The following is a 115,343-nucleotide window of genomic DNA, read 5'->3' as shown; positions in this document are numbered from 1 at the left end:
TGCGGAAAGGGCATTGCTGCTCTCCTTCAGCTCCTTGAAGAACGCGCTCGCGCGGCTCTTCTCGGCGACCTCGATCACGTCGCCCTCGCGGACGAGTGCGGAGGGGATGTCAACGCGCTTGCCGTTCACGGTGAAATGACCGTGACGGACGAGCTGACGTGCCTGACGGCGCGTGTTGGCAAGCCCGAGGCGGAAGACGACGTTGTCGAGACGGCGCTCGAGGAGGCTCAGCAGGTTCTCACCTGTGACGCCTGCCATCTTCTTCGCCTTGTCATAGTAGCCGCGGAACTGACGCTCAAGGACACCGTAGATGAACTTTGCCTTCTGCTTTTCCTTGAGCTGGAGTCCGTACTCCGAGACCTTGCGGTTCGTGCGGCGCAGCTGACGCGTCGACTGACGCGAGCGGCCGAGGGTCGCAGGCTCGAGTCCGAGTGCGCGGCAGCGCTTGAGGACTGGTACTCTATCGATTGCCATGTTGTTTCATGCACCTCCTGTTAGACGCGGCGACGCTTCGGCGGACGGCATCCGTTGTGCGGGATGGGAGTCACGTCTTTGATCATATTGACTTCGAGACCCGTAGCCTGCAGCGAGCGGATTGCTGCCTCACGGCCTGCACCAGGACCCTTGACATAGACTTCGACGGACTTCAGGCCGTGCTCCATCGCAGCCTTTGCAGCCGTCTCTGCAGCCATCTGTGCTGCAAACGGCGTGCTCTTGCGCGAGCCACGGAAGCCGAGACCGCCGGCGCTCGCCCACGAGAGGGCATTGCCGCTCTTATCGGTGAGCGTGACGATCGTGTTGTTGAATGTCGAGCTGATGTGTGCAACGCCCGACTCTATGTTCTTGCGAACTTTTTTCTTGGAACGTGTTGTTTTCTTAACAGCCACCTCTACGAGCCTCCTTTACTTTTTCTTGCCTGCAACGGCCTTCTTCGGGCCCTTGCGCGTGCGCGCATTGTTCTTCGTGTTCTGTCCGCGGACAGGCAGGCCGAGACGGTGGCGGCGGCCACGGTAGCAGCCGATATCAACGAGACGCTTGATGTTCATCTGAATTTCGCGGCGAAGGTCGCCCTCCACCACGGCGTTCTTGTCGATGGCATCACGAAGTCTGACGACTTCATCCTCCGTGAGGTCGCGCGTACGGGTATCGGGATTGACGTTTGCGATCGCGAGCAGCTTCTTCGCGGTCGTCAGGCCAATGCCGTAGATGTACGTCAGGGAAATCTCAATTCTCTTGTCACGGGGCAAATCTACACCGGCAATACGTGCCATAAGTGCACCTCCTTTTATCCTTGTCTTTGTTTATGCTTGGGGTTCTCGCAAATGACCATGACACGGCCCTTGCGCTTGATGATCTTGCATTTCTCGCAGATTTTCTTGACAGACGGTCTTACCTTCACTGCGCTTGCCTCCTTCCGTCTCCTTACATTCAAGGTTCAAGTCGATCTTTTCTATTCTAGCACAGATCATTCTGTCTGGCTAGGTTTTTTCAGGACTATTTGAAGCGATACGTAATACGTCCACGAGTCAGATCGTACGGGGTGAGTTCGATGGTTACCTTGTCGCCCGGCAAAATACGGATGAAGTTCATGCGTATCTTTCCGGAAACATGAGCCAGGACAACGTGTCCGTTCTCAAGTTCGACCTGGAACATCGCATTGGGAAGTTTCTCAACGACTCTTCCCTCTACCTCGATGACATCCTGTTTTGACATACTTCCCTTTCGCTCCTTTTACGCCTCAAGGACGGCGGCGAGATCCGCCTCGACCTTCGCGATGTCCTGTCTGCCGTCGATCTCCTTGTAGACGCCCGCCTTCGTGTAGTAGTCGATGAGGGGGCGCGTGGAGGATTCATAGACGGAAAGACGGCTCTTCATGGTCTCCTCGCTGTCGTCGGCACGCTGATAGGTCGTACCGCCGCAGTCGTCGCAGACACCCTCAACCTTGGTCGGGTTGAACTTCACGTGGAAGGAATGTCCGCAGCTCTTGCAGATGCGGCGTCCGACGGCACGCTCGATGAGATCGGCGGCGGGGACGTTGATGTTGAGGACGCCCGTGAGCGTCAGCCCGTTGTCTGCAAGGATTTCATTGAGTGCATCCGCCTGCTCGACCGTGCGCGGGAATCCATCGAGGATGAATCCCTTCTTGCAGTCGTCCTTACTGAGGCGCTCGCGCACAATGCCGATCGTCACCTCATCGGGGACGAGCTTGCCCGCGTCCATGTAAGACTTCGCCTCTTTGCCGAGCGGTGTGCCCTCTTTCACGGCTTCACGAAACATGTCGCCCGTGGAGATGTGCAGAATACCGTATCGTTTTACGAGGTTTGCCGCCTGGGTGCCCTTGCCGGCACCCGGAGGCCCCATCAAAATGATGTGCATAGTGATCTCCTTACGTCATTATTTCATAAAGCCTTCGTAGTGGCGCATGACGACCATCGACTCAATCTGCTTCATGGTCTGCAGTGCAACACCGACGACGATCAGCAGCGCTGTGCCGCCGAAGTACACGCCCTGAATGTTCGTCGCGCCCGCCACCATGTTCGGCAGCACCGCGATGAATGCGAGGAAGAATGCCCCCGCAAGCGTGATGCGCGTCAGCACGTAGTCAAGATAATCCGCCGTCGCTTGCCCCGGGCGCAGCCCTGGGACGAAGCCGCCGTATTTCTTGAGGTTGTCTGCCATATCGGGGATCTTCACTGTCACCGAAGTGTAGAAGTAGGTGAAGAAGATGATCATGAGGACGTAGAGCGTGGTCTGGAGCGGTTTGCCCCACTCGAGATACGCCGCCGCCGTCTTGACCCACGGCACGTCGATGAACTGCGCGACCGTGATCGGGAACATGAGCACCGACGAGGCGAAGATGATCGGGATAACACCCGCCTGGTTCACCTTGAACGGGATGTGACTCGAGTGCCCACTGCCCACGCGCCCGCCAACGAGGCGCTTCGCATACGTGATTGGGACGCGGCGGAAGCCCGTCTCGATGTGAATGACGAAGACAATCATCGCGAGTGCGATGACGGCAAACGCGAATACACTGAAGTAGCTGATCGTGCCCGCCTTGACGTAGGCGTAGATCGTGCCAATGTTCTTCGGCAGCGCCGCGACAATACCGGCAAAGATGATCAGTGAGATGCCGTTGCCGACACCGTTCGCCGTAATCTGTTCGCCCAGCCACATCAGGAATACCGTACCTGCAGTGAGCGTAATCGCGATGATGAGGATGTTCACGGGGTTCGGGTTGAGGATTGCGCTCTTGAGACCGATCGACATGCCGATCGCCTGGAAGAACGCAAGTGCAACCGTGAGGTACCGCGTGACCTTCGTCGTCTTCTTATGCCCCTCCGCGCCTTCCTTCGACCACTGCTCGAGTGTCGGTACAACGACGTTGAGCAGCTGGATGATGATGGCTGCATTGATGTAGGGCGTGATGCTCATTGCAAAGACGGAGAACTTGCTGAACGCTCCGCCCGAGAAGAGATCGAGCAGCCCGAACAGGGTTCCCTGTGCGAAGAGCTGCTCGATCGCCGTCGGGTCGACGCCGGGCACGGGGATGTGTGTCCCCATGCGGAACACGGCGAACATGATGAGCGTGAATACGATCTTTTGTCTAAGTTCGGGAATCTGGAAGATGTTTCCAAGGGCTTGGAGCACCTTAGATCACCTCGACTTTGCCGCCTGCCGCTGCAATTTTGTCCGCCGCGCCCTGCGTAAAGCCCTGTGCGCGCACGGTGAGGTTCTTCGCCGTGAGCTCGCCGTCGCCAAGGATGCGGATGCCGTCACGGACATTCTTGAGGATGCCTGCCTCAATGAGTGCAACGGGATCAACCGTTGCGCCGTCCTCGAAGCAGTTCAGGCTGCCGACGTTCACCTCGGCAAAGGTCTTTGCCCAGATGTTCTTGAAGCCACGCTTCGGGAGACGACGGTAGAGAGGCATCTGACCGCCCTCAAAGCCGCTGCGGACGCCACCGCCGGAACGGGACTTCTGCCCCTTCATACCGCGCCCCGAGGTCTTGCCAAGGCCGGAGCCGATGCCGCGGCCGACGCGCTTCGTCGTCTTGCGCGCCCCCTCAGCCGGCTGTAATTCATGCAGTTTCATAGATGTTTGCCTCCCCTCTTCAGTCTGCAATCTCTTCCACCGTGATGAGGTGGGAGACCTTGTGAAGCTGCCCACGCACGGCGGGCGTGTCGGGAAGCTCGGTAACGGAGTTGCGCTTGCGCAGTCCGAGCGATTTCACAGTCTTGCGCTGCGTCTCAGGACGACCGATCAAGCTGCGCGTCAGGGTAACTCTGACTTTTGCCATGTTCGTTCCTCCTTATCAGCCAAAAATCTCGCGTACGGTCTTGCCGCGGAGAGCTGCAACATCGGCGGGGTTCTTGAGGCCGATGAGTCCCTCCATCGTGGCACGCACCATGTTGTTCGGGTTGGACGAGCCGAGCGACTTCGTGAGGATGTCACGCACGCCTGCGAGCTCGAGTACCGCACGTGCAGGGCCGCCGGCGATGACGCCGGTACCTTTGGCAGCGGGCTTCAGCAGCACGCGGCCGGCACCGAAGATGCCCGTGATCTCATGCGGAATCGTGCGCTCCTCGCGCAGCGGAACCTCGATCAGGCTCTTCTTTGCGTCCTCGACGCCCTTGCGGATCGCCTCGGGTACCTCAGCGGCCTTGCCCATGCCAAAGCCTACCTTGCCCTTCTTGTTGCCGACGACAACGAGCGCACTGAAGGAGGAGCGTCGGCCGCCCTTGACAACCTTCGATACGCGGTTGATGAATACGACACGCTCCTCAAACTCCGGCGTCTCGTTTTCGTTATGTCTAGCCATGCTTTCCCTCCTTTAGAATTTCAGTCCGGCCTCGCGGGCTGCCTCAGCGAGAGCAGCGACGCGGCCATGGTAGATGTAGCCGCCGCGGTCAAAGACGACCTCGGTGATACCCTTCTCAAGAGCCTTCTTCGCAACAGCGGTGCCGATGGCCTTTGCCGCTTCGACGTTGCCGCCGTACTGGGAGAAGTCCTTATCCTTGGAGCTCGCGGAGACGAGCGTCACGCCCTTTTCATCATCGATGATCTGTGCGTAGATGTTCTTGAGGCTGCGGAATACATTGAGGCGCGGACGTGCCGCAGTGCCTGCAATGTGATTGCGCACGCGCAGATGGCGCTTCTGGCGCGCCTTATTCTTATCCTGCTTGATAAGCACAGTGTGTCACTCCTCTCCTTCTTATTTCTTGCCCTTCGCGCCGGCTTTGCCTTCCTTGCGGCGGATATGCTCTCCGGCGTACTTGATGCCCTTGCCCTTATACGGCTCCGGCTCACGATGTGCGCGGATCTCAGCTGCAGTCTGACCAACGACTTCCTTGTTGATGCCGGAGATCGTGATGACCGTTGCAGAGGGGCACTCGAACGTAATGCCCTCGGGCGGCTCAACGACAACGGGATGCGAGAAGCCGAGCGAAAGGTTAAGGTTCTTGCCCTGCTTTGCCGCACGATAGCCGACGCCGCTGATCTCAAGGGTCTTCGTAAAGCCTTCCGACACGCCGACCACCATGTTGTTGATGAGTGTGCGGGAAAGGCCGTGGAGCGACCTGTGCATTTTATCGTCCGAAGGACGGATGACGGTGACGACACCGTCCTCGACGGTTATTTTCATATCCGGATGGATCTCGCGCGAAAGCTCGCCCTTCGGGCCCTTCACTTTCACGAGATTATCCGCACCGACCGTGACGGTAACGCCAGACGGAATGTGAATCGGTGCTCTTCCAATTCTTGACATTGTTACACCTCCTGCCTGTGCATTACCATACGAATGCGAGCACTTCGCCGCCGAGACCAGCCTTGCGGGCATCCTTGTCGCTCATGATCCCCTTCGATGTGGAGATCACAGAGATCCCAAGGCCGCCGTAGACGCGCGGGAGCGCATCATGCTTTGCATACTGACGAAGTCCGGGCTTGGAAACGCGCTTCAGGCCGGAGATAACGTGCTCACGCTTAGCTCCATACTTCAGCGTGACGGTGAGGACGCCCTGCTTGCCGTCCTCCTGGAAGGAGTAGTCCTTGATGAAGCCTTCCTTTTTCAAGACCTCGGCGATTGCCGTCTTGACCTTTGACCCAGGGATCGCGACGCTCTCGTGGTAGACCGAGTTTGCGTTGCGGATGCGGGTCAGCATATCTGCAATAGGATCAGTCATTGCCATGAATCGATATCCTCCTTTGTTTTGATAATTACCAGCTTGCCTTCGTTACACCAGGGATGGCGCCCTTGTAACTCTGCTCACGGAAGCAGATACGGCACATATCGAATTTGCGGATGTAGCCGTGCGGACGTCCGCAGATCTTGCAGCGGTTATACTTGCGTGTCGAGAACTTGGGCTCTTTGCTCCACTTCTCAATCATTGCCTTCTTTGCCACAGTTGTTCCTCCTAGCCCGTTACGCGCGGAACGGCATACCCATGAGACGGAGGAGCTCTTTTGCCTCTTCGTCCGTATGCGCGCTCGTAACGATGACGATGTTCATGCCGCGAATCTTGTCGATCTTGTCGTAGTCAATCTCGGGGAAGATGAGCTGCTCACGCAGACCAACGGCATAGTTGCCGCGGCCGTCGAAAGCCTTCTCGCTGACCCCGCGGAAATCGCGGACGCGCGGAAGTGCGACATTCATGAACTTGTCGAGGAACTGGTACATACGCGTGCCGCGCAGCGTGACCTTGCAGCCGATCGGCATGCCCTCGCGGAGCTTCCACGCAGCGAGCGACTTCTTCGCACGCGTGAGCTGGGGCTTCTGACCTGCGATGGCGGTGAGATCCGTCACAGCGGCATCGAGTGCCTTCGGGTTGCCGACAGCCTCGCCGACGCCCATGTTGATGATGACCTTCTCCACCTTCGGGAGCTGCATGACGTTCTTATAGCCGAACTTCTCCGTCAGAGCCGGTGCAACTTCCTTCTGATACTTTTCCTTGAGTCTTTCCACTTTGCGTATTCCTCCTTTCCGCTAAAGATTACTGCTCGATGGGCTCGCCGCACTTCTTGCAGGCGCGCACCTTGCGCTCACCGATGATGCGGTGCGCAACGCGCGTTGCCTTGCCGCACGCGGGGCAGACAAGCTGCACCTTCGATGCGAACAGCGGTGCCTCCTTCGTGATGATACCGCCCTGCGGTGCGCTCTGGCTCGGCTTCGTGTGACGCTTCACCTTGTTCACGCCCTCAACGATAACCTTGCCCTTCTTCGGCTGAGCCTCGATGACCTTGCCCTGCTTACCCTTATCCTTACCGGAAAGAACGACGACCGTATCGCCCTTCTTGACGTTCAGTTTTGCCAGCGACAAAATAACACCTCCTCCTTAAAGAACTTCGGGCGCGAGCGAGACGATCTTCATGAAGTCCTTCTCGCGCAGCTCGCGTGCGACAGGTCCGAAAATACGCGTTCCGCGCGGCGTGTGGTCGTCCTTGATGATGACGGCCGCATTCTCGTCGAAGCGGATGTAGGAACCGTCCGGACGACGCAGTCCCTTGACGCTGCGGACGACAACCGCCTTGACGACGTCGCCCTTCTTCACCGTGCCGCCCGGCGCTGCCGCCTTGACGGAGGCGACGATGATGTCGCCGATATTGGCATACTTGCGGTACGAGCCGCCCAGTACGCGAATGCAGAGGATTTCCTTCGCTCCTGTGTTATCGCCGACATTCAGGATTGTTTCCTGCTGTATCATTGATTCTGTTCCTCCTTACTTCGCGCGCTCGACGACTTCGACCACGCGCCAGCGCTTCGTCTTGGAGAGCGGACGCGTCTCCATGATGGAGACACGGTCGCCGACGTGCGCGTCGTTCTTCTCGTCATGCGCGTGGAACTTCACCGTCTTCTTAACCGGCTTCTTATACATCTTGTGCTGCTCGAGCTCCTCGACAGCAACGACAACGGTCTTGTCCATCTTGTCGGACACGACCTTGCCGATTCTCACTTTGCGTACGTTTCTATCGCTCATCTATGTGAGCCTCCTTCCTTCTGCGTATCTGTACGAATGTCCGTAACTTGTCTTAGGCGTTTGCCTGCTCGCGCTGAATCGTCTTGATGCGGGCAATCGTCTTCTTTACGTCCTTGATACGCATCGGGTTATCGAGCTGTCCGGTGGCGTGCTGAAAACGGAGGCCAAAGAGCTCCTCTTTGAGCGACGCAAGTTTCTCCTTGAGCTCATCGGCGCTCAGGCCGCGGATCTCATCAACCTTCATTCACTTCACCGCCCTCTACTTCTTCGCGTACGACGAACTTCGTCTTGATCGGGAGCTTGTGTCCCGCGAGACGCATCGCCTCTGCCGCAACGTCACGTGCCACGCCGTCCATCTCGAAGAGGACGCGACCCGGCTTTACGACGGCTACCCAGTACTCGGGCGAGCCCTTGCCGGAACCCATGCGGGTCTCTGCCGGCTTCGCCGTGACCGGCTTGTCCGGGAAAATCTTGATCCAGACCTTACCGCCGCGCTTGATGTAACGCGTCATCGCGATACGCGCAGCCTCGATCTGGCGGTTCGTGATCCATGCCGGCTCCAGAGCGACGAGACCGTACTGGCCATGGCTGACCGTGTTGCCGCGCTGTGCCTTACCCTTCATGCGTCCGCGGAACTGCTTGCGGTACTTTACACGCTTTGGGAGTAACATTACGCCTCGCTCCTTTCCTTACCGTTCTTCGGCGCCTGCTTCTTGTCGGGGAGAACCTCGCCCTTGAAGATCCAGACCTTGATGCCGATGCGGCCGTACGTCGTATGCGCCTCGGCCGTGCCGTAGTCAATGTCTGCACGCAGCGTGTGCAGGGGAATGCTGCCCTCGCGATAGGACTCACGGCGTGCGATTTCCGCACCGCCGAGACGGCCGCTGACTGCGATCTTGATGCCCTTCGCGCCGAGACGCATCGTGCGCCCGACAGCCTGCTTCATCGCACGGCGGAAGGCAATGCGGCGCTCAAGCTGTGCCGCAATGTTCTCGGCGACGAGCGTCGCGTCGAGATCCGGCTGCTTGATCTCTGCAATATTGATGTCAACGCGCTTATCCGTCAGACCCTTGAGGCCTTCCTTGATCTGCTCGATCCCGGAGCCGCCGCGTCCGATAACCATGCCCGGCTTTGCCGTATGGATCGTGAGCTTCAGGCGGTTCTTGCTGCGCTCCGTCTCCACGCGGGGAACACCTGCGGTCTGGAGGCTCTTCTTGAGGTAATCGCGAATCTTGATGTCCTCATGCAGATTCTGCGCGAAATCCTTGTCTGCATACCAGCGGGCATCCCAATCCTTGACGATGCCAAGGCGAATGCCATGGGGATTTACTTTCTGACCCAAACTGTTTCCCTCCCTATTACTTTTCGTTTACGGCAACCGTGATGTGGGACGTGTGCTTCAAAATCTTGAACGCCTGTCCACGCGAACGCGGATGAATGCGCTTCAAGGTCGGCCCCTGGTCAACGAAAGCTGAGGAAATGAACAGACGGTCTGCATCCATGTCGAAGTTGTTCTCCGCGTTTGCAATGGCAGAGCGGAGCACCTTCTCCACGGCGTCCGCGCCGACCTTCGGCGTGAACTTCAGGATTGCGAGAGCGTCAGCAACGCTCTTGCCGCGCACGAGGTTCATCACAATGCGAACCTTGCGCGGTGCGATACGGATGTATTTGGCAGTAGCCTTTACTTCCTGTGCCACGAATCGTCCTCCTCTCTATCAGCGCAGCGAGGTCTTGCGCTCTTCGCCCGCGTGACCCTTGAATGTACGTGTCGGCGCAAATTCGCCGAGCTTATGTCCGACCATATCCTCCGTGACGTATACGGGGACATGCTTGCGTCCGTCATGGACAGCGATCGTGTGGCCGACGAAATCCGGGAAGATCGTCGAGCTGCGCGACCATGTGCGCACAACCTTCTTCTCGTTCTTTTCGTTGAGCGCATCGATCTTCTTCATCAGGCTCTCTGCGACGAAAGGCCCTTTCTTAATCGATCTTGACAAAGTTTTTCCTCCTTTCGCCGGACTGTAATCAATCCGACGAGGTTCTATCTGCAAGTTACGACTGAATCAACTATAATTAGGAGGACGCCCAGATTGGAGCAGATTTTTCGTTCTGTCAAGGGAGCAAACCGGACGCATAGATAATCCTATGTGGAGGATTTGCTCTTCGCAGACAGGGCGGAAAAGATGCCCAAGACGGGTGTCCACCAAGCCGATTACTTACGGCGGTGAACAATCAGACGGTTCGACGCCTTCTTCTTGCGGCGCGTCTTCTTGCCCATCGCAATCTTGCCCCACTTCGTCATCGGGCTCTTGCGTCCGACCGGCGAACGACCCTCGCCGCCGCCATGCGGATGGTCATTCGGGTTCATCGCAATACCGCGCGTCTCCGGACGGCGTCCGAGCCAACGGCTGCGGCCTGCCTTGCCGATGGTGATGTTCTCATGCTCGAGGTTGCCGACCTGACCGATCGTCGCACGGCAGTTGATGTGCACGCGGCGGATCTCGCCGGACGGCATGCGCAGGAGTGCGTAGTCGCCTTCCTTTGCCATCAGCTGTGCGGACGTACCTGCGCTGCGGACGAGCTGTGCACCCTTTCCGATCTTGAGCTCGACGGCATGGATGACCGTACCGAGCGGGATATTCTTCAGCGGAAGCGTGTTGCCCGGCTTGATGTCAGCCTCGGCACCCGACTCCACAACATCGCCGACCTTCAGGCCGTTCGGTGCGAGGATGTAGCGCTTCTCGCCATCTGCGTAGTTCAGGAGCGCAATGCGTGCGCTGCGGTTCGGATCGTATTCGATCGTCGCGACGCGGGCGGGGATGCCGTCCTTCGTGCGCTTGAAATCAATGATGCGATAGAGTCGCTTGTGACCGCCGCCGCGATGACGCACGGTCAGCTTGCCCTGCTGGTTGCGTCCACCCGTCTTCGTCAGGCGAACGGTGAGGGACTTCTCCGGCTTGTCCGTTGTGATCTCATCGAAGGAAGAGACCGTCATGAAACGTCTGCCGGCAGAATACGGCTTAAAACTCTTTACTGCCACGTTCGTACCTCCCTTTCGTCTCAGCCTTCAAAGAACTCGATGGTCTCGCCCGGAGCGAGTTTCACGATGGCCTTCTTGTAGTCCGGGCGCTTGCCCTGTGTGCGACCCATGCGCTTTTTCTTGCCGAGGACGTTGACCGTGTTGACCTTTGCGACCTTCACCTTGAAGATCTCCGAGACTGCCTTTGCAATCTCGATTTTGTTCGCAGCCTTCGCGACGACGAAGACGTATTTGCCCTCAGCCATGAGCTGCGTCGTCCGCTCCGTGATGAGCGGGCGTACGAGAATATCACGTGCTTCCATTATGCGAATACCTCCTCGATACGGGTGATGGCATCCTTCGTAATGAAGAGCTTGTCGTGATGGAGAATGTCATAGACATTGATTCCACGTGCCGAGATGGCTTTTACACCCGGAATATTGCTAGTGGAGCGCTCTACATTGACAGCTTCGTCCGCCGTGATGAAGAGGCTCTTTGCATTCACACCGAAATCGCTCAGGAGCTTCACGGCTGCCTTCGTCTTCGGTGCCTCGAAATCGAGCTGGTCAAGGACGATGAAGTCGCCCGTACGCACCTTGTCCGAGAGCGCACACTTGAGGGCGAGACGGCGCTGCTTGCGCGGCATCGTAAAGCCGTACTTGCGCGGATGCGGTCCAAAGACCGTGCCGCCGCCAACCCACAGCGGGCTGCGCGTCGAACCTGCGCGGGCACGACCCGTGCCCTTCTGGCGCCAAGGCTTGCGTCCGCCGCCGCGCACAAGACCGCGCGTCTTCGTCGCGTGTGTGCCGAGACGCTGCGACGCGAGCTGGAGGACAACCGCCTGATGAAGGAGGCCGGCATTCATTTCGACATTGAAGAACTCATCGTTCAGGCTGATCTCGCCAACCTGATTGTGCGACATATCGTATACTGCTACATTCGCCATGCTGCTTTTCCCCCTTCCTTATTCTTTCGTCGCCTTTGCAGGCTTTACGGTATCTTTAATCACGACAAATCCCTTCTTCGGGCCCGGAATTGCGCCCTTGATGAGGATGAGGTTTCGGTCACTGTCCACGCGGACAACCGTCAGGCGCTGCACCGTGACGCGCTCGCCGCCCATACGGCCGGGGAGCTTCTTGCCCTTGAGGACGCGTCCGCCGGGACCCGAGATCATCGCACCCGTCGAGCCCGGCTCACGGTGCGACTTCGAGCCGTGACCCATAGGGCCGCGTGCAAAGTTGTGGCGCTTGATGCCGCCCGCAAAGCCCTTGCCCTTGGACGTACCGACCACATCGACGAGATCGCCCGCAGCGAAGATATCGACGCCGATCGTGTCACCAACATTGTATTCGGAAGGAGCAGCGAGACGCATCTCACGAATGAAACGCACCGCCTTCACGCCCGCCTTCTCAAACTGACCCTTGAGCGGCTTCGTGACGTTCTTCTCCTTGATATCGCCAAACCCGAGCTGCACAGCGTTATAGCCGTCCGTCTCGTTGGTCTTGTTCCGGAGCACGAAGTTGTTGCCGGACTCAACGACCGTCACAGGAACGACGCGGCCTTCCTCTGTGAAGATCTGGGTCATGCCCAGTTTTCTTCCTAAAATAGCCTTAGCCAAGGCTTCCACCTCCTATTAGAGCTTAATCTCGATATCAACGCCGGCAGGCAGATCGAGACGCATGAGCGAATCGACCGTCTTGTTCGTCGGCTGCAGGATGTCGATGAGGCGCTTGTGCGTGCGCATCTCGAACTGCTCGCGCGAGTCCTTGTTGACGTGCGGAGAACGGAGAATCGTATAGACATTCTTCTCCGTCGGAAGTGGAATGGGACCTGAGACCATCGCGCCCGTCTTTTTTGCCGTGTCGACGATCTTCGCCGCACTCTGATCGAGAGCCTTGTGGTCGTAGGCCTTCAAACGAATTCTGATTTTCTGCTGTTTCGCCAAAGTAGTTTTCCTCCTTCGTCCGGGGTCTCGCCCCAAACATTTCTCCACGGCAGTTCCCTCTGCCCCGCCGGGGCATAGCCATCTGCCATGTCATCGCATGGAGTACGTCGTCTGTCGTATGATTCCAAAAGATGAAAAGAAGTTTTATCATACTCCCTCGAAAAGGAGCGACGCGAGCGCGCCGCTCCTCCTCCTAGGGAATATCAAGAGACTAAGAATTAGCCTTCAATCGCCGTAACACGACCCGCACCGACCGTGTGGCCGCCCTCGCGGATAGCGAAGCGGAGACCCTGCTCGATCGCGATCGGGGTGATGAGCTCGACTTCCATCTCGACGTTGTCGCCAGGCATGACCATCTCAGTGCCCTCGGGGAGACGGACAACGCCCGTCACGTCCGTGGTACGGAAGTAGAACTGGGGACGATAGTTCGTGAAGAACGGCGTATGACGGCCGCCCTCTTCCTTCGTCAGGACGTAGACCTGCGCCTTGAACTTCGTGTGCGGGTTGATGGAACCCGGCTTCGCAAGAACCTGACCGCGCTCGATGTCCTTACGGTCAACGCCACGGAGCAGTGCGCCGATGTTGTCGCCCGCAACAGCGCTGTCGAGCAGCTTGCGGAACATCTCGATGCCCGTAACAACCGTACTGCGCGCCTCTTCCTGAAGGCCGACGATCTCAACCGTATCGTTCAGCTTCAGCTCGCCGCGCTCCACACGACCCGTGGCAACCGTGCCGCGCCCCGTGATCGTGAAGACGTCCTCAACCGGCATGAGGAAGGGCTTGTCCGTGTCACGCGTCGGCGTCGGGATATACTTATCAACCTCATCCATGAGCTCGAGGATCTTCGCCTTCATCGCCTCGTCGCCCTCGAGCGCCTTCAGCGCAGAGCCTGCAACAACGGGGATGTCGTCGCCGGGGAACTCGTACTGCGAGAGCAGCTCACGAACTTCCATCTCGACGAGCTCGAGGAGCTCGGGATCGTCAACCTGGTCAACCTTGTTGAGGAAGACAACGAGAGCCGGAACGCCGACCTGACGTGCGAGCAGGATGTGCTCACGCGTCTGGGGCATCGGGCCGTCAGCAGCGGAGACAACGAGGATCGCGCCGTCCATCTGTGCAGCACCCGTGATCATGTTCTTGACATAGTCCGCGTGGCCCGGGCAGTCAACGTGCGCATAGTGACGATTGTCCGTCTCATACTCAACGTGCGCCGTGTTGATCGTAATGCCGCGCTCGCGCTCCTCCGGAGCCTTGTCGATGTCCGCATAGTCCTCGAACTTCGCATAGCCCTTCTCGGAGAGAACCTTCGTGATTGCAGCCGTCAGCGTCGTCTTGCCGTGGTCAACGTGGCCGATCGTGCCGATGTTGACATGGGGCTTGCTGCGGTTAAACTTTTCCTTTGCCATTCTAAAATTGCCTCCTTATTCGCCTTTGTTCTTGGCGACTACAGCGTCAGCTATATTCTTAGGAACTTCGTCATAGAAGGAAACTTCCATGGAGTAGTTCCCGCGGCCCTGGGTTTTGGAACGGAGATCCGTCGAGTAACCGAACATCTCCGAGAGCGGAACGAACGCGTTGATGACCTGCACGCCGTTGCGCGGCTCCATGCCGTCGATGCGTCCACGGCGCGAGTTCAGATCGCCGATAACGTCGCCCATGTACTCCTCGGGCACCGTGACCTCGACCTTGACATACGGCTCGAGGAGCACGGGGCTTGCCTTCTCGGCACCAGCCTTGAACGCCATCGAACCAGCCACCTTGAACGCAGCCTCGGACGAGTCGACCTCGTGGAACGATCCGTCGTAGACGATGACCTTGATGTCGACCATCGGATAGCCGGCGACAACGCCGCCCTCCATCGCCTGGCGAACACCGGCCTCGATCGGGTTGATGAATTCCTTCGGAATCACGCCGCCGACGACCTTGTTCTCGAAACTGAAGCCCTCGCCTGCATCCTGCGGGATGAGCTCGAGCCAACAGTGACCGTACTGACCATGACCACCGGACTGACGGACGAACTTGCCCTCCGCCTTGACCGACTTGCGAATCGTCTCGCGGTATGCCACCTGCGGCTCGCCGACCTTGCAGTCGACCTTGAACTCGCGGAGCATACGGTCGACGATGATCTGCAGATGCAGCTCGCCCATGCCCGAGATGATGACCTGTCCCGTCTCTGCATCCGTGTGCACGCGGAACGTCGGATCCTCCTCAGCGAGCTTCTGGAGCGCAATGCCCATCTTCTCCTGATCGTTCTTCGTTGCAGGCTCAACCGCAACGGAGATAACGGGATCGGGGAACTCCATCGACTCGAGGATGATCGGCTTGTTCTCATCGCAGAGCGTATCGCCCGTCGTCGTATTCTTGAGACCGACCGCCGCCGCAATGTCGCCGCTGTAGACCACCTCGATCTCCTTGCGGTTGTTTGCGTGCATCTGCAGGATGCGGCCGATGCGCTCCTTGTTGTCCTTCGTCGCATTGAAGACGTAGGAGCCGGAGTTCAGCGTACCGGAGTAGACGCGGAAGAACGCGAGCTTTCCAACAAACGGATCCGTCATGATCTTGAACGCGAGTGCCGAGAACGGCGCACTATCCGATGCCGGGCGGCTGTCCGCCTCACCTGTGTCGGGGTTCACACCTGCAATCGGCGGGATATCCGTCGGTGCCGGCATGTAGTCGACGATCGCATCGAGGAGCGGCTGCACGCCCTTGTTGCGGTACGACGTACCGCAGGTGACAGGCGTCATCTGGCAGGCGATCGTCGCCTTGCGGATTGCACGGCGGATCTCCGCCTCCGTAACATCCTCACCGCCGAGATACTTCTCCATGAGCTCATCGTCCGCCTCAGCGCACGCCTCGACCAGCTTCTCATGGTATTCCTCAGCCTGTGCCTTGTACTCCTCGGGAATCTCAACCTCATCGGTCACCTTGCCGAGATCGTCCTCGTACACGATGGCGTCCATCTTCACGAGGTCGATGATGCCTTTGAACTCATCCTCTGCACCGATCGGCAGCTGAATCGCCACCGGGTTCGCGTTGAGACGCTCGCGCATCATGTTCATAACATTGAAGAAATCGGCACCCGTGATGTCCATCTTGTTGACATACGCCATGCGCGGAACATTGTAACGTTCCGCCTGACGCCAGACCGTCTCCGTCTGCGGCTCAACACCGCCGCGCGCGGTCAGAACAGCCACCGTGCCGTCCAGCACGCGCAGCGAGCGCTCTACCTCGACCGTAAAGTCAACGTGACCAGGCGTATCAATGATATTGATGCGATGGTTCTTCCAGTGGCAGGTCGTCGCCGCCGACGTAATCGTAATGCCGCGTTCCTGTTCCTGAACCATCCAGTCCATGGTGGCAGCGCCCTCATGAACCTCGCCGATCTTGTGCGTTACGCCCGTGTAGAAGAGAATGCGCTCGGTGGTCGTCGTCTTGCCGGCATCGATGTGTGCCATGATGCCGATATTCCGCGTTTTTTCAAGGGAATATTCTCTTGCCACTGTTTCCTATCGCTCCTTACACTGCTGGATGTTACGGAATCTCCGTTTAGAAGTTCCTACCAGCGATAATGTGCGAATGCCTTGTTGGCCTCCGCCATCTTGTGCGTATCTTCCTTCTTCTTAATCGCTGCGCCCGTATTGTTCGCAGCATCCATCAGCTCTGCCGAGAGGCGTGCATCCATCGTCTTCTCGCCGCGCAGACGCGCATAGCCGACAAGCCAGCGGATACCGAGCGTCATGCGGCGATCCGCACGAACCTCGACCGGAACCTGATAGTTGGCACCGCCGACACGGCGTGCCTTGACCTCGAGCACAGGCATGACATTGCGCAGAGCCGTCTCGAACACCTCGAGCGGATCCTGCCCTGTCTTCTCGCGAATCGTGTCAAACGCATCGTACACAACGCGCTGTGCAACACTCTTCTTGCCCGAGAGCATAACCTTGTTGATAAACTTCGTCACCGTCTTGGAATGATATACCGGATCCGGCAGAACATCCCGCTTCGGCACGGGGCCCTTACGTGGCATAGCCCAACCTCCTAACGATATACTTCCTTACTTCTTCTTTGCACGCTTCGCGCCGTACTTCGAACGTCCCTGTGCGCGATCCTGCACACCGGCCGTATCGAGCGAGCCGCGAATGATGTGGTAACGAACACCCGGCAGATCCTTCACGCGACCGCCGCGAATGAGGACGACGCTGTGCTCCTGCAGATTGTGCCCGATTCCGGGGATGTATGCGGTCACCTCGATGCTGTTCGTCAGGCGAACACGAGCAACCTTTCTAAGAGCAGAGTTTGGCTTCTTCGGCGTGGACGTATAGACACGCGTGCAGACACCGCGCTTCTGCGGGCTGTTCTTCAGTGCTGGTGCTTTCGATTTCTCCTCAAGGCTCTTCCGGCTCTTGCGAATGAGCTGATTGATCGTTGGCATACTGCACCTCCTTCCTTTGTCGTCATTTCAATTCTTTTGTATGAAAACGCAGAGGCTGCGTTTTTACCGTAGTGTAGCGACCGCCGTAGCACCCACATCGAGGCGTACGTACTCTCCGAGCGCGGCCTTCGTCGCCGTGCGGTCAGGTATGATTCCCGCGTCCCCGCAAGCCGCAAGCAGTGCGCCAAGCACACGCTCATCGACATCCGAGGCGATGAACACCATCTCTGCCGCGCCGCTCTCCACCGCGCGGCAAACCTGATGAATGCCGGCGACCGTGCGCGCTGTGTGTAATTTCTCCAGAGACATAGCTCACCTCCAAAAAGGGGACTGTCACATAATATCATCCGTCAAAACGCTTGTCAATCCATATTTGACAAAGTTTTCTATTTACACTTCGCCTAGCGTATCTTTCTTGTGCCTTTCGGTAAAAAATCAGAAAAAAGAGGTTGTTGCACGAAGTTGCTTTGACTTGTGCAACAGCTCTTTGTGCGTGTTGTTCAAAGGCTCAAGGCGCCCCATTCACCAATTCTTACCCACAAGCAGCTCCGGATGTCGCACATAGTACGCCGTCAGCTCACAGTACGCATAGCGCTCCTCCGTGAAGCGCTCCGTATCGACGCGCCACGGCAGTGCCCCCGCCGTCACCTTCAGTTCCTGCGCCTTGCAATCTCGGTAGCGTCCGACCTCCTCATGCGTAAGCCATGCATAGGGTGTCACAACCCGCTCGATCCGCTCCGTCAGCGGCTTCTCAACGGCATAGTAGGAGAAGCCCTTTGGCGCGATCAGCTCGATGAGCGTCGGGAGGATATTCATATGTCCGCCGATCTCGTTGTGGGCCAGATGTTCCGCTGTGAGCTGTGGATGATGCATCGAGAACGATGTGAGAATCTGCTCGCGCAGAAGGAGCTCCTGCCGCTCCGTCACCCCTTCAATGAGCGGCACCTCCCCGCCCATGTGATCGCCCGTAACGATGAATAGACTGTCGGGAAATGCCGCGCGCATCTCTTCAATAAATTTGCAGAGCGCCTGATCAGCGTACCATGCGCAGCCCAAACCACGGTATTTTTTCATGGAGTTCTTCAGAGCTTTCGCCATCTCGGGGTTGAGGCGCGCCGCATCAAAGCCATACTCCTCAAAGGGAATGCGGAAGGGGCCGTGATTCGAAGTCGTATAGAGGAAGTGGAAGGACGGTACCGCATCCCCCTCGTCACGAATCCGCCGTGCAGCCTCGTTTAAAAAGATATGATCGTAAACGCCAAGCCATGTGCGCGGCGCATCGGAAGCGCAGATCTCCACGCCGCCATATGCCTCATCGAATCCAAGTGCGGGGAGAAAATGAGACAAACTCCCCCAGTTCAGTCCCCCGCCATACCAAAAATCGGTATGATAACCGAGTTTTTTAAGCTGCAACGGCAGCGAAGTGGGCAGTGTATGATTCCAAAACAGCACATTTTCATTCAGCTCCATGTCCGCATCATAGACACCGAGGAGCAGACTGACAAGGGACGGCTGCGAGATCATCCCGCTTGAGAGGAAGTTGTTGATGCAGACCGTATGCGGCTCTGCACGAAAGCGTGCACCCGCCTCCATCAGATTCAGCCCGACATAGGGCGCATCGAAGTGCACCTGCCCATAGCTCTCCGCCAGAAGGAAGAAAATATGCTGCGGCGGATCGATGCGCGGCCCGCCCGCTGTCCGTCGGAATACCTCCAGAGGTGTTTCCACAGGCGAATCGGGCGGAATCATGCATTTCAAAATCGCGTACGACTCCTCATCCGAATGATTCAAAACATCCTGCACGGGACGCTTCCATACCATCTTGAGCGCAATGAGATCGTCGATCGTCGCCTTGCCCAGAACAAGATCTTCCTTAACGAAGGCGGGCACCTCGTCCCACTCGGGCTTCAGCCGATGCCGCAGCGTCCCACCATAGCGCAGCCAGTAAAAGAGTACAATAGAGGCGATGAAGACGAGCGTATTCACCGCATACTGCACCGCGCCGTCCGTCAGCACGGGATAGGCGAGAGACGGCAGGGCGAGAACGGCATGCGCCGCAAATGCACAAAGTACAAGATAGGGCAGATAGCCGAGGAGCAGCCACGCGCCGTGATTTTGATGGAAGAAAATATCGGCAAAATTTTTCTTATCCGCATGTTTTCCAAGCCAGATCGTCTGATTGAACGTGTCGTGAAAATGCGCGTAGAAAATCATCTTGCCGATGAACGCCGTATAGAGTGCTGCCGCGTAGACAAGGAAGAGACCGATGCGCACCGCATCCCCCACGGCAAAGTACGCAGGAAGGAACGCCCCCGGCACGGAGACGAGGACGAGCGGAATCAGGAAGGCATAGGCGTTGAAATCCATCCCCCACCAAAATCCGTAACAGAAGCAGGTAATCCACTTCCGCCACTCCCCGACGGGCGACTTCTTCGGCCGGTAGACCAGAATAAAAATCAGGCGAAAGACGGCGCAGATGACGGGCGGCAAAAGAAAGATCTTCAGATCCTGCTGCATCCCCAAAAAGAAATCACTGAACATCCAATAACCTCACTAAAATGGGGCTGACGCCGAGAATGGCGTAGCGCCTCCCATCATCGGACTGCGTGCATCTTGCTCCGCCGCTCCTCCGCCGTCTCCGGCTTTTTCTTCGCGGGCGGCGCATCCTGACTGCGATCGGCAATACCAAGCAGCATCCCCATACCCGCCATTGTCACGATCAGCGACGAACCTCCGTAGCTGATGAACGGCAGCGGCACCCCCACGACGGGCAACAGCCCCGCAACCATTGCGAGATTGGCGAGTGCCTGTCCGAGCACGAGAAAGATAATACCGAGCGCGAGTACCTGCCCAAACGTATCCTTTGCACGCGCCGCAACACGCATGCAGGTGATGAGCAGCACGGCGAATAGGAAGAAGATCAGCAGAACGCCAAAGAACCCGTGCTCCTGACTGAAGATCGCAAAGGCAAAGTCCGTATGTGCCTCAGGCAAATACTCGTACTTGCTCACACCATCGCCGAACCCCATACCAAAGATCCCGCCCGAGCCGATCGTCGAGAGTGACTGCACCATCTGATAGCCCGCAGCACGCGCATCCGACCACGGGTCGAACCAGACATCAATACGCTTCATGCGGTACGGCTGCAGCGTCCCGATCGCAAATGCCAAGCCAAAGGTGACCGGCACAATCCAGAGCCAGAGCAGCGGGCGGACGAGCAGGACAAGTGCCATCAGGAGCGGCACGCCGAACACAATGCACGCCGTACCAAAGTCCGGCTCGCGATAGACAAGGAATGCCATCACGAGAATTGCCCCGAACGGGATCGCAACTTGGCTTCCATCCCGCTCCATGCGAAAATGCTCCTTGCTGAGCACCGCCGAGATCGAGAACGCCCCCATGAGCACCGCCATCAGCTTTGCAAACTCCGCGGGTTGAAAGCTCAGCGGGCCGAACGCGAGCCATCGCTGCGCCCCATTTATCGTCGTTCCAACAAAGAGCACCGCAACCAAAAAAAACACTGTGATGCCCATGCCGACGAACATCAGCCCACGCATCCGCTGATAGTTCATGCGGCGGCAGAACCAGCACGCCACGATCCCGATCACGAGCCACTGCAGATGGCGCTGCAGGAAGTAATATGGATTCTCAAAATCCATCGCCGCAAGCACATAGCTCGAGCTGAAGACATTGATCGTCCCCGTCACGAGCAGGATCGCCATAATGATGACGATCGGCTCCGTGTCGCTCTTAAAGAGTGTATAGCGTGTACGCATCAGACCGGCTCCACGGACGGACGCGCAACGAGGCGTCCGATCTTCGCCCCGCGCGCGCTGAACTTACGCTCGTACTCTGTCATGATATTATCGGCTTCTGCAAGCGCGTGCAGATCATGCGTTACATTGGAAAGCTGCCATGCTTCCGCTGCCATCGTCTCGATCGAGTAGTCGAACAGCCCCATATTGTCCGTCTTAAAGCACAGCTCCCCATCCGCCTTCAAGACAGTGCGATAGCGCGCGAGAAAAAGCGGACTTGTCAGACGTCGTTTCGCATGGCGCGCCTTCGGCCACGGATCAGAGAAGTTCAGATAGATGCGATCCACCTCACAGGGCGCAAAGAGCTCCGTCAGACGTGCCGCATCGAAGACCACGAGACGGAGATTTTCCAGCCCGCGCTCCGCCGCCTTGCGCGCGGCAAAGTAGAGCACCCCCTGCTGCATCTCCAGCCCGACATAGTTCACATCGGGGTGCCGCGCAGCAAGCTCCGTCAGAAAATCGCCCTTGCCCACACCAATCTCCACATGAAGCGGTGCCTCACGACCAAACGCCTCCGCCCAGTGCCCCGTAAGTGCAGCCCAATCCCCGCCAAGCGGCGTGACGAAATCCGCATAGTCCAAAATCGCCGTATCAATCCACGGCTTTCGCCTCAGTCTCATAGACTATCCTCTCTCCCCCGTTCTTCCCCTGTCCACATGAACGCGCTGCGCCCCCGTTCACATCGAGAGCGCAGCGAAAGGAATCGATGCGTTATTACCAGATTTTCCCTGCCATGAACCAGACACGGTTCCGCGCATTGTTCTTCGCCGATACGGATTCATCCAACCCAATCCGCCGCGCATAGTCCACGCGTGCGAACCAATCTCCCGGATTGTTATATGCCGCCGCGAGCCCCCAGCCACGCAGCGTGATGGCGTTATCCTCAGAGAGCGGCGCCCTGCTCTTTCGCACCGAGCCCACATCATAGAAGGTGCTGAACGTCAGACCGCGCACAGGCGTATGATAGCGCAGCTCCGCCGTCGCAAGGATGCCCTCATCTCCTGCACCCTCACCCTGCGCATAAGCCCGCACGCCATTCGGGCCGCCGAGGTAGAACTCCTCCGAGCTGTCGAGATTGCGACTCGCCTTCTGTCCCGAAACCTTCACGAGGAAGTCCGTCATATTCCCGAGGCGCTGCACCGCAGTCGCATCCGCCTCCAGCTTCGCATACATCCCCTCATCCGTCTGATTCAGACGCCCGAGGATCTCGCTATAAGGCGAGTCATACCCGAGCCAGCCCATCGTCAGATTGGCATTGTAACTCAGCGTCGTCCCGCCTGTAAAGCGCTGTGTGCCGACCAGACCCGCATAGATACTATGCGAATGTTTCTTGCCTTCGAGGTCAAACGCCGTGATGTCATCGTTCAGATCGCGGTAGTTATAGCCATAGCGTACAAGCAAGCTGCGATCCGTCAGATGATAGAGCGGCGTCTGTCCGAAGACCGTGAACGTCAGCGACTGTCCCTCCGCACCGATTGCAGAGAGCGTTCCGCCGACCTTGTAGTTCATCCGCGAGATACCAAGGCCAAGCGTCGTGCCACCATGTCCGACCACAGTCTCATAGTTCGCATAGAAATTGCGTAGACTCCCATTCGAGATCAGCGTCCCAAGACTCACCTTATTGCCCGTTCCCGACGGGTTGTAGAGCGTCTCCTGCAAACCGTAGCGATAGCGTCCCGTCGACGGGCTGCCGTAGTTCTCCACATAGAAGACCGTATTCGACGCCTTCGAGTCTTCAATTCGCACTGTCAGCTTGCTTGTGCCAAACGCCTCGCCCGGACTCAGCACACCGACCGCGCGTGCGCCCGTCGCATCCGACACTGAGTAGAGCGCCGTCTCCAGCTTCGACGTTGTGATGATGTCATCCGCCTTCAACCCTGCAATAATGCTCTGCGCAACGGGCGTCTTGAGACGGCTGTTATTCTCGATTACAATCTCATCGTAGCGCCCTGGCAGCACACGCAGAACGACAACCCCATCGGGGCTGTCCTGCGGCGGCAGATACACCGCCGCGGCAGGGTAGCCATGTGTACGGCAGTAAGAGGTCAGCGTATCTACCGTACGACGCAGCTGTGCCATCGTCCGATTCTCGCCCATCCCCTCCTCGAGAATGCGCGTCAGCTCCGCTTTATCGAGGAAGAGATCAGGCGCCTCCATAATGAAATTTTCAATCGTGAACTGCGCATCGTCACCATCCTGCCGATAGCGCGGCGTCACATCCTCAATCCCGATCTCAGAGCGCGGCTGCTCACTCGCAATATCTGCCCCTGGACGCGCGAGCGACGGTGCAGCAAAGCTTGTCCCCGACGCACACGCAAGCCCCGCACAAACGCACACGGCAACTCCCGCACGCAACATCATACCCTTTTCCATACGGCTCATCCCATCTTGCATGATCGCATTTCACCCTCTATAAACACACAATCGTTCAGTGTTATTCTAGCATTTTCAGGGGGAAAACACAAGGGAAGAGGAACGCGCCGCAGTTGCAAACTGACGGGCTTCATTCTATCAGCATCCTCTCAAAACTGGAGATTATGCGATAAAACCACTAAAAAAACTTGGGGATTATGCAAAAACATGATAATATAAATAACGGGATTGTGCATAGCCTGTGTTTTGAAAAGAGGCATCTCATGTTCAAAAGAAAGATTTTAGCCGAAATGATCTCATGGAAAAGGCGTTCTCGCGGACGTTCCGCGCTTTTGATTCAAGGAGCACGGCGCATAGGAAAATCAACCACAGCAGAAGAATTTGCCCGTAGAGAATACAAAAGCTACATTTTGATTGATTTTTCCAAAGCTCGACAGGAAGTAGTTCGCCTCTTTCGAGACATCAGCGACTTGGATTTTTTCTTTTTACAGCTGCAGCTATTCTACAACGTACGTCTTTACGAACGAGAATCGTTGATTATCTTCGACGAAGTACAGCTACAGCCTTTGGCAAGACAAGCCATCAAACACCTCGTTGCCGATCATCGTTATGATTATCTCGAAACAGGTTCACTCATCACCCTACGGAAAAACATTCGTGACATCCTAATTCCAAGCGAAGAAGAATGTCTGTCCATGTACCCGATGGACTATGAAGAATTCTTATGGGCAAAGGGGGATGAGACAACAATCCCCCTTCTGCACGAATGCTTTTCGCGAGGACGCGGTCTAGGAGACGTTGTTCACCGAAAACAGATGCAGGGTTTCCGTCTCTATATGCTGATCGGAGGCATGCCTCAGTCCGTTGAAAGCTATCTCTCAACGAACAATTTCAATCAAATCGACCAGGTAAAGCGCAACATCCTGACACTCTACGAGAACGATTTTCGCAAAATAGATCATTCCGGGCGGGCGACACAGATCTTTGATGCAATCCCAGCCGAACTCAGTAAAAACACATTCCGCTACCAGGTATCAAAGATCATTGAGAAACAGCGCGCGAGCAACGTCCGGGAGATCATTGCCGACCTCCAGGACTCCATGACAGTCCTGCCCGCATTCCGCATCAACGATCCGGGCGTCGGTATGTCGCACTATAAGGATATCGATCATTTCAAGCTCTACCTTTGTGATACCGGGCTATTTGTGACATTGGCCTTCAAGGATAGGAGCTTCACCGAAAACATCATTTATGAAAAGCTCCTTCACGGAAAGCTCCCTGCAAATCTTGGCTATCTATACGAAAATATCGTTGCTCAGACATTCCGTGCCGGCGGCAATGAACTTTTTTACTTTACATTCCCATCTGATACATCCAACCGCACCTATGAGATTGACTTCCTTCTACCAAGAAAACACAAAATATGCCCGATTGAAGTGAAGTCCTCAGGCTATAAGAAGCACGCCTCACTGGATCGCTTTCGCACGAAATACCGTGAGCGTATCCAAGAAAGCTATGTTCTATACACAAAGGACTACGCCCCCTCCGATATGCTGAAATACGTGCCGGTCTATATGGCGCAGTTTCTCTAAGGAATCGCTGATAAAATGAAGTCCATCAGATTGGTGTAGATTTTTTGTCCTATCAAGGAGACAAACCGGACGCATAGCAAGGCCTATGTGGAGGATTTGTTGACACAGAGAGGGCGAAAAAGATGTGCCAAGATGATTGGGCTGAATTTATCAGTGCTTCCCTAAACCAAACCAAAAAGGAGCCTATGTTATGAAGCACATCCTATTCGTCTGCCACGGCAACATCTGCCGCTCCCCGATGGCAGAATTCGTCATGAAACAGCTCGTGCGCGAGGCGGGGCTGTCCGATGAGATCAGCGTAGCATCCAAAGCCCTCCACCGTGACGAACTCGGCAGCGACACACATCGCGGTACACGCGAAGTCCTCCGTGCGCACGGCATCACGTTCACGAAGCGGAGCGCAACACTGATGACTGCCATCGACTACAGCGCCTATGACTGCATCATCGGCATGGACACAGAGAACATGCGCGACCTTGACCGTCTCACAGGCGGCGATCCGCAGCACAAAGTCCACCGTCTCCTCTCCTATATCGGCGAGGAGCGCGACGTCGCCGACCCGTGGTACACCGGCAACTTCGAAGTCACCTACCGCGATGTCGACGCGGGCTGCCGCGCACTGCTGCGGACGCTGACAGAAAACAAATGACACCTGCACAGGAGACGAACAAATATGAACTACGAAGAAGCTGCCGCATTCTGGACAGAGAAAGACAGGAACGCTGTCAAAATGCCCAAAGATGACCTTCATGCGGCAATCGAAACATTCATCAAAGAACGCAGCACCTGCGCCCTCGCCACAGCGGATGGGGACTTCGTCCGCTGCACCCCGCTCACCTACAAATACCGTGCGGGCAAATTTATCATCTTCTCCGAGGGCGGACTAAAATTCCGTGCGCTCAAGGAAAACAAACACGCAGCGCTTGCCATCTACGATGAGTACAAAGGGCCGGGCAGTGCAAAGAGCCTACAGGTTGCCGGAATCGCCACCGTCATTGGCGCTGACGATCCGGACTATACCGAGCGGCTCGAGAGTCTCGGCATCAACGCCGCACACATGGCAAAACTCCGCCTCACCCTCATCCTCATTACACCAACAACACTTGAATACCTCGACTCCACACTCAAGGAGCAGGGATATCACCCGCGTCAACAACTCACAATATCATAACGTACAAAACAGCGCCCCATCGACCATTGATATCGTCGATGGGGCGCTCTTTTATACATCGTTTTCATTCCGACCATAGTTCACGTATCTCTTTTGGAAGTACTTCTTTGTTTGCTTCGTGCGCAATCTTCTGATCAATATACACGCACTCCCATAAATTCTCTCTGCTCACAGACCTAGAATACACGGCATAAACCACTCTTATTTTATCAACATTATGCCGCACAGATTGATTCTTTAACGACACGGGAACATCTTTCCTGTTCGCATGGCGGATTCCCAAACTCAAGTGATTTTTTGTATCTCCAACAAAATAATCCGCATTGATGTATATGTCGTTATTGATTGATGTGCCAATCCAAAATCTGTTATACATAACATCTGCTAGGTAAGGAAGAACCGCCAGTTTCAAATGAGTTACACCATCTTTGCTAAACCGTAATTTTGAGGGAGACAGTCTATTATTGCAGCACATTTGAAAAAACACCTTTGCATCTGCTTTATCTGTATATCGAACGCCTGTAAGATGTTGAAAGTTGCTCGTCGAAAATACAATGCGTTTGTATGCTGTACCACCTTCTACAGATTCATCTCTGTAGACAACAATAAAAACACGCCCCGCAAGTTTTTCCCGATAAGCAATCGCAGATCTATGCAAGATTTGTATTGCTTCATCACAGCTGTATTTCTTCATTTACAAAACCACCATATACACATAAAGATTGGGGTCATCTCCAAGGATGACCCCAATCACACCGATTTTACCGCCGCTCCCCGGCTTCCTAGCCCTTATGTCTAGGTTTTATGTAGAGTTTTACCGTCGCTCTCCGACTTCTCAGCCCTTACGTCCGAGTGTTACTGTGGAGTTTTTAGGTGTCGGCTCACCTTTTGTATTTATATTATATAACACATTTTATAATTTTACAAGAACATTTGTGCAACAGCGCCCCATCGACACTCTCTCGAGGCGTCGATGGGGCGCTGTCATTCTTATATACTCAGTTTTTCATCACGCACCGAACACCTCGTTCACGAGGCGGAATACCGTCTCATCCGTGATCTCTATGCCGTTCTTGCTGATGTCGACACCATCCTTGACCATGTTGAGGGAGGGCGGTTCATAGGAAATCTCCGCCTCGGGATCGCGGCCGAAGTGGCTGCGACGATCAAGTGAGGCATTCTCATAGGCGTACTCATCGGGGAGCATCTTGCTCGTCTGCGTGAGTGCCTGATAGTAGTCGGTATCGGGGACATACGGTCCGATATGGAGCGCGGTCGCGTTCGCAGGGTCTTGAACGAAACGATAGTTCCGCGCGACGCTGTCCCCGTCGTACGTGCCGTCTGCGAGCTGATAACGCGTGCCGTCGGGACGCTGATACTGCGCCTTGTCCGACGGACGATAGTAGCCGTTGATTGCGTAGTCGCCCCAGCGCAGGCGGCCATCCGGCGAGTTGTAGTAGATCTCGCCGGGGAGTGCTTCGCCATTGACGCCCGTCGCATAGTCCTTCCCTGTCGGCGTGCCCGTATAGCTGTCGGGCAGCCCCTCGTTGATCCAGCGCGTCTGCGGATCGGCTTTCAGATGAATCTCCTTCGGCGTGATTCTGCCCGTCTTACGGGTAGTTGACGCAATCTCATTGCCCTTCTCATCGACGATCTTGTAGTTCGCGGCATCCGTGCCGGAAAGTCGCAGATCATAGTCGACATCCTTGTCCGCTACTGTACCGTCGCCGTTCTTCCACGCATTGTCCTGCCACGCAACATTCGCGTCACCGTACGTTGCTGTGGAGCTGTTCCGAACCTTATCCCCGTTGATGAATGCGTTCGCTCCCGATTTGTGGCGGAACGTCACGAGGCTGTCACCGACACTTGCGATATTCTTCGTGCCGTCGTAGACCTTCGTCTGCTTCGGCAGATAATCTGCGGTGAGTTCGCGCGGGGTAATGTCGCCCGTTCCCTCTTTCTGAATCACCCCATCCCAACCGACAAAATTAAAGTTCCGATTGCTGAGTTTCAGCGTGTAGTCAACAATCTTGTTTGTACCGACATCCTTCCCTCTCTTTGACGAAGTTCCTCTGTATGATCCTGTAAGAGACTCGATATTGGACTGATCCAGCTTATGAGCGTTCCAGAAACTACGCGCCTCGTCATACCGCTCGTCAAGGTTCTGCACGTCGGACGTGCCATCATACTCCTTGTGTGCATGCGTAAAGTTGGGATCAAATTCGTTCCTAGAGACATCCGCCTGTCTGATTGCTCCGTCGCTGTATGCGTTGTCCGGAATCGGCTCGTAGTTATCGGCATAGCCGCCAAGGAGGTTGCGGAGTGCATTGCCGACGCCGCGGTACTGCACATCCTTGTGCTTATCTGCATTCGCATCTGCACGGAAGGTCGCATCGGTACTGCCGTAGCCATAGTCGCTCTGGATATTCCCGTTGTTGAGCTGGGCGAGGCGGTCGCCAAAGACGCCCATGCCGTCACGCTGGAGCACCGTGCGCGTATGTCCATTCGGATCGTCCGTAATGCGTGCCGTTATCTGGTCATTCTTCGTATCCGTATCGTATGCTTTTTTGACATACGGAAGCCCGTCAAAGACGATGTTCAGCTTGCGCTTCGCGATGGTGTTATTGTTGGTTTCCAACGGTTTGGTGATCTTCCCGCCGAACACATCGACAAAGCGATAGTTCGCAGCATCCGTGCCGCTGAAAGAAGTGTGATATTTCACCTTCTTCCCCGTCCCTGCATTCTCATCCGTGAACTCTGCCCACGAATCATTCTGAACGACATCGCCGCTGATGATTCCATTCGGCTCAAGCTCCAGAACGCTATCCCCTGTGGTGACACGCTTCCCCTGTTTGCCACCGCGCCGCGTGAAAATGCTGTCGTCACCTTCGACATAGACATCACGCTCGGAGTCATAGGTCTTCCAAAGCTGATCGACCGGCAGAACTTTGACATCCTTCCGCTTGATCTCTCCCTTGACATCACTCTCCCTCGTAAAGTCAGCAATCTCGAAGTTGTCGCCCTTATACTTGAACCCGTAGGTGACGGTCTTGCCTGTCCCCGCGTTCTTGTCGTCGTAGTGCGTCTTCGTCGGGTCGATCTCAATTTCGTCCCTGATGCTCCGTGCCTTCCCGCCGACCATCACCGTCGCATCTGTGAGGTAGTTCTTGAGCGCCTCAGAGGTGCTCTGCCCGTTGTACTTGACCGCACGCGTACGATCGTAGATTTTCGTCGCACCTGCGGCATCAAAGGTCGTAGTGACTCCGTCGGTCGGATGATTCGGATTGATCGAGAGCGGGTTGATGCGTCCCTTCGCATCGTTGACAGTGTAGCTCTTGCTGCCGCCCTCCACACGATAGTTCTTTGCCGTATTGTTGCGCGTTGCGAGATCGCTCAGTGCATTGTCAAAGCCGGTGTACTTCACTGCCTTATCCAGCACATTGCGGTGCACATCGCGGCTGACATTGGCATCCGCATTCCCGTTCGAGTCGAGGTACTGCCCCTGCACCTTGTTCAGTGCCCCACTGTCGAGCGACAGGGTCTCACTGCCCACGAGCCCGCTGAACGTGATATCACCTGCAACGAGGTTGTTGACCACTGCCGTACCATCGTAGTCTTTTTCCTTGCGTGCGACATCGACCGTCAGCGTCTTCTTATAGATATCAGCAGCCTTGCCCGTTACCGTATGCGTGGTATCGTGTCCCGCGATCGTGTAGTTGGCAAGTGTCGCTGCATCGCCCGAGAGGGTCAGTGTGTATTTCACCTTGCGCCCATTGGGTGCAGCAGGCAGATGGATCCCCTTTTTTGCATCGCCTTTCGTCTCTGCCGACGCATTCGGATCGTCGTATTCCCCCTTGACTTTGAGTTGGATCTTGCCCTGATCTGCCTTGACGATATGAGTGATATTCTCATTCGCCAGGGCGTCTACATAGTCGCGGTTCGTCTCGTCAAACGTCTGCTGCCCATCGTACTCCTTGATGAGATGCTTCGGGAGCATGGTCGCCAGATCGCGCTTCGTGATCGTCCCCACGCCTTTTCGGGTCGTATCCCGCTCCCCCTCCACATCAAAATTGGTGGTATTGATATGGAGCTTGTAGTTGACCCAGTTACGATGCGTATTGCCATTCGCGTCCGTCCACGTCTCGGTGCCCCCCGCAACATTTTTGTTCTGATACGCAGCCTCGGTGAGGGAGAAGTCCGCAGGGTTCACCTTCACACGCCGCCCATTCGCGAGCTTTACGGTGCTGCGATCGCCGAAATAATATTTCTTTGCACCATTGAGCCCTTCCTCGCCCTTTGCCTCCTGCCACTGACCTTCTTTATCCTTCCAGTAGACGGTTGTAGTGCCGTCATACGTTTTCTTGGATGGGTCAATCTGAAAGTCAAAGTCGGCTGCCTTGATCTTCGCGCGCGTGATCTCCCCTGTGCCGTACACGGTATCTTCAATATCATAGTTGCCCGCTTTCGCTCCTGAGAGTGCGCTCTTGACGTTGGTATAGCGCACATCCTTCTGCCCGACGTTGGGGTCGGGGGTAAAGGGATTCGCAGGATCATTGCTGCGGGTGCCGTATTCGCTCACCACATTGTTTGTGTTAAACGCACCGGTATTGACCGTCCCGTCCGCCGCGAGGATGCGGTCCCGCTTCAGCGTGTCAACGCCGCGTGCATCGGAATTGTCGGCGATGGCAGACATGAGCTTTTTCTGATCCGGGTTGTCCGCTTCTGTGTCATACTGCTTCGATGCCTTGTCAAACCCGAGGGTCAGCTTGCGCTTTGCAATCGTTCCTGTTGCGGCGAAGTTGATTTTCGTCTCAGCGTTGCCCTCGGTCGCACCGTATTTCAGCGTGTAGTTCTTGCCCGCGTCGCCCTCGATCTGGGCGGTGTAGTTGACGTTCTTCGTACCGGCATTTTCGTCTGCATACTCCGCCGTCACCTTGACCGTCGTCTCGGGGTTCCCCGCCTTGCGGACGAGCTTCGTATCCTCTGTCGTCCCCGCTGCATAGGTGACGTTGCCCTTCGCATCGTGGTCGGCAAAGGCATTATAGTGACGCTCGTCCGTATCGTGTACCGTCTTTGTGGTATCATAGATCTTGTCGATGCCCGACTTCTGTGCCAGATCGAGGTTCAGCACGCGGCGCTTGATCTCGCCCGTGTCGTGCATCTCGAACTCATTTGTGCCGGAGATTTCGATGTTGCTGTTGGTCAGCCGGAACTTATACGTGACGCGGATGCCCGTTCCCGCATTGGAACTTTTATACTTCGTCCCTTTCTCGTCAATCACGAGATCGCCGCGCAGGTCGGCAGTATGCCCGCCGCCGAGATCCGCCGTCGCCTCCGTGATATAGTTCTTTACCGCATCCGACGCACTCGACCCGTTGTATTTGACCCGATCGGTGCCGTCGTACGTCTTGGTCGCGCCGGAGGTGCGGAAGGTGATCTTTGACGTGTCGATGTTCGCCTTGTTGATGGTTCCCTTGGCGTAGGCAGTCTCGTTAAACTCGTAGTTCGACGCGTCCGCACCAAGCGCATTGTTCATCGCCGCAGACACGTTGTCAAACCGGACGAGCTTGTCCTTGCCCGCATTTGGATCTTCCGTCACTCTGTCATTTTGGACGTACTTACTGGCAATCCCCGCAAGGTTCTGCACGTCCGTACCGTTCACGAGCGTCTGCTTGTCTTTGCGCAGAACTGCCGCATCGGCAGACGAAACAAACGGGTTGATCGCAGTATTCTCCGCAGACCCGTTGTATGTCCTTGCCGGTGGGTTCTTAAACTGCACATCCACTTTGCGCTTTGTGATCGTGTTGTTATTGGTCGAGAACGCCCCTGCATTGTCCGCGCCGTTATACTTCAAATTGTAGTTACCGCCGTTCGCGGTAAAGTTCAGCGTGTAGTCAATCTGTTTATTCGTTCCCGCGTTCTTGTCGGCATACCCTGCGGTCGTCGTGTATGTCGTGCCATCGCCCGCGACAAGTCCGTCGAGGGTGATATTGTCGCTTGCATTGGCGACCACCTGATTCGCATTGTTCTTTGCAACGCCCACGACATCCTTTCCCGCATCGTAGGTCTTTGTGAGTGGGCTCTTGACCGTCGCCGTGACATCCTTCTTCGTGATGATGCCGTCGCCCTTCGTCGTGAACGAGGTGACCCCCGCCCCGAGGGAGAAGTTGCCCTTCCCCGAGCGATCCGTATAGCTCAGTCGATAGGTGACACGGTCGGTCTTTCTGCCGCCGTCCACATCCTTCGTATCATACTTCGCCTCCTCGAGCTTTAGATCGCCGAGGATATCCACCGCAGGAGCAGAGCCGACCGTCACCGTCGCGCTCGTAATATACTTCTTCTGATTGGTGGTCGTGCTCGAACCGTCCGTCCACTTGACATCCCGTGTCCCGTCATAGACCTTCGTCGCCCGGGTCTTCGTAAAGGTAATCGAACCATCATTCAGCTCATATGGCGTGATCTCGCCAAGCCCCTTCGCCGTAGGCGCAAGCGTATAGTTGCCCGCATCCGTGCCCGAAAGGGTGAGATTCGAATAGTTGACCCAGTTCTTCTGCGCCGTGCCGCCGATCGTCTCCGTCGTGCCGTCGCCGTTCACGTTCTCACTCTGGAACGACTCCGTGTGCGAGCCAAGTGTGACCCTATCGCCCGACACAACGCCATTTAAGCCGCTCTCAAGACCAACGGCTAAGGGGTCGACATTCTTCGTCCCGTCATAGACCTTCGTGACCTTTTTGAGTGCACCCGAAAGATCCTTCGGCGTGATCTTTCCTGTCGCCGAAAGTGTAAGCCCGCTCTCGGCATCTGTAACAATGCCGTTCTTGTCAAAGGAGTAGTTCGTTGCGTCGCCATTGAGAGTGATATTGTAGAGAATATCCTTGTCAATCGGATTGTTGGAGCCGTCGCGGCGCACATTCTTGTCCGGCGCCGTATTTGCATCATTGCGATAGTTCGACGTGATATTAAAGCTCGTGCCGTCCGTCGTGACCAGCTTGTTCGCCGCCGTCGCGCCGTCTGCATACGTCACATTGCCCGCGCTGTCGTTATCCCTCAGCGCGTTCCACTTCTTCGCGCCGTCTTTGAGCGTCGTCTGACCGTCATACACCTTGTCGATGCCGGAGTTCTGCACGAGGTTGAGACTGAGGGTGCGGCGGGTAATGCTGCCATTCCCCGAGACCTTACCCGTGCCGTTCTCAAGCGCAACGCCGTTCAGCGTATAGTTCCTGATCTTTGTGGCGTCCCCTGTAGCCTCCACATTGTAGAGCACCTTCGTCGCAGTCGCAACATTCGCCGTTGGATTGTTGCTGCTGTCCGCAAACTGCGCACCATCCCCGCTGAGGCGGAAGAATACATCGTTCTGGTCGGTCGCAATGATGCCCGTCGAGGGACCGGAGTTGGGTGTCAGATGGTCGCCCGTTTTCAGCGTATAGCTGCTCGTGCCGTCATAGACCTTCGTCGCGTTTGCAATATTGCCGTTCGCATCCCGCACCTGGAAATTATCCGGGGAGATGTCGCGGCGGTTGATCGTGCCCTTGCCGTATACCGTCTCGTCGACGGTATAGTTGCCCGCATTCACACCAAACTCGTTGTTGAATGCCGTACGCATATTCGTATACTGGACATCATGCTGCGTCCCGTTGCTCGCATTCGCATTCGCTGTAAAGGAGGTCGTGCCGCGCCCATAGGTGCTTGTCGCCGTGGCGGGCGAGGCAGACATCATCCCCTGATATTTTGTCGTAAGACGCGATGCCGTGACATTGTCCACACCGAGAACATCTGCGAGTACCGAGCTGGCGGGATCGTCGGTAAAGCCCGTGACCGTTGCAGAGTTGTTCCCCGCTGTACCGTCGTAGGTCTTCGACACATCGCGCATCGTGACGTTCAGCTTGCGCGGCGTGATCGTCCCCGCATTTGCCACCGTGCCGAGATTCGCCGTGACGGTCTTCGCTGCGCCCGAGCCGGTGGGCGGCGTACTGATGACAGCATTGCTCTGATTGACAATCTGATAATCGTCCGCATACTGACCCGTGAGCTGCGCCGTATAGGTGACAGACTTCTTGATGACATTGTCGCTGCTGTCGCGTGCAACATCCTTGGTCGCATAGAGTGCCGTCGAGGTGTTGTCGCGTGTCTGTCCGCTCACCCACCCCGTGAAGGAGACGACCGTGTTGCCCTTGACCTCAGTGCGATTTCCGTCCGTATGCTCCCGCATCCCGTCGTAGACCTTCGAGATCTCCTTCGTCTGCGCCTGAATCGAGGCAGGGGTAATAGACCCCGCCGCCGTCACATGAGCGGGGTTTGTGTCATTGACCGTCTCGAGATTGCGGAGCGTGTTCGCCGTCTCCTCTGCCGCTGAGCCAAAGGTATAGTTGTCGAGGGGGCTATTGCTTGCGTCACTCGTGCGTGCTACGACATCATAGGCGACATGATGCGCCTCCGACTTATGCGAGGTGCGGTTATTGCCGTCCGCATCGCTCGAGAAATGTCCCACCGAGCCGGTCTTGAGCGCAAAGGTCACCTTGCCATAGTCGTCCGCAACAATGCCGGTATTCCCGGATGCCGCAGAGCCCGTGAGATATGCCCCCGGTGCAAGTGTATAGCGATCGTGCCCGTCATAGACCTTCGTTGCGTTCGCGACCGTTCCGTCTGAGTTGTATACCTGAAAACCGGACTTGTCGATGCGGCGGCGCGTGATCGTGCCCACACCATACTGCTTATCATCGATTTTATAGTTATGTCCGCCTTTGTTGAGCGCGCCGGAGAGTCCCACGTACTCTACCGTACGTGAGCCTGCATGCTTGGATGCTGTGAATGCGCTGCCTGTGCCGTCTCCATAGCGGCTCGTGACATTCGTCGTAATGACATTACTAGGCTTGATGTCGTCCGCATCAAGCACATCATTCGATAGGCCGTCATCGAGCGATGCAACGCTCTTCATGTTATTCGTCGCAGTGCCGTCGTAGATCTTCGACGCATCGTTGAACTTTACCGTGATCGTACGCGGGGTAATCGTACCTCTGTAACTCGAATCCGACAGCGTCAACGTGTTCGTCACATTTTCCGTATCCGTTGTCTGATCGAAGGTATAGTTGTCCGACTCTGCCCCCGTCCCCTTGACAAAGGAGGCATAGTACTCCACCCCCTGCGTCGTCGGATCGCCCGAGATATCGACAACAACATTTTTCGAGTCATACTTCGCTGTCGAGGTATTCGTGCGCGGAGAATCGCCGCTGACATACCCAGTGATCCTGACCAGCGTATTGCCTGTCGTAATATTGCGGTTGCCGTCGGTCTGCTCCTGCATCGCGTCGTAGACCTTCGTGATATTGTTGTTCACGACCGTCGCCGTGAGTGCCTTCGGCGTAATCTTGCCTGCGCCGGTCACGTCGAACGTATTGTTCAGATCTTTCTGCGTCGTACCTTCCAGGACATAGTAATCCTCGAGACGATACGTATTCGGAGCATCCGACTCCCCCATGACCTGATAAGCTAGCTTCGTTGCCTCCTTGACGTTCTTGGTGCGGGTTCCGCTGTTATCGGTAAAGTAGCCCTTATCCCCGATGAGTTTGAATGTGATGTGATTCTCATCACGCGAAACAATCCCCGTATCACCGACCGCCGGTGCATGAGAGGAGAGATAGACATTCGTCGGATTAAATTCAGTTGTACCGTCATAGACCTTCTGCGCAGGCTTCTCTGCATGCGTTGTCCTATCGTAGACCTTGAAGCTGTCCTTCGTAATCTGGCGGCGATTGATCGTGCCGTCCAGATAGACAGTCTCGCTGCTGACTTTCGACTGGTTGTTGTCGGCGGGTGTATAGTAAAGCTCGTAGTTCTGCCCATCCTCATAGCCTGAGTCCGACCGCAGTCCGACGTTCGTATACTGGAGCTTATGCGTCCCCGCATGAAGCTCCTCATTGCCACTTGCATCCGTATACTTCGGGTCATTGATGGTCTTAAGATCAACCGTATCTACGGTATCGTTTTCATCCCGCATGATCGCGCCGTCGGGGATCGTTTGATCGGAGGCAGTGGTAAGCGGCGCCGTTTTCGTCTTATCCAGTTCGATGTTCGGCGTCCCGACACTCTGCTTCATCACGTCATCTTTGACGACAGATGTCCCGTCATAGATTTTAGCATTCGCTGTTGTTTTGTGAATCGTGAGATAGAGCGGTGCCTTGGTGATGGTCGCCTTGCCTTTGAGATTGTTAATGGAGGTTCCATCAAATTCATAGTTATTCTTATCGTCACCGTCAAAGCCGATCGATCCCGTGAATGTAACTTCTTTATTAGTACCGACGTGCTTATCCGCCATCTGGGCCTTGAAATTGCCCGCGGTAAAGTTAAGCTGAACGCTGTTGCTTGCTATATCCTCGGCAGTAAAGCCCTCGGATTTGATAGTCCCGGATGTAAGCGCGTCAATAAAAGCCTGTGTAACGTCTTTTTTGCCGTTATACACGCGTGTCGGATTGATATTACCGTTATTGAGTTTCACCTGACGCTTGTCGATCGTGATATTCACGCCGCGCAGATTCGGGCCGTCCTGATCCGTCCATAGGATTGCCTTGGTGCCTACGTTGCGAATGCCGTTCGTCTTGTCAAAGTCCTTGGTCGTTCCGTTTTCGTAGTCCTTGATCTTCGCCATGTCAGGAGCGTCACTGTAGATCACGTTCGTCTTATCGCCGACCGTCGTATCCGGCGCCCCGACAATCTTTATATACTGACTGTTGTATGTCAGCCCCGTGACATCTGCACCGTTATTCGATTTTACAGTATTAGACGTATCCGAATTGTAGGAGCCGTCCGCATTAAAATAGCGATAGTTGTACGTCGCCGTTGACGTACCATTCATAAACGCCGTCAGCATCGGCATGGTACGCCCCTCATAGATGCGCCACTTCGCACCGGGTGCGCCCGTGTTGTTGATTGCACTCCCCCAAGCGGAGTAGGTAGCAGAAGAAGTTGCAGTTTTCTTTGTTCCCGAAACAATATCTTCTGCTATATAGTTATTATTAATGTCTTTATCAATAAGATAGACATTATGCGTTTTACTTGGAATCAACGCTGTCCTAGTAGTCGTAAATCTCGTTCCAACGGCATAGGAATTATTAATCGTAGTATCTCCACTCGGATCTACAATATAAACGAAGTCCGTTCCCAAAGTTCCCGCTAGGGTGGAAGAATTACTATAAGAATCATTCACTACAGTTCCAGAATCAGACCAGCCGATGATACCGCCACCCTCGCCAATCTTCGCCTGACTATATGCACTGTCAATCGTCGTATCTTTGGTATATCCAACAATTCCGCCAACAAAGGTATCGTTACCATTTACCGTAGTATCTTTCACGTATACATTTTTTAGCTTCGTTCCAGTGGCATATGCGATAATCCCGCCAGCTGAATACGCCGTGGGAGGAGCACTGCCTCCAGAGAGACCTGTTATCTCTGCACCCGTGACACCAAGATTTTCAACCCGTGCTCCAGTGTCAGTCTTTCCAAAAAGTCCTGCGTATCCAACACCGCTGACTGTAAAGTTCTGCACTTTGAAGAAATTCCCGTCAAGTTTACCCGTAAATGCATTTTTTGTATTTCCGCCAATCGGTGTAATCGCCGTCTTATTGCCAGCAACAGTAAAATCGATGTCATTCTCGAGCATATAGTTCTTCGTGAGATCGTTATTGATATCTTGGAACTCTGTTGTAGTGGAGACAAGTTGGTAGTAGTTGTTTGCCGCCGTTGCCGCAGCACCATTGACCGTGTATCCGGATGTCGGTGCCGTTCCCCGATAGCCAATATGTGCCGTGCCATCATTCACTGTATCGGTATGCATCACAACAGAGCCAGTCACATCCCCTGCATTGAGAAAGCGAATATGCTTTCCGTACACCTCGACCTTCGTTGCTTTGAGCGTCCCCATATTGACGACATCAGAGAGACCTGCCGTTGTGCCGAGCGGCGAAACATTGTTCGCCATATCCGCATCCTTATTCACCGTATTGGTCGCCTGCGTGGAGACATAGAAATTCCCGACATCAACCTCAGCCCCCTTGCCGAAGATGACGCCGTTCGGATTGACAATATAGACATTGTTTCCGCCCAGAATCTTACCGTTAATATTCGAGGTATTCGCGCCCGTAACGATGTTCAGATAGTTCTTCGTCTTTGCCTTACCGTCATGAATCACACGTTCGACACTTGTGAGAGAATAATCCTTCCACTCGATCACATTGTTCGTTGCCCCACCCGTGATATTCGTATCATTGCCAACGCGTGAGATTGTTGCACCGCCGCTGACGACGGTTCCACCCGTCGGTGCGGCAAAACCGATCTGAGGAATCAGAAAAGCGCCCGCCATCCCTGCAATAATGGCGTAGCACACACGCTGCGACAGTTTCGTTCGATGATTCTTCATTTTCCGCTCTCCCATAGACATATTGCTGCTTATGTAGTATATCGGACATTATAGTACATTTAATAATAGCATATGCAGTAAATAAAAACAATAAATCCTCCAATCGTCCTAAAGATGATCGGAGGATTTTCCTAAAAACTATTTTACTGGAGCAGACTCAGCACTGCGCTCGAGTTCTGATTCGCCTGTGCGAGCATCGCCTGCGCCGACTGCGTGAGCACGTTGTGCTTCGTATACGCCGTCATTTCCTTTGCCATATCCGCATCACGGATCGTGGACTCCGATGCCTGCACATTCTCCGAGGCAACAACGAGATTGCTGCTCGTATAGCCGAGACGGTTCTGTACCGCACCGATAACAACCGCCTGATCTGTTGCCTTAATCAATGCATTCTCAAAGACATTGATTGCAGCATTTGCAGCTTCTTTCGTCGTTACCTGAACCTTTGGTCCAGTTCCAACGACAGTTCGGGTGCCCACAGACGGCGCCGGAAGGGTAGGAGCAGCTGGAAGCGGTGTCCGATCCCAACCATTGCCGTTAGGTGACTGTAACCCAAGCGCCGCCGAACGCATATCCGTAAAACCGACCTTGATCGCTTGATTTGCCTTTGTTCCCGTCTGAAGGACGAGAGAATTATCAACCGACGGATTCTGCGCACGCACCGTCTCCTTAAATGCATCGAGGACAGCATTCACCTCATTGCGCATTTTCCCACTGCTGTCCGTAACCGAGAAGGTAATTCCTGCAATCTGGTTGTTTGCTCCAGCAAGGGAAGCACGAATTGTAAGAGCAGGCTGATTGTCTGGCGTGAATACCTCTCTCCCGTATTCGTCTACACCTACTCTTGCATTTCTGCTATAATAACTGGCATCGCTGTTTGTGATAATATCAATCATATTGGTGACATTGATATTTCCTATTGGAGATATCGTCCCAGTATACGTAACGCCATTCTTCACCCACGATGCAGTGAGCGTATCCGAAGAATGAATTCCAACCGCATTGCCATCACGGCGAACCAAGTTCACCAAGCGCGTCGATGGCGACGTGTCTGTGGCAAGACTGGTGTTCGTGAAGCTCGAATATGTCCCCGTACCCGAGTCCCCCAAAACCAATCCATTCTGCGATCCGTCAACGAGATACATCCCGTTGTAGGTCGTCAGCGCATTGTCGTCGATCTGATCGATCAGCTTGTCGACTTCCTTCTGAATCAGCGCGCGATCTTCGTCCGTATTCGTATCATTCGCAGCGTTGATCGCCTTTTCCTTGAGGGTCTTCAGAATCTCGATCGTGGACTGCACTGCCCCCTCTGCCGTGCGCATGAGAGCGGAACCATTCACCGTATTGTTGTTATCCTGATCGAGTGCACGGATCTGCACACGCATCCGCTCCGAGATCGCCATCCCTGAGGCATCGTCACCGGCACTGTTGATCTTCATGCCCGAAGAAACCTTCTGCAGACTCTTCGACAGCTCGCTCTGATTCTTGTTGAGCGTATTGAGCGTATTCACCGCCGACATATTATTTTTGACCACCATCGCCATAAAGACTGCCTCCCTGACTGTTATCTATGGTTTTGTTCCGAAATAATTGCATAAATGGACGGAGATACGCCGTCTTGAAAGTTATATCGTCGAAATGAGGGAGGGACTTAAATATATTCTGTGAGATTTTCATCTCGTACGTCATGTAACCCACCGCCTCTCCTTCGATCATCTTGTCCCTCTGTATCTCCTCGTCAATCTCCTGCACAAAGCGATCTGCCGTCAACACGCCATTAACATACTGCAAGAACGCCTTGATGGAGGAGTCGATCTCTCCTATCGTGCCCTTCGTATTGAGAACTATCTTGCGCGCATCATCCCGCAGCCGTAAATCCGTATCCTCGACACAGCGGTTCTCAAACGTATAGAGATATCGTCCTGCATCAAACGGATCGAACGGACAGATAAAGATGATAATGGTCGGGTTCAGGCTGTCATAGTCCGCGCCCGATGCGAGCAGGTCAGCATCACCTCTCTGCTTCTATTTTACGAATTTTTGAGATAGAGCGCAAGAAAAACAAGGAGTTAAATAATCTCTGCTTGTCATACATCGTCTGCTCTGATAGGATATATATAGCGGAGGTGAAAAAATGCCGGAAATCACCAGATTCTACGGAATCGTTATTAAGATTTTCTTCCGAAACGAGCATAACCCGCCCCACATCCACGCCATCTACGGCGAGCACAACGCTCTGTTTTCAATCAAAGATATGCAAATGATCGAAGGCGACCTACCTGCAAGAGCGGTTAAATTAGTGCAGGAATGGGGCAGACCGTTTGCTAAAGACCTTCAGCAGATGTGGGATACAAAAGAGCTGAAAAAACTCCCTCCGCTGAAATAAATCACATCGAAAGGAGCTAGTTCCCATGCTGTCCATCAAAGTTACAAAAGTCATACCGCTCGATCATCTGCGTCTGTTGGTTTTTTTCGAGAATGATGTGAACAAAATATTCGATGTCGCCGCACTCATGGAAGAATGTCCGGAGTTCGAGATCCTGCGCGATCCCGCCCTGTTCCAGTTGGTCAAGGTCGAGCCGGGCGGCTATGGTATTTCATGGACGGATGAGCTCGACTGCTCGGAAGGTGAACTCTGGGAAAATGGCGTCGAGATTCCTCTGACCGCCGCTGATTTTGCTCGATATGCAAATTACGAGATGATGCACATAAAGAAAGCCTCGTAGAGATTTTATAAACACAACGAATGCCCCTCGGAGACGTGAAATCTCCGAGGGGCATTCGTGAGTTTAGTAACTATTTCATAAGTCTACGCAAAAAGCTCCACCTGATTGCTCTCCATCATGCCGTCGAGACAGCCGTGCGTGCGCAGGAGTTCGATGGCGGGGGTGGGGATGTGGGAGCGGGTGGCGAGATCCTCGATGGAGATGAAGCGTCCGTATTGGCGCGCCTCGACGATTGCCTGCGCCGCTTTCTGACCCATGCCGGGGAGTGCGGTGAACGGCGGGAGGAGTGAGTTCTCTCGCAGGATGAATTTCTCCGCATCGGATGCGTAGAGATCAACGGGGTCGCAGGAGAAGCCGCGCAGGTACATCTCCCATGCGAGTTGGAGCACGATAAGGATGTCCTGCTTTTTGTTGTCGAGCTTGCCGCGATGCTCACGCGCCTCGGCGTTGAGTGCGTCGATTGCCGCCTTGACCGCCGCCTGTCCCTTCGCGATGATGTTCGCGTCGAACTCATCGGCGCGGATGGAGAAGTATGCGGCGTAGTACGCGAGCGGATAGTGTACCTTGCAGAAGGCGATGCGGTAGCCCATCATGACGTAGGCGGTCGCGTGGGCGCGCGGGAAGAGGTATTTGATCTTCTGGCAGGAGTCGATGTACCACTCCGGGATGCCGCCCGCGCGCAGCTTTTCTACGACGTCCGCAGTGATGCCCCTGCCCTTTCGCACGTTCTCCATGGTCTTGAACGAGAGCAGTGGCTCGATGCCGTTCTGCATGAGGTAGTTCATGATGTCATCGCGTGCAGAGATCGCGTCTTTCAGCGTACTCGTCCCCGCCTTGATGAGATCCTGCGCGTTGCCGAGCCAGACGTTCGTGCCGTGGGAGAATCCCGAGATGCGCACGAGATCGGCAAAGCAGTCGGGGTGCGAGTCGTCGATCATCTTCTGCGTGAACGAGGTGCGGAACTCGGGGATGCCGTACGTGCCCATGTTCGCGCCGAGCTCCTCGGGCGTGATGCCGAGCGCCTCGGTCGAGGTGAAGATGGACATGGTGGCGGGATCGTCGAAGGGAATCGTCTCAGGATCGCGGTGGGTCAGCTCCTCGAGCATCTTGATGACGGTCGGGTCATCGTGCCCGAGAATGTCGAGCTTGACGAGACGCTCACTGATGGAGTGATAATCGAAATGGGTGGTGAGGGTGTCCGACTCCATGTTGTTCGCGGGACGCTGGATGGGCGTGAAGTAGTGCACGTCCATGTCACGCGGCACGACCATGATGCCGCCCGCATGCTGTCCCGTGGTCGCCTTGACGCCCATGCAGCCGCGCATCATATGCTCAATGTACGGCCGCCCCTTCGTCTCGCCCTGATCCTCGTAGTAGTGCATGGCGTAGCCGTAGGCGTTCTTGTCCTGCAGACCCGAGATCGTGCCCGCGCGGAAGACGTTCATCTTGCCGAAGAGAACTTCGGTGTATTTGTGCGCCGTTGGCTGATAATCGCCCGAGAAATTGAGATCGATATCGGGAACCTTGTCCCCGTCAAAACCCAGAAAGACTGCAAACGGGATGTTGTGCCCGTCCTTTGTGAGCGGCGTCCCGCAGACAGGACAGTCCATCGACGGCAGGTCAAAGCCGCTCCCGACCGAGCCGTCGTCGATGAATTTGTTGTACTGACAGTGGCGGCAGCGGTAGTGTGGCGGCAACGGGTTGACCTCGGTGACGCCGATCATGGTCGCAACGAAGGACGAGCCGACCGAACCTCGCGAGCCGACGAGGTAGCCGTCGTCGTTCGACTTCTTGACGAGGCGCTGCGCGATAATGTAGAGCGCGGAAAAGCCGTGCCGCAGGATCGGTTTCAGCTCGAGCTCGAGGCGGTCGGACACAACCTTCGGCAGATTCTCGCCGTAGAGTTTGCGCGCGCGCGCGTACGACATCTCCTGAATCTCACGGTCTGCGCCCGGCACCATCGGTGCATAGAGCTCGTCCGGGATCGGGAGGAAACGCTCGACGCTCTCCGCGATCTTGCGCGGGTTCGTGACGACGCACTCGTAGGCGCGCTCTGCGCCGAGGTAGTCGAACTCGGCGAGCATCTCGTCCGTTGTGCGCAGGTAGAGCGGCGGCTGACGATCCGCGTCACGGTAGCCGTTCGCCTTTTGCAGCATGGCGCGATAGACGGCGTCCTCTGGGTTGAGGAAGTGCACGTCGCAGGTCGCAATCAGCATTTTGCCGAGCTTCTTTGCGAGCGCGTCCACCTTGCGGTTGATGTCCCTCAGATCCTCATCCGTGTGGATTGGGAAGCGGTCGTCGATCTTGAGGAAGTCGTTGTTGTGAATGGGCTGAATCTCGAGGAAGTCATAGAATTTCGCGATTTCCTCAAGTTCCTCGTCGGGACGCCCCGCGACGATGCTGCGGATGAGTTCGCCCGCCTCGCACGCAGAGCCGACGATGATGCCCTCGCGGTACTGTTCGAGCACAGCACGCGGCACGCATGGACGCCCGCGCTTCTTCGTGCCGCGGAAATAGCGGATGTGCGAGAGCGAGACGAGCTTGTAGAGGTTGTAGAGTCCCGTCTTGTTCTGCGCAAGGAAGATGATATGATGCGCGCGCTGATCCTCGGGCTTATCGAGGAGATAGCCCTCCATACCGTAGATGATCTTGATATCGACACCCTTCTTCTTGAGTGCGCGCGCCGTGTTCATTGCCTCGGGAAATGCCTGCACGACGCCGTGATCCGTGATTGCCACCGCCGGCCAGCCCCAGCGCGCCGCCGTCTCGACGAGCACCTTTGGCGGGACAACGGCATCGAGCGCGCTCATCTTCGTATGCGCGTGCAGCTCGACGCGCTTCACCTCTGCCGTGTCCTCACGCTGCGGCACATTGCGTTTTTCGATGGAGTCGATGAAAAGAACGTAGTCGCTGACAAATTTATCGTATTCGATCTTGCCCTGGATGCGGACGGCGCAGCCCTTGCCAATCGCCTTCAGGATGCGGTCGACCTCTGCGTCGATGTCCTCCTGCGTCGTCTTGCCGCGCACGCCAAAGAATTTTTTACACGCAATGCCGTTCGTCTTGTCGGCGAATTTCAGCAGGAGGATGTACGCGCCCGATTTGAGCTTGTTCGCCTGCGGGGAGAAGATCTCGCCCTCGAGGACGATGTTCTTCACCTCGTCCTCGATCATGCCGAGCTCGCGCGCCTCACCCGATACGCCGCGCCCGATGATAACGCCTGCGGGCAGTTCCTTGGTTTTTGCGCCCTTTGCAGCGCGTGCGGAGGCAGAGGCGGCAGGTGCTTCCCTTTTCACGGGCGCAGGCATGGGCGGCGGTGTCCAATCCGGGGCTGACATCTCGCCGAGCGCGCATTCCATGCAGACGACCTGACAGGCACAGCCGACGTGCGTGCGGACGGCAGCCTCCACGCGCTTTGCAACGGCGCTCTGCGCGAACAGCTCCACGCCGAATGTGCCCGGCGCAGAGAGACGGATGATGTTGCCGTCGACCGCGTACACCGCCTGACGTAGCGTGTGAAAGAGAACGGCATCCTCCCCCGCTGCCTCGCGCACGACGCGCTCCCAGAGCGGCGCAATGGCAGGTGCGAGCGCGACGACATTCTGCTGCACGTACGCGCCCGCGAGTCCGTAGTTCTCCTCGACCTGCCGCGCCATCGCGGCGATCAGTTCCTCATCGAGGACAGCGGGCGTTCCGATAACAAGCTCCCACGTATTTTCCTCTGCCGAGACCTCGACGTGGCGCAGGGCGCACGCACGCAAAAGCGCCCGCTCCTCGTCGGAGAGGGCGAGCCCGCGCAGGAGGCGGAGGAGCATGTCCTCCGCACTGGGTAGAATCCGATAGGTCTTGTTCATTCGTCGTAGAGCCTCTTATACTGCTCCCTGTCCTCGAGCACGCGGCGCACGTAGAGCCGTGTCTCGGGGTAGGGGATCGCCTCGATCTCGTCAAACTGATCGTTCCAATGATAGCGCTCCATCCAGTCGCGCACGTTGCCGCGCCCCGCATTGTACGCGGCAAGCGCGAGGATGTCGTTGCCGCCGAACTCATTTTCGAGCTCCGCAAGATACCAGACACCGTAGCGGATGTTGAGCGCGGGGTCATAGAGATAGTCCTCGGTAAAGGGTTCGTCGAGCTGCCGCGCAATCCATGCGGCGGTCTGCGGCATGAGCTGCATGAGCCCGAGTGCGCCGCCGTCGGAGCGGGCGCGCGTCTGAAATTTGCTCTCGTGCTTGATGACGGCAGCAACGAGATAGGGATCGGCGCGGTAATGCGCAGCGCTGGTCTCGATGTAGCTGCGGTAGTCGTAGGGGTAGATGTAGCTGCGCTCCACCCAGCCCCAGCCGCCGACGATGACAAAGACGACGACGGCGACGACGAGTGCGCGCAGCCCCCACCAAAACACGCGCCGCAAATTACGAACACCCAATGATCCGTTCCCTCCAAAGTTGTTCAATACATTCCCGTGTTTCTTTCGCTGTGCCGCTGTTGTCGATGACGATGTCCGCACGCGCGCATTTCTCTGCGAGCGGCATCTGAGCGGAGATGCGTGCCCGCGCCTCTCCCTCGCTCATTGACTTGTCCCGCGCGAGAAGACGCGCGAGCTGCTCCTCTGCCGGGAGCGCAACAACCCATACCTCATCGGCGAGTACATCCCAGCCCGCCTCAAAGAGCAGAGGCACATCCAGCACCGCTGCCTTCTTTCCCTCCGCGCGTGCCGCACGCAGACGCTCCTCTGCCGCTATGCGGATGAGTGGGTGCGCAATGTCATCCACCTCGGCGCGCACGGCAGGATCGGCAAAGACGCGCACGGCGATTGCCGCGCGGTCGAGCGTACCGCCCGCCGTCACAATCTCCCTGCCAAAGCGTTCCACATAGGCGTTGAAGATCGGCTGTCCCGGCTGCGAGAGCTCATGTGCGAGCGCATCCGCGTCGATGATTGCGGCGCCGAGCGCGCACAGTGCCCTGCTGACGGTGGATTTGCCGCAGGCAATGCCGCCCGTGAGCCCGATGATCCGCAATTATTTCGCCTCCGCCCAGTTCTTCCCGACGTGCACATCCACGGCGAGCGGCACGGCGAGCTCCGCCGCGCCGCTCATCGCCGCGCGCAGGATCTCCGTGACCTGCGCGATCTCCGCCTCCACCGTCTCAAGCACGAGTTCGTCGTGCACCTGCAGGAGGATGCGGCTCTTCACGCCCGCCGCACGCAGCGCGTCATAGGCGCGAATCATCGCAATCTTGATGAGATCGGCAGCTGTGCCCTGGATGGGCGTATTCATCGCCATGCGCTCGGCAAAGGAGCGCTGCATGAAGTTGCGGCTGTTGATCGCGGGCAGATCGCGCCGCCGCCCATAGAGCGTCGTAACATAGCCGTTTGCATGCGCATCTGCAATTATTTTGTCGAGGAATGTGCGCACGCCGTGATAGCGCTCGAAGTAGCGTTCGATGTAGCCCGCCGCCTCCTTGCGCGAAATGCCGAGGTCGCGCGAGAGTCCGTAGTCGCTCAACCCGTAGACGATGCCGAAGTTGACGGCCTTTGCGCGGCGGCGCTGCTCCCCCGTCACCTCCGCGAGCGGTACGCCGAACACCTCCGACGCCGTGCGTGCGTGGATGTCCTGTCCCGTGCGGAATGCGTCGATCATGGTCTCGTCGCCCGACATATGCGCGAGGATGCGCAGCTCGATCTGCGAGTAGTCCGCCGAGAGGAGTGCGTCATAGCCCGCGCCCGGCTCGAAGAGCGCACGTACGGCGCGCCCCTCCTCCGTGCGCACGGGGATGTTCTGAAGATTCGGGTCGGAGCTTGAGAGCCGCCCCGTCGCCGTCACCGTCTGGTTGAAGCTTGTGTGCACGCGCCCCGTTGCGGGACGGATGAGCGCGCCGATGCCCTCGAGATAGGTCGAGCGCAGCTTCGTCCACATACGGTAGGTCAGCACCTTGTCCACGATGGGATGGCGGTCGCGCAGCTCCTCGAGCGTCTCGGCGCTCGTCGAGTAGCCCGTCTTCGTCTTCTTGATCTTGCTGCCCTCTGCGAGCCCGAGACGCTCAAAGAGAATCTCACCGAGCTGCTTGGGCGAGCTGATGTTGAACTCCGTGCCCGCCAGCGCGTGAATCTCCGTGACGAGCGCCTCGATACGCGCATTCGCCGCCGTCAGCTCGCGCTCGAGTGCCGCGCGGTTCACATAGATGCCTGTCTGCTCCATCGCCGCGAGTACGGGCACGAGCGGCAGTTCGATCTCCCGATAGAGCGGCATGAGCCCCGCCCCATCGAGCGCCGCCCGCAGGAGATTGGCGAGATGCGTGGCAGTGAGTGCCTCATGCACGGCGCGCTGTTCCTGCATCGCCTCTTCGGGGACAGCAGGAAAGTCCGCGCTGTGGGCAAATGCCGCGCGCGCGAGGTCGCGCTTATTCTCCTCGGGGCGCAGGAGGTAGTCCGCCAGCTCGAGATCGAAGATATTCGCGCCGACGGAAAGCCCCGCCTGCGCATAGCGCTTTGCATTCCAGAGCACGATGGGACGCTCCGCAAGCACGGCGCGCGCCTCCTCGAACTCCGGCGCATCCGCGCGCAGCACGCGCCGCTCCGCCCCGTAGGAAAGGGCGAGCACGTCGATCTGCACAAAGGGCGCCGTGCCGCTGAACACCGCACTGACGGCAATCTCCTCCGCCGCGCGCAGCGATACGAGATCGGCAGCGGAAAACGCCGCCGCCTCGAGGTTCGCCTCTGCAGCGGCTGCAGTCTCCTCTCCAAAGAGCGACTGTTCCACCCCGACGGTGGGCGCAGACACAGAGAGATAGTCCGAGAACGCGCGCCCCACCGTCCGCAGCTCGTATTCTTTGCAGAACGCATCGAGCGCTGTGCGGTCGGGCTGCATGCGAAAGCCCTCCGCTTCATAACGGAGTTCCGGCACATTGCATTCAATTGTCGCGAGCTGCTTTGAGAGCAGAGCCTGATCCCGATACTCCACGAGCGAGGCACTGAGTTTCTTCCCGCTGACCTCGGCGGCGTGATCGAGCACGTTCTCGATGCTCTCATATTGCAGGAGCAGCTTTGTTGCGGTCTTTGGCCCCACGCCGGGTACGCCCGGAATGTTATCCGAGCTGTCCCCCATCAGCCCCTTCAGGTCGATGAGACGAATCGGCGCGAAGCCGTACTCCTCCTCGAACGCCGCCGTATCGTAGCGGCGCGTGTCGCTGATGCCCTTTTTCGTCAGGACGACGGTGAGATTCGTACGGATGAGCTGCAAGGCATCGCGGTCACCTGTCACGACGATGGTCTCCGTCCCCGCCTCTGCCGCCTGTGTTGCGAGCGTGCCGATGATGTCGTCCGCCTCGTAGTCATCCATCTCGAGGAAGGGGATGCCGAGCGTCGCGGACAGCTCCTTCAGCAGCGGAATCTGAGCGATCAGCTCCTCTGGCGTCTTGTCGCGCGTGCCCTTGTACTCCGGATAAAGCGCCGTACGAAACGTCGTGCGGCTCTTGTCAAACGCGATGACGATCTGCGTCGGTGCGAGCTCCTTCAAGAGCTTCACGAGCATCATTGCAAAGCCGTGCACCGCATTCGTGTGGACGCCGCGCGCATTCGGCGGGAGCTGCAGCGCATAGAACGCGCGAAAGAAAAGGCTGCTCCCGTCGAGTACCGCAAATTTCTCCCCGCTCACAGATTTGGCTTGTCCGCATCCTCAAGGCGCATGAGGACGAAGCAGTAGTCGGAGAGGCGGTTGAGGTAGCGCAGGTCGACCTCTGCCACAGAGCCGCGGCGTGCGAGCGTCCATGCGTGGCGCTCTGCGGTGCGCGCGGTCGTGCGTGCCAGATCAAGTATTGCGCTCGACTTCTTATCGCCGGGGATGATGAACTCCTTCAGCGCGGGCAGGCTCTCCTCGATGTTTGCAATCTCCGCCTCGATTCCCGTGATCATCTCTTCCGTGATGCGGGGCGGCTTGTTGCGGCTCGCAAAATCCGCCATGAGCATGCCAAGCTGCTTCTGTACAGCGAGGATGTCGTCCTTCACGCGCTTGTTCTCCGAGAACGCGCGCGCCATGCCGAGCGTCGAACCGAGGGTATCCACAATGCCGTACACCTCGACGCGCAGATCGTCCTTTGCAATGCGCTCCCCCGTGAAAAGGCTCGTCTGTCCCTGATCGCCAGTTTTTGTCACAACACTCATTGTACTTCCTCCTCTGTGGATAAATGTACCCAGCCGCGCAGAGAGGCGCGACCGGGCAGTCAAAAGCAATTTTTTAGAAAATCTCCGTCTCACTGAAGAAGATGTGCACCTCGCGCGCGGCGCTCTCGGGGCTGTCGGACGCATGCACTGCGTTCTCGCTCCCGTTCTTTGCAAAGCGCTTGCGGATCGTGCCATCCGCCGCATTCGCCGGATTCGTCGCACCGTGGAGTTCGCGCACACGCGCAATCGCGTTCTCACCTGCAAGCACCATCGCCACGAGCGGCGCGGAGGTCATGAACGCGGAGAGCTCGCCGTAGAACGGCTTCTCGAGATGCTCCGCATAGTGAATGCGCGCAATGCGATCTGTCATCTGCATCATCTTCATCGCGCGAATCTGGAGCCCTGCCTCCTCATACGCCTTCGTAATGTCTCCGATGTGATGCGCTCCGACGGCATCCGGCTTGATGAGAACCAGCGTCTGTTCCATTACTTCATCTCCTCAATGATACGTTTGTACTCCGCTCCGAGCCCGGCATAGTTCTCCGCCGCCGCCCGCAGCGCCTCGATCTCATCGTCGCGCAGCGCGCGCACGATCTGAGCAGGGTTGCCGAATACAAGCGAGTTCGACGGAATCTTCTTGTGCTGCGGCAGGAAGGTGCCCGCGCCGATAACGACGTTCTCGCCGATCTCGGAGTAGCCCATCACGATCGAGCCCATGCCGATCAGCGTATTGTCCCCGATGCGGCTGCAATGCACGACGGCATTGTGCCCAATGAGCACATTGTCCCCAATGTGGACGGGTACATCACGCATGACGTGAATCGTCGCGTTCTCCTGGATGTTCGTATTCGCGCCGATCGTAATCGGCTGAAAATCGCCGCGCACCACAGCGCCGAACCAAATGCTCGAGCCGGCGCCAACCGTCACGTCTCCGATGACAGCCGCCGTCGGCGCAATGAATGCGGACGGATCAATCGCAGGAGTCTTGCCCCGATAGGGCAGGATAATCTTATCCATCAATACACGCCTCCTTTAACTCTGCTCAGATGTATTATACCACGCCTTTTCGTTCTCCAACAAGAATTTTTTCAGTATTCGCACGCGCTGCTCGCGCAGCCAAATTCCAATCTCCGCCCCCGCGAGATCTGTCGGAGCGGAGCGCCCCGTGATGGTCTGCATCGCGCGGAGTGCCGCCGCACCGTGCGCAAGATAGGCGGGCAGCGGGCCGTGATCGGCGCGGATGATAATGTTGAACTCCGCCATCGAAAGCCCCGACGCGCCGATGCCAAGCAAGAGATCGGCAATCTTGCCGAGACGCGTGAGGCGCGGGGCGCGCATATGCTGACGAATGACGAACGATGCCGCCTTCATCCAGTCGTGCGGGAGGGTCATGCGTCTGTTCCACGCCGCGAGTGCCGTGAGTCCCGTCTTTTCGTGCCCGTAGTGATGCGGCAGCATCTCCTTCGGGGTCAGCCCCTTGCCGAGGTCGTGGACGAGCGCGGCAAAACGTGTGCGTATATCCTCCGTTTCCTCGGCAACGGCATCGACCATCGCAAGCGTATGCGCGAGGGCATCGCCCTCGGGGTGAAACTCCACGGGCTGTACCTGCCCCTCGAGCGCCGCGATCTCGGGGAATGTCACCGCGAGGAGATCCGCCGCCCGCAGCACGCGGAAGAATACGGATGGATGCGGGGCGGCAAGCGCGCGGCGCAGCTCCGCCATCAGGCGCTCCGTCGGCTCGCGGCGCAGCTCATCCGCGCATGCACGCATATAGAGAAGAGTACCCTCCTCCACAGTAAAGCCGAACTCTGCCGCCTGCCGCGCGGCGCGCAGCGCGCGCACGGGGTCATCCGTAAAGTGTTCCGAGACCGCACAAATCACACCCGCTACGAGATCGGCACGCCCGCCGTAGGGATCGAGCAGAGTGCCCTCGGGGAGCTCAATAGCCATCGCATTCATCCGCGTGTCGCGCCGATAGAGATCCTCCTCAATCGTCACCGTCGGATCGAATGTGACATCGAAGCCGCGATAGCCTGCGCCCGTCTTGCGCTCCCTGCGTGCAAACGCGACCTCGCGGCGCACGCCGTCCACGCGCACATGATAAACGGGGAACGCCTTTCCAATCTTTTCCGCATGCGGAAAAAGTGCATGAAAACGCTCCTCGGCAATGCCCGTCACGGCATAGTCGATATCCTTTGCCTGGGCACCGCGAAAATGATCGCGCACGCAGCCACCGACGCGAAAGATACGTGCGCCCGCATCCCGCAATGTGCGCACAAAATCCGCCTCCGTCATCTCCTCACCTCCTTTTGGAGAGCAAACAAAAAAGCATCACCGTGCGTGATGCTCTCATTTCGATTGGTGGGCCCACTTGGACTTGAACCAAGGACCGACCGGTTATGAGCCGGTTGCTCTAACCAACTGAGCTATAGGCCCCAAACAAAGTGGAGAGCACGCAAGGCTCTCACCCGTGGATGAAGCGCAGATTCATGCAGATCGGCAATCCTCCCGCTTCTTCAAAAAAACCTGCGCAGAGCGCAGGTGTGATAAGCGATGGAGCGGAAAACGAGGCTCGAACTCGCGACCCCCACCTTGGCAAGGTGGTGCTCTACCACTGAGCTACTTCCGCGGAATGGAGCGGAAAACGAGGCTCGAACTCGCGACCCCCACCTTGGCAAGGTGGTGCTCTACCACTGAGCTACTTCCGCATCCGTCACTGACATCTCTGTCAATCAACAAGAGATATTTTAACAAGAGAAGGAACTTCTGTCAAGGAGTATTTTTCAATCAAAAAGGGGCACGTTCACCATGCGCGCCCCTCCAAAATATTGCTTACACCTTAAACTTATCCGTCTCGGACTGCAGATCCGTTGCCATGTCGGCGAGGCTGCGGCTCGAGGAGGCAATCTCCTCCATGCCCGCCGCCTGCTCCTCAGTTGCTGCGGAGACGTTATGCGACTCGCTGCCGATGCCCTTTGCCGAGGTATCCACAGCGCTCATGCCCTGAATGATCGAGTTCATGTTCTCGCGCAGTTCGAGGACACGCTTGCTGACGGCGAGCGATGCGGTCTTGACATCCTCGACCATGTTCAGGATCAGCGAGAAGGTCTCGCCCGTCGCCGTGACGTTCTCCTTGCCCTTCTCAGCCTCACGGCGCCCTTCCTCCATCGAGGCAACGGCGTGGTTCGTCTCCTCCTGGATGCTGCGGATGAGCTCGGAGATCTGCTGTGAGGCGTTCTGCGACTCCTCCGCGAGCTTGCGGACTTCCTCTGCAACGACAGCGAAGCCGCGCCCGTGCTCTCCTGCACGCGCCGCCTCAATCGCCGCGTTGAGCGCGAGGAGATTCGTCTGTCCCGAGATGCTCGAGATGATCTCGACGATGTTGCCAATCTCCTTCGAGCGCTCACCGAGCTTGCTGACAATCTCGCCTGTCTGCTGAACGGTGCGCGCGATCGAGTTCATCTGCTCGACCGTCGTCTGCACGAAGGCATTCCCCTCCGCCGCCTTCTCCGCCGTCGCCTGCGTCTGCTCACGTGCACGGCGCTGATTTGTAATCGCCTCTTCCAAGCCGCGCTGGAATTCCTCCACAGTCACGCGGCTCTCGTCGATGCTCTGCAGCTGCTTCTCCGCTGCCTCTGCGACCTCCGTGATGGACTGGGCAACATTCTGCGTCACCTGCGCCGACTGGTTTGCATTCGCCGTCAGTTCCTCCGACGAGCTGGCAACATCCGTTGCCGTCGTCTTGATCTTGCGGATCATTGCCTGCATGCTCTCGACCATCGTGTTGAACTGATGGGCAATGTGTGCAAACTCATCATCGCCGTCCAGCACAATCTTCGAGCGCAGATCACCGCCCGCAATATGGCGCGCCCCGTCGAGAATCGTATCCACAGAGTTCTTGATATTTTTGAGAAGCAGGACAAGGATGACGATCGAGAGAATGACAACAACGGACAATGCAATGATCGTCGTCAGCCACACGCCCGAGAAAACATCCTCACTGTGCGCCATCTCCGCGCGCGCGAGACGCACGCTGTCCGCCTTGTCCTCCTCGAGGATGTCCGTCATGCGCTTGTAGACATCCGCCTGCTCATTGAATGCCAGCTCGACGGCGCCCTCTTGGTCACCTGCATCCATGAGATCTGTTGCGTGCTGACGCGCCTCCGCATAATTCTTGCGTTCCTGCTTGAGTTTTTCGAGACGCGCAAGCTTCTGCGTGCGATCTGCCTCGTTTGGGAACGGCGCTTCCTGGATCGCCTTCTCATACTCCTCGTATGCCTTGTTCAGCTTCGGCGTGAGCTGGGAGATCAGTCCTGCTGCACGCGCACGCTCCTCCTCGTTTGGCGCGGTGATACGCATGAGTTCGTACTCACGCCCGTCCGCCGAGAGTGCCTGCACCTGACCGCCCACATTGAGAACGTGCGCCCAACTGAACACACTGACCGTGTTGTTGTTGAGCACGCCGCTCGCGTGATTTGCATAGAATCCATAGCCGGCAAACATGACGACCAGGAATCCAATGCTCAGTACGATTTTCTTTGCTACTGACATTTCTCAATTCCCTCCAAAAACAAACAAAGGGTTCTCTCAGCTTCAGTAAAATGAAACTTCCCTTAGAGTATTTTGATTATAACACCGACTCTTTCAAAAAACCATATGGCGACAAAGTTTTTTATATGATATACTGACACTGTGCTTACAATAAATAAACAAAAGGACGGACAACAATGGCAAAAATGTTAAAAAAGCTGCAACAGAAGATTACACCACCGGAAAAGCCAAAGGCAGCGCCGCCCCCGGGCAAGGATTATCTGCTCCTCATCCTCATGGCGTTCACGGTGATGGTCGTGATTGCGGCATGGGAAAATCTGGACACGCTGACGCTCACCATGTATATCCTGCTGACGCTCTCGCTCGGGCTCACCTACACGCGTCGACATGCGGTCGAGCGCCTCACCGAGACTCAGATGATGATCGTCACACGCGCGAGCTTCGTCACCATCGGCATGGCAGGCGCACTCTTCCTCATCGACGCATACCGCCGCTTCTTCGCCTGACAGCATTTTGCTCCCCCACCGATGAGAGAGCCAGACCAAGTAAAAGGAGGCACATCATGAAAGTTTTGATGATCAACGGCAGCCGCAGAGAGCGCAGCTGCACCTACACAGCGCTCTCCATCATTGGGGACATCCTCAAGGAGGAAGGCATTGACTCTGAAATCGTCTTCGTCGGCAGGGATGCTGTGAACGGGAATCTGAATGCACTCATAAAATCCTTGGGAGAAAAATGTGCCGAAGCGGACGGCTTCGTCTTTGGATCGCCCGTGTACTACGCTTCGCTCACAGGAGAGATCAAGCTCGTTCTCGACCATTTATTCGGGAGACATCGCGACAAGATGCGCTGCAAGCCCGCAGCGATTGTCGCATCTGCGCGGCGCGCTGGAACGACGGCCACATTGGATGTGCTCGCAAAGTATCCGGCAATCACCGAGATGCCAATCGTCTCCTCCAGCTACTGGCCGATGGTTCACGGTAACACGCCGGAGGATGTCATGAAGGATGAAGAGGGCGTCGGCGTCATGAAGCAGCTCGGCAAGAATATGGCATGGATGCTGAAATGTATCGCAGCCGGCAGAGCTGCGGGAATCGACACGCCAAATCCTCCTGATTACCATAAGACAAATTTTATCAGATAAAGCGCGATTGCACTGCGCTAATGGGATACATGGTCTAACACTTTTTGCTATGTATCTTTCCAATAGAAAAGCCGACCTGCAATAGATCGGCTTTTTGTTTGCGCTCAAAGACTGAAATTCTCTCCAAGATAGAACTTGCGCGCAATCGGACTCTCGGCGATGGTCTTGCTGTCACCCTCGAGGAGGAGTTTGCCCTCGCTGAGCAGGTAGACGCGGTCGACGATGTGGAGGGTCTCACGCACGTTGTGATCCGTAATCAGGATGCCCATGCCGCGCTGACGCAAGTACTCGATGATCTCCTGGATGTCGGCGACGGCGAGCGGATCGACACCCGCGAACGGCTCATCGAGGAGGATGAACTGCGGCTCGAGCGCGAGACAGCGCGCGATCTCGACGCGGCGGCGTTCGCCGCCCGAAAGTTCCGTACCGCGGCGATCGCGGACGTGTCCGATGTGGAACTCCTCGAGAAGCCCGTCGAGCTTGTGCTTCTGCTCCGCCTTCGAGAGCTTCGTCGTCTCAAGGATCGCCGCAATGTTCTCCGTGACGGTGAGCTTGCGGAAGATGGATGCCTCCTGCGTGAGGTAGCTGATGCCCAGCTCCGCGCGCCGATACATGGGATAGTCCGTGATGCAGATGTCAGAGAGGTAGACATCGCCGTGCGTGGGCTTTTCAAGGCCGACGATCATGTAGAAGGTCGTCGTCTTGCCCGCGCCGTTGGGCCCTAGGAGCCCCACGATCTCCCCCTTGTCGATGCGGACGGAGATGCGGTCAACGACGGTGCGGCTGCCGAATTTCTTGACGAGGTTGCGGGATTCGAGATGCACGTTCAAGCCCCCTCACTCGGTCACGGCGCTGCCGTCGTCCGAAAGATAGACGGTCATGTGATTGCTGCGCGCCATGTTGTTCCCTTGGAAGACCCACGCATTCCCATCGAGCACGACATAGGGCTTCTCCGCGCTGCCAAAATACTCCATGCGGTCGCCGCCACCCTCAAGATCGCGCGGTGGGCTGACGATGTGCGCACTCCCCGTTCCGACGAAGCGATTTTCCTTCATCCATCCCTCGAGACGGTCTGCCGTGAGCGTTCCGTCAGCGCTCGTGATCGTTCCGCCGGACGCCGCAAGGATGTAGTCATTCTGAGATGGATAATAGTCAACCTGAGAACCCGTAAACGTGCGGTCTGCCTTCGTCATACTGACGCTGCCCGACGCCTGCCAATGATCCTGTCCGACGCCCGAGAGCCTGTCACAGGAGAGATTCATATCGTCGCGCACGGCGCGGACACCGCCCTCGACCGTGCCCTCCTCGGTCTTCGTATTATACGTTGCACGCGCCCCTGTGACCCAGCCCGTCCCCTGCTCCATGCGGACGTTCGTCTCCGCTGTGATGAGCCCCGTACGCGTGTCGTAGGTGAGGCTGTCTGCCGTGAGATTCGTCGGCTCCGTGCCCTGCTGTGCCGCCGATGCTGCCGCAGAGAGTGCACCCGCCGCGAGCAGCACGAGAATGCCCCGATAGAGTTTCTTCTTCGTCATTGTGCCCCACCTTTTTCTATACGTGCGTTGCCGATCACGCTGAATTTCTGAAAGCCATCCGTGCTCACAATGCGGTCGCCCGTCGCACGGATATCATCGCGTACGATCTCGGCATCCCCTTCGGCGCTAAGACTGCCCTCTGCCGCCGTCCACCGCAGCTCCTTTGCACGCAGGCTCGCTCCGTCACTCGTCTGTGCCTCAATGTTTCCTGTCACCACAACATCGCGCGTCACACTGTCCATGTGCCCCTCCGCCGCCTTTAGCGTCAGGCTACGCCCGTCCTCCGTGTAGAATGTCCCATCGATCTGCACCATGCTCGTATCGTTGGTATCGATGTCGACATTCACCTGCGAAGCGGTCATCTTCCAGACAGTACGTCCGTCGCGCTCTTCGCTGAGCGTATTGTCCGCATAGGACATGACGCGCGAACCAGGCTGCGTGTCCGTCTGCTCCGGGATCTCGGGCACTGTTGCAATCGCCCAGACGATGAGTCCTGCGAGGAGGGCGGCACCGCCGCCATAGAGCCATTTGCTCTGCGCCATCAATCCCCCTCCTTCGCTGCTGCCGATACGTGATGTTTCCCCGTCTTCTGCTCCTCGGGCGGGGTGTTCCAACGCTTCTGAAACCAGATCCACTGCGTTGGATTTTCGCGGATGACGCGCTCGACGATTGCCGTCATCTGCACGGTGAATTCATGGAGGTCGCGGTCACTGTCTCCCGTGTCGGGGCAGCGCATGATCTCGCCGACGATTACCTTGTGCTTTCCATTCGGTTGACGCAGGATGAATGCGGGCACGACGGGCGATTTGAACTTGCGCGAAAAGACCGCAGGGCCGAGCGGCGTCGATGCCGTACGACCGAGGAACTCAATGAACGCGCCGCCGGGTCCGCCGTCCTGATCGGCGAGAAAGCCGAGGAGCCGCCCGCGCTTCAGCGCACGCGCCGCCGCGATCAGCTCGCTCGTACCGCGCGAGAAAATCTCGACGTGGATGGTCGCGCGCAGATCGTCGAGCACGCGCGTGTACTGGATATTCGGCTGTGGCTTTGCAATCGCGCTGACGGGGATGCCGTTCAGCGTAAACGCCGCGGAGAGCCACTCCCAGCAGCCAACGTGCCCCGTGAGCACGACGACGCCGCGCCCCTCGTCAAGTGCCTCCTGCATGCGCTCGAGATGATCAATCTCGATGTAGTCGTTGAGATTCTGCTCGTTCAGCATGGGCATCGCGAGGATGTCGAGGACGTTGCGCGCCATATTGATAAAGGAGGCGCGCACGAGCCGCTTTGCCTCCCGCTCGTCAATGCCGAGCGCAGGCATCATATGCTCCACAGAGCGGCGGCGCATCTTCGGGATCAGCAGATAGTAGAGGTTGCCGAGCACCCAGCCCGCACCAAGCAGGAGGGGGCGCGGCGTACGGCACGCAAGCCAGCTGAGAAACATGAGCGTATTATAGAGCACTGCCGCACCTCCTCTCTGCGCTACTGTGCAGCTCCATCGCTGTCCGTCTGAAATACTGTAAGCACACGCTCCCAAAGCCCCTGTGTCTTTAGAATGATCTCGTAAATTTCGCGCACGGCACCGCGCCCGCCGGGTGCGTCTGAAATAATCTGCGCGGCCTCCTTCACCTCGGGCACGGCGTCACCCACGGCACACGGCAGACCGACCATGCGCATGATCGGCAGGTCGACAATATCGTCGCCAATATAGGCGATTTCCTCGTCGCTCAGCCCCGTTCGCGCCTTGATGTCCGCGTAGGCATCGCGCTTGTCGAGGCTGCCCTGATAGACGAGGTCTATGTGCAGCTCGCGCGCGCGATTCTCCACGATGGACGAAGCGCGTCCCGTGATGATAGCGGGCACAATGCCCACCTTGTGCGCCAATGTGATGGCGAGTCCGTCACGCGCAAAGAACGGCTTATACAGCTCGCTCCCGTCAGGCGCGACGTAAATGCCCCCGTCGGTGAGCACGCCGTCCACATCGAAGATGACGCATTTGATTTTCTTCGCACGCGCAATCGCGTCCTGCCGAATCGGCATCACACAACCCCCTGCCGCAGAAGATCGGTCAGATGTACGATGCCGACGGGTACACCCGCATCATCGACGACGGGCAGAACGGTGACGGGGCGCGGCTGGTGTTTCTCCATGACGGAGAGTGCCGCCGCCGCCATCTTGTCCGGCGCAATCGTGAGCGGCGTGGCGAACATGATGCTCTCCACGTCCTTGTCAAGGAAGTTGTAGTCCTTCGCAAGCGCGCGGCGGATGATGCCGTCCGTGACGAGTCCGATGAATTTGCCCGCCGCGTCAACCACGGACACGGCGCCGAGCCCCTTGTCCGTCATGACGAAGAGCGCGTCCTTCGCCGTCGTATTGTACGCGACAACAGGGTTTTCCTCACCCGTGTGCATGACATTTGCGACCGTGAGGAGCAGCTTGCGCCCGAGCGCGCCGCCCGGATGGAAGAGCGCATAGTCCTCCTTCTTGAAGTCGCGCGCCTCCATGAGCGCCATCGCGATCGCGTCGCCCATTGCGAGCGTCGCTGTTGTGGAGCTGGTTGGTGCGAGCCCGAGTGGGCACGCCTCGCGCTCGACGCCAATGTCGATGTAGAAGTCAGCGCTGCGCCCGAGCTGTGATTTGCGTCTGCCGCACATGGCGACAATTCGCGCCCCGATACGGTGGATGATGGAGAGGATATTCACAACCTCGTTCGACTCGCCGCTGTTCGAGATGGCGATAACGATGTCGTCCGCCGTCACCATGCCGAGATCACCGTGAAACGCCTCGGCGGGGTGCATGAAGAACGAAGGTGTTCCCGTACTCGCAAGCGTCGCCGCGATCTTGCGCCCGACGTGACCGGATTTGCCCATGCCCGTGACGACGACACGCGCCTTGCATTCCAAAATCGCGCGCACCGCCGCCTCGAAATCATCGTCAATGCGCTCTGCGAGCTGTGCGACTGCCTGCGCCTCGAGCTGAAGCGTCTCGATTGCCTTTTCGCGAATGCTCTGTGCCATATGTCTCTCCTACTTCAGCTTTTTGCGTACCACCTCGTAGATAGCGAGGGCATCCTTCAGGAGGTCTTCGAGTTTGTCGAGATAGACCATATTTGCCCCGTCCGACAGTGCCTCAGGCGGGTTGTCGTGCACCTCGAGGAAGAGTCCGTCAATGCCCGCACCTACAGCCGCACGCACAAGGTACTCGACGTACTCGCGCTGTCCCCCTGAGCTCGTGCCCGCGCCGCCCGGCAGCTGGACGCTGTGCGTTCCGTCGAAGATGACGGGATAGCCAAAGCTGCGCATGATGGGGAAGGAGCGCATATCCACGACGAGGTTGTTGTAGCCGAAGCTCTCGCCGCGCTCCGTGAGGAGGATGCGGTCGCTGCCGCTCTCGTGAATCTTGTCGACGACATTGCGCATATCGTTCGGCGAGAGGAACTGCCCCTTCTTCACGTTGACGATGGCGCCCGTCTGCGCTGCCGCGTGCAGGAGGTCTGTTTGACGTGAGAGGAATGCGGGGATCTGCAGGATGTCCGCAACCTTTGCGACGGGCTCTGCCTGCCACGTCTCGTGGATGTCCGTCACGACGGGCACGCCAAGCTCGTCGCGGATTGCGCCGAGGATCTTCACGCCCTCCTCGAGCCCGGGTCCGCGGAAGCTGTGGTAGGCGGAGCGGTTCGCCTTGTCAAAGGATGCCTTGAATACGTAGGGAATGCCGAGACGATCCGTGATCTCCTTGATGCCGCGTCCGATCAGGAGCGAGCGCTCGAGACCTTCGAGGACGCAGGGCCCCGCGAGGAGCACCAGCGGCTCACCGCCGCCGATCTCAAAATTCGCCAGCTTCACTTTGTTCATCTTCATGGCTCCTTTCAACAATCATGTGATAACACCGCACGAATTTATGCGGATTTATGCTTATTATAAAATTTTCGCGCGCAGAGGTCAATAAATGCTCTGCTTTTGATAAACTTCGTTGACAGCCGCAAGATCTTCCTCGGTGTCGACACCGATAAAGACGGCATCGGTCTCGATGACGCGGATTGTGTGCCCGTTCTCGAGCGCGCGCAGCTGCTCGAGGGACTCGGAGAGTTCGAGGGGGGTCTGCGCCATGCGCGCATACGCAAGCAAGAAGTCGCGGCGATAGGCATAGATGCCGATGTGCTTGTATACCTGTGCGCCCGGATTGCGCGCGTACGGGATGCGCACACGGGAGAAGTAGAGCGCATTGCCGCGTTGGTCGGTGATGACCTTGACGTTGTTCGGATTCGCCATCTCCTCCTCATCCGTGAGCAGTGTCTTTGCCGTTGCCATTGGTAGGCTGCCGTCCGCGAGAAACGGTTCAACAAGTGCATCGATCACGGCGGGGTCGATGAGCGGTTCGTCGCCCTGCACGTTGATGATGAGGTCGTAGTCCGTCATCTTCTCTGCGACCTCGGCGAGGCGATCCGTCCCCGTCGCATGGTCGGCACGCGTCATGACGGCACGTCCGCCGTGCTTCTCGACGGCAGCGAGGATGCGCTCGTCGTCCGTTGCAACGACGACATCCTGCACGAGCCGCGCCCGCACGGCGCGCTCATAGACGCGCACGATCATGGGCTTACCTGCGATGTCGCGCAGCGGCTTGCCCGGCAGACGTGTGGATGCGTAGCGCGCGGGAATAATGCAGAGAACCTTCATGCGATCACCTTCCGTGTCAACATATGGCTGTATAAGTATGAAGCAGTGCGATGCCCCTAAACGTTCGCGCAGGGTTCGCTCTGCAAACGGTTACGATGTAGTAGGTCGCAGTTTCGCAGCAAGCTGCTCTTCGAGCGTGCGGAAGAACTCCTCGCGCCCCTTCTGGAACGTGACCTCGACGGAGATCACATAGATGGGGACGCGCCACTTCGCGCGCACGACATCTGCCGGCACCTTCACCGCGTCCTTCTCCGTGATGACAATCGCCTCGACACCGAGCGTCTCCGCACGGTACAGTACCTCCGCCATATCGCGCTCGCCGTAGTCGTGGTGATCGGGATAGCGCATGCTCTCCACCATCTCGACGCCGAGATCGGCAAGGGTCTGCTCAAACGAGGCGGGGTTGCCGATCGCCGAGACGGCGAGCACCTTCTTGCCCTCCATCTCCGTGACTGGTACACCGCCCGCCGCAATATCCTCGTACCAGTCCGAAAGCCGCACGAACTGACGTGGCTGATGGATACTCTCGAGGATGATGCCGTCCTGATTGTAGCTGCGGAACGTCTCCCAGATGTGTGTGATTGCGCCTGGCGCCGCCTGATCGACCTTCGTCATCAGACAGACATCGGCACGATCGATATGCGAGAGTGGCTCGCGCAGCGTCCCGCGCGGCAGGAGATAGCCGTTACCGAAGACGTTCACCGCGTCGACGAGCAGGATGTCCATATCGCGCGCAAGCTGCCAGTGCTGGTAGCCGTCGTCGAGAATCGCCACCTCCGCGCCAAAATGCTCGATAGCATAGCGTCCCGTGACGGCACGCTGCGGTCCAATGAGCACAGGCACGTTGGGCAGATGCTTTGCCAGCATAAACGCCTCATCGCCCGCCGTCTCCGCGTCCATCTTCAGCGTGCGCCCGTCGGAGACAATACCGACCTCGCCGCGCCACTTCGCACGGTAGCCGCGGTTCAGAATGACGACGCGGTAGCCCATCGCGTCAATCGCACGCGCGAGATGTTGTGCCGTCGGCGTCTTTCCCGTGCCGCCGACCGTGACGTTGCCGAGGCTGATGACAAAGCAGGGCAGCTGCTCCTTCTTGACCCAGCCCCAGCGGTACATTGTGAGTTTCAGATTCACCAGCTGCTCATAGATGAGCGAGAATACGTAGAACACGCCCATGATGAGCCTGCGCGAAATACCGCGCACCTCCTTGTCATGGACGAGATCGATAAAGTAGGTCTGGAAATTCGCGACCTTCTGCGTCGCCCGCACGCGATGCTTGCTGATGCGCTCCTGCGCGCGCAGGGCACGACGCGACTCATACACCGCGAGCATATCGACAAGGATCTGTGCCGACTTCGCCGACGCCCCCTTGTTCTCGTTGATGATCGCAAGTGTCTCACGCTCAAGGCGTTCACGCTCGGCATCATCGCCAAACAGGCGTAGGGTCTCGCGCGTAAGTTCCTCCCCGTTCGTGACGGTCACGACGGCATTGCGGTTGCGGAAGAGCGCGTGAATGTCCTTGAAGTTGAACATCTGATTGCCGACGATGATCGCCTTGCCGTGCGCCGCAGGCTCGAGTATGTTGTGCCCGCCGTGCGGGATGAGGCTGCCACCGATGTAGATGACATCACCAAGCCCATAGACGCGTCCAAGTTCGCCGACCGTATCGAGGATCACGATGTCCTCGCCGCCCTCGGCGCCCTTTTGCAGATTCTTGCGCGTATTGACGGTAAAGCCTGCCTTGCGGCAGAGATGTTCGACCTCAATCGTGCGCAGCACCTCGCGCGGCGCAATGATGAGCCGCACATTTGGATCTTCGGCACGCACGGCGGCGAACGCTGCAAGTACCAGCTCCTCCTCACCGCGGTGGGTCGAGCCCGCAATCATGATATGGCTCGCGCCCGTGAGGCCGAGTTCCTGGATGAGCGCGGCACGCTCCTCGGGGCTAACGCTCGTATACGCCTGATCGAATTTCGTGTTGCCCGTGACCGTGACGAGCTCGCGCGGCGCGCCGAGGCGCATGATGTAGTCTGCATCGATGCTCGACTGCATGGCGAAGCATTTCACCGTCCCGATCATCTCGCGCAGCATGCCGAGCAGATATTTGTACTGCTTCACGCTGCGGTCACTGATGCGCCCGTTGACCATCATGACGGGTACGTCGAGCTGCTTTGCCTTCTTGAGGAAATTCGGCCACAGCTCCGTCTCCACGGGTAGGAAGACGCGCGGACGGATGCGCCCCACGACGCGCGAAGCGAGGAAGGGCAGGTCGAGCGGAAAGTAGATGATCGCGTCCGCGTCCTTGATGATGCGGTGCGCCATCTCGTATCCGCCCGTTGTGACGACGGAGACGAGGATGGGGCTGTGGGGGAATGCCTTGCGGAATTCGCGTATGAGAGGGCTCGTCGCGACAATCTCGCCAACGGATGCCGCGTGTACCCAGATCGCATTTTTCCCCGCGACCTTCTCAATCGTCTCCTTCGGGTAGAACCCGAAGCTCTGCTTGATGCGCTCGACAAAGCCGCGCTCCCGTGTGGCGCGCAGCATGAAGATCGGTATGATGATGGTGACGATGAGGATTGCCGCTAGATTGTAGAGAAATCTCATGCTCACTCTCCCCGAAACTGAATATCATAGAGGTGCTGATAGAGCCCGCCCTTTGCGAGCAACTCCTCGTGCGTTCCCTGCTCCACAATGCGCCCCGCATCGATGACATAGATGCGGTCAGCATGGAATACCGTCGAGAGGCGGTGCGCAATGACAAAGCTCGTGCGCCCAACCATGAGGTTGTCGAGCGCCGCCTGCACGATCTTCTCGCTCTCCGTATCGAGCGCAGAGGTCGCCTCGTCGAGAATGAGGATGCGCGGGTCTTTCAGAATCGCGCGTGCGATGGCAATGCGCTGACGCTGTCCACCCGAGATGCTCACGCCGCGCTCGCCGATCTGTGTATCGTAGCCGTGCTCGAGCTCCATGATGAAGTTGTGCGCGTTCGCTGCACGCGCCGCCTGCTCGATTTCCTCATCCGTTGCGTCGAGCCGCCCGTAGCGGATGTTCTCGCTAATGGTCGTCGAGAAGAGCATCGTCTCCTGCGGCACAAGTCCGATCTGCCCGCGCAGGGATGCAAGCGTCACGTCACGGATGTCATGCCCGTCCACGGTAATCGCGCCGCTGTCCACCTCGTAGAAACGCGGAATAAGGTTTGCAATCGTCGACTTGCCCGCGCCCGAGGGGCCGACAAAGGCGATCATCTCGCCCGGCGCCGCTTCGAGCGAGATGCCGTCAAGCGCAGGACGCCCCTCCTTGTAGGAGAATTTCACGTTATCGAAGCGCACGCGCCCCTCCACGGGCGGGAGCGGCTGCGCATTCGAGCGATCCGTAATGCTCTCCTCGAGATCGACAATCGAAAAGACGCGGTCGACCGCAGCCATTGCCTTTTGGAGGTTGCCGTAGATGCGCGAGAGGCGCTTGACAGGATTTGCGAGGTTGACGGCATAGGTAAGGAACGCAACGAACGCGCCCGCCGTGATATCGCCGTTGACGACCTCATAGCCGCCGAACCAGACGATGAAGGTGACGGCAATCGCCGCGAGGAATTCGACGGTCGGCGTCAGCATGCTCGTCTGCTGGACGTTCTTCATCACCGCCTCGAAGTTGCGCTGATTGCTGTGCACGAAGCGGTCAATCTCATAGTCCTCACGCACAAAGGATTTCACCACGCGCGTCGCAGAGAAGCTCTCCTGTAGCAGCGCCGTGATCTCGGCAAGGCGCTGTTGGATGACCGTGCTCGACTTCTTGATTTTGCGCCCGAAGATCTTCATCGCCTGGCCGACCATAGGGATGACGACGAGGGTCAGCAGCGAGAGTTTCCAGTCGAGATAGAACATGAGGGCAAGCGAACCGATGAGGATACAGCCCTCGGTCACAAGGTCGATGAGGTTGTCCACGAGCGCGGACTGGATCGCGGCGACATCGTTCGTGACGTAGCTCATGATCTCGCCCGTCTGGTGACGGTCATAGTACGCGAGCGGCATGCGCTGGAATTTGCGGAACATGACCTCGCGCACGTCGATGATGACCTTCTGCCCGATGTAGGAGACGAGGTAGGACTGCCCAAAATAAAAAATCCCGCGCAGGAAAAAGATGACGACGATGCCGATGCAGATGGCGTTCAGAAGTGCCATGTTCTTGTCGGCAAGCACGTCGTCGATCATGTCCTTGATGATCCACGGGACGTAGAGATTCGCCGCAGAGGCGAGGATGATGCACACGATCGCGAGTCCGAATTTCTTCACGTACGGGCGCATATAGGCAAGCAGTCTTGTGTAATTCTTCATAGTTCTCCTGCGGAAAGGATAAATAAGGGGAAGTCCTGTCAGAAGACGCTCAAAGCGCCCCTTCCACCGCTTACGCGATCCCCCTCCTCCGCTCTGGCGGGGGAGGCTTTGCACTACGGCATATTAGCTTCCCCCGTTGCTGACCTGTCCGAGAAGCAAGCCTGAAAGGCGCAGCTGAGCGGGTAACAGGTCGTATGCGAAAACGTCCCAAGAACACGAGCTTTAGCGAAGTGTGATTGGATGACGTTGACCGCCACGGGGGAAGTGGCACGCCACAGGCGTGACGAAAGGGGCACTCAGAGCGCAACTCCCTTCCGCACGCCAATCAAATTCACGTTTCAGAAGTTCTCGCAAGCGCAAGAATCTTCTCCGCCACGCGGCGCGCGGCATTCGGCTCTCCGAGCACAGCGACGGCGCGCGCGAGACGCTCCGTCACATAGTCGCGCGCCGCACCGTCCGCGATGATGTTCTCCATCGCCTCGGCGATGCGCTCAGGCTGCACTTCGTCTTGCAGCAGCTCTGTTTCAAACGTTTCCCCAAGCAGAATATTCGGCAGGGAGAAGCGCGGCACATCGACAAGCAGGCGTCCGACGAGATAGGAGAGCACAGACATCCGATAGAGGACAACAGCGGGCAGCCCCATAATCGCTGCCTCCATGATGACTGTCCCCGACGCCGCGATTGCCGCGCGCGCGATCCCCATGAGCGCATAGCGCGCGTCATAGGTGAGCGTCACCTCCACAGAGGACGCCGCAAGATGCCGCTGAATCTGAGCTGTATCGACACCGCCCGCTACGGGCAGGAAGAATCGCCGCGCGCTGTCCCGCGCGGCAAGGATCTCCGCCGCACCGAGCATCGGCGCCAGCAGCCGCTCAATTTCCTCGCGGCGGCTGCCCGGCATAAGGAGCACGGGGATCTCCCCATCTGCGACGCCGAAGTGGCGCCGCGCCTCCTCTTCGCCCATCTCCGCACGCACGGTGTCGATGAGCGGATTGCCGACGAAGGAGATGTTTGCGCCCGCCGCCTCATAGGGCGGCAGCTCGTGAGGGAAGATGGCGACGATCTCGTCCGCAACCCTGGCGCAGGACTTTGCGCGTCCCTTGCGCCACGCCCACGCAGAGGGCGGAATATAAGAAAAAACGGGGATGCCCCGCTCTTTTGCTCGCGCCGCGAGCCGCCAATTAAAGTCCGGATAGTCGATGATGACGAGAACATCTGGACGCTCCTCCTCCATGAGCCGCGTGAGGTCGTCGAGGAGGGCAAAGATGCGTCGGAGATTCAAGAGAACCGCCGAGATCCCCATGACGTTGTAGTCTGTATAGTTCTGACGGAGGACAACGCCCGCCGCTGCCATCTCCGCACCGCCGAAGCCGATGAGGCTGACGGCGGGGTCGAGCGCGCGCAGCTCACGCGCGAGCGCTGCCCCGTGGAGATCGCCCGAGGTCTCCCCCGCCGAAAGCATGATTTTCAAAAGGGAACTCCCTTACATCGCCGCAATCGTAATGCCATTCGCCTCGGCGAGCGCAATCGCGCGCTCCTTGTCAATGAAGAGGGTTCTGTCCGCCTCGATCACGAGTGCCGCCGCCTTTGCTGCGACCAGCGACTCAATCGTATCAAGTCCGACCGCCGGCACATCGAAACGGCTGTCCTGCTGCGGCTTCGCCGCCTTTGCAACGACCGCACCGCCGCCCGCGAGCTGACCGCCGCGACGAATGCACGCATCTGTGCCCTCGATTGCCTCGAGCGCCATGACCGCGCGATTCTTCACAACGGCAGTCTGTCCCACATCGAGACGTCCGATCTCGCGTGCCATATGGAGTCCATACTCCATATCCGCACGCTCGGCGTCCGTCGGCTGACGGCTCGTCAGCACCCCTGCCGAAGGCATGAGCGGGCGGATGAGTGCCGTCTGGTCGAGCGGGGTCACGCCAACCTTCATCAGCGCTCCGACGAACATCATCATGATTGTATCGTCGTTCTGGTTCGGCAGCTGCATGAGCATCCCACGCAGCATCTCGTCGGGCTGGATTGCGCCCGTGAAGAGCAGTTCCTTCGTCACCTTGCCGATCATCGTAACCTTCTTGATCTCTTCCTGCTGCAAATACGCAAGAATCGATGCAATCGAGCCGATGCTGATCTCACGATAGACCGATGCCGCATCCTTCAGCTCCGGATCGCAGTCCGGCAGGAGCGCAATCACATGTACCTCGAAGCCCTGCGCACGCGCCGCACGCGCGCACGCGGCGGGCAGATGTCCGACACCCGCGAGCAGACCCAGTTTTTCCATTATTACCCCTCACTCATCCTCGTGACGTTCGCGGCAGATCCCACGCTCCGCGTTGCGGAGAAAGCGCAGGAGATGATCGATCTCCTCACAGGAGTCCACCTCCTGCTCGATGACCGCGATCGCCTGCGTGAGGTTCAGCCCCGAACGATAGAGAATCTTATATGCCTGTTTGATGCGGCGGCGCACGTCGACGGGAATGCCCGCACGTGAGATGCCGACACTATTCAGCCCCACGGCGCGTGCGGGATGCCCGTCCACCATCGTGAACGGCACAACATCCTGCACGAGCTTTGACGTGCCGCCGATCATCGCATTGCGCCCGATCTTCACAAACTGATGGACGCCCGCCATGCCGCCGATGACCACGCCGTCCTCAACGATGGCGTGCCCCGCGAGCATCGCCGCATTGCTCATGATGATGCGGTTGCCGAGTATGCAGTTGTGCGCGATGTGCGTATACGCCATGAGCAGGCAATCGTCGCCGATGCGCGTCTCCTCACCCTCGCCCGTCGCGCGGTGCACGGTCGCGCACTCGCGGATCGTCGTGCGGTCACCGATGAACGTATAGCTCTTCTCGCCCTTGAACTTCAGATCCTGCGGCACCTCACCGATGGATGCGCCCTGGAATATATGGCAGTCACGGCCGATCTGGGTCCACTCCTTGATCACAACGTGCGGGCCGATCTTCGTCCCCTCGCCGATCTGGACATGATCTGAGATGACCGCATAGGGGCCGATCTCCACGTTCTTCGCGATGCGCGCTGTCGGCGCAACGACTGCAGTCTCATGGATATAGGCAAGAACCTTGCTGCTGCCTGTCATCTATTTCAACTCCTTCAGCCCCAAACGAATTCAGGGCAGACATTTTCCACTCTCTCTTATCATCCGGCAGGAAGGCTGTGTATTCACCTTGGAAAATCAGCCGCATTCGCCGAATAATCCTGTTTATCTGTGGATTATGTCCGGTTTTCCTGCATTTATAGCTCAGTTTTTAGAGCTCATCCCCGTTTTTCAGCGCAAATTTGAAATCCGCCGAGGCAACGAGTTCATCCTCGACATAGGCATCCGCGTGCAGCACACCGAAGACACCGCGCACGCGCACGAGCTCCGCCTTCGTCACGACGACATCGCCGGGCACGACTGGGCGCTTGAACTTCACATTCTCCATTCCGCCGAAGAGCGCGATCTTGCCGCGATGTTCCTCGGGGTAAAGCATGGTGACGCCGCCCACTTGCGCCATCCCCTCGAGGAGAAGGACGCCGGGCATGATCGGATGTCCTGGGAAGTGCCCGAGGAAGAACGGCTCGTTCATCGTCACACACTTGATGCCCGTCGCCGATTTGAACGGCACAAGCTCCGTGATCCGATCCACAAGCAGCATCGGCGGGCGATGCGGCAGAATCTGCTGAATCTCATTGATGTCCAAAGTCATGCTATTCCCTCTCCTCTGCAATCTGTTTCGCCAGCGCCGTATTGAGTGCGTGCCCCGACGCAACTGCTATGATATGACCGCGAATCATGCCCGCGAGGCGCAGATCCCCGAGTACATCGAGGATCTTATGCCGCACGAGCTCGTTCGGGAAGTTCAGCGGATTCATCCATCCCTCATCGTTGTAGACGATCACCGTCTCGAGCGAGCCGCCGAGACCGAGTCCGTTCGCCTGCAACGCTGCGACCTCCTTCTCATAGGCGATCGTCCGCGCGGGCGCAATCTCCTTCTCATACGCCTCGGGCGTGACCTCGAGATCGTAGTACTGCACGCCGATCAGCGGATGATCGTTCAGCGACGTGAACGAGACGCGCAGCCCGTCATAGGGCAGAGCCATGATGAAGTGACTGCCGTCGTCTACGCGATAGATGCGGTCAATCACCGTCACCCGCCGCTCTGCATCCTGCTCCACCGTGCCCGCCTCCGCAATCAGGCGGAAGAATGTGCGTGCACTGCCGTCCACCACGGGCGGCTCCTCCGCATCGAGCAGGACGAGGCAGTTGTCCACGCCATGCACGTGCAGGGCGCTCATCAGATGCTCAATCGTAAAGAACTTCAGCGAGCCCGCACCGATCGTTGTTGCGCGCAGCGTCGCCGTCACATGTGTCGCCGTCGCAGGGACGGGCACAGCCTCGGGCAGATCGGAGCGCGCGAACAGTATGCCCGACCCCGGCGCCGCCGGAGCGAGTTCCATATGTACCGGCTTTCCCGAGTGCAGCCCGATGCCATCGTAGACCACACGCGCAGCCAGCGTTCTCTCTTTTTGCAAGTCATATCCTCCCAGGACACTGACATAGACTCATACATTTACATGATACTAAAATTTTTTCCATCTTGCAAGGAAAAACACGATTTGACACGAATCGGGACATCTGTTATTATAACGTTAAGCATATTAGCTTCCATTATCGGGGATGTAATGGTCTCGACGGGGATGGGTAGTATGTGGACAGCGAGCCGGGGGGTCATCAACCCGTTAGTAAGGTGAAACTTTTATTTAAACATAAAAGCAAACGAAGACTACGCTCTGGCGGCTTAAGCCAGCCCCTTTCCATCTGCCTCCCGCACGGAGGGATACAGGGGTCAACTGCGGGATACCTGAGAGCCATCGCACGATAACTCTCACGGGAACACCATCGTGATCGGTACGTCACAGCCTGTCTGCGGGCGGCGTCGCACCTAAAAAAATACACAGACTGCGCTCGGAGAAATCCATGTAGTATTATCTTCGGACAGGAGTTCGATTCTCCTCATCTCCACCAACTCGACTGTATGAGCCGCCCATAGGGGCGGCTTTTTTGTTTTGCGGACACAAAAGAGCGGGACAGCAGACGACAAATTTTCGTCTGCTGCCCCGCCTCGTATGTCAGCTTATTCGCACGCCGTCGTTATCCCTGATCCGAGAAGGTAATGCCCTCGGCGGCCTCGCTCATATCGAACGGATTCGTCACGTCGGCGTACTCCGCAACCTCGACGGCATCCGCTGTCGTCACAACGGTGGCTCTATCCTGTTCTGTTGTCACCCTGTTTGTCGTGTCGTCCGCATTGATGACGATCTGCATGAGAGCACGCTGCTCCTCCTCTGCAAGACCCGAATCACTGATCGCCTGAATTGCGCCCATGACAACACCGATGGAGGCACGTCCCGACGGACTGTTTTGGCTCAGCTCACGCATCTGAATCGCCATATTCTCACGCCGCTCGACAGAGTTCTTGCTTGCGTTGAGGACTGCACGCGCCTTGTTCATGCCCGTCGCCATGTTCTCCGCATCACTTGCAGAACCGGCATCTGACGGCGCAGGCATCGGCATAACAGCTGCGTCCGGAATCTTCGGAGTGGTAGGAACGGCGGGGACAGTCGTGACAACCTTCACATCCGCTGCCTCGATGCCATTCAGCCGTACATGAGATGCTTCATCCCGGAGGAGGGAGAGGTTGGAACCGTCCGTACGAACAACAGGATTGTCTGCATTCAACTTCTCAGTTGCATCAATCGTACTGCTATTCCAGATGCCTGCACCACCCGCATGGAGCTCAACATCACGACCCTCGATCTTCGAGTTCCAGAGATTGACCTTGTTGTCCGCTGTAACTCTCGTGGTCGTACCGTCATGGGAATGCCCCGCACCGAAGGTCAACTCATCACCTTTGATCGTCGTCCCATTGACGAGATTCACGGTTCCGCCGCCGATAACGAGATCGCCGTCCAACGTCACCTTCGTATTGTCGAGGTGAAGTACATTGTCAACATCCGCCGTCTTGTTATTGCGCTCACCGACCACAGTCCACGTCTTAATCGCCGCGATGTCTGAATCCTCGGTCACATTGGCAACGGTGTCCTTCAACTGCACATTGCCGCCCGCCATATACATACTGTTCGCCTTGATGTCAGCTCCATCCGTGCGCAGTGCATTCCCCTTCACCGTCGCAATATCGTTGCGATCGGATCTGCCATACATACGCTGGACAGCGCCCGCATTGAACTGACCTGCCGCCTCGATCTTAACGCCATTGTTCAGATCGACGGTCGATCCGATCAACGTGAGGGAATCATCCTTTTGTCCGGTATGCCCCGCAAGACGCCCGCCGCTGACGGTCAGTGCGTTGTCCTTCGTCGTTTGCCAGTCAAACTCCGTGGTCTTGTTCTCCCCGCTCTTCACTTGCGTACGCTTGACATACTGCGCGGCGGAGATATTGCCCGTCTGCGTGGTCTCGATGGTCGAGCCGTTCTTGATCTCCGTCTTACCGCCGTTGATATAGAACCACGCGTACTCGTCCCCGCGATATCCGTTCTGCGTCAGTGTTACATTATCGAGGCTGACTGTGTTGTCCGTATCCGCACGCTGCTCCTGTATGGCATTCCCCCGCTGCAAATCGCCCGTCGTCTGATAGTCTTTTTCGCCGCGAATCTCGATCTTACTGCCATGAATCGCACTGTTCTTCAGATCAACCTTGCCGCCCGAGAGGGCATACTGACCGCTGTTCCCTGTAAAATTATTCGCGGACAAGACATTGGACTGATCTGCCGACTCATAAAAGACATTGCCATTATATGACGCCTGCTTGACTGCCATCGCCTCGAATTTCGCACCGACAGAGACATTCGCCCGGTCAAGATTGACCGTCGATCCTATGACACGCGCATCCGTATTACCATAGATATTCATATTTCCATGAAAATCCACCGTATTGTCCTTCGTTGTCGTAACGCGCACGGGCTGCGTCTCGCCGTCCTTCGAATCCATCCACATTGTTGCGCGGTCCCCTGCGAGGATAAGCGCATAGCTCTTGTCCGCTGTTTTCTTGTCGGACTGGTTGAATATAACGCCATCCGCAACGACAACCTTGCTGCCGTAGATGTTCATCGTGTTTCCAACGCCGAGCCGCGCCCCGTTGTCAACCGTTACTTCCTTGACCCCCTTACTTCCCTGCACCAGATTATAGTTACTCTTACGCGCCGCATTCAGGAAGTCGCCAGAGCTCATCTCAAGGGTCGACAGCGTCAGGTTCGCCGCATCAATGTTTGCACTGCCACCGACATGGATGCCGTTCGGATTGACGACAAAGAGCGGGTTCACACCCGTCTGCGTCATGGTGCCGAGGAGTTCCGACACCTTGTCGCTCGTCACGCGGTTGAGCAGTGCCCCTGCCGCCGTGTTGAAGTTCAGACTCTGCCCTGCGCCGATGCTGAAATCCTGCCAGTTGATGATGCTGTTCGTCTGTGTGGTGATCGTCGCGCCGTCTCCGACCACTGCAAGATTGCCGATGTCAACGCCAACATTCCCCTGCTCGATAACGCCGCCCGTCGGCATTGCAAATGCCGAACTGCTGAGTGCAAGCGTGATGAGTGCCGTGAGTGTACTCCTGCGCAGATTCTTCCATCTCTTATTCATGCGAATCCTTCCTTTCTCCCCTATTTAGAAGCTCATACTTGCTGAGAAGTTCCACGGACGGCGGTTCTGACGCAGAACACTGAGGTCAACCTTGTTCGCCTGCTTGATGATATGCGCGTAGTCCACCGCGAGGGACAGCCTGCTGCGCGGGTTCGTATAGCGGACACCAAGACCGATCGAGCCGATGGCGTCATGATCGAAGCCGACGCTGCGGTCATTCACATTGTTCCAGAGCCATGCATAGTCCGTAAAGGCAACGAAGCGCAGTCCCTTTTCGACTTCAGGCGTATAGATCTCGATCTTGCCGACAATGCCCTTGTCCGAGCTCATCGCACGCTCATCAAAGCCGCGCACGCTCATCGCGCCGCCCGCGCCGATCTGTTCGGCGGAGATGATGTGCTGCCCCGTATACTGCCCTTGTAGGCTGACACCCGTAATCCAGTCACTCTTACTGCGCGTCTGATAGTTGAGCCCTGCGCGCAGGAGAAGGAACTGCTCATCGCTGCCCGGCGTGATATTCGCATACGCCTGCTCGTCGCCGCTGACATTCGCCGCGAGTCCAACATTGTAACCAAACGAGGAGTTTTCCCTGCGCTCCGTATGGCTATAATCAATGGAGGCAAGGATGACGCGATAGTCGTTGCGGTATCCGATTGGTATCCCACTAAAGCTAAAGCCGTAATCGCTGCGCATCTTGTGATAGCCGATGCCGAAGTCAAGAGTGTTCTTCGTGCGTGACGTGTAGGTGAGGAACTGACGATAGTGCAGGTCAAGCCCCAGACTCCTGCCCGCGAGATCCATGTCGAGCAGCCCCGCATACGGCTGCAGATCGTCGATGTGGACGTTGCCGTAACTCGCCTGTACAGAGAGTTCGCCGCCAAGCTCGGGTAGGAGCTTCCGATAGGCGACAGCACCCGTCTTGACATCGGAGAAATGCCCCGGCGAGGTGACAACGGAGACACCGAGAGTGTCCGCTGCGCCCGAAATATTATTGTTGACATAGGTGAGCGAGGAGCGCACCTGTCCCGTGTACTTCGTCCCCGTATTGCTGACATTCAGTCGGAAATGGTCGTTGTCCTGTGCGTCCGCATGCACAAGCACGCGATAGCCGCCCGCGCCGTCCGGCGTGAACTCCGTCACGAAGATGAGTGCACCCGTATCGTTCACGGTCTGGATCTGCATGGAGAGTTTGCGGATGTTCACCTCATCCTGCTTGAGTTCGGGCAGGAGAGAAAGCACGCGCTCGGGCGTGAGGTTGAGCGTCCCCGTGACCGCTATCTCACTGACGCGGACGTGATCGCGCTGCAGATCCATCTGCGGCGCATTCTGCTCGGCGCTGTGACGCACATCCGCCTCGGAGCGCGCAATCTCGCCGCGCGCATTCCGCTCCTCCTGTACGGCGGCATCTGCGCTCGCAGCATAGAGACAGAACCCCCCCGCCAGCAGTGCTGCGGCGATTCTTTTCGTCTGAGCTTCCATGTTCATCTCTCGACCAACCTTTCCTTAGTCTTATTATGCAAGCATCATAAAATCTGCTCATCTTTTAACTTTGATTAAAATTATAGCACTTTTCAGATCTCTCGTCCATCATTCTTTTAATCTTCCTTTCCATTGATTTACGTTCCAGACACATAAAAACACCGTACGCAAGATTGCGTACGGCATCATTTCATAGATCAAAGATTATTCTTCAATTTTTCCAGATCGGGGAAGAGATCGCCGATCGCGTCGGAGAGCCCTTCGCTTGGTTCGAGAATCTCTAGGACGGGGCGCATGGTCTCGCGGAATTTCGCATCGTCCTGCATGAGTGCGAGGACAGCGCTTGTATTCACCGCGTCCGCGAGCGCGGAGTGCTGACTGCCCTCGAATCTGCGCCCCATCGCGCCGAGTGCATGCTTCAACGCAAGGCTGTTGTGCAGCCCTAGGCGGTCGTCGAAGGCCTGTTGCAGGTCAACCCAGCGCGCATCGAGCCAGCCTACATCGAATGCGGGCAGCTTCAGGCGGCATTCCTTGCGCAGCTGCTTGATGTCGGACATGCTCCACGAGTAGATCTTCGTCTCCGCCTCGCCGATCCATGCGACGAAGGAGTGAAAGCTCTCAGAGAATGCGGGGCGTCCTGCGACCTGCTCCTGCGTGATGCCTGTGAGCTCCGTGATGTGTTTCTTCACCATCCCGTACTCGGGGCAGACATAGCACTGGAATTCGTCCTCCTGCTCGAAGTTCTCATTCAGGCGGACGGCACCGATCTCGATGATCTCCCCGTTGAGTTTTCGGCGTACTTCCCTGTGCTCCTTCGAGACAGGGTTCATCTCAAGGTCTACGACGATGTGTTTCATGAGCAATCCTTACTTTCGAAAAAATCTGCCGCAAATGACGCACGGCAGACGGTGTAGCGGTATTTTGTGGCGCGGCTCAGCTGACGCGCGTTTTCTGCATGAAATGTTTCGTGTTTGTATTACTATAGCACAAGATTTTCAGAAAATCAACGTCTAGGTATTTTGTCCTATCGTTTTCCTGTTTTATTTTCCTCAAAACGTGGTAGAATACAAGAGGGGAATTAGGGAAAGGAGAATCTGCTCATGAATTGGAAAGTCGTCCTCGTGCTGCTGACATGCAATGTGCTCTTCATGTCCGCGAGCTATACGATGATTATTCCGTTCCTGCCGATGTATCTGACGAGCGAGCTCGGCGTTGACGATGCGACGGTGAATCTCTGGTCGGGCGTGGCATTCTCCGTGACCTTCTTCGTCTCGGCGGTCATGGCGCCGATCTGGGGGCGCATTGCCGACCGCAAGGGGAAACGCCTCATGGCAATGCGTGCGAGCCTCCTCATCTCGCTCAGTTACTTCCTCGGCGGCATCGTCACCTCGCCCGAGCAGCTCGTATTGGTACGCATCTTTCAGGGATTTGCCTCAGGGCTCTGGCCGATGGATCTTGCAATCATGACGCTCTATGCGCCGCGCGAACGGCTCGGCTTCTCACTCGGCATCATGCAGGGAACGCTAACGGCGGGCGGTGTCGTCGGACCTCTGCTCGGCGGCGTGCTCGCGGAGGCGTTCGGCATGCGCGCAAGCTTCTACATCGGAGGACTTGCGCTCTTCATCAACTTCCTCGCGTTCACCTTCATCATCAAGGAACCGCCGATGCCGCAGGATGCCACGCCACTCACGAGAGAGGAGCAGAATCCATGGCATCTCTGGCGCATCCCCATCCTGCGCACAATGATGATCGTGAGTACGCTCGCGCAGATGGTGACATTCATTCTAATGCCTGTCATCACGACCTACATCAAATACCTCGCGGGAGACATGGAGAACATCGTGCTCGTCGCGGGTGTTGTGTTCTCGCTCGGCGGCATTGCAGGTGCGATGTCCGCGCCGCTCTGGGGCATCTTCGGTACGCGGCGCAGCTACTTTGTCGCCATGTGCCTCGCGATGTCCTGTGCAGGGACGATGCTCGCACTGCAAGGCATCCCCAAGACGCTGCTCCCGTTCGCCGCGATGCAGTTCGGCGTCGGGCTCTTCCTCGCGGGGATTCAGCCATCGCTGAATGCGGTCATCGCGCAGCATACGCCCGCGCAGCTCAAGGGCAGCGTGTTCGGCATGCTCTTCGCCGCACAGCAGGTGGGCGGGGTGACGGGACCGCTCCTCGGCGGTGTCGTCGCAACCTACCTCGGAATGCACTACCTCTTTCCAACGGCAGGATCGATCCTGCTTGTGCTCGCTGTGTTTGTTTGGTGGAGGTATATTATGCGAGGACACGCCCCCGCATGATTTCATAGCAAAAGGGAATGCCGCGCAGGCATTCCCTTTTGCTATATATGCTTACAGATGCGCGAGCACGGCGTCCGCCATCTCGCGCGTGCCGACCTTTGTGCAGCCCGTGTCTGCGATGTAGATGTCCGCCGTGCGCTTGCCCTCTGCGAGCGCCTCGTCCACCGCCGCCTCGACAGCGTCCGCCGCATTCTCCTCATGGAGCGCGTAGCGCAGGAGCATTGCCGCCGAGAGGATCGTCCCAAGCGGGTTTGCGATCCCCTGCCCCGCAATGTCGGGCGCGCTGCCGTGAATCGGCTCGAAGAGACTCGTGCCCGTGCCGATGGACGCGGACGGCATGAGCCCAATCGAGCCGCCGATCACTGCCGCCTCATCGGAGAGAATGTCGCCAAAGAGGTTGCCCGTCACGATTACATCGAACTGCGTCGGACGCACGGCAAGCTGCATGGCACAGTTGTCAACGTAGAGATGATCTAGCCTTACATCCTCATACTCCTCGGCGAGCGCCGTCACCGTACGCCGCCAGAGGCGCGAGGTTGCAAGGACATTTGCCTTGTCCACAGACGTGACCTTCGAGCGTCTGAGACGCGCCGTCTCGAATGCAAGACGCGCGATGCGTTCCACCTCGGGCACGGAGTAGTTCTCCATATCCCACGCGCGTTCTGCACCGTCCACCTGCTCGGACTCACATTTCTCACCGAAGTAGATACCGCCGATCAGCTCGCGCACAATGACGAGATCGACACCGCGCACAAGCTCAGGCTTCAGCGGAGAGTGTGCAATGAGTGCGTCCGCGACCTTCACGGGGCGCAGATTCGCATAGAGCCCAAGCCCCTTGCGCAGCCCCAATATTGCACGCTCGGGACGCAGGGCTGGCTCGACCGCATCCCACTTTGTCCCGCCGACCGCACCGAAGAGCACGCCGTCCGATGCCTTGCAGACCGCGAGCGTGTCCTCGGGCAGCGGCGTTCCATATTTATCATATGCCGTGCCGCCCGCGTCGCGCGTTTCATACGTCAGGTCAAGCCCGAATTTCGCATCGACGGCTTTGAGGACGCGCACAGCTTCCTCGGTGATCTCCTGTCCGATGCCGTCGCCCGGAATGACTGCAATCTTATACGCCATGACGGAAGCCCCCATTCTCGCGAATGTAGTTGAGGAGCCCGCCCGCACGCGCGATGTCCTGCACGAAGCCCGGCAGCGGATGCGCATGGAACGTATCGCCCGTCGAGAGGTTCTCGATCGCCCCCGTTGCCGTGTCCACGCGCAGACGGTCGCCCGCACTGATCTTCTCCACAGCGTCCCCAATCTCGAGCAGCGGCAGGCCGATGTTGATGCCGTTGCGGTAGAAGATGCGTGCAAAACTCGCTGCAATGACGACGGGCACGCCCGACGCCGCAATCGCAATCGGCGCGTGCTCACGCGAGGAGCCGCAGCCGAAGTTCTTGCCACCGACCATGATGTCGCCCGCGACAACCTCTTTCGCGAAGGTCGTGTCGATGTCCTCCATGCAGTGCGCCGCGAGCGCCTTCGGCTCGAACGTATTGAGATAGCGCGCGGGGATGATAACGTCCGTGTCGATGTTATCGCCGTAGCGCCAGACCTTTCCCTCGAACATCACGCCACCTCCTCGGGGGTCGCAATCCGCCCCAGTATTGCACTCGCCGCCGCGACGTGCGGCCCTGCGAGATAGACCTCGCTGTCCACGTGTCCCATGCGCCCGCGGAAGTTGCGGTTCGTCGTCGAGACACAGCGCTCGCCCGCCGCGAGGATGCCCATGTAGCCGCCGAGACACGGCCCGCAGGTCGGCGTCGAGATCGCCGCGCCCGCCTCCATGAAGATGTCGAGATAGCCGCGCTTCATCGACTCCTGATAGACCCACGGCGAGCCGGGGATGATGATGCAGCGCACACGCTCGTGCACCGTATGCCCCTTCAAAATCTCCGCCGCGATCTCCATATCCTCGAGGCGCCCGTTCGTACACGAGCCAATGACCACCTGATCGATTGCAATCGGTTCTGGGATATCCATCACGCGCTTCGTATTCTCCGGCAGATGCGGGAACGAAACGACGGGACGCAGCTCGCTGAGGTTGATCTCCACCGTACGCGCATACCGCGCGTCGGGGTCGGGGTTCACGGGCTCAAACACGCCCGTCATGCGCCCCTCAACGTAGTCCTTGCACACATCATCGTACGGGAAGATGCCGTTCTTGCCGCCCGCCTCGATTGCCATATTGGCAATCGTCAGACGGTCGGTCATCGTGAGATCCGCCACGCCCTCGCCCGTGAACTCAAGGCTCTGGTAGAGTGCGCCATCCACGCCGATCATGCCGATGAGCGTGAGGATCACGTCCTTGCCGCTGATGTCGGCAGGCTTCTTCCCCGTCAGATGCACGTTGATCGCCTCGGGCACCTTGAACCACGCCTCACCCGTCGCCATGCCGACCGCGAGATCGGTCGTGCCGACGCCCGTCGAGAAGCCGTTCACCGCGCCATATGTGCACGTATGCGAGTCCGCACCAATCGTCAGCATGCCCGGCCCCACGATGCCCTTTTCGGGCAGAATGACGTGCTCAATGCCGACACGCCCCTGCTCGTAGTAGTGCAGAATGTCGTGTTTGCGCGCAAAGTCGCGCATGATCTTCGCCAGCTCGGAGGACTTGATGTCCTTTGCCGGCTGAAAATGATCGGGGATCAGCGCGATCTTCGTGCGGTCAAAGACGGGGCGACCGGTCTTTTCAAACTCCTTGATGGACGGCGGCCCCGTCACATCGTTTGCGAGCACCATATCGAGACGGCACGTCACGAGCTGCCCCGGCTCGACGTGCTCCAGTCCCGCATGGCGTGCGAGAATCTTCTCGCTCATATTCATGCCCATATAGCCCTCCTAAAATCCTCCGAAATGGCAGATTTTCCCATCGCCGAAGCCTTTGAAAAAAGAAGTCTCTCCGCGTGGAAAGACTTCTTCTTGTCGTATGAAATGACCCGTGCGCTCAGATCAGAATTCGAGTTCTTTCTTGTCACGCAGCCACGGCATCATATTGCGCAGCTGTGCACCAACCTGCTCGATCTGATGCTCCTTGTGAAGGCGGCGCTGTGCGAGGAAGTTCGCACGACCGGCGGCGCGGTTCTCGAGCAGCCAGTTGCGGGCGAATGTGCCATCCTGGATCTCCTTGAGAACCTTCTTCATCTCCTTCTTCGTCTCTTCCGTGATGATACGTGGTCCGATCATGTAGTCACCGTACTCCGCTGTGTCGGAGCAGGACTGGCGCATCTTCGTCATGCCGCCCTCGTAGCAGAGATCGACGATGAGCTTCATCTCATGGAAGCACTCGAAGTATGCCATCTCGGGCGGATAGCCCGCCTCGACAAGCACCTCGAAGCCCGTCTGCATGAGCTGGCAGACACCACCCATGAGCACGCACTGCTCACCGAAGAGATCCTCCTCCGTCTCGTCACGGAACGTCGTCTGGAGCACGCCGGAGCGCGTCGAACCAACACCACGCGCATAGGCGAGCGCAATCTCAAAGCACTTGCCCGTCTCATCCTTCTCGACCGCGAACACCGCCGGAACGCCCGATCCCTCCGTAAACGTACGGCGAACGAGATGGCCGGGGCCCTTCGGGGCAACCATGAACACATCGACACCCTCGGGCGGGACGATCTGCTTGAAGTGAATGTTGAAGCCGTGTGCGAACGCGAGTGCGCTGCCCTTCTTCAGGTTCGGGCCGATCTCCTCTTTGTAGACATCCGCCTGTTTCTCATCGGGGATGAGCACCATCGTGATGTCCGCCTGCTTGACCGCCTCGGCAACCGTCGCGACCTTCAGCCCGTGTGCCTCTGCCTTTGCCTTGGACTTCGAGCCGGCATAAAGACCGACAACGACATTCACGCCGCTCTCCTTGAGGTTCAGCGCGTGTGCGTGTCCCTGACTGCCGTAGCCGATGATGGCGACCGTCTTGCCCTCGAGCACGCTCCAGTTGACATCCTGATCATAGTAAGTTTTTGCCATAGTACTCCCGCTCCTCACAATGCTCATAAATTGTGTGTTCCCCCCGCTCGAGCGCAATGAGCCCCGTGCGGATGACTTCGACGATTCCGTAGGGTTTGATTACCTTCAGAAATGCCGTCACCTTGTCATCGCTGCCCGTGATCTCAAAGATGATCGAGGAGGACTCCACATCGACGACGTGCGCCCGGAACAGCTCGCCCATCTTCAGCACGTCGAGGCGATTGTCGTCGTCCGCCCGCACCTTGATGAGCGTCATGCCGCGGCACGCCGCACTCTTTTCGTCCAGCCGCTGAACCGCCCGCACAACGGGCATCTTTTCGAGCTGCTTGATCATCTGCTCGACGAGATTTCCATCCCCCTGCATCACAACCGTGATGCGCGAGAAATCCGGCGACTCCGTCACGCCGACAGACAGGCTGTCGATGTTGAACTCGCGCCGCGAAAACATGCTCACGACGCGCACCAGAACCCCAGTCTGGTTCTCAACAAAGACGGACAGCACATGTTTCATGATAACAAACTCCTCTCCGCCGCATCGCAAGTAATTTCGTGAAAACTTCTTCATTATCGCCCACATATGAGCATTTGTCAATAAGTTTTAGATAACTCCGCGTGTATACGTGTATACGTCTATACCCGCACCTCGAAGCGCGGCTTCTCCTCCTCGTTTTCCTGCGGCTCGATGCGCTTTACGGGCTGCGGCGCAGGAGTGGACGGGGCTCCGCTCGTCTTACGTGCCGTCAACTGCGGGGGAGAAGGCTCGACGGTCGGCGCTGGCGTATGCCGTGCATCCGTCCCTTGCATTGTTGCACGCGGTTCCTCCTTCATCAGACGCTCGAGTGCCTCCCCCGCTGTCAGCCCCGTGTACTCGGGCAGGATCTCACCGCGCGTATCGCGGGCACGCTGGGTGCGTTCCGCCGCCGCAAGCAGATCGTCGTGCGCGCCGCGCTCCGATGTCGGTCGCGGCTGCTCCTGTGCGTCCGTCGATATCGTCCCCTGTGCCTCGGCGCGCTCACGCGCAAGGATACGCTCACCGAGCGAGGGCTCTGTCTCCGCCCCCGTCTGCGGCTTCTTTTGAAAGAAGCGTCGAAAGGCGACGACCCCCACGACGAGTGCCACGCCGATCATACCTGCCCAGTAGAGCCCGCTCGTTGCCGTGTAGGACGTCGGTACCTCGGGCGGCTTCTGCTCCGTCCCTGCAAGCTGCTGCTTCAGCGCCGCATTCTCCTGCGCGAGATCGAGGCCGTTTGCCACATCCGCGCCCGTCTGCCCCTCAACCGTTGTACCGCGATCTACCTTCGAGGCAGAGGTCTTCACGGGATCGCCCTTCGCCGCATCCGAGCGCGCAGCGGCGTTCGGACGCTCCGCCGTGTCGCCGGTCTTTGGCGCACCCGTCGTCGTCTTCGAGAGTGCGCCGTTTCCCTGCGCTACGGAGTCACGTGCCTGCTGCTCCGCCTGCGCATCGCCCGTCGTGTGCGTTGCGTTCGCCTGCGCATCGCGCGCCGCATCCCCGAGCGTGATCTTCGGCGGTGTCGGGGGTGTCGGCGGTGTCGGTGGGGTGATTGCCATAGCGCCACTCCTTTCTCAAGATTTCTTGTCTCTACTATAGCAGAAAATCTCATCTGACGAAACAGGAAAAGCGTCCCGCCGTCACGGGACGCTTTGTTGTTTTCAAAAAAGCGCTCAGTCCTTATATGCGCGCACGTTGAGGCGGTCGTGCTCCAGATCCTCGTCGATCACGACGCGTGCAAAGCCTGCGCCCGTGAGCAACTTCTCCAGCTCCTCGCCCGTGTAGACGGACATATTGTCGACGATCTTCTGCCACTTCTCATGACTCTTCGTCCTGCCGCTCGCCTCGTTCGTAATCATGAAGACGCCGCCCGGCTTCAGCACGCGATGCATTTCTCCAAAACAGCGCGGTAGCTCCGGCCAGAAATACACGGTCTCGAACGCCGTCACAACATCGAAGCCTCCATTGTCAAACGGCAGCTCCTGCACATTCCCCTGCACGATACTGCACCGTCCCGCCGCAATCGCCGCGCTGTTCACCTCACGCGCCTTTTCCACGGAGACGGTCGAGTAGTCCAGCCCCGTCACATGCCCCTCGTCCACCATCCGCAGGAACACGGCGACGTTCGCACCGCCGCCGCAGCCGCAGTCGAGCACCTGCTCATTCCCCTGCAGGTCGAGATGCGAAAAGCCCCACGCCGCAATGCCCGCATGCACCTTGTTCATCATCGCAACAACAATCTTGCCCATCACGCCCTCGGGTTTTCCCGTATTACTAAAAAATTTCCGAAGCAGCCCCATGACCGCCCCTCCTTTCTGAAAATAACAAAAATTTTCCTGTTAAAAAGTACCTCGCGCACGATGCACAAGGCACTTTGAAAACACACTATGATATTACAGCAGCGAGGCACGCAGCTCGTCGCCACTCTTCGCCGAGAGATAGGCGGGCGCGATGTCGAGGACGGTCTTGCAGCCCGTCACGCCCTCGGAGGCGAGGCGGTGCGCCGCACGCGCGTAGGCAGCAAGGACACACGCCGTAAACTCGGGGTTCGAGTCGAGCTTCAGGCTGAACTCGATGATGTGCTTGTTCTCCCCATTTGCACCCGTCGCGCCGGAGCGGAGGACAAAGCCCGCATGCGGCAGACCCGCATGATCGCGCAAGAGTTCTTCCTCGCTGATGAAATGCACGGTCGTATCGTAGTCCGAGAAGTAGTTCGGCATCGTCACGATTGCCTTCTCAACTGCCGCCGCATCCGCGCCCTCCTCGAGCACGACGTAGCACTCGCGCGTATGCTTCTCGCGCGTCGTGAGCGTCGGGTTCGAGCCGCTGCGCACGGCATCGAGCGCCGCCGGAACGGGAACGGTGTACTGCTTGGCATTCTTGACGCCCGGAATGCGGCGAATCGCATCCGAGTGCCCCTGGCTCACACCGCGTCCCCAGAACGTATAGTCCGCACCGTTCGTGAGAACAGCGTTTGCATAGGCGCGCGTGAGGGAGAACATACCCGGATCCCAGCCAACCGAGATCACGCCGACGTGTCCCGTTGCCTTTGCTGCCGCATCCACCGCCGCGAAATGCGCGGGAATCTTTGCATGCGTATCGAAGCTGTCAACCACGTTGAACAGCTTTGCAAACGCGGGCGTCTGCTCGGGCAGATCGGTGGCAGAACCGCCGCAGAGGATGAGCACATCCACCTTATTCTTCCACATCTCCGCATCATCGGCAGAGATGACGGGCACGTTCGTGCGCGGCTTCACCGACGCAGGGTCGCGCCGCGTAAAGACGGCGACCAGCTCCATATCCTCATTTGCCTCAACGGCGTACTCCACGCCGCGGCCGAGATTACCATAGCCAAGAATACCAATACGAATCATAAAAACTCCTCCCACCATCCCCCCGGACGGCGTAAATCATTGGAGAAAATGTAAATACACTTTCTCAGTAGTGCGGGTGCGCCTTCACATAGTCGACCGGACGCGACCAGTCCACCTGGACGTTCGTCTCATTCCACAGGCGCGTAAGAGCCAGTTCGAAGCTCTTTCGATCCGCGAGCGGAGTGACGGTCTCCTTCGTGAAGTCCATCAGCGTCTCATGCGGCACCTCGACCTCATGATTGGTCGCGAGGAAAGCCTCCGTAGCCGCGCGCCCCTTCTCATCCGCGAGATTCACCGTCGCAGAACGCGAAGCCGCATCATAATCAATCCAGCCGAGAACGTCGCCATAGCTGATGGCGACACTGTACGTATCACTCACTCGTATCACCTCTTATATTTGGTGGTCAACAATAAATATGTTTTATCGTCGCCTCCATCGGATATATCCAACCCTTGCGGGCGTTTTTTATTATAGAACGATTCCCCCACACGCGCAACCGCCCGATAAAAATAATTCTGTATACAGAAAAGGCAGCCCGAAGGCCACCTTTCCAAAAAAGTTTATATTTCGTTTAGAACGCCCACGTAATCTGTGCGCCGCCCGAGATACCATCACGCTTGCCCTGCGTGCCCATAATGCTCACGCCGTAGCTGACACTGCTCTTTTTCGGTACGAAACGGTAACCCAGCTCGAGGATGCCCGTGCCGCCGCGGAGCGAGGGGCTCGGCGTGGAGTAGCCCTGATACGTCGCCGTCGCATCACCGCCAAACTCGTGCTCGTACGCAAGTCCCGCATAGAGCTCTCCGCCGCCACCGACCGCATGCGTATAGCGTGCGCCGACGCGCAGACGGTGCGAGTCCACATCACCGAACTCGAGGATTCCGCCCGAACTCAGCTTCACCGTATCGCCCGCCTGATGCGAGTAGAAATACTTCGCGTAGCCTTCAATCTTGTTGCCGTTCGCGAGCTTCCACTCCTGACCGACACCGACGTGTCCTGCGAAGTACGTGCTCGCATTATCGTAGCTCAGCTCCGCCGCATCGTCACTGCCCGTATAGTCGCTTGAGACGCGTCCCGCGCGCAGGCTTCCCTCGACATACAGACCGCTGTCCTGCGCCATCTTCGCCATCACACCGCCGCCGATGTAGTGCATCGCTCCGCTGCCGTGCGTACCGTCGTCCAGATAGGAGTCATACGTACCGCGCCCATACTCGACAAAGGGTCCGTAGGTCAGCGTCGCATTGCCCATCTTGTTTGCGCGTGCAAAACCGACATTGAGGTTCCAGCCCTTCGCATCCACATAGGAGCCGGAATTGAGCCGCACAGACGAGCCGCCTTGCGCCGCCCACGGCTGGAATGCACCGTTGACCGCCGCCGACGCATTTACACCGGCAGATGCCGCAGTACCCGCAGCCGCAAGTCCTGCATCCGTGTTCCGCACGCCCTCGGCGGAGGAAGGAGCGGGAGCAGTCTCTGCCGAGATCACAGCAGCCGCCTCAGCCGCAGCTGTATATCCGACATTCGAGAGGAGGTCTGCACCTGCGTTCAGCAGTGCGCTCGCCGCCACACGCGTCTCGACCGGCGACTTGCTCCGATCGTTCACATCAACGTTCTTCACCGTTGCAATGAGTTCATTCTCTCCACGCTTCGCAATCCCGAGCGTATAGTCAAGGATGCCGCCCTGCGTCGCCTTCATCGTCTGCGGCGTTCCTGTATTCCGCAGCGCCGCATCCGTCGTCAGCGTGCCACCCACCTTCAGCAGGCTGACCGCATCGCCCAGCTGGAACACCTTTGCATCGCCCGCAATGGCGACGCCGAGGTTCAGCCCCTGGATATTCTTCTCACCCGTATTCGTGAGCGTGAGCATCGTCCACGTCTCTGCCAGCGTTGTTCCCGCTGGCAGATAGAAATGCAGATTCTGCACATTCGCAAAGTCCGCCGCCTGCGCGCCGAACGCATGGACTGCGAGCGTGTTGTTCACACTGCCCGATGTGCCCGCGCCGCCGTGGATCGTGCCGCCGATATTGACAGCTCCGAAGAGGCTCACCGTGTTGCCCGATGCCGCTCCGTTTGTCGCACGTCCGCCGTAGACATCGCCGCCGATCGTTCCACCGAAGATATCCACGGTATTATCCGATGCCGACGCACCAAAGCCGCCGACGAGATTCTGCGCCGTGCCGCCACGCATGACGAGCTGATTGCTCCTTGTAATGCCCCTGCGCGAGGTGCCGCCGTACGCCGTATCCGTGATCGTACCGCCCGTGACGGTGAGGACGTTGCCCTCCACCGTATTGCCGAGCTCCGAGCGTCCGCCCCATACAAAATCATGCGAGCCGTCCGACTCCGTATAGGAAGCCGTCTTGTTGTCCTTGAAGCGGTAGGTATCCACATATACATAGCGTGCGGCGTCCTTTGTGCCGTTATCCGTGTCGACAAGGAATTCAAGGTCGCCGTGTGTCTCGCCCTTCGCCCCGTTATAGTTCGTAAAGCCGATGCCGTGCGCATTATCCATCAACAATGCCGCCCATCGCTTCATCACCGAACGTGCCGCTCTTGAGCGTCACCGTATTGCCCGTGACAGCGCCCGTGCCTTCCGTACCACCGCCTTGGACGTCACCTTCCACGGTGCCGTCTGCGACCGTGACAGAGTTGCCCGTGACTGCCTTTGTCGCAGACAAACCGTTGAAGCCGCCGTAAATAGGATCTTTCGACAGACCGTTGTTGAAGCACACGCGATTGTTCGTAACTGCACCCGTGCCGCCGACGCCGCCGTAGATCATGCTCTGTCCGCCGCCATTGCTGACCTGCAGTCCGTGAATCGTCAGCGTATTATTGCTGACATCCTCTGTAGCTGTCTTTTTCCCGCCTCCAGAAATCGTACCATAGGTACTGAACGGCTTATTCGTCGAACCGCCTTCCGTTCCGAGCGTGATCTTGTTGTCGCTCATGGAGGGGGTCTTATCCGTGCCCTCAAGACCGTTGATGCTGGTCGCTGTCTCCGTGTAGTCATGCGTCTCCGCTGCATACGCCGACGGCGTGTGAAACAAGAATCCGCCGCCCGCAGACAATCCCAATGCAACATACAACGCCAACTGCCGCCTTGCCTTCAATCCGTTGAACATTTGCTCCTCCTCTAACGCTCGCGCGAAAAAACTTGCACCATCACAGGAATGCTTCCGTAGACCTCAACTATAGAATGAGACTCATTATATGGTTGTCTATGATACATGACATTTATTGTCATTATCAACTTATTTTCTAATCTTTCCTCCTATTTTTGCAAAAGTTTTATCAAAATATGAACCAAATAAATATTAAATTCTATCATGTATAAAGTATGCTTGCGATTTGTACGCGCTGGAACAGTTTTCGACAATTTGCACAGCTGTCTATGCTGGACAGCGATGTGCATTGTGCTTATAATATGTGTAGAATTTCAAATGCCAGTATATACTATGGTAAAAAGGAGCAGTCACATGGATTTCAATAGCAATATCGCAGTCGGCATGACCCATGAGGTCACGAGCAAGGTGACGGATGCAAATACGGCGCTGACGGTCGGCAGCGGATCACTCGCGGTGTACGCAACGCCCGCAATGGCGGCACTGATGGAGCGTGCGGCGGCTGAGCTTTGTCAGAGCGAATGTCCCGAGGGTTGGACGACGGTCGGCACATCGCTGAACATCACGCACCGTGCGGCGACTCCGACGGGGCTGACGGTACGCGCCATTGCCCAGGTGACGGCAGTGGACGGACGCGCGATTTCCCTCAAGGTCACGGCATACGACGAGCGCGAGGAGATCGGCGCGGGCACACACACGCGATTTGCCGTCGCTGTGGATAAATTCATGGCAAAGGCGGAGGCGAAACGATAAATCCCCCAAAAAAGAGACAAGAGTGGCGGTACGAAATGTGAATTTCGTACCGCCACTCTATTCTTATGTTTGATTTGATTTTATTAGAACGCCCAGTTGATCTGAACACCGCCGGAGATACCCTTGCGCTTGCCCGTCATGCCCATAAGGTTCACGCCGTAGCTGACGCGCTCGTTCTTCGGTGCAAAGCGATAGCCCAGTTCGAGAATACCCGTGCTGCCCTTGAGGCTTGGGCTCGGCGTGGAATAACCGTCGAAGGTCGCCCCTGCCTCGCTGCCAAACTCGTACTCGTATGCAAGCCCTGTGTAGAACGCGCTGCCTCCGCTGAGTTTCTTCGTATAACGTGCTCCGATACGAATGCGGTGGGAGTCGACAGCATCGAACTCGTACGTCTCGCCCGTGCTTATCTTCACCGTATCGCTCGCCTGATGCGCGTAGAAATACTTCGCATAGGTGTCGATCGTGTCGCCGCCCTTCAGTTCCTTTTCCTGTCCGACACCGAGATGGATGCCGTAGTAGGTGCTACTGCTGTCGTAGGTGGTGCCGGTGTTGTCGATATTGCCGCTGTAGTCGCTCTTGACACGGCCGGCGCGCAGACTTCCCTCGACATACAGACCGCTCTCATTCTTCGACTTCGCCATCACGCCCAGACCGAGGTAGTCCATCGAGCCGTCGCCGTGTGTACCGTCGTCGAGATAGGAGTCGTAGCTGCCCCTGCCGTACTCAATCATCGGGCCGTAGGTGAGCGTGTTGCGTCCCGCAACCTTCTGCTTGGCAAAGCCGAGGTTCAGATTCCAGCCCTTCGCGTCGACGTACGAGCCGGAGTTGAGGCGCATTGAGGAGCCGCCCTGCGCCGCCCACATCTGGAATCCATTGTTTGCGACAGCATTTGCTGCGACACTCGCCGCCTTCGCGGAAAGGTTTTGCGCCGAGATGGCCTCCTCTGCCGCACGGAATCCGTTGTCCGTGAGGAGATCCGCCGCACTGTTGATCATCGCCGTGGTCGCGGCACGCGTCTCCACAAGGGACTTCGTCTGGTCATTCACCTCAATGCCCGCCACCTCGGCGACAAGCTCGTTGTGCTTGTGATCTGCGTTCGTAGTCGTGGCATCCGCCTCGTTGAGAGCTTCACGTGTGAGCAGGTTGAACTTGTAGCGCAGACTGATGCCGTGCATCCCCTCTGCATTGGTGAGACTCGGCGCATTCGCGATCTCGACCGCCTTGCTGTTGCCGCCGTCCACCTTGTACGTCTTCATCAGACTGACGGTATCGCCGACGTGCAGCGTCGGACGGTTGCCTGCGAGTGCAACGCCCACGTTCACATTCGAGAGGTCTTTCTTGCCGTCCGTCAGATCCGTCGCCTTCGTCAGACGTAGCATTGTCTCTGCAGCGGGGTCTGCCGTCGTTCCCGCCGGCAGGTAGAAATGCAGGTTCTGGATGCCGGCAAAGTCAGCTGCCTTTGCGCCGCGCTCATAGATGGCAAGAGTGTTGTTCCTGCCGCTCAAAATCATATCGCCCGCAGCATTCTTTGCCATGCCACCGTAGAGCACACCGTCAATCCGTGCCGCATAGAGAGCAATCGTGTTGCTGTCCGTCGCTGCGGTCATGTTCGACGCATCCGCATCGGCATAGCCGCCGTAGACATCGCCCGTGATCACAACGTCGTGACCGAGCGTCACCTTGTTGTTGCGCAGTGCGGAGACTTCCAGCTTCTTAGGAGTTGTGGCTGTTGCCGGTACTTCAGGGATACCTGCCGTGGTTGCATAGCCGCCGTAGATCGTGCCATTGACCATACCTGAAAGGATTGTGACGTCATTATCCACTGCCGTCGCACCGTAGCCGCCGACCAGCTTGTCAACGTTCACAGTCGCTACGCGGGCAGGTGGCGTCGCCGCATCCGTTACGATCGGGGCATTGACATAGACCTCATTCTTCCGTGCACTGCCCGTGCCGTCAGTACGTCCGCCATATACACTACCGGTGTAGGTGGTCGTTACACCTCCATGCTCATAAGAGCCACCGACTTTCCCCCCCGTGATAAACACGCGGTTTTCTACGACATCCGACGCAGTCTTGTCGGTCCCCGCAGGAACAGACGAGGTGTCGATGTAGCCGCCCATAAGGTCTTTGAGTGTTGCCCCCTGCGAGAAGCGCACCGTATTGCCGCGCACCACACCTGCATTCGCACCCTTTGCATAGCCGCCGTAGATGGAGTAAAGTTCACCCGATGCCACATTGTTTGGTAGATTCGTCACATCCACATTGACCGTGTTGTTTTCCGAGCCACCACGGACACCCGCCGTGTAGCCGCCATAGGCTTTGAGGTTACTGGTTCCGTTTGCAACGCCTGTGATGTTCAGCACATTGTTCTCAGTCGTCGTTCCAACAATGACGTCATGCCCGTCTTTATTTTTCTCCGTATGGTCGTAGGCAGAGTATCCGCCGTAGATCTCGCCGGACGGGACTGCCGCACCACTGTGCGTCACTGTATCGTCACGGAAACGGTTCAGCGCAAGCAGAACCTTGCTTGCATTGATTTCCGTACTACCCACAGCGGGAGCATCCGCATCCGTCGAGAGCTTCTTTTCGTAAACACGGTCGATGTCTGCAATCCCCGCCGTATCTGTATAGCCCGTAAAATGGAGATCCTTCGGTGTAGTGTATGCAGGGGGCGGTGTCTGGTGCGGCACACGCACCTGCATCATTATCATTTGATTTTTTCCGTGAATGCCTTCGCCTCGTCCCGCAAGGAGCTGACTTGTATCCGCCGAAACCTTCGTCCAGTCGATCTTGACGGGAGCCGCAGGAAGAGTGCCGGAAACCGTACCGAATCCACCTGCCTCCGAGAGCGTCAGCATCTCATCGTTGTCTTGGAAGTTATTGCCAATGGTGAATTGATACTTGTCAAAGTTGCGGACTTTCTTCATGGATACGCCCGTCGTTGTGATGTTGAGCGTGTTGCCGCGAATAGCCTCGCTGTCGCCGGCAAACGTCAACTCCACACCTGTTGTCGCGTCTTGATAATGCGTACCATAAACCGCGGTATCGGCGATCTGCAAAGGCAGTGCGCGGGTCGCATTCGCTTCACCGAGTCTGACCGTGTTCTTGTTCGAGAGCTTATGCGTTGTCGCCGCCGTATCGTATGCAGCGCGCGCACCTGCAATCACCCCCGTCACCGTGCCGCCGCGAATCTCGGCAAGATTCTCTGTCGCCGCGCCGGTCACATCGTTCACAGCACCGCCGTAGACATTTGTCGCCGTGCCGTTGTAAACAAAGACATTGTTTCCGGTCGCCGTGCCGTCTGTTTGGGTCGCTACACCGCCATAGACGTTCGTTACCGTACCGCCACCAACGATAGCCTTGTTCGTCTGTGCCTTGCCCTTGTTCCCGTCTGCCAAGCCGCCGAAAAGATTATCCACGACTCCGTTGTAAACGACGGCATCGTTGCCCTCGGCAACGCCCGCGATGGCGACGCCCTCGCGGTCAGCCTGATAGTCGGACACCGTATAGCCGCCATAGACCTCGTCGATGCCGCCAACCGCAGCGTTCGTCTGCGGCATGGTTCCCTGAATCACAACATGGTTGCTCTTCGAATTCGCCGCCCCCGCCGCTGTCTTGCCGCCATACGCCGCCGCAAGGCCACCATCTGGGACGCCCTTCACCACGAGCGTATTGTTCTCGGTCGTATGTCCCTTGTAGGAGATGCCGCCGAACACCTCATTATCCTCACTCGTAGGGCTAGTCAATGCGCCGTCATATGTCCATGTATTGTCCTTGAACTTCGCGTAGGTGAGAAGAAGCGACTCTGCCGTTGCGTGATTCCCTGCACCTGCTGCCTCGGCAAGTGTATCCGGATCCAACTCGATCACGTGCTCAGTATTTTCAGTTGTATGGTCACGCTTCGTATAGCCCGCAACCTTCAAATCGTCTGCTGCAGTTCCCGCCGCAAGCGTAACTCTGCCGCCGGGATTGCCGTCCTTCATCATCGCGGCTTCGTTTTCGACCACAACGCTATTCCAGTCGATCTCCCGACCGAAACCGCCCTGATCGATGGTCAGCATCGTCGCGCCGTCGGTAATCGCCCGATCGAGGATGAAGCGATGCTTGTCAAACTTCGCGACCGACTTCACATCGGCGTTCTTTGCGTACACATTCAGTGCATTGTCCGATATGTTGCCGGTGCCGGCGACACCGATACTCCCGCCGACAAGATCAGCAGCTCTGAGATTCGCATTCGTAAGATCATGAACGCTCTCATCGCCAAGGTTCACGGCATTGTTCTTGATATTGCCGCTGCCCGTCGCTTCACCGGCATACACTGTGCCCGTAACCGTACCGCCCGTGATCGTGACATGGCTGTTCTCAACCGATCCGCTGCCCGTTGTGCGCCCGCCATAGACCGTGCCCGTGACCGTACCGCCCGCAACGAAGACCTGCCCCTTCGTTACATTCCCGTCTGCACTCTGCGTACCTGTGACGCTGGCGACCGAACCTCTGCGCACAAATACTTTGTTATTGTCCGCATTTCCGTTCATCGACAGTGCGCCGTAGAGCGTGCCCGTCGCTGTGCCGCCCTCAACCCGAACGCTGTTGTCCGTGACTGCCGCGCCGCCCGATGCATAGCCGCCATAAGCATTGCCCGTTATGCCACCATTCAGCGCAACGACATTTTCCGTAACTGTACCGTTTCCACTCGAAGCACCGCCGTAGACATCCGCCACCGTGCCGCCTGCGACATATGCGATATTCTTCTGAACCGTCCCCGCCCCTGCAGTATCGCCGCCATAGGACTTTTCAACCACAGCACTGCCTTCGGTTACAGCAGTATTATATTGCACATTACCTGCACCCGCCGTATAACCACCGTAGGCGTTCGTGACCTGCCCGCCGCTGACAGCTACACGATTCCCCGCATGCTCTTCCGTTCCGCCGACCGTACCCGCATTATTTGCGTTCGTGATCGCACCGCCATAGGCGTTCGCCAGTGTCCGTTTTACGGGTGTGGGTGACGTTTGATCATCCGTCCCCGTAATGTCAAGTGTATTGCCGAACACAGCGCCCACAAGACCCGCGACCTCGCCGCCATAGGCGGCATTCAGTCCCGTCGTCTGGAGATGGGTGACCTCCAGTATGTTCTTCGTCACATTATGACCGTATTTGGAATAGCCGCCGCGCACGGCATTGTCTGCATCCTGCGCAGTCCCCGCATAGACCGCATCTGCATTCTGGATGCGGTTCAGCGTCGCCTCGACGCGGGCAACCGAAATAGATCCGCCTGCCGTAGCCACAGCATCGGTATTGTCAGCCGCGAGTTTGTACTCAAAATCGCCGCTCACGCCCGTTCTGTTCAGCGACTCAGCCTTACTATTATGAATGGTAAGATGGCGATTTCTGTCCGAGGTCTTGATGAGCGTTATCGTACCGCTCTTTCCATAGTGTGTGCTGCTGTCGTCTGCATTCTTTACGTCATTCCACTTCGCTGCATCGAGCTGAATATCACTCCACTGCACATTCGCTCCAGGACCGAAGCCATGCGTATCCACAACCGTCAGCATGGAGGCATTTTCATCAATACCCTTCGTCAGGTTGAACTGATACGTCTGGAAGTTGCATACTTTTTTGACAGAGACATCCTTCGCGTTAACTTCAAGCGTATTGCCTGCAATCCGTGCATCACCGCCTGCAATCACGCCGGAATTGCCATAGCGCGTGCCCCAGATCTCCGCATTGGAGAGTTGTGCCGCATACGCTCCAGTATCTGAGCCGAGCACGACCGTATTGTGATTGGACAGGCTGGCAGAATCGACTGTAGGAACCGTTGTCGGCAGTACTGCCTCACTACCAACAACCCTGTCATTGACCGTACCACCCTCAATGACTACCTTATTCTCACGAACGGCAGCGCCTTCCTTACCGACACCGCCCCGTACACTCGCCAGAGTCCCCTTTTTAACGGTCACAGTATTTTTCTTGACCGTAGCATTTTTTCCGGAAACGCCGCCGCTCACCTGGTTGCTGATGTTGGTAGAAGCTCCATCAATGGTGACTACGTTGTCTGTGACAGAGGCATTATTTCCTCCGACACCGCCGCGCACACTCCCCATCGAGCCGCCGGAAACCGTTACCTCATTCCCAGTAACGGCAGCATATTCTTTGCCAAGGCCGCTGGTGACGTGCTTATGGATCGTTCCGCCATGAACCGCGACCACATTCCCCGTTGCACCATGTGTCGAATTTGCCACAGTAGAGGTGCTTGCACCGCCGATCAGTGCATTTGCTACACCCCCGTTGTATGTGATATGATTCTTCGAAGCCGTCCCTACCCCAAAGCCTGCGTAGACACGTCCATAGCCCGCAGACTCCGCTTTGACGCTGTCAACTGTAACTGTGATCTTCTTCGCATCTGCCGCTTTACTGCCAACGATGTCTCCGTTGGTGATTGTCGGAATGGTCGTCCCCGCAGCATTCTGACGAACCTTCACATCATCTCCTTCGGCAGCATTGGCAATATATGTGCCTGTTTGGTCTGTATCCAGCACAATATCATGCGCATACGCCGTCGATGCGTCGAGCATCAGCCCGCTTCCTGCAGAGAGACCGAGTGCTACATAGAGCGCCAGCCGCCGCCGATCCTTCATTCCAGTCATCACAGTTCCTCCTCATAATACAGTTCAATCGATTTAACAAAAACAAACATTCTTTTATTTAAGTCAAAATCGAACAACCCCCGTTATCTTTTAATTATACATCTAAGTTTTTCAAATGACAATGGTGGATTGCGAGAATACGTTAGGGGTAGATTGTATAATTAAAGAATCGCTGATAAAAGGAAGTCCGTCAGATTGGCGTAGATTTTTCGTCCGAACAAGGAGGCAAACCGGACGCATAGCCAAGGCTATGTGGAGGATCGAGGGCACAGTGCGGGCAAAAAAGATGCGTCAAGATGGCGCGGCTGAATTTATCAGTGCTTCCTTAAGTCGAACGGTAAAAAATTAGCAGATGGAAGCCTTAGGGAACAGACAGCGTGAAAAAGATGCACCAAGATGATGTGGCTGATTTCATCCGTGTTTTCCTCACATCTCCTGCCCGTAGATGCTGCGGATCTCCTCGGTATACCGCCCCTTCGCGTCGCGCACGATAAGTGCAGGTTCATGGCGCATTCCCGCGAGCGCAGTGCCCTTTACCGCCTCGATGAGCATGAGGTTCGGTGCTTTGTCCGCACGCGGCTGTACCATGCGCAGGCGTTTGACGGCGAGCCCCTCCGCATGAAGTGCGAGGACGATCTCGCCGAGGCGTTCGGGCAGATGCACCATTGCAAGGCGCCCGCCGTGCTTCAGCGCATATGCTGCCGCACGCACGGTATCGGCGAGGGTTGCCGTGATCTCGTGACGCGCCGCTGCGCGTGCGCCCACGCTGAGGGCTCCGCTTGTCACGGGGCGGTACGGCGGATTACTGAATACGAGGTCATATTCTCCACACGCAAAAAGAGCGGGAGGGTCGCGATAGTCACCCTCCCGCACTGAGATTTTGTCTGTGAGGTTGTTCATGCGCACATTCCGCGCAGCAAGTTCCGCCTGCACGGGATTCAGTTCCACTGCCGTGATCTCCCGCGCCCTGTCCGCAATGAGCAGAGGGATCACGCCCGTCCCCGTGCCGAGGTCAAGCACATGCTCACGCCCCGTCATGTGCAGAAAATGTGCAAGCAGGACAGCATCCATGGAGAAACAGAATTCATCCGTGCGCTGGATGATCTGCCGTCCGCCCATGCAGAGATCGTCAAGCCGCTCGTTCGGACGCAGCTGCACCATCTCACTCATGGATCTCATCACCCTGCTGCGCGCGCGGCGCACGGCGCGGCTGACGCCGATTGCCCTGCGGACGGCGGCGCTCGTCTGCATTCTTCGCGGAACGCTCCGTGCGCTCTCCTGGCTCTCTCCGCTCGCTGCGTTCCCCGCGCTCGCGCAGTTTTGCCCCTGCGGGACGCTCACGACGTTCGCGGCCTTCGCGCGGCATACGCCCCTCACGCGGGGGACGCTGCCGTCCCTCGCGCGGCACATGAGTACGCGGTGTCCCGTCCTCCCCCTCGACGCGGGCAATGTCCTCCCATGCAGCGATCACTGTTTTCCCGTCGTCCATGAGGATGGTCGCCGTACGCCGCTGTTCGCTGACGGCGACAACGCGCCCCTCACCGTCCTCCGCGATAACGCGATCGTTCTGCGCGGGGGTATACTCCGCCTTTTTCACACGCATGCAGCCGCCGCAGCCATAGCCGTCGCTCTCGTATTTCAGACAGCACATGAGCCGCCCGCAGATGCCCGAGATCTTCGTCGGGTTGAGCGAGAGGTTCTGCTCCTTTGCCATGCGGATGGAAACGGGCACGAAATCACCGAGGAAGGTCGCGCAGCACAGCGGCCGCCCGCAGCAGCCCATGCCGCCCATCATCTTCGCCTCGTCACGCACGCCGATCTGGCGCAGCTCAATGCGCGTGCGGAAGACACCTGCGAGCTCGCGTACGAGCTGGCGGAAGTCAACGCGCCCATCCGCCGTAAAGTAGAAGAGCATCTTCGAGAGGTCAAAGGTGAGCTCGACATCGACGAGCTTCATCTTGAGGCCGAGTTCCCGTATCTTCTCCTCGCAGACCGTACGTGCCTCACGCTCGCGCGCGCGGTTCTCATCAATGCGGGCGAGATCCGAGGCATCCGCGATGCGGTGCACTATGCGCAAATTCGGCGGAACAGATTCGTCCGGCACCTCACGCGGTGCGATGACGACCTTGCCACACTCCATGCCGCGTGCCGTCTCAACGATGACGTGATCGCCCTCGGCAATCGTCAGCTGTCCCTGCCCGAATGAATATATCTTGCCCGCTGCCTTGAAGCGGACACCTACAATCGTTTGCAAAACTTCCTCCGGAATCTATATCAACAACTCATGTGAATTGTTTTCGTGCACGTAATAAAAATGCCTCTGCCTGCAGTGCAGGGTTCACGTTCGCAGCAAAGCGCCGTGATAGCTGCCGCGTCCCGTCTATCAGTGCAAAGATGTCGGCATTCGTCATGTGGGTAAGGAGTGCAGCGAGCTCCTCCCGTCGATCCACGTGACAGAGTGCATCGCTCCCGCCGTCCTCATGCAGGATGAGGAGGTCGCGCAGTGCCATCTGCATATAGGAGAGCCACGACGTACGCTCTACATGTGAGCGTGCACCGAGCGCCTCCGCACGCGCCCAGATGTCCTCGACACCGAGGTCGGGCAGATGTGTAAGGAGGTCGATGGCATCGTCCCGCAGGGAGAGCCCCTCCTCGGCGAGTGCATACGCCCGCCCGAGGCTGCCGTCTGCGAGGGCGGCAATCGCCGCTGCATGCTCTGTCCCGCGTGCCCTGAGCTCTGCCTCGATCTCGCCGCGCGGCAATGCGCCGAACGCAATGCGCACGGCACGCGAGCGGATGGTCGGCAGGATGGCATCATATGCATTCGTTATGAGAATGAAGAGCACCGCACCCGCCGGCTCCTCAAGTGTCTTGAGGAGCCGATTTGCCGCCGCCTCATTCATGCGATCAGCGCCGTCAATGAGGATGATCCGCCGATCTGCGCTGACCGGCGCGCCTGACGCCGCGATGAGGATGTCTCGTACGGCGTCCGTGCGGATCATCGCTGCACTCTTGCCGCGCGCTTCGGGTGCAACCTCGAAGTAGTCGGGATGGACACCCGCCGCCATCGTACGGCATGCCTCGCAGTGCCCGCATGGCGCATCACCCGCAGTCTCACAGAGCAGCGTTCGCACAAGCACGTGCGCCGTGCGTCGCTTGCCAACTCCCTCGATGCCGCAAAAAAGAAGTGCATGGGGCAGGCGCTTTGCAGCCGCAAGCGCGCGCAGACGGGAGATGATCTCCGCATGACCGCGGATGTCTGTCCAGTCCGCAGGGAACGCCTCGTGTACCTCTTCACTTGCGGGCGCCGCAGACGCAGTCGTCTTCGTCCGCGCCATCACATATAGAGATCGACGAGGAGGCCTCTGATGGCATCATGACTCGCGATGATATCGAGCTGATCTGCCTGTCCGAGGCGGATTTTCTCTGCCATCTCCTCCAGCTTCTTATCGATCTTGCGCACGGAGGTGTATACCTTCTGCCGCCCAAGGCGATCCCAGCCTGCCTGCGTATGCAGTTCATACATACTGCCAACTGCCTCACCGATGAAATTCTGGATGAGAGAGCGATAGGAGCGCAGCTCGTCAAACGTCGGCGACTTTGAGAGGCGTGCGCCCTGCTCATCGATCTGCTCAAGAAGGCGATCCATCGCCTCGCGCGACATGGCGGACTCCTGATCCGCCAGTTCCGTACTAAAGTCCGTCGCTGCGCCGCGCACGCCCACATCCGTCTCTGCACGCGGCATTGTGAGCGATGTACTCCGCGCAATGCTGCTGTCTATCTTCATCGCCATTGCGTCCACCAATCCCTTTTCAAGATGAGTCAATTTACCCATTGTTCATTATAGCCCGAACAAAGGGCAAAGTCAAAGAGGTAAATTGACTTTGCCGCCATACTTTGTTATCCTTATCTAACAAAAAGAATTAATTGTGGAAAGGGTTTGAAGACTATGATTGAGGGCGAAAAACTCGCTGCACTGCTGAAGCACGGGGCTGCGATTCACATCATCGAACCAGATACCGAGATTGACTACTACGGTGCCCTCGAGCTCAGCGATGAGGAGCAGGCAGCGGGAAGGCCTGCAGGAGCACTCGCCGTGCGCTTGGATGTCCCCGTGGGAAAATTTGTCAACACACCCGAGCCCGGCCGTGTTTTTCAATGCCATCTCACAGGCTCCGGCTGCGTCTATCACTTCGACGTTCCCTATCGCTCTGCCTCGCCGCTGCCCGATACGATCTGGTACATGGCACTGCCGGAGAGCGCCGAGCGCATTCAGCTGCGCGATTTCGTCCGCGTACCGATTCCAATGTCCATCGAGGCGAAGCTGCCCGGCAATCACGGCAGCCTCAAGGACTACCGCGAGGTCGCCCTGATCGACATCAGCGGCGGGGGGCTTTGTTTCGTGCACGACGAGCCGCTGATTATGGACGCACCGATCTCCGTACGCGTACCCGAGCTGCCACGCATCGGCACGCTCGAAACGGAGGGCACGATCCGCCGGGCAACTCCCATTGAGACGAATCTCGGCATGACGTATCACATCGGCGTCATGTTCGGCGACACGCTCGGGACGCGCGAGCGCGAGCGCCTTGTCCAGAGTATCTATCAGCTCCAGCAGAGTTACCTGCGCAAGGGACTGAAGATCCCGCAAATCGACCATACAAAGAGAAGCTGAATATGCGAAAGGGGCTACACCTGTCGTGCAGCCCCTTTGAGTTTCAAAGAAAGAGAGCCCCCTTCCACCGCTTGCGCGGTTCCCCTCCCCCGTGTCGCACGGGGGAGGCTTTTTATGCCCAGCGCAGCTTCATCATCTCCGGATAGACCTCCTCGAGCACCTGCAGGCCGACACCGACCATCGCCATGAAGCTGTCCGCCTGAAATACGCCGACGTGCAGATCGAGCGGCAGATCGATGTCCACGACGACATCCCGCTCATCATCGACCACAAATTTTACGTAGCGATACTGACTGTTCCAATCGTTGAGCTTCTCATGGAATGCCTTTGGATCGGCTCCCTCCTCCAAGCGCACGAGCCCGAAGTACTTGATCTTGATAAAATCGTTCGTGTCGCCGTTCTCCGTGACGACGATCGCGATGCTCACAACACTGCCGTTGTCGAGCTGCTGACGCATGCGGATGATGTGATCCTCGCCGTCCTCGGTCACATCCTCGCCATATTTCATATCCTGCTTGTCAAGTTCCGCCTTGATCGCTTCAAATGCGCTGTTCTTGAGCCCTTCTTCGCTTCCGCTGAAGCCGTCAAAAAGTCCCATACAGTTCCTCCGTTCAACTTGCGTATTTTAGGATTTCCTGATAAATTCAGTGATTCCTTTATTCCTGCGGACGCGGCTTGTGTCCGCGCGTGCAGAGCTCCATCAAATCATCATAGACCTTCTCCACGATACGCATGCCGACGCCCATCATCGCCATGACGCTATCCGGCTGGAACTTCCCCTTGTGAAGGTCGAGCGGCAGGTCGATATCCACGACGACATCCTGATCGCGGTCAAGGCAGAGCTTCACATAGCGGAACTCACCATTCCACGCGTTGATCTTTGCAAGGAGCTCAGCGCGCAGGTCAGACTTCTCCAGATAGGCGATGTCATAGAGTTTGATCTTGATGAAGCCGTCCGCATCATCCACCTGATCGTACAACTCGCGCACGACGATGACTGCCGTGATGGCCTCGTCGTTCTCGAGTTCATTCCTCATGTAGAAATATGTTTCCTGGCGATCTTCCTCACTCTCATCACTGATCTCGTAGTTCCAGTCGTTGCGATCCAGTTCTTCCTTAATCGCATCCTTGATTCCCATTACGGCGGTCTTTTCACCGCCTTTGAATCCATCAAAAAGTCCCATTTGTCCCCTCCATATCTGCCCTCTTCTGAGGGCAATGTCCCCATGTTTATGGCGCCGGAGCAATGAAACCGACCGCGTCAAGCGTATCGATTGCAGCAGTGCCGCGTGCATTTTGAAAATCAAGCGTTGAGACGACGACCTGTCTGATATATTTCTTTTCGCCGTCTTCGTAGTAGCTGCTGATGTCATGAATCACGAGCGGTCTGCCCCCCGCATCCCGTCCGAGATAGAGCATGACGTGGCCGGGACAAAAGAGGAGTGCGCCCGGCGGCACATCTGCAAGCAGTGCATAGCGCTCTGCCGCAGATAATCCGGCAAGAGGCAGAAGCGAACAGGCACGCTCCTGCATATCCGCATCGCGCGGGAGATCCAGTCCCATCGCGCGATAGATGTTCTGTACGTAGGATGAGCAGTCCATCCCCCCGTTTGCCCCGCCCCAGCCATACTCTGTATAGAGGGGTGCAAATGCGAGGCGCATGAGATTGTTGCGGGTGAGCGGCAGACGCCCTACAACGAGGCGTCCGTCCTCGGGTACGCGTACCTCCCGCAGGGCGAGCTGCCCCCCAGCATCCCGCACGGGCAGGAGGAGACGATCTGTCCCATCCACCGCCCGTCGCCTTGGGATCTTTGCCCCGAGCTGATAGAGCCGCCCATCAATCGAGAGCTGCGCTGCCGTCACGGTGAAGAACTCCTCCGGTGTAGCAAAGTCGCGCCATGTCTTCCAATCTGTCGCAGCAAGCGCGTGCACATCAACCCAGCCGCGATAATCGCGCGTCTCGACAAAGGCAAAGCGCGTATCCTGCGAGCGGTGGAGCACGAGGACTGCCTCCCCGGGATCGAGCACCGTCCCCTGTAGCTCGTCATAACGCAGATCATCGGGGGACTCAAACCATCCATCCTCCGTCGGCAGGAGGCGCACATCGGCACGACGTACAGCGACGGCAGGACGTGCAGTCACAGTCGCGCCAATGCCCTCAATAGCACGATTGTCGCATACTGCCTGCCACTGTTCTGTGCAGAGGAGTTGCCCCTCTGCGTAGAGATCCGACAGAGCACGATCTGTTCCCTGTGCAGCCTCATGAATCTGTGCACGTACCGTTTCTCCCGCGCGCGTCTCCGACGTGTTGATGAGGTCATGCACCAAATCCTTCGCCGCAAGACGACGCGCATACGCCTCTCTCTCCTCCCCACGGAGAAGCGGTGCATCGCCATCCGCACGCAGCCAGTAGTCAGCAGTTGCTGCCGCTCCCTGAACGGGCAGCGCCGCATGTGCCGGAACCACCATCAAGAGGAGGATCAGAACTGCACCGAGAACGCCTGCCCACAGGCGTCCCCGCAGAGCGTATTCAGGCACCCTGCTCCCCGCTGAGCTCGCTGAGTCCCCAAGCGAAGAACGCCTCCATGCCGAGGAAGGCGAATTTGTTGTCTGTCACCGCCTCGCCGAACTCCTCCATCGTACCGATGGCAAAGGAGCCGGCATATCTCCCCGGTGCGCGTGTGGGGAGATCCCCCCGCGCCCCACGCTCGAAGAACGCCTTTGTGTCGTTGTTGACAGCGACAAGTTCGTTCAAGAAGTTGCGCGCCATCTTCATTTTACCGAGGCGGTAGAAGAGCATCGCAAGCGGCAGATACATCATCGCCACGCCCTCTTCGTAGCGCTGATACAGCTTGATCGCGGCATCGCCCTCCTCGATCGCCGCATAGATGAACATGAGCTGGTAACGGCGTCCGAGCGCATCGTGCTCCGAGAGGCGGAGCATCTCCTCGCACTCCTTCGCTGCAAGACGGAGCTTGCGCGCCGCGAGGAGCGCCTCGAGATAGGAGAGCCGCAGGAACATATAGGGCTTTGTCGCTGGCATCGACCAGAATTTTCCGATGTTCTCCTCGGCGAAAAGCCCCTGCTCCTTTAGGCGCTCAGTCGCCTTGCGCGTCAGATCCTCGTAGTGGTGAACCCGGTCGTCGGCGTTCTTGGCGAGGTACTCGATCTCCATGCAGGCAGCGGTGATGTTGTCCGGTTCCTCCCGCAGGGCGCGCTTGATGATGCGGTAGCGTTCCTCCCCCGTCTTCTTGCGCGCGCGTGCAATCAGCTCGTCCGCGGTGAGCGTCTTCACCTCACGCGGCAGATTCGGATTCTCACGCAGTCGCTGGCTGAGTTCCGATACGATCTCAGTCATGCGTTCGACACTGACCTTGCCACCTTCAGCCTTTACCATGCGGTTCAGTTCAAGCTGCATCCATTCCTTATCTGTCATGCGGTGTCCCTTCCTTTGCTGGTAGTTCCTGGTACTATTATACCTTGTTTTTTGGGAAAAAGCTACAAAAAAGAACTGCCGTCGCGCGTATTGCAGGACGGCAGTCCCTTTGCTATTTTTTATTCTTCTTTTTTTCTTTCTTATCCTTCTTCGCGGGCTTTTCAGGGGTATTGTCGGCGGGTTCCGCGAGCTTTTCCTTCTTTTTCTCCAGCGCTGCACGATCCGCATCGCTTAGAATGCCGCGCGAGCGTCGGATCATCTCCTCCTGATGCCCGACGGCGTAGTTGATGATGGCGTCAAAGAATTTCTTCTCGACATCCTTATTCGAGAGGGACGAGAGCGTAATCTCTTTCGTATTCTCCTCGCGGGAAAGCGTCCCCCAATGGCTGTCCAGATCCTCATGCGACGTCACGTGCACAACGCCCGCGCGCAGGTCGATCAGAAGGTACTCTGCCGCACCTGTAAGGTCGCTGTAGCCGTTCAGCGGCAGCATGCGCCAGCGGCGCTTGGACACCACGTCCTGAATCTGGATGTTGTCATAGATGCGAAGCGTTGGCACCACAATCTTCGTGAGGTCGATGTAGCCATGCGCATCCGAGGCGTATTGAATCTGCTCTTTGTTAAAGTAATAGCCTTGCCGCGCCGTCGACTGCACCCATTCATAGATGTGCTTCGGTATTTCCTCCGCTGCAGACGCGGGACGGGTGCCCATGAACAGGGCGGCACAGACGAGGAGTGCCGCTCCCCATTTTTTTTGCACGTATCATCGCTCCCATCAAAAACTGTTTTCAACAACTCCCTATGCTAGTCCAAAAAACTGAATTTTTGCTGAACATGAAGCCCGCTTAAAGCCCCGAGTGGTACTCCCAGTCATCCGCGTTGTCGAGGCTGTCGAGCTCATATGGCGTGCCCTGATAGACGTAGTAGTTCAGCCAGTTTGCAAAGAGGAGGTGCGCGACGCTGCGCCAACGCACGACGGGCGCGCGGTTGGGGTCATCCTCTGGGTAGTAGTTGCACGGGATGTCGGGATCGATTCCCGCCGCGAGATCGCGGTCGTACTCCGCCTTGAGCGTCATAGGATCGTACTCGGCGTGTCCCGTGATGAAGAACTGACGGCGGCGCAGATTCGCAATGATGTAGACACCCGCATCGCCCTCGGAGAGGATCGTAAGCTCGGGCACGCGCTCAATGTCCGCACGCAGGGTCTCCGTATGGCGCGAATGCGGCACATAGAACAGATCGTCAAAGCCGCGCAGGAGCGGCTCATGCTGCACGCAGAGACGATGCTCGAAGACACCGAAGATCTTCTTCTCCGTCCAGTGCTTGGGGATGTTGTAGTGATAGTAGAGCCCCGCCTGCGCACCCCAGCAGATATGGAATGTGGAGTAGGCGTGTTTACGGCTCCACTGCATGATCTCGGCGACCTCGTCCCAGTATGCGACGCGCTCGAACGGCAGCTGCTCAATCGGCGCGCCCGTGATGATAAAGCCGTCGTATTTCTTATGCCGCACCTCTGCAAAGGTGCCGTAGAACTCCGTGAGATATTCGCGCGAGGTATGCGACGGGACGTAGGACTCCGTGTAGATAAAATCCACCTCCACCTGTAGCGGTGTATTGCCGAGGAGTCGCAGGAGCTGCGTCTCAGTCACGTCCTTGATCGGCATGAGGTTCAGAATGAGGATGCGCAGCGGACGGATATCCTGACCATACGCGCGTGCCGCATTCATGACGAAGACGTTCTCCCCCTCGAGCACGTTCGTCGCAGGCAGATTGTTTGGTATCTTAATCGGCATTGTTTCCCGTTTCCCTTCCCTATGAAAGCGCGGAGCTATTCCGCATTTCCAAAATCAACGCACCTGATAGCGGTTGACCCATGTACTGTAGCCGTCTGCATAGGCGCGCAGGCGAATGAGACCACGCCCCTCGGGCGCCTCGCGCACAATCATGCGGTAGGCACCCTCATAGCCGTCATCAAGGGGCTGCCAGCCATCCGATGGCGACCAGTAGCGCCCCGTGACGATGCGCTCCGTGCCCTGCGGCAGGTTCACCGCACGCTTGTCGAACTTGATCTCGACAGCCTTGCCGTTGGCATCGCGCACCTCCGTCCATGCCCAGAAGACGAGATTGTCCCCCGTGCGGCGCATCGTCGAGGTGTCTGCCGTCACCTGCGTCTTGATCCCGGAGGCCGTCTCATCTGTCCACAGGAGAATCCAGCGGTCATCGGCGCGCAGACGAGCCATCTCGCCCTGACGGAAAACGATGTCGATAATCGCGGCATAGAACTCCTCATCGAACTGCTGTGAGTTCATCTCCTTCTCGGTTCCCATTCCCTTCGACCAGAGGACGTTGCCCGCCGCATCGTAGAATGTCTCACCGACGTATTGCAGGAGACGCGTTTGCGGTACGACACGCACCTGCGCGATCGCATAGGAAAGCTGACTCGGACTCGTGATCACATGTCCGATCTTATAGTTGCGAATCGTCTCCTCTGCACCCTCGTAGCTGAACGATGTCCGGATGTCCGCCGTGATCTCCGTCGCCACCGTCTGCTTTTTCCCCGCAGGCATGACGCTCTGCGTCACACGAACAGATGCCGGCGCGTAGAATTTCGAATACTTGTCATTCGAGCTCAGCCACGTCCATGCCCGCCCGTCATCGGCGAACGCCGCAGGGCACAGCAGCAGCAAAAAGAGCAGGGATAGAAGCACCCCTGTTCCATATCGTATCGTTGTGCTCATCTCATACGCTCCTCTCTCATGCGAGCGCGACGCTCTCCCGCGCGCGTCCGCCCGTGAACCGTATTTGCTCGGCGTAGCCGAAGGAGCGTGCGTACTGCACTGCCTCCTCGTTGTAGCGCGCACAGTCCTCGGGCTTATGCGCGTCCGAGGTTGTGATGATCGGCAGATCGTATTCCTTCGCCGTGCGCATAAAGTCCGGGTACGGCGAGAACTCCTCCACGGGATAGCGGTAGTACGTCCCCGTGTTGAGGTCGACAATCATATTGGCACCCTTCATCGCCGCTGCGACGCGTTCCAGATACGGTGTCACGTCGAAATTGGGGAAGTGGCGGTAGAGCCTGATGTTGAACGGGTGCCCGAGCGCATCGTAGAGCCCGGACGCCGCGAGTTTTTCCACTTCCTCCGTATACCATTCGTAGATTTCTTCGAGCGGATGATTGTCCCACTCCGCTTTGATTGCCCCCGTATCATATGCCCATCCGCGCAGGAAATGCACAGAGCCGATGACGTAGTCAAACGGATAGGCGCGGAGGATCTTCGCTACTGCCTCCTGATCATGAAAGTTGCAGACCTCGATGCCTGCGAGCACCTTGTGCTTCCTACGCAGCTTTTCAATAAACGCAAAATATTCGTCGAGCGTGTACTTGAACTTGTTCGACTTCAGCCATTTACGCTGAAAACTGCCCACGAACGAATCGTCCAAGATGAGATCGTCGTAGTAGAGCTGCTCGAACTCCGGGAATGTGTGCGAGTGTTCCGAGAAGCCGATCTCATAGACGCCGCGCTCCGCCGCCGCGCGGAAGAAGCCCTCCGCATAGTCCTCGTCATAGGAGCCGTACTCCAGATGCATATGATAGTCAAAGCGCATGATATACCTCAGTCAAATTCGCCCGCGAGAATGCGTTCGCAGACCGCCATCACACCGTCTGCACTGTTGCTCGGCGCCATGTGACGCGCGCGTTCCTTCACCGCGGGAATGGCGTTCTCCATCGCAAAGCTGTGCGTCACCGCATCCATCAGATCGAGATCGTTCTCATAGTCACCGAACGCGGCGCACTCATCGGGCGCAATGCCGAGGCGCGCCTGAATCTGCCGCGCGGCGACGCCCTTGCTCACGCCGAGATTGTAGAGATCGACCCACTCTGTACTCGAGAGCGAGACCTGCAGTCGATCCGCGTATGCCTGCATGACGGGAAGAATCTTCTCCTGCGCATGCCCCGTGAAATCACAGAACGACATCTTGATCGGCAGATCGTCCACAGAGGCAAAGTCCTCCACCACCGCCGACTGCGACACATATTTCGCCAGCTCCGCGCGAAACTCCGGCGCATCATCGGCACTGTGGAGATAGCCCTGCTTCTTCCCACAGAGCACGGAGCGCACGCCCCCGATCTGCTCACCCGTACGCATGACATCGAGCGCAAGCGCGCGATCCACGGGGCTCGAGAAGAGCTCGCGGTCATGCTCCATCACCATCGTTCCATTCTCCGCCACGAAGATCAGCTCATCCCGCCATGCGGCAAAGGTCTGCATGAGGGAGGCGTATTGCCGACCCGACGCTGGCGCAAAGCGGATGCCGCGCTCCTTCAGCCGCTCATACATGGCGCCGAAGCCTGCGGGCAGCTTTCCGTTTTCATCGAGCAGCGTCCCGTCCATATCCGAAAAAATCAGCCGTATCATCTCGTCACCTTTTCTTTGTATACAACGCTTTCATTATAACAAAGAATCATTTTCCCCGCAATCAAAAGACGCCTGCAAAAAGAGCCGTCATCGGACGCATATGCCCAACAACGACTCTCTGCCCTCCCCCTCTACTCCTCCTCGGGATATTTCATGCCCCACGACTGGCGAATCTCCGTCATCAGATCCATCACGTCGATTGTATAGCCGAGCTGCATATCGTCGTGCTCGCCCGCGACCGCCGCCTCCATATCGCGTACCTCATAGACGAGTGCATCTGCCGTGCTGCCCTCACTGATCTCCTCCGTGCGCCCGTCCACCGTCCATGTGATGCGTGCACTCTCCCCACGCGGGTACTCGAACATCTCCACATAGCCGTTTTCAAACGCAATCGTCCCGCGCTTGGGTTGCTTGGCATGCAGGGAGAGCGTGATCGCCGCCATCTCCTCTTCTTTATTTTTCAGTAGGATGGATGCCTGCTCATCGACACCCGTCGGCGCAAACTTCACCTGAGAGAGCACCTCCGTCGGCTGTGACGAGAGGAAGTATCGGACGAAGGAGAGCGCGTACACACCGATGTCGAGCAGCGCTCCGCCCGCAAGGCTGCGGCTGAAGAAGCGATTCTTCATATCGTATTCTTTGAAGCTGCCGAAGTTCATCTGTATCATGCGCAGCGGCCCGAGCGAACCGCCCGCGATGATCTCGCGCAGACGCCGATAGATCGGCATATGATAGATCGTCATCGCCTCCGCGAGTACAACGCCGTGCTCGCGCGCACAGGCGACTGCACGCCCCAGTTCCTCCGCATTCAGCGTGATGGACTTCTCGCAGAGGACGTGCTTGCCCGCAGAGAGCGCGGGGATCAGATAGTCGATATGCGTATTGTGCGGCGTCGAGATGTAGATGATGTCCACATCCTCATCCGCGAACACGGCCTCCATCCGCTCATACACCTTCGGAATGCCGTACTGCGCGGCAAATTCCACCGCCTTCGCGTGCGTCCGATTGCCCACGGCGTACAGCCCGCCCCCGAGCTTTTGGAGCGCCTCTGCGAGCTGATGCCCAATTACACCGCAGCCAAGCGATGCCCAACGATATCTGACGTTTGACATAAAATCCCCTCCTTGCCGATTCATTCGACATGAAGAGGTTTTTTCCTGTTATGTGCGACGCATTTCAATCCTCCGAATATGTGCTATAATAGGGAAAAAAGGTCGGAGGGGAAGATCATGCTCACGGAACGAATCAACGCACATCTGCGCGAGCTCAGCGAGGCGGATCGCTGCATCTGGCGCTATATCGAGGGCAACCGCACAGCGGCGAGCCGTGCCTCCATTCACGAGCTGGCGCGCGCGTGCGCCGTCTCAAGCGCGTCCGTCGTGCGCTTCGCGCAGAAGCTCGGCTTCGACGGTTTCGGCGAGATGAAGGCGATCATGCGCATGGAGAGCTCGGAGAGTGCCATGCCCGCGCACGATGTGAGAGCCGCGCTCGGCAGCTTCTACGACCAGACATGGCGCGAGCTCATGCGGCGTGACTACACGGGGGCGAGCCGCCTCATCCGCGAGGCGCACCGCGTCTTTGCCTATGCCTCGGGCTATGTGCAGACGAATGTCATGCAGGAGATGAAACGACTCTTTGTCTACGACAATATCTTCATCTACGAGATTGCGGGGCGCGAGGAGTTCTACTCTGTCTATCAGGCGGCGGGTCCCGACGATCTCTTCATCTTCGTTTCGCTCTCGGGCGAATCTGAGCGCGTCGTGGAGTTCGCCGAAAAGCTGAACCTCAAGGGCGTCCCCATCCTCTCGATCACCCAGATGTGGCACAACGCACTCGCGAGCCGCTCGACGGAAAACCTCTACGTCACGCCCGCCGAGTTCGGACTGCCCGAGAACGAGGCGCGCCTGCAGTTCAAGTCCATGCTCGCCTACTTCCTCCTCCTCGAGATCTGGTATGTGAACTACAGACTCTATGTGCAGGAGCGGGAGGAGTAGTGTGGAGGAGGATCCCCCTAAGCGAACCCTAGTGGAGCAAACGGAGCAAAGCGTGCGACCCGCCCCCTGCGGATTTCTTTCGTTCAAGCGAAGCGCGTTTAAGAAGTCCGCAGGTATTTAGGCGGACGAGCACACGACCGTTTGCGTAACTAAGCGTTCGCGTGGGGTATCTCTGACACATTGACGCCGTGTAACAAATTTCATCCTGTGTACTTTGATACCATCCCCGTACATTCTGCCCGAATGCCGCGAACCTATTGCGTTCGCGGCATTTTTGCGCTATCTTTGGGACAGTGGATTTCATATTAGTTTCAGTTTCATTCTCGGGAGGCACGAACCTTCCCCGCCGTTATTTAGGATTTGGGAGTTTTCAGTGGTTAAGGAGGAACGCACATGGCACTCAGTAAGGATGTCATCATGCAGAACATGCAGAGGTTCGGCGGCGCGATGTATACGCCCGTCATCCTGTTTGCATTCTTCGGTCTGACGGTGGCGGTGTCCATTGTCTGCAAGAACGAGGGACTGCTCGGCAGTCTCGCCGCACAGGGCACACTCTGGTATGATTTCTGGTTTGTCGTCGAACAGGGCGCGTGGACGGTGTTCGCGCAGATGCCCATTCTTTTCGCGATTGCCGTTCCCATCGGCTTTGCGAAAAAAGAACCTGCACGCTGTGCGATGGAATCATTCGTCATCTATATGCTGTTCAACTACTTCATCTCCGCGTTCCTCACGCTCCATGGCAGCGCATTCGGCGTGGACTACAGCCAGCCGGCGGGGCCGGGCACAGGCCTTGCGATGATCGCAAACATCAAGACGCTCGACATGGGCATGCTCGGCGCGATCTTCATCGCCTGCTGCACGGCGTTCCTGCACAACCACTTCTATGACACGAACATCCCCGACTGGCTCGGCATCTTCAAGGGTCCCGCGTTCGTCGTGGCAATCGGCTTCGTCGTCATGATTCCGATGGCGCTCCTCTTCTGCATTGTCTGGCCGGCCGTACAGCACGCCATCGAGCAGTTCCAGTTCTTCCTCAAGACCAGCGGCATCCTCGGCGTCTGGGCATACACCTTCTCGGAGAAAATGCTCCTGCCGGCAGGTCTGCATCACTTCATCTATCTCCCGTTCATGTTCGGTCCTGCGGTTGTCGACGGCGGCATCCAGGCATACTGGCTCGGACACATCAATGACTTCATGGTCAGCGGTCAGTCCCTGCGCGAACTCTTTCCCGAGGGCGGCTTCGCCCTCCACGGCAGCGGCAAGGTCTTTGGTCTGCCCGGCGCGGCACTCGCGATCTACATGTGTGCGAAGCCTGAGAAGCGCAAGAAGACTGCCGCCCTTCTCATCCCCGCGACGATCACGGCGGTTCTCTGCGGCATCACGGAGCCGATCGAGTTTACCTTCCTCTTTGTCGCACCGCTTCTCTATCTCCTGCACGCACTGCTCTCGGCAACGCTCTCCGCAACGCTCTATGCGATCGGACTCTCGGGCAACTTCGGCGGCGGTCTCATCGACTGCTTCGTTCAGAACTGGATTCCCCTCTTCCCGTATCACTATGCGACATACCTCACGCAGATCGGCGTCGGTCTCTGCTTCACCGCCATCTACTTCTTCGTCTTCCGCTGGGTCATCCTGCTCAAGGACTACAAGACACCGGGACGCACGGACGACGATGTGGAGGACAAGCTCTTTACCAAGGCGGACTACAAGGCAAAACAGGCGGGTGCTGCAGGTGCTGCGGCTGCCGCTCCCGGCATGAAGCTCGATGAGCGTGATGTCAAGGCACGCGCCTTCCTCGACGGTCTCGGCGGCGCGGCAAACATCAAGGACGTGACGAATTGCGCAACGCGGCTGCGCGTCACGGTCAACGATCCCGAACTCGTCGCTCCGACGGGTGCATTCACCGAGGCAGGCGCACACGGGCTTGTCCGCAACGGTCACGCATTCCAAGTCATCGTCGGTCTCTCCGTCCCGCAGATCCGCGAGCGCTTCGAGGCGCTCATGAGCGCTCCTGCCTCCGATGTGAACGAGGTCGCGGTCGGCACGGAGAAATCCTTTGCCGTCACGGCAGTCACGACGGGTCATGTAATCGACATGAGCGAGGTCAAGGACGAGATGTTCTCGCAGAAGATGATGGGCGACGGCGTTGCAGTCGAGCCAACCGAGGGCATCGTTGTCGCTCCTGCTGACGCCGAGGTCACGATGGTCATGGAGGACAGCCGTCATGCAGTGGGTCTCCGTATGGACAACGGCGCGGAACTCCTCATCCACATCGGCGTGGACACGGTGAAACTCGAAGGCAAGGGCTTCGACCTCCTCGTCAAGATGGGTGACCGCGTAAAGGCGGGTGCACCGCTCGTGAAGTTCGACCGCGATGTGATTCATGCGGCGGGCTATCAGGACACGGTCATCATGGCAGTGACGAACTCCGCTGAGTACCCACTTATGAAGAAGACGACGGGTATGGATGCAAAAGCGGGCGAGACCTTTGTGCTGACGTTCTAAATGTGATTTGATCGTGCGTGTGCGAACTCCACGCAAACGCTTAGTTACGCAAACGGTCGTGCGCTTATCTGCCTAAATACCTGCGGACTTCTTAAACGCGCTTCGCTTGAACGAAAGAAATCCGCAGAGGGCAGAACGCGCACTTTTCCCCGCTTGCTCCACTAGGGTTTGCTTAGGAGCATCGCATGATGCACAACCTCCATCTAGGCATACAAGCACATCAATATACGAAAGGCAACACCAATGAAAGCAACAAAATGGTGGCAGAACACCGCCGTTTACCAGATCTACCCGAAGAGCTTCAATGACACGACGGGAAACGGCACGGGCGATCTGCGCGGCATCACCGAAAAGCTCGACTATCTGAAGGATCTCGGCGCGGGTGCGCTCTGGCTCACCCCCGTCTATCCATCCCCCATGGTCGACAACGGCTATGACATCAGCGACTACACGGGCATCAATCCCCAGTTCGGCACGCTTGCCGACATGGAGGAACTGATCGCCGAGGCAAAGCGCCGTGACATCCGCATCGTCATGGATCTCGTCTACAACCACAGCTCCGATCAGCATCCGTGGTTTATCGAGTCGAAGTCGAGCCGCAATAACGCAAAGAGCGATTGGTACATCTGGCGTGATGCGAAGCCCGACGGCAGTGCGCCGACGAACTGGCGCGGCATCTTCGGCGGCTCTGCGTGGACGTACTGCAAAGAGCGCGGGCAGTACTACCTCCACACCTTTGCCGAGGCGCAGCCCGATCTCAACTGGGAGAACCCGGAGGTACGCGCAGCCCTCTTCGCGGCGGCGAACTTCTGGCTCGACAAGGGCGTCGGCGGCTTCCGCATCGACGCGATCACCTACATCAAAAAGCCCGCTGTCTTTGAGGACGGCACGCCCGACGCGGCGGATGGCATGGTGAGCGTCCACACGATGACGGCGAACACGCCCGGCATCCTCGATTTTCTTCACGAGTTCCGCAGGGAGGTCTTTGACGGGCACGACATCTTCACCGTCGGTGAGGCAAACGGCGTCTCGGTCGCAGAGCTCCCCGACTGGGTCGGCGAAAACGGTGTGTTCTCGATGCTGTTCGAGTTCGCACACGTCCTCGTTCCATACGAGGGCGGCGAATGCTGGTCGAAGATGGTTCCGTGGAAACTCACAAAGCTCAAGGGCGCGCTCTCGGCAAGTCAGGCGGGCGTTGCCAAAGAAGGTTGGTACCCGATCTACTTCGAGAACCATGACCGCGCACGCTCCGTCAACTACTTCTTCCCGAAGGGCGGCGATACACGCCTCGCCGCAAAGGCACTCGCGACCGTCCTCATGACACTGCGCGGCACGCCCTTCATCTACGAGGGCGAGGAGCTCGGCATGACCAATGTCAAATGGGACACGATCGACTCATACGACGACATCTCCTCCCACGGTCAGTACGAGCTTGCGCTCAAGGAAGGATTCAGCCCCGCAGAGGCGCTGTCCTTCGTTCACTTCAACAGCCGCGACAACGCACGCACGCCAATGCAGTGGGACGATACGGCAAACGCAGGATTTACGACAGGTACGCCGTGGCTGCCCGCGAACGAAAACTACCGCGAAATCAATGCGGCGGCTGAGGAAAAGGATGCGGATTCCGTCCTCTCCTACTACAAGCAAATCATTCGTCTACGCAAGACGAACCCCGTACTGCTCAGCGGTGTCTATGAGGAACTGCTCGCGGACAATGAGCAGATCTACGCATTCTCGCGTACGGCGGGCAATCGCCGCATCGTTACGACGGTCAACTTTTCCGCGGAGGAGGCGGCACTGCCCGCAGGATTCCTAAAGGGCGTGCGTCTCATCGGCAGCTATACAGATGCGCCGAGCACAGTGCTCCGCCCGCTTGAGGCGGTTGTCTATGAGGAGGAAGTAAAATGAAGGTAGCGGCAAGCGATTACGACGGTACGCTCCTCAGGGGCGGCAAGATCGACGCGGAGACGAAGGAGGGCATCGCCCGTTGGCGTGCGGCAGGGCACAAGTTCGGCGTCATCTCGGGGCGCGACTACGGGATGCTCGTCCCCCAGCTCATTGCGTACGGCGTAGAGTTTGACTACACCGTCTGCAACAACGGCGGCATCATACGGGGTGCGGATGCATCCGTACGATTTCAGGCGGAGATTGATCCTCGCGCGCTCACGGCGATTGCGTCGGAGCCGAGCGCACAGAAGTCCTTTCACTTCGCCTTCTCAGCGGCAGATGTGACCTATCTCTGCCACCACTCAGAGGGCTCGTGGATCGAACGCGAGGCAAAGGACTGGGACTTCCCCATCGTCTATATCACGGAAGCCGACATCGGAGGACTGACGGGGATTCAGCAGTTCTCGCTCGGCTTTCATGAGCCTACCCTGTCCGATGAATGTGCCGCCGTGCTGAACGCAAAACTGGGGGATAAGATTCACGCATTCCCGAACGCGTGCAGCCTTGACATCACGCCCGCCGGCATCAGCAAGGATCAGGGCATCCGTACTCTCCTCTCCGTCATGGGATGGGACGGCGCGGAGGTGTTCGCCATCGGCGACGAGACGAACGATCTGCCCATGCTCAAGGCATGGGACGGCTACTCGCTCACCACGGCACGCCCCGAGATACAGGCACAGGCAAAGCAGGTATTCCCGAGCGTCGGCGCGATGCTCGATCACTTTTGTTAAACAGATTTAGGTCAGTACAAGCCCCACGCGAACACCTCGTTGCGCAAACAGGTTCGTACGATCCAAGTTCATCACACAAAAACTACTTTGGTTGGGAGGAGTTACCATGGGATTTGATCGTGAAAAATTTGACGAGATAAAGGCAGCCTTCACCATAGACGACGATGCGCTCCGCAAGATCGCCGATGATTTCCGCGCCGATATGTGCGCGGGGCTCGCGGGCAAAGAGGGTGCAACACTCCGTATGCTCCGCTCCTATGCAGGGCTTCCAAGCGGCAAGGAGCTCGGCTCCTTCCTTGCGCTCGACTTTGGCGGCACGAACGTCCGCGCCCTGCGCATCCTCCTCAAAGGCGGCGGCGAATACGAGGTGCTGAGCAAGGTTGCAAAGCCGCTCACCCTCCCCGGTGTCTACGACTACGTCAGCGC

The 115,343-nt window shown here is 57.6% G+C and carries 109 protein-coding genes, 3 tRNA genes and 1 other RNA gene (2 of these 113 cut by a window edge); 17 read left to right on the top strand and 96 right to left on the bottom strand.

The window, feature by feature from the left end:
• The 37 genes from rpsD to H1B31_RS04950 form a co-directional block, all read right to left on the bottom strand.
• Window positions 1-474, bottom strand: the 5' portion of a protein-coding gene (rpsD, locus tag H1B31_RS05130) for a 30S ribosomal protein S4 (RefSeq protein ID WP_185981131.1). The gene continues 120 nt to the left of window position 1, outside the view; 474 of the gene's 594 nt are visible here — the first part of the coding sequence; the start codon lies at window positions 472-474; its stop codon lies off the left edge, out of view.
• A 20-nt stretch (window positions 475-494) separates the two neighbouring features.
• On the bottom strand, window positions 495-887 hold the full coding sequence (gene rpsK / locus H1B31_RS05125; RefSeq protein WP_006307536.1) for a 30S ribosomal protein S11: 393 nt from the start codon (window positions 885-887) through the stop codon (window positions 495-497).
• Window positions 888-902: 15 nt separating this feature from the next.
• Entirely contained in the window at window positions 903-1,271 is a 369-nt protein-coding gene (rpsM, locus tag H1B31_RS05120; RefSeq protein ID WP_006307537.1) for a 30S ribosomal protein S13, read from the bottom strand.
• Window positions 1,272-1,285: 14 nt separating this feature from the next.
• Window positions 1,286-1,399, bottom strand: coding sequence for a 50S ribosomal protein L36 (rpmJ, locus tag H1B31_RS05115; RefSeq protein ID WP_006307538.1), 114 nt, complete (start codon window positions 1,397-1,399; stop codon window positions 1,286-1,288).
• 95 nt (window positions 1,400-1,494) lie between these two features.
• Entirely contained in the window at window positions 1,495-1,713 is a 219-nt protein-coding gene (gene infA, locus H1B31_RS05110; protein ID WP_006307539.1) for a translation initiation factor IF-1, read from the bottom strand.
• Window positions 1,714-1,731: 18 nt separating this feature from the next.
• A complete protein-coding gene (locus H1B31_RS05105; RefSeq protein WP_066846732.1) occupies window positions 1,732-2,376 on the bottom strand; it encodes an adenylate kinase in 645 nt (214 codons plus the stop codon).
• Window positions 2,377-2,394: 18 nt separating this feature from the next.
• Complete coding sequence (gene secY, locus H1B31_RS05100; protein ID WP_185981130.1) at window positions 2,395-3,651, bottom strand: preprotein translocase subunit SecY; 1,257 nt, start codon at window positions 3,649-3,651, stop codon at window positions 2,395-2,397.
• A 1-nt stretch (window position 3,652) separates the two neighbouring features.
• Window positions 3,653-4,096, bottom strand: coding sequence for a 50S ribosomal protein L15 (rplO, locus tag H1B31_RS05095; RefSeq protein ID WP_185981129.1), 444 nt, complete (start codon window positions 4,094-4,096; stop codon window positions 3,653-3,655).
• Window positions 4,097-4,115: 19 nt separating this feature from the next.
• A complete protein-coding gene (rpmD, locus tag H1B31_RS05090) occupies window positions 4,116-4,301 on the bottom strand; it encodes a 50S ribosomal protein L30 (protein ID WP_006692907.1) in 186 nt (61 codons plus the stop codon).
• 15 nt (window positions 4,302-4,316) lie between these two features.
• Window positions 4,317-4,823: a 30S ribosomal protein S5 gene (gene rpsE, locus H1B31_RS05085; protein WP_006694691.1), complete on the bottom strand. Its 507-nt coding sequence runs from the start codon at window positions 4,821-4,823 to the stop codon at window positions 4,317-4,319.
• Window positions 4,824-4,835: 12 nt separating this feature from the next.
• On the bottom strand, window positions 4,836-5,195 hold the full coding sequence (gene rplR, locus H1B31_RS05080; protein ID WP_006694692.1) for a 50S ribosomal protein L18: 360 nt from the start codon (window positions 5,193-5,195) through the stop codon (window positions 4,836-4,838).
• A gap of 21 nt (window positions 5,196-5,216) precedes the next feature.
• Window positions 5,217-5,768 carry a 50S ribosomal protein L6 gene (rplF, locus tag H1B31_RS05075; RefSeq protein ID WP_006307546.1) on the bottom strand — a complete coding sequence of 184 codons (552 nt, stop codon included), beginning with the start codon at window positions 5,766-5,768 and terminating at the stop codon, window positions 5,217-5,219.
• 22 nt (window positions 5,769-5,790) lie between these two features.
• Window positions 5,791-6,189 (bottom strand): 30S ribosomal protein S8, encoded by a 399-nt coding sequence (rpsH, locus tag H1B31_RS05070; protein ID WP_006307547.1) that lies wholly within the window; start codon window positions 6,187-6,189, stop codon window positions 5,791-5,793.
• 28 nt (window positions 6,190-6,217) lie between these two features.
• Window positions 6,218-6,403 (bottom strand): type Z 30S ribosomal protein S14, encoded by a 186-nt coding sequence (locus tag H1B31_RS05065; protein WP_006307548.1) that lies wholly within the window; start codon window positions 6,401-6,403, stop codon window positions 6,218-6,220.
• A 19-nt stretch (window positions 6,404-6,422) separates the two neighbouring features.
• A complete protein-coding gene (gene rplE / locus H1B31_RS05060) occupies window positions 6,423-6,962 on the bottom strand; it encodes a 50S ribosomal protein L5 (RefSeq protein ID WP_006307549.1) in 540 nt (179 codons plus the stop codon).
• 28 nt (window positions 6,963-6,990) lie between these two features.
• Window positions 6,991-7,317, bottom strand: a complete 327-nt coding sequence (gene rplX / locus H1B31_RS05055) for a 50S ribosomal protein L24 (protein WP_009441254.1) — start codon at window positions 7,315-7,317, stop codon at window positions 6,991-6,993.
• 15 nt (window positions 7,318-7,332) lie between these two features.
• Window positions 7,333-7,701, bottom strand: coding sequence for a 50S ribosomal protein L14 (gene rplN / locus H1B31_RS05050; RefSeq protein ID WP_006307551.1), 369 nt, complete (start codon window positions 7,699-7,701; stop codon window positions 7,333-7,335).
• A gap of 15 nt (window positions 7,702-7,716) precedes the next feature.
• Window positions 7,717-7,974 (bottom strand): 30S ribosomal protein S17, encoded by a 258-nt coding sequence (gene rpsQ, locus H1B31_RS05045; protein ID WP_009441255.1) that lies wholly within the window; start codon window positions 7,972-7,974, stop codon window positions 7,717-7,719.
• A gap of 52 nt (window positions 7,975-8,026) precedes the next feature.
• Window positions 8,027-8,218, bottom strand: coding sequence for a 50S ribosomal protein L29 (gene rpmC / locus H1B31_RS05040; protein WP_009441256.1), 192 nt, complete (start codon window positions 8,216-8,218; stop codon window positions 8,027-8,029).
• A complete protein-coding gene (gene rplP, locus H1B31_RS05035) occupies window positions 8,208-8,645 on the bottom strand; it encodes a 50S ribosomal protein L16 (protein ID WP_006307554.1) in 438 nt (145 codons plus the stop codon). Before rplP ends, rpmC begins: the two co-directional genes overlap by 11 nt.
• Window positions 8,645-9,316 (bottom strand): 30S ribosomal protein S3, encoded by a 672-nt coding sequence (gene rpsC, locus H1B31_RS05030; RefSeq protein ID WP_009441258.1) that lies wholly within the window; start codon window positions 9,314-9,316, stop codon window positions 8,645-8,647. The genes rplP and rpsC overlap by 1 nt, the downstream gene beginning before the upstream one ends.
• A gap of 16 nt (window positions 9,317-9,332) precedes the next feature.
• Entirely contained in the window at window positions 9,333-9,671 is a 339-nt protein-coding gene (gene rplV, locus H1B31_RS05025) for a 50S ribosomal protein L22 (RefSeq protein WP_009441259.1), read from the bottom strand.
• A gap of 18 nt (window positions 9,672-9,689) precedes the next feature.
• Complete coding sequence (rpsS, locus tag H1B31_RS05020; RefSeq protein ID WP_006307562.1) at window positions 9,690-9,971, bottom strand: 30S ribosomal protein S19; 282 nt, start codon at window positions 9,969-9,971, stop codon at window positions 9,690-9,692.
• Window positions 9,972-10,186: 215 nt separating this feature from the next.
• Window positions 10,187-11,014 carry a 50S ribosomal protein L2 gene (gene rplB, locus H1B31_RS05015; protein WP_185981128.1) on the bottom strand — a complete coding sequence of 276 codons (828 nt, stop codon included), beginning with the start codon at window positions 11,012-11,014 and terminating at the stop codon, window positions 10,187-10,189.
• Window positions 11,015-11,034: 20 nt separating this feature from the next.
• Entirely contained in the window at window positions 11,035-11,316 is a 282-nt protein-coding gene (gene rplW / locus H1B31_RS05010; protein WP_006694704.1) for a 50S ribosomal protein L23, read from the bottom strand.
• A complete protein-coding gene (rplD, locus tag H1B31_RS05005; RefSeq protein ID WP_006307565.1) occupies window positions 11,316-11,939 on the bottom strand; it encodes a 50S ribosomal protein L4 in 624 nt (207 codons plus the stop codon). The genes rplW and rplD overlap by 1 nt, the downstream gene beginning before the upstream one ends.
• Before the next feature lie 18 nt (window positions 11,940-11,957).
• A complete protein-coding gene (gene rplC / locus H1B31_RS05000; RefSeq protein ID WP_037346668.1) occupies window positions 11,958-12,611 on the bottom strand; it encodes a 50S ribosomal protein L3 in 654 nt (217 codons plus the stop codon).
• 15 nt (window positions 12,612-12,626) lie between these two features.
• Window positions 12,627-12,938, bottom strand: a complete 312-nt coding sequence (rpsJ, locus tag H1B31_RS04995) for a 30S ribosomal protein S10 (protein WP_006695835.1) — start codon at window positions 12,936-12,938, stop codon at window positions 12,627-12,629.
• A gap of 218 nt (window positions 12,939-13,156) precedes the next feature.
• Window positions 13,157-14,344 (bottom strand): elongation factor Tu, encoded by a 1,188-nt coding sequence (gene tuf, locus H1B31_RS04990; RefSeq protein WP_009441263.1) that lies wholly within the window; start codon window positions 14,342-14,344, stop codon window positions 13,157-13,159.
• A 15-nt stretch (window positions 14,345-14,359) separates the two neighbouring features.
• Complete coding sequence (gene fusA, locus H1B31_RS04985; protein ID WP_185981127.1) at window positions 14,360-16,438, bottom strand: elongation factor G; 2,079 nt, start codon at window positions 16,436-16,438, stop codon at window positions 14,360-14,362.
• 56 nt (window positions 16,439-16,494) lie between these two features.
• Window positions 16,495-16,965, bottom strand: coding sequence for a 30S ribosomal protein S7 (gene rpsG, locus H1B31_RS04980; RefSeq protein ID WP_006692921.1), 471 nt, complete (start codon window positions 16,963-16,965; stop codon window positions 16,495-16,497).
• A gap of 27 nt (window positions 16,966-16,992) precedes the next feature.
• On the bottom strand, window positions 16,993-17,370 hold the full coding sequence (gene rpsL / locus H1B31_RS04975) for a 30S ribosomal protein S12 (RefSeq protein ID WP_006307578.1): 378 nt from the start codon (window positions 17,368-17,370) through the stop codon (window positions 16,993-16,995).
• A gap of 63 nt (window positions 17,371-17,433) precedes the next feature.
• A complete protein-coding gene (locus tag H1B31_RS04970) occupies window positions 17,434-17,679 on the bottom strand; it encodes a ribosomal L7Ae/L30e/S12e/Gadd45 family protein (protein ID WP_185981126.1) in 246 nt (81 codons plus the stop codon).
• 213 nt (window positions 17,680-17,892) lie between these two features.
• Window positions 17,893-19,911 carry an LTA synthase family protein gene (locus tag H1B31_RS04965; protein ID WP_185981125.1) on the bottom strand — a complete coding sequence of 673 codons (2,019 nt, stop codon included), beginning with the start codon at window positions 19,909-19,911 and terminating at the stop codon, window positions 17,893-17,895.
• 53 nt (window positions 19,912-19,964) lie between these two features.
• Entirely contained in the window at window positions 19,965-21,146 is a 1,182-nt protein-coding gene (locus tag H1B31_RS04960) for an FtsW/RodA/SpoVE family cell cycle protein (RefSeq protein ID WP_185981124.1), read from the bottom strand.
• The gene (gene trmB / locus H1B31_RS04955; RefSeq protein ID WP_185981123.1) at window positions 21,146-21,805 is read right to left on the bottom strand and encodes a tRNA (guanosine(46)-N7)-methyltransferase TrmB; all 660 of its coding nucleotides are present in this window, start codon (window positions 21,803-21,805) and stop codon (window positions 21,146-21,148) included. The genes H1B31_RS04960 and trmB overlap by 1 nt, the downstream gene beginning before the upstream one ends.
• Window positions 21,806-21,899: 94 nt before the next feature.
• The gene (locus tag H1B31_RS04950; RefSeq protein WP_226372153.1) at window positions 21,900-23,558 is read right to left on the bottom strand and encodes a ShlB/FhaC/HecB family hemolysin secretion/activation protein; all 1,659 of its coding nucleotides are present in this window, start codon (window positions 23,556-23,558) and stop codon (window positions 21,900-21,902) included.
• A 263-nt stretch (window positions 23,559-23,821) separates the two neighbouring features.
• Here H1B31_RS04950 and H1B31_RS04945 point away from each other — a divergent pair, with 263 nt between their 5' ends.
• The 4 genes from H1B31_RS04945 to H1B31_RS04935 are packed head-to-tail and all read left to right on the top strand — an operon-like array spanning window position 23,822 to window position 26,321.
• Window positions 23,822-25,150: an ATP-binding protein gene (locus H1B31_RS04945; RefSeq protein ID WP_185981122.1), complete on the top strand. Its 1,329-nt coding sequence runs from the start codon at window positions 23,822-23,824 to the stop codon at window positions 25,148-25,150.
• A gap of 39 nt (window positions 25,151-25,189) precedes the next feature.
• Entirely contained in the window at window positions 25,190-25,315 is a 126-nt protein-coding gene (locus H1B31_RS11435; protein ID WP_226372160.1) for a secretion protein HlyD, read from the top strand.
• Between the two features lie 25 nt (window positions 25,316-25,340).
• Window positions 25,341-25,799: a low molecular weight protein-tyrosine-phosphatase gene (locus H1B31_RS04940; protein WP_185981121.1), complete on the top strand. Its 459-nt coding sequence runs from the start codon at window positions 25,341-25,343 to the stop codon at window positions 25,797-25,799.
• A gap of 24 nt (window positions 25,800-25,823) precedes the next feature.
• Window positions 25,824-26,321 carry a pyridoxamine 5'-phosphate oxidase family protein gene (locus tag H1B31_RS04935; RefSeq protein WP_185981120.1) on the top strand — a complete coding sequence of 166 codons (498 nt, stop codon included), beginning with the start codon at window positions 25,824-25,826 and terminating at the stop codon, window positions 26,319-26,321.
• 64 nt (window positions 26,322-26,385) lie between these two features.
• Here the strand turns inward: H1B31_RS04935 and H1B31_RS04930 are convergent, their stop codons facing one another.
• The 3 genes from H1B31_RS04930 to H1B31_RS04920 all read right to left on the bottom strand — a co-directional run bounded on the left by H1B31_RS04930 (window position 26,386) and on the right by H1B31_RS04920 (window position 40,277).
• Window positions 26,386-27,015 (bottom strand): PBECR4 domain-containing protein, encoded by a 630-nt coding sequence (locus tag H1B31_RS04930; RefSeq protein ID WP_185981119.1) that lies wholly within the window; start codon window positions 27,013-27,015, stop codon window positions 26,386-26,388.
• Window positions 27,016-27,330: 315 nt separating this feature from the next.
• A complete protein-coding gene (locus tag H1B31_RS04925) occupies window positions 27,331-38,733 on the bottom strand; it encodes a YDG domain-containing protein (RefSeq protein ID WP_185981118.1) in 11,403 nt (3,800 codons plus the stop codon).
• A gap of 143 nt (window positions 38,734-38,876) precedes the next feature.
• Entirely contained in the window at window positions 38,877-40,277 is a 1,401-nt protein-coding gene (locus H1B31_RS04920) for a flagellin N-terminal helical domain-containing protein (RefSeq protein ID WP_185981117.1), read from the bottom strand.
• 590 nt (window positions 40,278-40,867) lie between these two features.
• On the opposite strand from H1B31_RS04920, the gene H1B31_RS04915 reads away from it, so the two are divergent.
• On the top strand, window positions 40,868-41,119 hold the full coding sequence (locus tag H1B31_RS04915; protein WP_185981116.1) for a DUF4160 domain-containing protein: 252 nt from the start codon (window positions 40,868-40,870) through the stop codon (window positions 41,117-41,119).
• Between the two features lie 25 nt (window positions 41,120-41,144).
• Window positions 41,145-41,459 carry a DUF2442 domain-containing protein gene (locus H1B31_RS04910; RefSeq protein ID WP_009441277.1) on the top strand — a complete coding sequence of 105 codons (315 nt, stop codon included), beginning with the start codon at window positions 41,145-41,147 and terminating at the stop codon, window positions 41,457-41,459.
• Window positions 41,460-41,542: 83 nt separating this feature from the next.
• On the opposite strand, the gene H1B31_RS04905 is transcribed toward H1B31_RS04910, so the two are convergent.
• From H1B31_RS04905 to H1B31_RS04850, 12 genes are all read right to left on the bottom strand, one after another.
• Window positions 41,543-45,313 (bottom strand): PolC-type DNA polymerase III, encoded by a 3,771-nt coding sequence (locus H1B31_RS04905; RefSeq protein ID WP_185981115.1) that lies wholly within the window; start codon window positions 45,311-45,313, stop codon window positions 41,543-41,545.
• Window positions 45,310-45,885 (bottom strand): lytic transglycosylase domain-containing protein, encoded by a 576-nt coding sequence (locus tag H1B31_RS04900; protein WP_185981114.1) that lies wholly within the window; start codon window positions 45,883-45,885, stop codon window positions 45,310-45,312. The genes H1B31_RS04905 and H1B31_RS04900 overlap by 4 nt, the downstream gene beginning before the upstream one ends.
• Window positions 45,872-46,477 carry a dephospho-CoA kinase gene (gene coaE, locus H1B31_RS04895; protein ID WP_185981113.1) on the bottom strand — a complete coding sequence of 202 codons (606 nt, stop codon included), beginning with the start codon at window positions 46,475-46,477 and terminating at the stop codon, window positions 45,872-45,874. Before coaE ends, H1B31_RS04900 begins: the two co-directional genes overlap by 14 nt.
• Window positions 46,478-49,111: a DNA polymerase I gene (gene polA, locus H1B31_RS04890; protein WP_185981112.1), complete on the bottom strand. Its 2,634-nt coding sequence runs from the start codon at window positions 49,109-49,111 to the stop codon at window positions 46,478-46,480. It abuts the gene before it with no gap.
• Entirely contained in the window at window positions 49,108-49,617 is a 510-nt protein-coding gene (locus H1B31_RS04885) for a cob(I)yrinic acid a,c-diamide adenosyltransferase (protein WP_185981111.1), read from the bottom strand. Before H1B31_RS04885 ends, polA begins: the two co-directional genes overlap by 4 nt.
• Window positions 49,618-49,690: 73 nt before the next feature.
• Complete coding sequence (gene ndk, locus H1B31_RS04880) at window positions 49,691-50,104, bottom strand: nucleoside-diphosphate kinase (RefSeq protein ID WP_009441283.1); 414 nt, start codon at window positions 50,102-50,104, stop codon at window positions 49,691-49,693.
• Window positions 50,104-50,634 carry a gamma carbonic anhydrase family protein gene (locus H1B31_RS04875; RefSeq protein WP_185981110.1) on the bottom strand — a complete coding sequence of 177 codons (531 nt, stop codon included), beginning with the start codon at window positions 50,632-50,634 and terminating at the stop codon, window positions 50,104-50,106. Before H1B31_RS04875 ends, ndk begins: the two co-directional genes overlap by 1 nt.
• A 15-nt stretch (window positions 50,635-50,649) precedes the next feature.
• Window positions 50,650-51,912 carry a tRNA nucleotidyltransferase/poly(A) polymerase-related protein gene (locus H1B31_RS04870; RefSeq protein WP_185981109.1) on the bottom strand — a complete coding sequence of 421 codons (1,263 nt, stop codon included), beginning with the start codon at window positions 51,910-51,912 and terminating at the stop codon, window positions 50,650-50,652.
• A 64-nt stretch (window positions 51,913-51,976) separates the two neighbouring features.
• Window positions 51,977-52,053: transfer RNA gene (locus H1B31_RS04865), tRNA-Ile, on the bottom strand.
• Between the two features lie 118 nt (window positions 52,054-52,171).
• Window positions 52,172-52,246: transfer RNA gene (locus H1B31_RS04860), tRNA-Gly, on the bottom strand.
• Window positions 52,247-52,250: 4 nt separating this feature from the next.
• Window positions 52,251-52,325: transfer RNA gene (locus H1B31_RS04855), tRNA-Gly, on the bottom strand.
• 124 nt (window positions 52,326-52,449) lie between these two features.
• On the bottom strand, window positions 52,450-54,168 hold the full coding sequence (locus tag H1B31_RS04850; RefSeq protein WP_009441286.1) for a methyl-accepting chemotaxis protein: 1,719 nt from the start codon (window positions 54,166-54,168) through the stop codon (window positions 52,450-52,452).
• 176 nt (window positions 54,169-54,344) lie between these two features.
• Between H1B31_RS04850 and H1B31_RS04845 the strand changes: the two genes are divergently transcribed.
• On the top strand, window positions 54,345-54,674 hold the full coding sequence (locus H1B31_RS04845; RefSeq protein ID WP_185981108.1) for a hypothetical protein: 330 nt from the start codon (window positions 54,345-54,347) through the stop codon (window positions 54,672-54,674).
• A 56-nt stretch (window positions 54,675-54,730) separates the two neighbouring features.
• Entirely contained in the window at window positions 54,731-55,312 is a 582-nt protein-coding gene (locus H1B31_RS04840; RefSeq protein ID WP_185981107.1) for a flavodoxin family protein, read from the top strand.
• 104 nt (window positions 55,313-55,416) lie between these two features.
• Here the strand turns inward: H1B31_RS04840 and lptB are convergent, their stop codons facing one another.
• The 15 genes from lptB to lpxC form a co-directional block, all read right to left on the bottom strand.
• The gene (gene lptB, locus H1B31_RS04835) at window positions 55,417-56,136 is read right to left on the bottom strand and encodes an LPS export ABC transporter ATP-binding protein (protein WP_185981106.1); all 720 of its coding nucleotides are present in this window, start codon (window positions 56,134-56,136) and stop codon (window positions 55,417-55,419) included.
• 12 nt (window positions 56,137-56,148) lie between these two features.
• On the bottom strand, window positions 56,149-56,844 hold the full coding sequence (locus H1B31_RS04830) for an LptA/OstA family protein (protein WP_185981105.1): 696 nt from the start codon (window positions 56,842-56,844) through the stop codon (window positions 56,149-56,151).
• On the bottom strand, window positions 56,841-57,386 hold the full coding sequence (gene lptC, locus H1B31_RS04825; RefSeq protein WP_185981104.1) for an LPS export ABC transporter periplasmic protein LptC: 546 nt from the start codon (window positions 57,384-57,386) through the stop codon (window positions 56,841-56,843). The genes H1B31_RS04830 and lptC overlap by 4 nt, the downstream gene beginning before the upstream one ends.
• Window positions 57,386-58,300, bottom strand: coding sequence for a lysophospholipid acyltransferase family protein (locus H1B31_RS04820; protein ID WP_185981103.1), 915 nt, complete (start codon window positions 58,298-58,300; stop codon window positions 57,386-57,388). The genes lptC and H1B31_RS04820 overlap by 1 nt, the downstream gene beginning before the upstream one ends.
• A gap of 20 nt (window positions 58,301-58,320) precedes the next feature.
• Window positions 58,321-58,878 (bottom strand): KdsC family phosphatase, encoded by a 558-nt coding sequence (locus H1B31_RS04815; protein ID WP_185981102.1) that lies wholly within the window; start codon window positions 58,876-58,878, stop codon window positions 58,321-58,323.
• A complete protein-coding gene (locus tag H1B31_RS04810) occupies window positions 58,878-59,855 on the bottom strand; it encodes a KpsF/GutQ family sugar-phosphate isomerase (RefSeq protein ID WP_185981101.1) in 978 nt (325 codons plus the stop codon). Before H1B31_RS04810 ends, H1B31_RS04815 begins: the two co-directional genes overlap by 1 nt.
• Before the next feature lie 9 nt (window positions 59,856-59,864).
• Entirely contained in the window at window positions 59,865-60,692 is an 828-nt protein-coding gene (kdsA, locus tag H1B31_RS04805) for a 3-deoxy-8-phosphooctulonate synthase (protein WP_185981100.1), read from the bottom strand.
• An 87-nt stretch (window positions 60,693-60,779) separates the two neighbouring features.
• A complete protein-coding gene (gene kdsB / locus H1B31_RS04800; protein ID WP_185981099.1) occupies window positions 60,780-61,514 on the bottom strand; it encodes a 3-deoxy-manno-octulosonate cytidylyltransferase in 735 nt (244 codons plus the stop codon).
• A 90-nt stretch (window positions 61,515-61,604) separates the two neighbouring features.
• The gene (lpxK, locus tag H1B31_RS04795) at window positions 61,605-64,121 is read right to left on the bottom strand and encodes a tetraacyldisaccharide 4'-kinase (RefSeq protein ID WP_185981098.1); all 2,517 of its coding nucleotides are present in this window, start codon (window positions 64,119-64,121) and stop codon (window positions 61,605-61,607) included.
• A gap of 2 nt (window positions 64,122-64,123) precedes the next feature.
• Window positions 64,124-65,848: a lipid A export permease/ATP-binding protein MsbA gene (msbA, locus tag H1B31_RS04790; protein WP_185981097.1), complete on the bottom strand. Its 1,725-nt coding sequence runs from the start codon at window positions 65,846-65,848 to the stop codon at window positions 64,124-64,126.
• A gap of 331 nt (window positions 65,849-66,179) precedes the next feature.
• Window positions 66,180-67,319, bottom strand: coding sequence for a lipid-A-disaccharide synthase (gene lpxB / locus H1B31_RS04785; protein ID WP_185981096.1), 1,140 nt, complete (start codon window positions 67,317-67,319; stop codon window positions 66,180-66,182).
• A gap of 12 nt (window positions 67,320-67,331) precedes the next feature.
• Entirely contained in the window at window positions 67,332-68,135 is an 804-nt protein-coding gene (locus H1B31_RS04780; protein WP_185981095.1) for an LpxI family protein, read from the bottom strand.
• A gap of 9 nt (window positions 68,136-68,144) precedes the next feature.
• On the bottom strand, window positions 68,145-68,957 hold the full coding sequence (gene lpxA, locus H1B31_RS04775; protein WP_185981094.1) for an acyl-ACP--UDP-N-acetylglucosamine O-acyltransferase: 813 nt from the start codon (window positions 68,955-68,957) through the stop codon (window positions 68,145-68,147).
• A gap of 169 nt (window positions 68,958-69,126) precedes the next feature.
• Window positions 69,127-69,567, bottom strand: a complete 441-nt coding sequence (gene fabZ, locus H1B31_RS04770) for a 3-hydroxyacyl-ACP dehydratase FabZ (protein ID WP_009441304.1) — start codon at window positions 69,565-69,567, stop codon at window positions 69,127-69,129.
• Window position 69,568: 1 nt separating this feature from the next.
• Window positions 69,569-70,393, bottom strand: coding sequence for a UDP-3-O-acyl-N-acetylglucosamine deacetylase (gene lpxC, locus H1B31_RS04765; RefSeq protein ID WP_185981093.1), 825 nt, complete (start codon window positions 70,391-70,393; stop codon window positions 69,569-69,571).
• A 141-nt stretch (window positions 70,394-70,534) separates the two neighbouring features.
• Here lpxC and ssrA point away from each other — a divergent pair.
• Window positions 70,535-70,886: a transfer-messenger RNA gene (gene ssrA / locus H1B31_RS04760) on the top strand.
• A gap of 126 nt (window positions 70,887-71,012) precedes the next feature.
• Here ssrA and H1B31_RS04755 read toward each other — a convergent pair.
• The 3 genes from H1B31_RS04755 to H1B31_RS04745 all read right to left on the bottom strand — a co-directional run bounded on the left by H1B31_RS04755 (window position 71,013) and on the right by H1B31_RS04745 (window position 75,853).
• On the bottom strand, window positions 71,013-73,517 hold the full coding sequence (locus H1B31_RS04755; RefSeq protein WP_185981092.1) for a two-partner secretion domain-containing protein: 2,505 nt from the start codon (window positions 73,515-73,517) through the stop codon (window positions 71,013-71,015).
• 24 nt (window positions 73,518-73,541) lie between these two features.
• Complete coding sequence (locus H1B31_RS04750; RefSeq protein ID WP_226372152.1) at window positions 73,542-75,002, bottom strand: ShlB/FhaC/HecB family hemolysin secretion/activation protein; 1,461 nt, start codon at window positions 75,000-75,002, stop codon at window positions 73,542-73,544.
• Window positions 75,003-75,193: 191 nt separating this feature from the next.
• Window positions 75,194-75,853 (bottom strand): 3'-5' exonuclease, encoded by a 660-nt coding sequence (locus tag H1B31_RS04745; RefSeq protein WP_009655317.1) that lies wholly within the window; start codon window positions 75,851-75,853, stop codon window positions 75,194-75,196.
• Window positions 75,854-76,096: 243 nt separating this feature from the next.
• Between H1B31_RS04745 and H1B31_RS04740 the strand changes: the two genes are divergently transcribed.
• The gene (locus H1B31_RS04740; protein ID WP_185981091.1) at window positions 76,097-77,290 is read left to right on the top strand and encodes an MFS transporter; all 1,194 of its coding nucleotides are present in this window, start codon (window positions 76,097-76,099) and stop codon (window positions 77,288-77,290) included.
• Window positions 77,291-77,341: 51 nt separating this feature from the next.
• Here H1B31_RS04740 and leuB read toward each other — a convergent pair whose 3' ends face one another.
• From leuB to H1B31_RS04685, 11 genes are all read right to left on the bottom strand, one after another.
• Window positions 77,342-78,415 carry a 3-isopropylmalate dehydrogenase gene (gene leuB, locus H1B31_RS04735; protein ID WP_185981090.1) on the bottom strand — a complete coding sequence of 358 codons (1,074 nt, stop codon included), beginning with the start codon at window positions 78,413-78,415 and terminating at the stop codon, window positions 77,342-77,344.
• Window positions 78,405-78,908 (bottom strand): 3-isopropylmalate dehydratase small subunit, encoded by a 504-nt coding sequence (locus H1B31_RS04730; RefSeq protein WP_185981089.1) that lies wholly within the window; start codon window positions 78,906-78,908, stop codon window positions 78,405-78,407. The genes leuB and H1B31_RS04730 overlap by 11 nt, the downstream gene beginning before the upstream one ends.
• Complete coding sequence (gene leuC / locus H1B31_RS04725) at window positions 78,908-80,170, bottom strand: 3-isopropylmalate dehydratase large subunit (protein ID WP_185981088.1); 1,263 nt, start codon at window positions 80,168-80,170, stop codon at window positions 78,908-78,910. The genes H1B31_RS04730 and leuC overlap by 1 nt, the downstream gene beginning before the upstream one ends.
• 120 nt (window positions 80,171-80,290) lie before the next feature.
• Window positions 80,291-81,304, bottom strand: a complete 1,014-nt coding sequence (ilvC, locus tag H1B31_RS04720) for a ketol-acid reductoisomerase (RefSeq protein ID WP_009441312.1) — start codon at window positions 81,302-81,304, stop codon at window positions 80,291-80,293.
• Window positions 81,285-81,815, bottom strand: coding sequence for an acetolactate synthase small subunit (gene ilvN / locus H1B31_RS04715; protein WP_009441313.1), 531 nt, complete (start codon window positions 81,813-81,815; stop codon window positions 81,285-81,287). The genes ilvC and ilvN overlap by 20 nt, the downstream gene beginning before the upstream one ends.
• Before the next feature lie 119 nt (window positions 81,816-81,934).
• Window positions 81,935-82,873 (bottom strand): hypothetical protein, encoded by a 939-nt coding sequence (locus tag H1B31_RS04710; protein WP_185981087.1) that lies wholly within the window; start codon window positions 82,871-82,873, stop codon window positions 81,935-81,937.
• Between the two features lie 114 nt (window positions 82,874-82,987).
• Window positions 82,988-83,614: a class I SAM-dependent methyltransferase gene (locus H1B31_RS04705; RefSeq protein WP_185981086.1), complete on the bottom strand. Its 627-nt coding sequence runs from the start codon at window positions 83,612-83,614 to the stop codon at window positions 82,988-82,990.
• Window positions 83,615-83,707: 93 nt separating this feature from the next.
• Entirely contained in the window at window positions 83,708-84,688 is a 981-nt protein-coding gene (locus H1B31_RS04700) for a diaminopimelate dehydrogenase (protein ID WP_185981085.1), read from the bottom strand.
• A gap of 64 nt (window positions 84,689-84,752) precedes the next feature.
• Entirely contained in the window at window positions 84,753-85,067 is a 315-nt protein-coding gene (locus tag H1B31_RS04695) for a hypothetical protein (protein ID WP_185981084.1), read from the bottom strand.
• A gap of 193 nt (window positions 85,068-85,260) precedes the next feature.
• Window positions 85,261-87,225, bottom strand: coding sequence for an autotransporter outer membrane beta-barrel domain-containing protein (locus H1B31_RS04690; protein WP_226372159.1), 1,965 nt, complete (start codon window positions 87,223-87,225; stop codon window positions 85,261-85,263).
• Window positions 87,194-87,811, bottom strand: coding sequence for a hypothetical protein (locus H1B31_RS04685; protein WP_226372151.1), 618 nt, complete (start codon window positions 87,809-87,811; stop codon window positions 87,194-87,196). The genes H1B31_RS04690 and H1B31_RS04685 overlap by 32 nt, the downstream gene beginning before the upstream one ends.
• A gap of 354 nt (window positions 87,812-88,165) precedes the next feature.
• Between H1B31_RS04685 and H1B31_RS04680 the strand changes: the two genes are divergently transcribed.
• Complete coding sequence (locus H1B31_RS04680; protein WP_185981083.1) at window positions 88,166-88,564, top strand: thioesterase family protein; 399 nt, start codon at window positions 88,166-88,168, stop codon at window positions 88,562-88,564.
• An 83-nt stretch (window positions 88,565-88,647) separates the two neighbouring features.
• Here H1B31_RS04680 and H1B31_RS04675 read toward each other — a convergent pair whose 3' ends face one another.
• The 5 genes from H1B31_RS04675 to H1B31_RS04655 all read right to left on the bottom strand — a co-directional run bounded on the left by H1B31_RS04675 (window position 88,648) and on the right by H1B31_RS04655 (window position 99,004).
• Window positions 88,648-95,211, bottom strand: coding sequence for an autotransporter outer membrane beta-barrel domain-containing protein (locus H1B31_RS04675; RefSeq protein ID WP_185981082.1), 6,564 nt, complete (start codon window positions 95,209-95,211; stop codon window positions 88,648-88,650).
• A gap of 426 nt (window positions 95,212-95,637) precedes the next feature.
• Window positions 95,638-96,381 (bottom strand): tRNA1(Val) (adenine(37)-N6)-methyltransferase, encoded by a 744-nt coding sequence (locus H1B31_RS04670; RefSeq protein ID WP_185981230.1) that lies wholly within the window; start codon window positions 96,379-96,381, stop codon window positions 95,638-95,640.
• On the bottom strand, window positions 96,374-97,465 hold the full coding sequence (locus tag H1B31_RS04665) for a PSP1 domain-containing protein (RefSeq protein ID WP_185981081.1): 1,092 nt from the start codon (window positions 97,463-97,465) through the stop codon (window positions 96,374-96,376). Before H1B31_RS04665 ends, H1B31_RS04670 begins: the two co-directional genes overlap by 8 nt.
• Before the next feature lie 28 nt (window positions 97,466-97,493).
• Window positions 97,494-98,549, bottom strand: coding sequence for a DNA polymerase III subunit delta' (holB, locus tag H1B31_RS04660; protein WP_185981229.1), 1,056 nt, complete (start codon window positions 98,547-98,549; stop codon window positions 97,494-97,496).
• Complete coding sequence (locus H1B31_RS04655) at window positions 98,549-99,004, bottom strand: YaaR family protein (RefSeq protein ID WP_185981080.1); 456 nt, start codon at window positions 99,002-99,004, stop codon at window positions 98,549-98,551. Before H1B31_RS04655 ends, holB begins: the two co-directional genes overlap by 1 nt.
• Window positions 99,005-99,160: 156 nt before the next feature.
• Here H1B31_RS04655 and H1B31_RS04650 point away from each other — a divergent pair, with 156 nt between their 5' ends.
• Entirely contained in the window at window positions 99,161-99,886 is a 726-nt protein-coding gene (locus H1B31_RS04650; protein WP_009441327.1) for a flagellar brake protein, read from the top strand.
• A 112-nt stretch (window positions 99,887-99,998) separates the two neighbouring features.
• Here the strand turns inward: H1B31_RS04650 and H1B31_RS04645 are convergent, their stop codons facing one another.
• The 10 genes from H1B31_RS04645 to H1B31_RS04600 all read right to left on the bottom strand — a co-directional run bounded on the left by H1B31_RS04645 (window position 99,999) and on the right by H1B31_RS04600 (window position 108,852).
• A complete protein-coding gene (locus H1B31_RS04645) occupies window positions 99,999-100,484 on the bottom strand; it encodes a YbjN domain-containing protein (RefSeq protein ID WP_009441328.1) in 486 nt (161 codons plus the stop codon).
• A gap of 58 nt (window positions 100,485-100,542) precedes the next feature.
• On the bottom strand, window positions 100,543-101,070 hold the full coding sequence (locus H1B31_RS04640; protein WP_185981079.1) for a YbjN domain-containing protein: 528 nt from the start codon (window positions 101,068-101,070) through the stop codon (window positions 100,543-100,545).
• Between the two features lie 46 nt (window positions 101,071-101,116).
• The gene (locus H1B31_RS04635) at window positions 101,117-102,424 is read right to left on the bottom strand and encodes an SH3 domain-containing protein (RefSeq protein ID WP_185981078.1); all 1,308 of its coding nucleotides are present in this window, start codon (window positions 102,422-102,424) and stop codon (window positions 101,117-101,119) included.
• Window positions 102,417-103,322, bottom strand: coding sequence for a tetratricopeptide repeat protein (locus H1B31_RS04630; RefSeq protein ID WP_185981077.1), 906 nt, complete (start codon window positions 103,320-103,322; stop codon window positions 102,417-102,419). Before H1B31_RS04630 ends, H1B31_RS04635 begins: the two co-directional genes overlap by 8 nt.
• A gap of 112 nt (window positions 103,323-103,434) precedes the next feature.
• On the bottom strand, window positions 103,435-104,082 hold the full coding sequence (locus tag H1B31_RS04625) for a hypothetical protein (protein WP_185981076.1): 648 nt from the start codon (window positions 104,080-104,082) through the stop codon (window positions 103,435-103,437).
• Between the two features lie 85 nt (window positions 104,083-104,167).
• Window positions 104,168-105,115 carry a homoserine O-acetyltransferase MetA gene (metA, locus tag H1B31_RS04620; protein WP_185981075.1) on the bottom strand — a complete coding sequence of 316 codons (948 nt, stop codon included), beginning with the start codon at window positions 105,113-105,115 and terminating at the stop codon, window positions 104,168-104,170.
• Window positions 105,116-105,169: 54 nt separating this feature from the next.
• On the bottom strand, window positions 105,170-106,060 hold the full coding sequence (locus tag H1B31_RS04615; RefSeq protein ID WP_185981074.1) for a hypothetical protein: 891 nt from the start codon (window positions 106,058-106,060) through the stop codon (window positions 105,170-105,172).
• A 16-nt stretch (window positions 106,061-106,076) separates the two neighbouring features.
• On the bottom strand, window positions 106,077-106,928 hold the full coding sequence (locus tag H1B31_RS04610; protein ID WP_185981073.1) for a histidinol-phosphatase: 852 nt from the start codon (window positions 106,926-106,928) through the stop codon (window positions 106,077-106,079).
• A gap of 8 nt (window positions 106,929-106,936) precedes the next feature.
• Window positions 106,937-107,740 carry an HAD family hydrolase gene (locus H1B31_RS04605; protein ID WP_185981072.1) on the bottom strand — a complete coding sequence of 268 codons (804 nt, stop codon included), beginning with the start codon at window positions 107,738-107,740 and terminating at the stop codon, window positions 106,937-106,939.
• Between the two features lie 131 nt (window positions 107,741-107,871).
• The gene (locus H1B31_RS04600; RefSeq protein ID WP_185981071.1) at window positions 107,872-108,852 is read right to left on the bottom strand and encodes a Gfo/Idh/MocA family protein; all 981 of its coding nucleotides are present in this window, start codon (window positions 108,850-108,852) and stop codon (window positions 107,872-107,874) included.
• Between the two features lie 114 nt (window positions 108,853-108,966).
• Here H1B31_RS04600 and H1B31_RS04595 point away from each other — a divergent pair, with 114 nt between their 5' ends.
• The 5 genes from H1B31_RS04595 to H1B31_RS04575 form a co-directional block, all read left to right on the top strand.
• Complete coding sequence (locus tag H1B31_RS04595) at window positions 108,967-109,734, top strand: MurR/RpiR family transcriptional regulator (RefSeq protein ID WP_037346707.1); 768 nt, start codon at window positions 108,967-108,969, stop codon at window positions 109,732-109,734.
• Window positions 109,735-110,127: 393 nt separating this feature from the next.
• Window positions 110,128-112,239, top strand: a complete 2,112-nt coding sequence (locus H1B31_RS04590; protein WP_185981070.1) for an alpha-glucoside-specific PTS transporter subunit IIBC — start codon at window positions 110,128-110,130, stop codon at window positions 112,237-112,239.
• A gap of 243 nt (window positions 112,240-112,482) precedes the next feature.
• Entirely contained in the window at window positions 112,483-114,147 is a 1,665-nt protein-coding gene (locus H1B31_RS04585) for a glycoside hydrolase family 13 protein (protein WP_185981069.1), read from the top strand.
• Window positions 114,144-114,917: an HAD-IIB family hydrolase gene (locus H1B31_RS04580; RefSeq protein WP_185981068.1), complete on the top strand. Its 774-nt coding sequence runs from the start codon at window positions 114,144-114,146 to the stop codon at window positions 114,915-114,917. Before H1B31_RS04585 ends, H1B31_RS04580 begins: the two co-directional genes overlap by 4 nt.
• 106 nt (window positions 114,918-115,023) lie before the next feature.
• A protein-coding gene (locus tag H1B31_RS04575; protein ID WP_185981067.1) for a hexokinase family protein crosses the window boundary here: on the top strand, window positions 115,024-115,343 show its 5' portion. It continues 970 nt past the right edge of the window; only the first 320 of its 1,290 coding nucleotides appear in the window; the start codon lies at window positions 115,024-115,026; its stop codon lies off the right edge, out of view.

This window comes from Selenomonas timonae, from assembly GCF_014250475.1.
Classification (GTDB): Bacteria; Bacillota; Negativicutes; order Selenomonadales; family Selenomonadaceae; genus Centipeda; species Centipeda timonae.
This window is presented reverse-complemented; position numbering and strand designations above follow the sequence as displayed.

What these genes read in the sequence shown, in the direction of transcription:
- rpsM (WP_006307537.1), bottom strand. Translation starts at nt 1,271, where the DNA reads ATGGCACGTATTGCCGGTGTAGATTTGCCCCGTGACAAGAGAATTGAG.
- infA (WP_006307539.1), bottom strand. Translation starts at nt 1,713, where the DNA reads ATGTCAAAACAGGATGTCATCGAGGTAGAGGGAAGAGTCGTTGAGAAA.
- H1B31_RS05105 (WP_066846732.1), bottom strand. Translation starts at nt 2,376, where the DNA reads ATGCACATCATTTTGATGGGGCCTCCGGGTGCCGGCAAGGGCACCCAG.
- rplO (WP_185981129.1), bottom strand. Translation starts at nt 4,096, where the DNA reads ATGAAACTGCATGAATTACAGCCGGCTGAGGGGGCGCGCAAGACGACG.
- rpmD (WP_006692907.1), bottom strand. Translation starts at nt 4,301, where the DNA reads ATGGCAAAAGTCAGAGTTACCCTGACGCGCAGCTTGATCGGTCGTCCT.
- rpsE (WP_006694691.1), bottom strand. Translation starts at nt 4,823, where the DNA reads ATGGCTAGACATAACGAAAACGAGACGCCGGAGTTTGAGGAGCGTGTC.
- rplF (WP_006307546.1), bottom strand. Translation starts at nt 5,768, where the DNA reads ATGTCAAGAATTGGAAGAGCACCGATTCACATTCCGTCTGGCGTTACC.
- rpsH (WP_006307547.1), bottom strand. Translation starts at nt 6,189, where the DNA reads ATGGCAATGACTGATCCTATTGCAGATATGCTGACCCGCATCCGCAAC.
- rplN (WP_006307551.1), bottom strand. Translation starts at nt 7,701, where the DNA reads ATGATACAGCAGGAAACAATCCTGAATGTCGGCGATAACACAGGAGCG.
- rpsQ (WP_009441255.1), bottom strand. Translation starts at nt 7,974, where the DNA reads ATGAGCGATAGAAACGTACGCAAAGTGAGAATCGGCAAGGTCGTGTCC.
- rpmC (WP_009441256.1), bottom strand. Translation starts at nt 8,218, where the DNA reads ATGAAGGTTGATGAGATCCGCGGCCTGAGCGCCGATGAGCTCAAGGAG.
- rplP (WP_006307554.1), bottom strand. Translation starts at nt 8,645, where the DNA reads ATGTTACTCCCAAAGCGTGTAAAGTACCGCAAGCAGTTCCGCGGACGC.
- rplW (WP_006694704.1), bottom strand. Translation starts at nt 11,316, where the DNA reads ATGGAAGCACGTGATATTCTCGTACGCCCGCTCATCACGGAGCGGACG.
- rplD (WP_006307565.1), bottom strand. Translation starts at nt 11,939, where the DNA reads ATGGCGAATGTAGCAGTATACGATATGTCGCACAATCAGGTTGGCGAG.
- tuf (WP_009441263.1), bottom strand. Translation starts at nt 14,344, where the DNA reads ATGGCAAAGGAAAAGTTTAACCGCAGCAAGCCCCATGTCAACATCGGC.
- rpsG (WP_006692921.1), bottom strand. Translation starts at nt 16,965, where the DNA reads ATGCCACGTAAGGGCCCCGTGCCGAAGCGGGATGTTCTGCCGGATCCG.
- rpsL (WP_006307578.1), bottom strand. Translation starts at nt 17,370, where the DNA reads ATGCCAACGATCAATCAGCTCATTCGCAAGAGCCGGAAGAGCCTTGAG.
- H1B31_RS04970 (WP_185981126.1), bottom strand. Translation starts at nt 17,679, where the DNA reads ATGTCTCTGGAGAAATTACACACAGCGCGCACGGTCGCCGGCATTCAT.
- H1B31_RS04965 (WP_185981125.1), bottom strand. Translation starts at nt 19,911, where the DNA reads ATGTTCAGTGATTTCTTTTTGGGGATGCAGCAGGATCTGAAGATCTTT.
- H1B31_RS04960 (WP_185981124.1), bottom strand. Translation starts at nt 21,146, where the DNA reads ATGCGTACACGCTATACACTCTTTAAGAGCGACACGGAGCCGATCGTC.
- trmB (WP_185981123.1), bottom strand. Translation starts at nt 21,805, where the DNA reads ATGAGACTGAGGCGAAAGCCGTGGATTGATACGGCGATTTTGGACTAT.
- H1B31_RS04950 (WP_226372153.1), bottom strand. Translation starts at nt 23,558, where the DNA reads ATGGAAAAGGGTATGATGTTGCGTGCGGGAGTTGCCGTGTGCGTTTGT.
- H1B31_RS04945 (WP_185981122.1), top strand. Translation starts at nt 23,822, where the DNA reads ATGTTCAAAAGAAAGATTTTAGCCGAAATGATCTCATGGAAAAGGCGT.
- H1B31_RS04940 (WP_185981121.1), top strand. Translation starts at nt 25,341, where the DNA reads ATGAAGCACATCCTATTCGTCTGCCACGGCAACATCTGCCGCTCCCCG.
- H1B31_RS04935 (WP_185981120.1), top strand. Translation starts at nt 25,824, where the DNA reads ATGAACTACGAAGAAGCTGCCGCATTCTGGACAGAGAAAGACAGGAAC.
- H1B31_RS04930 (WP_185981119.1), bottom strand. Translation starts at nt 27,015, where the DNA reads ATGAAGAAATACAGCTGTGATGAAGCAATACAAATCTTGCATAGATCT.
- H1B31_RS04925 (WP_185981118.1), bottom strand. Translation starts at nt 38,733, where the DNA reads ATGAAGAATCATCGAACGAAACTGTCGCAGCGTGTGTGCTACGCCATT.
- H1B31_RS04920 (WP_185981117.1), bottom strand. Translation starts at nt 40,277, where the DNA reads ATGGCGATGGTGGTCAAAAATAATATGTCGGCGGTGAATACGCTCAAT.
- H1B31_RS04915 (WP_185981116.1), top strand. Translation starts at nt 40,868, where the DNA reads ATGCCGGAAATCACCAGATTCTACGGAATCGTTATTAAGATTTTCTTC.
- H1B31_RS04910 (WP_009441277.1), top strand. Translation starts at nt 41,145, where the DNA reads ATGCTGTCCATCAAAGTTACAAAAGTCATACCGCTCGATCATCTGCGT.
- H1B31_RS04905 (WP_185981115.1), bottom strand. Translation starts at nt 45,313, where the DNA reads ATGAACAAGACCTATCGGATTCTACCCAGTGCGGAGGACATGCTCCTC.
- H1B31_RS04885 (WP_185981111.1), bottom strand. Translation starts at nt 49,617, where the DNA reads ATGAGTGTTGTGACAAAAACTGGCGATCAGGGACAGACGAGCCTTTTC.
- ndk (WP_009441283.1), bottom strand. Translation starts at nt 50,104, where the DNA reads ATGGAACAGACGCTGGTTCTCATCAAGCCGGATGCCGTCGGAGCGCAT.
- H1B31_RS04875 (WP_185981110.1), bottom strand. Translation starts at nt 50,634, where the DNA reads ATGGATAAGATTATCCTGCCCTATCGGGGCAAGACTCCTGCGATTGAT.
- H1B31_RS04870 (WP_185981109.1), bottom strand. Translation starts at nt 51,912, where the DNA reads ATGACGGAGGCGGATTTTGTGCGCACATTGCGGGATGCGGGCGCACGT.
- H1B31_RS04850 (WP_009441286.1), bottom strand. Translation starts at nt 54,168, where the DNA reads ATGTCAGTAGCAAAGAAAATCGTACTGAGCATTGGATTCCTGGTCGTC.
- H1B31_RS04845 (WP_185981108.1), top strand. Translation starts at nt 54,345, where the DNA reads ATGGCAAAAATGTTAAAAAAGCTGCAACAGAAGATTACACCACCGGAA.
- H1B31_RS04840 (WP_185981107.1), top strand. Translation starts at nt 54,731, where the DNA reads ATGAAAGTTTTGATGATCAACGGCAGCCGCAGAGAGCGCAGCTGCACC.
- H1B31_RS04830 (WP_185981105.1), bottom strand. Translation starts at nt 56,844, where the DNA reads ATGACGAAGAAGAAACTCTATCGGGGCATTCTCGTGCTGCTCGCGGCG.
- lptC (WP_185981104.1), bottom strand. Translation starts at nt 57,386, where the DNA reads ATGGCGCAGAGCAAATGGCTCTATGGCGGCGGTGCCGCCCTCCTCGCA.
- H1B31_RS04815 (WP_185981102.1), bottom strand. Translation starts at nt 58,878, where the DNA reads ATGCCGATTCGGCAGGACGCGATTGCGCGTGCGAAGAAAATCAAATGC.
- H1B31_RS04810 (WP_185981101.1), bottom strand. Translation starts at nt 59,855, where the DNA reads ATGGCACAGAGCATTCGCGAAAAGGCAATCGAGACGCTTCAGCTCGAG.
- kdsA (WP_185981100.1), bottom strand. Translation starts at nt 60,692, where the DNA reads ATGAACAAAGTGAAGCTGGCGAATTTTGAGATCGGCGGCGGTGAGCCG.
- kdsB (WP_185981099.1), bottom strand. Translation starts at nt 61,514, where the DNA reads ATGAAGGTTCTCTGCATTATTCCCGCGCGCTACGCATCCACACGTCTG.
- lpxK (WP_185981098.1), bottom strand. Translation starts at nt 64,121, where the DNA reads ATGAGATTTCTCTACAATCTAGCGGCAATCCTCATCGTCACCATCATC.
- msbA (WP_185981097.1), bottom strand. Translation starts at nt 65,848, where the DNA reads ATGAAGAATTACACAAGACTGCTTGCCTATATGCGCCCGTACGTGAAG.
- H1B31_RS04780 (WP_185981095.1), bottom strand. Translation starts at nt 68,135, where the DNA reads ATGGAAAAACTGGGTCTGCTCGCGGGTGTCGGACATCTGCCCGCCGCG.
- lpxA (WP_185981094.1), bottom strand. Translation starts at nt 68,957, where the DNA reads ATGACAGGCAGCAGCAAGGTTCTTGCCTATATCCATGAGACTGCAGTC.
- fabZ (WP_009441304.1), bottom strand. Translation starts at nt 69,567, where the DNA reads ATGACTTTGGACATCAATGAGATTCAGCAGATTCTGCCGCATCGCCCG.
- H1B31_RS04755 (WP_185981092.1), bottom strand. Translation starts at nt 73,517, where the DNA reads ATGAATAAGAGATGGAAGAATCTGCGCAGGAGTACACTCACGGCACTC.
- H1B31_RS04750 (WP_226372152.1), bottom strand. Translation starts at nt 75,002, where the DNA reads ATGAACATGGAAGCTCAGACGAAAAGAATCGCCGCAGCACTGCTGGCG.
- H1B31_RS04745 (WP_009655317.1), bottom strand. Translation starts at nt 75,853, where the DNA reads ATGAAACACATCGTCGTAGACCTTGAGATGAACCCTGTCTCGAAGGAG.
- H1B31_RS04740 (WP_185981091.1), top strand. Translation starts at nt 76,097, where the DNA reads ATGAATTGGAAAGTCGTCCTCGTGCTGCTGACATGCAATGTGCTCTTC.
- leuB (WP_185981090.1), bottom strand. Translation starts at nt 78,415, where the DNA reads ATGGCGTATAAGATTGCAGTCATTCCGGGCGACGGCATCGGACAGGAG.
- H1B31_RS04730 (WP_185981089.1), bottom strand. Translation starts at nt 78,908, where the DNA reads ATGTTCGAGGGAAAGGTCTGGCGCTACGGCGATAACATCGACACGGAC.
- leuC (WP_185981088.1), bottom strand. Translation starts at nt 80,170, where the DNA reads ATGGGCATGAATATGAGCGAGAAGATTCTCGCACGCCATGCGGGACTG.
- ilvC (WP_009441312.1), bottom strand. Translation starts at nt 81,304, where the DNA reads ATGGCAAAAACTTACTATGATCAGGATGTCAACTGGAGCGTGCTCGAG.
- ilvN (WP_009441313.1), bottom strand. Translation starts at nt 81,815, where the DNA reads ATGAAACATGTGCTGTCCGTCTTTGTTGAGAACCAGACTGGGGTTCTG.
- H1B31_RS04710 (WP_185981087.1), bottom strand. Translation starts at nt 82,873, where the DNA reads ATGGCAATCACCCCACCGACACCGCCGACACCCCCGACACCGCCGAAG.
- H1B31_RS04705 (WP_185981086.1), bottom strand. Translation starts at nt 83,614, where the DNA reads ATGGGGCTGCTTCGGAAATTTTTTAGTAATACGGGAAAACCCGAGGGC.
- H1B31_RS04700 (WP_185981085.1), bottom strand. Translation starts at nt 84,688, where the DNA reads ATGATTCGTATTGGTATTCTTGGCTATGGTAATCTCGGCCGCGGCGTG.
- H1B31_RS04690 (WP_226372159.1), bottom strand. Translation starts at nt 87,225, where the DNA reads ATGAAGCGATGGGCGGCATTGTTGATGGATAATGCGCACGGCATCGGC.
- H1B31_RS04685 (WP_226372151.1), bottom strand. Translation starts at nt 87,811, where the DNA reads ATGTTCAACGGATTGAAGGCAAGGCGGCAGTTGGCGTTGTATGTTGCA.
- H1B31_RS04680 (WP_185981083.1), top strand. Translation starts at nt 88,166, where the DNA reads ATGGATTTCAATAGCAATATCGCAGTCGGCATGACCCATGAGGTCACG.
- H1B31_RS04675 (WP_185981082.1), bottom strand. Translation starts at nt 95,211, where the DNA reads ATGACTGGAATGAAGGATCGGCGGCGGCTGGCGCTCTATGTAGCACTC.
- H1B31_RS04670 (WP_185981230.1), bottom strand. Translation starts at nt 96,381, where the DNA reads ATGAGTGAGATGGTGCAGCTGCGTCCGAACGAGCGGCTTGACGATCTC.
- holB (WP_185981229.1), bottom strand. Translation starts at nt 98,549, where the DNA reads ATGGCGCGGACGAAGACGACTGCGTCTGCGGCGCCCGCAAGTGAAGAG.
- H1B31_RS04655 (WP_185981080.1), bottom strand. Translation starts at nt 99,004, where the DNA reads ATGGCGATGAAGATAGACAGCAGCATTGCGCGGAGTACATCGCTCACA.
- H1B31_RS04650 (WP_009441327.1), top strand. Translation starts at nt 99,161, where the DNA reads ATGATTGAGGGCGAAAAACTCGCTGCACTGCTGAAGCACGGGGCTGCG.
- H1B31_RS04645 (WP_009441328.1), bottom strand. Translation starts at nt 100,484, where the DNA reads ATGGGACTTTTTGACGGCTTCAGCGGAAGCGAAGAAGGGCTCAAGAAC.
- H1B31_RS04640 (WP_185981079.1), bottom strand. Translation starts at nt 101,070, where the DNA reads ATGGGACTTTTTGATGGATTCAAAGGCGGTGAAAAGACCGCCGTAATG.
- H1B31_RS04630 (WP_185981077.1), bottom strand. Translation starts at nt 103,322, where the DNA reads ATGACAGATAAGGAATGGATGCAGCTTGAACTGAACCGCATGGTAAAG.
- metA (WP_185981075.1), bottom strand. Translation starts at nt 105,115, where the DNA reads ATGCCGATTAAGATACCAAACAATCTGCCTGCGACGAACGTGCTCGAG.
- H1B31_RS04615 (WP_185981074.1), bottom strand. Translation starts at nt 106,060, where the DNA reads ATGAGCACAACGATACGATATGGAACAGGGGTGCTTCTATCCCTGCTC.
- H1B31_RS04610 (WP_185981073.1), bottom strand. Translation starts at nt 106,928, where the DNA reads ATGCGCTTTGACTATCATATGCATCTGGAGTACGGCTCCTATGACGAG.
- H1B31_RS04605 (WP_185981072.1), bottom strand. Translation starts at nt 107,740, where the DNA reads ATGATACGGCTGATTTTTTCGGATATGGACGGGACGCTGCTCGATGAA.
- H1B31_RS04600 (WP_185981071.1), bottom strand. Translation starts at nt 108,852, where the DNA reads ATGTCAAACGTCAGATATCGTTGGGCATCGCTTGGCTGCGGTGTAATT.
- H1B31_RS04590 (WP_185981070.1), top strand. Translation starts at nt 110,128, where the DNA reads ATGGCACTCAGTAAGGATGTCATCATGCAGAACATGCAGAGGTTCGGC.
- H1B31_RS04585 (WP_185981069.1), top strand. Translation starts at nt 112,483, where the DNA reads ATGAAAGCAACAAAATGGTGGCAGAACACCGCCGTTTACCAGATCTAC.
- H1B31_RS04580 (WP_185981068.1), top strand. Translation starts at nt 114,144, where the DNA reads ATGAAGGTAGCGGCAAGCGATTACGACGGTACGCTCCTCAGGGGCGGC.